105 protein-coding genes (2 of these 105 running past the window's edge) are annotated in these 112,959 nt (G+C 72.3%); 43 read left to right on the top strand and 62 right to left on the bottom strand.

Annotated features, from left to right (window positions below; genetic code table 11):
* The 6 genes in view from ABEA34_RS18665 to ABEA34_RS18690 are tightly spaced (each overlapping or abutting the next) and all read right to left on the bottom strand, a layout consistent with a single transcriptional unit that may run on beyond the window.
* A protein-coding gene (locus tag ABEA34_RS18665; protein WP_425576894.1) for a response regulator transcription factor crosses the window boundary here: on the bottom strand, positions 1-196 show its beginning. The gene continues 482 nt to the left of window position 1, outside the view; the window shows 196 of its 678 coding nt (coding positions 1-196); it begins with the start codon at positions 194-196; the stop codon falls past the left edge of the window.
* Positions 171-617 (bottom strand): hypothetical protein, encoded by a 447-nt coding sequence (locus ABEA34_RS18670; RefSeq protein WP_345522996.1) that lies wholly within the window; start codon positions 615-617, stop codon positions 171-173. The genes ABEA34_RS18665 and ABEA34_RS18670 overlap by 26 nt, the downstream gene beginning before the upstream one ends.
* Positions 614-1,765 (bottom strand): molybdopterin-dependent oxidoreductase, encoded by a 1,152-nt coding sequence (locus ABEA34_RS18675; protein WP_345522997.1) that lies wholly within the window; start codon positions 1,763-1,765, stop codon positions 614-616. Before ABEA34_RS18675 ends, ABEA34_RS18670 begins: the two co-directional genes overlap by 4 nt.
* A complete protein-coding gene (locus ABEA34_RS18680; protein ID WP_345522998.1) occupies positions 1,762-2,331 on the bottom strand; it encodes a methyltransferase domain-containing protein in 570 nt (189 codons plus the stop codon). The genes ABEA34_RS18675 and ABEA34_RS18680 overlap by 4 nt, the downstream gene beginning before the upstream one ends.
* Complete coding sequence (locus ABEA34_RS18685) at positions 2,328-2,984, bottom strand: TIGR04282 family arsenosugar biosynthesis glycosyltransferase (RefSeq protein WP_345523000.1); 657 nt, start codon at positions 2,982-2,984, stop codon at positions 2,328-2,330. Before ABEA34_RS18685 ends, ABEA34_RS18680 begins: the two co-directional genes overlap by 4 nt.
* Positions 2,981-3,640 (bottom strand): glycosyltransferase family 2 protein, encoded by a 660-nt coding sequence (locus ABEA34_RS18690; RefSeq protein ID WP_345523001.1) that lies wholly within the window; start codon positions 3,638-3,640, stop codon positions 2,981-2,983. Before ABEA34_RS18690 ends, ABEA34_RS18685 begins: the two co-directional genes overlap by 4 nt.
* 111 nt (positions 3,641-3,751) lie before the next feature.
* Between ABEA34_RS18690 and ABEA34_RS18695 the strand changes: the two genes are divergently transcribed.
* Positions 3,752-5,089 carry a hypothetical protein gene (locus tag ABEA34_RS18695; RefSeq protein ID WP_345523002.1) on the top strand — a complete coding sequence of 446 codons (1,338 nt, stop codon included), beginning with the start codon at positions 3,752-3,754 and terminating at the stop codon, positions 5,087-5,089.
* A gap of 25 nt (positions 5,090-5,114) precedes the next feature.
* Here ABEA34_RS18695 and ABEA34_RS18700 read toward each other — a convergent pair whose 3' ends face one another.
* Positions 5,115-5,693, bottom strand: coding sequence for a TetR/AcrR family transcriptional regulator (locus ABEA34_RS18700; protein ID WP_345523003.1), 579 nt, complete (start codon positions 5,691-5,693; stop codon positions 5,115-5,117).
* 84 nt (positions 5,694-5,777) lie between these two features.
* Between ABEA34_RS18700 and ABEA34_RS18705 the strand changes: the two genes are divergently transcribed.
* Positions 5,778-6,659: an SDR family oxidoreductase gene (locus ABEA34_RS18705; protein WP_345523004.1), complete on the top strand. Its 882-nt coding sequence runs from the start codon at positions 5,778-5,780 to the stop codon at positions 6,657-6,659.
* Positions 6,660-6,666: 7 nt separating this feature from the next.
* Here the strand turns inward: ABEA34_RS18705 and ABEA34_RS18710 are convergent, their stop codons facing one another.
* From ABEA34_RS18710 to ABEA34_RS18735, 6 genes are read right to left on the bottom strand one after another with little or no spacing between them, the layout of a single operon-like run.
* On the bottom strand, positions 6,667-7,710 hold the full coding sequence (locus ABEA34_RS18710) for an NAD-dependent epimerase/dehydratase family protein (RefSeq protein ID WP_345523005.1): 1,044 nt from the start codon (positions 7,708-7,710) through the stop codon (positions 6,667-6,669).
* Positions 7,707-8,495: an S-methyl-5'-thioadenosine phosphorylase gene (locus tag ABEA34_RS18715; protein ID WP_345523006.1), complete on the bottom strand. Its 789-nt coding sequence runs from the start codon at positions 8,493-8,495 to the stop codon at positions 7,707-7,709. The genes ABEA34_RS18710 and ABEA34_RS18715 overlap by 4 nt, the downstream gene beginning before the upstream one ends.
* Positions 8,496-8,500: 5 nt before the next feature.
* Entirely contained in the window at positions 8,501-10,075 is a 1,575-nt protein-coding gene (locus ABEA34_RS18720; protein ID WP_345523007.1) for a sensor histidine kinase, read from the bottom strand.
* A gap of 40 nt (positions 10,076-10,115) precedes the next feature.
* Positions 10,116-11,381: an MFS transporter gene (locus tag ABEA34_RS18725; protein WP_345523008.1), complete on the bottom strand. Its 1,266-nt coding sequence runs from the start codon at positions 11,379-11,381 to the stop codon at positions 10,116-10,118.
* Complete coding sequence (locus tag ABEA34_RS18730) at positions 11,378-11,572, bottom strand: DUF3046 domain-containing protein (RefSeq protein ID WP_345523009.1); 195 nt, start codon at positions 11,570-11,572, stop codon at positions 11,378-11,380. Before ABEA34_RS18730 ends, ABEA34_RS18725 begins: the two co-directional genes overlap by 4 nt.
* On the bottom strand, positions 11,569-12,714 hold the full coding sequence (locus tag ABEA34_RS18735; protein ID WP_345523010.1) for a class I SAM-dependent methyltransferase: 1,146 nt from the start codon (positions 12,712-12,714) through the stop codon (positions 11,569-11,571). The genes ABEA34_RS18730 and ABEA34_RS18735 overlap by 4 nt, the downstream gene beginning before the upstream one ends.
* 70 nt (positions 12,715-12,784) lie before the next feature.
* Here ABEA34_RS18735 and ABEA34_RS18740 point away from each other — a divergent pair, with 70 nt between their 5' ends.
* Genes ABEA34_RS18740 through ABEA34_RS18750 form a run of 3 tightly spaced genes read left to right on the top strand, consistent with a single transcriptional unit; the run spans position 12,785 to position 14,288 of the window.
* Positions 12,785-13,273: a GNAT family N-acetyltransferase gene (locus tag ABEA34_RS18740; RefSeq protein WP_345523012.1), complete on the top strand. Its 489-nt coding sequence runs from the start codon at positions 12,785-12,787 to the stop codon at positions 13,271-13,273.
* Between the two features lie 9 nt (positions 13,274-13,282).
* Positions 13,283-13,666 carry a RidA family protein gene (locus ABEA34_RS18745; protein ID WP_345523013.1) on the top strand — a complete coding sequence of 128 codons (384 nt, stop codon included), beginning with the start codon at positions 13,283-13,285 and terminating at the stop codon, positions 13,664-13,666.
* A 55-nt stretch (positions 13,667-13,721) separates the two neighbouring features.
* Entirely contained in the window at positions 13,722-14,288 is a 567-nt protein-coding gene (locus ABEA34_RS18750) for a dihydrofolate reductase family protein (RefSeq protein ID WP_425576897.1), read from the top strand.
* On the opposite strand, the gene ABEA34_RS18755 is transcribed toward ABEA34_RS18750, so the two are convergent.
* Genes ABEA34_RS18755 through ABEA34_RS18775 form a run of 5 tightly spaced genes read right to left on the bottom strand, consistent with a single transcriptional unit; the run spans position 14,285 to position 19,180 of the window.
* Positions 14,285-14,842 carry a mycothiol transferase gene (locus ABEA34_RS18755; RefSeq protein ID WP_345523016.1) on the bottom strand — a complete coding sequence of 186 codons (558 nt, stop codon included), beginning with the start codon at positions 14,840-14,842 and terminating at the stop codon, positions 14,285-14,287. The genes ABEA34_RS18750 and ABEA34_RS18755 overlap by 4 nt on opposite strands.
* On the bottom strand, positions 14,839-16,470 hold the full coding sequence (locus ABEA34_RS18760; protein WP_345523017.1) for an FAD-dependent oxidoreductase: 1,632 nt from the start codon (positions 16,468-16,470) through the stop codon (positions 14,839-14,841). The genes ABEA34_RS18755 and ABEA34_RS18760 overlap by 4 nt, the downstream gene beginning before the upstream one ends.
* Before the next feature lie 35 nt (positions 16,471-16,505).
* The gene (locus ABEA34_RS18765; RefSeq protein ID WP_345523018.1) at positions 16,506-17,468 is read right to left on the bottom strand and encodes a haloalkane dehalogenase; all 963 of its coding nucleotides are present in this window, start codon (positions 17,466-17,468) and stop codon (positions 16,506-16,508) included.
* Between the two features lie 24 nt (positions 17,469-17,492).
* Complete coding sequence (locus tag ABEA34_RS18770; protein WP_345523019.1) at positions 17,493-18,242, bottom strand: SDR family NAD(P)-dependent oxidoreductase; 750 nt, start codon at positions 18,240-18,242, stop codon at positions 17,493-17,495.
* A 32-nt stretch (positions 18,243-18,274) separates the two neighbouring features.
* Positions 18,275-19,180, bottom strand: a complete 906-nt coding sequence (locus ABEA34_RS18775; protein WP_345523020.1) for an NADP-dependent oxidoreductase — start codon at positions 19,178-19,180, stop codon at positions 18,275-18,277.
* 67 nt (positions 19,181-19,247) lie between these two features.
* On the opposite strand from ABEA34_RS18775, the gene ABEA34_RS18780 reads away from it, so the two are divergent.
* The 8 genes from ABEA34_RS18780 (at position 19,248) to ABEA34_RS18815 (ending at position 31,022) form a co-directional block, all read left to right on the top strand.
* Positions 19,248-19,766: a MarR family winged helix-turn-helix transcriptional regulator gene (locus ABEA34_RS18780; protein WP_345523021.1), complete on the top strand. Its 519-nt coding sequence runs from the start codon at positions 19,248-19,250 to the stop codon at positions 19,764-19,766.
* Between the two features lie 68 nt (positions 19,767-19,834).
* Positions 19,835-22,582 carry a LuxR C-terminal-related transcriptional regulator gene (locus tag ABEA34_RS18785; protein WP_345523022.1) on the top strand — a complete coding sequence of 916 codons (2,748 nt, stop codon included), beginning with the start codon at positions 19,835-19,837 and terminating at the stop codon, positions 22,580-22,582.
* A 58-nt stretch (positions 22,583-22,640) separates the two neighbouring features.
* The gene (locus tag ABEA34_RS18790; protein ID WP_345523023.1) at positions 22,641-23,600 is read left to right on the top strand and encodes an alpha/beta hydrolase; all 960 of its coding nucleotides are present in this window, start codon (positions 22,641-22,643) and stop codon (positions 23,598-23,600) included.
* Positions 23,601-23,625: 25 nt separating this feature from the next.
* Positions 23,626-24,339, top strand: a complete 714-nt coding sequence (locus ABEA34_RS18795; RefSeq protein WP_345523024.1) for an alpha/beta fold hydrolase — start codon at positions 23,626-23,628, stop codon at positions 24,337-24,339.
* A gap of 6 nt (positions 24,340-24,345) precedes the next feature.
* Positions 24,346-25,236: a DUF5996 family protein gene (locus ABEA34_RS18800; RefSeq protein WP_345523025.1), complete on the top strand. Its 891-nt coding sequence runs from the start codon at positions 24,346-24,348 to the stop codon at positions 25,234-25,236.
* Positions 25,237-25,432: 196 nt separating this feature from the next.
* Positions 25,433-29,962, top strand: coding sequence for an ATP-dependent helicase (locus tag ABEA34_RS18805; protein ID WP_345523026.1), 4,530 nt, complete (start codon positions 25,433-25,435; stop codon positions 29,960-29,962).
* Positions 29,955-30,749, top strand: coding sequence for a DNA-formamidopyrimidine glycosylase family protein (locus tag ABEA34_RS18810; protein WP_345523027.1), 795 nt, complete (start codon positions 29,955-29,957; stop codon positions 30,747-30,749). The genes ABEA34_RS18805 and ABEA34_RS18810 overlap by 8 nt, the downstream gene beginning before the upstream one ends.
* A 42-nt stretch (positions 30,750-30,791) precedes the next feature.
* The gene (locus tag ABEA34_RS18815) at positions 30,792-31,022 is read left to right on the top strand and encodes a hypothetical protein (RefSeq protein ID WP_345523028.1); all 231 of its coding nucleotides are present in this window, start codon (positions 30,792-30,794) and stop codon (positions 31,020-31,022) included.
* Between the two features lie 109 nt (positions 31,023-31,131).
* Here the strand turns inward: ABEA34_RS18815 and ABEA34_RS18820 are convergent, their stop codons facing one another.
* Positions 31,132-31,434: a helix-turn-helix domain-containing protein gene (locus ABEA34_RS18820; RefSeq protein ID WP_345523029.1), complete on the bottom strand. Its 303-nt coding sequence runs from the start codon at positions 31,432-31,434 to the stop codon at positions 31,132-31,134.
* Positions 31,435-31,495: 61 nt separating this feature from the next.
* On the bottom strand, positions 31,496-31,984 hold the full coding sequence (locus ABEA34_RS18825) for a CinA family protein (protein ID WP_345523030.1): 489 nt from the start codon (positions 31,982-31,984) through the stop codon (positions 31,496-31,498).
* Positions 31,985-32,008: 24 nt separating this feature from the next.
* Here ABEA34_RS18825 and ABEA34_RS18830 point away from each other — a divergent pair, with 24 nt between their 5' ends.
* Positions 32,009-33,790, top strand: a complete 1,782-nt coding sequence (locus ABEA34_RS18830) for a glycoside hydrolase family 15 protein (protein WP_345523031.1) — start codon at positions 32,009-32,011, stop codon at positions 33,788-33,790.
* Between the two features lie 37 nt (positions 33,791-33,827).
* Here ABEA34_RS18830 and ABEA34_RS18835 read toward each other — a convergent pair whose 3' ends face one another.
* The 7 genes from ABEA34_RS18835 to ABEA34_RS18865 all read right to left on the bottom strand — a co-directional run bounded on the left by ABEA34_RS18835 (position 33,828) and on the right by ABEA34_RS18865 (position 47,469).
* The gene (locus tag ABEA34_RS18835; RefSeq protein ID WP_345523032.1) at positions 33,828-41,660 is read right to left on the bottom strand and encodes an ExeM/NucH family extracellular endonuclease; all 7,833 of its coding nucleotides are present in this window, start codon (positions 41,658-41,660) and stop codon (positions 33,828-33,830) included.
* 259 nt (positions 41,661-41,919) lie between these two features.
* Positions 41,920-42,528, bottom strand: coding sequence for a CDP-diacylglycerol--glycerol-3-phosphate 3-phosphatidyltransferase (gene pgsA / locus ABEA34_RS18840; protein ID WP_345523033.1), 609 nt, complete (start codon positions 42,526-42,528; stop codon positions 41,920-41,922).
* A complete protein-coding gene (gene rimO, locus ABEA34_RS18845) occupies positions 42,528-43,937 on the bottom strand; it encodes a 30S ribosomal protein S12 methylthiotransferase RimO (protein ID WP_345523034.1) in 1,410 nt (469 codons plus the stop codon). The genes pgsA and rimO overlap by 1 nt, the downstream gene beginning before the upstream one ends.
* A 51-nt stretch (positions 43,938-43,988) precedes the next feature.
* Entirely contained in the window at positions 43,989-44,393 is a 405-nt protein-coding gene (locus ABEA34_RS18850; protein ID WP_345523035.1) for a universal stress protein, read from the bottom strand.
* Positions 44,390-45,937, bottom strand: a complete 1,548-nt coding sequence (locus tag ABEA34_RS18855; RefSeq protein ID WP_345523037.1) for a tripartite tricarboxylate transporter permease — start codon at positions 45,935-45,937, stop codon at positions 44,390-44,392. Before ABEA34_RS18855 ends, ABEA34_RS18850 begins: the two co-directional genes overlap by 4 nt.
* Before the next feature lie 3 nt (positions 45,938-45,940).
* Positions 45,941-46,459: a tripartite tricarboxylate transporter TctB family protein gene (locus ABEA34_RS18860; protein ID WP_345523039.1), complete on the bottom strand. Its 519-nt coding sequence runs from the start codon at positions 46,457-46,459 to the stop codon at positions 45,941-45,943.
* Positions 46,459-47,469: a Bug family tripartite tricarboxylate transporter substrate binding protein gene (locus tag ABEA34_RS18865; protein WP_345523040.1), complete on the bottom strand. Its 1,011-nt coding sequence runs from the start codon at positions 47,467-47,469 to the stop codon at positions 46,459-46,461. Before ABEA34_RS18865 ends, ABEA34_RS18860 begins: the two co-directional genes overlap by 1 nt.
* Before the next feature lie 92 nt (positions 47,470-47,561).
* Here ABEA34_RS18865 and ABEA34_RS18870 point away from each other — a divergent pair, with 92 nt between their 5' ends.
* Together ABEA34_RS18870 and ABEA34_RS18875 are read left to right on the top strand one after the other, a co-directional pair.
* A complete protein-coding gene (locus ABEA34_RS18870; protein ID WP_345523041.1) occupies positions 47,562-49,208 on the top strand; it encodes a sensor histidine kinase in 1,647 nt (548 codons plus the stop codon).
* Positions 49,186-49,878: a response regulator gene (locus tag ABEA34_RS18875; protein WP_345523042.1), complete on the top strand. Its 693-nt coding sequence runs from the start codon at positions 49,186-49,188 to the stop codon at positions 49,876-49,878. Before ABEA34_RS18870 ends, ABEA34_RS18875 begins: the two co-directional genes overlap by 23 nt.
* 1 nt (position 49,879) lies before the next feature.
* On the opposite strand, the gene ABEA34_RS18880 is transcribed toward ABEA34_RS18875, so the two are convergent.
* From ABEA34_RS18880 to gcvT, 16 genes are all read right to left on the bottom strand, one after another.
* Positions 49,880-51,073 (bottom strand): PrsW family intramembrane metalloprotease, encoded by a 1,194-nt coding sequence (locus ABEA34_RS18880; RefSeq protein ID WP_345523043.1) that lies wholly within the window; start codon positions 51,071-51,073, stop codon positions 49,880-49,882.
* Positions 51,073-51,705 (bottom strand): hypothetical protein, encoded by a 633-nt coding sequence (locus ABEA34_RS18885; RefSeq protein WP_345523044.1) that lies wholly within the window; start codon positions 51,703-51,705, stop codon positions 51,073-51,075. The genes ABEA34_RS18880 and ABEA34_RS18885 overlap by 1 nt, the downstream gene beginning before the upstream one ends.
* 114 nt (positions 51,706-51,819) lie before the next feature.
* Positions 51,820-53,502, bottom strand: coding sequence for a helix-turn-helix domain-containing protein (locus ABEA34_RS18890; RefSeq protein ID WP_345523045.1), 1,683 nt, complete (start codon positions 53,500-53,502; stop codon positions 51,820-51,822).
* 5 nt (positions 53,503-53,507) lie between these two features.
* Positions 53,508-56,123, bottom strand: a complete 2,616-nt coding sequence (locus ABEA34_RS18895) for an FtsK/SpoIIIE family DNA translocase (RefSeq protein ID WP_345523046.1) — start codon at positions 56,121-56,123, stop codon at positions 53,508-53,510.
* A gap of 143 nt (positions 56,124-56,266) precedes the next feature.
* Complete coding sequence (locus ABEA34_RS18900; protein ID WP_345523047.1) at positions 56,267-57,571, bottom strand: calcium-binding protein; 1,305 nt, start codon at positions 57,569-57,571, stop codon at positions 56,267-56,269.
* A gap of 119 nt (positions 57,572-57,690) precedes the next feature.
* Positions 57,691-59,376, bottom strand: coding sequence for a ribonuclease J (locus tag ABEA34_RS18905; RefSeq protein WP_345523048.1), 1,686 nt, complete (start codon positions 59,374-59,376; stop codon positions 57,691-57,693).
* A gap of 12 nt (positions 59,377-59,388) precedes the next feature.
* Positions 59,389-60,285 (bottom strand): 4-hydroxy-tetrahydrodipicolinate synthase, encoded by an 897-nt coding sequence (gene dapA, locus ABEA34_RS18910; RefSeq protein WP_345523049.1) that lies wholly within the window; start codon positions 60,283-60,285, stop codon positions 59,389-59,391.
* A gap of 64 nt (positions 60,286-60,349) precedes the next feature.
* Complete coding sequence (locus ABEA34_RS18915) at positions 60,350-61,030, bottom strand: hypothetical protein (protein ID WP_345523050.1); 681 nt, start codon at positions 61,028-61,030, stop codon at positions 60,350-60,352.
* An 80-nt stretch (positions 61,031-61,110) separates the two neighbouring features.
* Positions 61,111-62,028 (bottom strand): LLM class F420-dependent oxidoreductase, encoded by a 918-nt coding sequence (locus ABEA34_RS18920; protein WP_345523051.1) that lies wholly within the window; start codon positions 62,026-62,028, stop codon positions 61,111-61,113.
* A gap of 88 nt (positions 62,029-62,116) precedes the next feature.
* Positions 62,117-62,596, bottom strand: a complete 480-nt coding sequence (locus tag ABEA34_RS18925) for a dihydrofolate reductase (protein ID WP_345523053.1) — start codon at positions 62,594-62,596, stop codon at positions 62,117-62,119.
* Entirely contained in the window at positions 62,593-63,387 is a 795-nt protein-coding gene (locus ABEA34_RS18930) for a thymidylate synthase (protein WP_345523054.1), read from the bottom strand. The genes ABEA34_RS18925 and ABEA34_RS18930 overlap by 4 nt, the downstream gene beginning before the upstream one ends.
* A gap of 16 nt (positions 63,388-63,403) precedes the next feature.
* Entirely contained in the window at positions 63,404-64,219 is an 816-nt protein-coding gene (locus tag ABEA34_RS18935; protein ID WP_345523055.1) for a PhzF family phenazine biosynthesis protein, read from the bottom strand.
* A gap of 9 nt (positions 64,220-64,228) precedes the next feature.
* Positions 64,229-65,347 (bottom strand): hypothetical protein, encoded by a 1,119-nt coding sequence (locus ABEA34_RS18940; protein ID WP_345523056.1) that lies wholly within the window; start codon positions 65,345-65,347, stop codon positions 64,229-64,231.
* A complete protein-coding gene (locus ABEA34_RS18945) occupies positions 65,344-65,823 on the bottom strand; it encodes a sigma factor-like helix-turn-helix DNA-binding protein (protein WP_345523057.1) in 480 nt (159 codons plus the stop codon). The genes ABEA34_RS18940 and ABEA34_RS18945 overlap by 4 nt, the downstream gene beginning before the upstream one ends.
* A 13-nt stretch (positions 65,824-65,836) precedes the next feature.
* A complete protein-coding gene (locus ABEA34_RS18950) occupies positions 65,837-66,094 on the bottom strand; it encodes a hypothetical protein (RefSeq protein WP_345523058.1) in 258 nt (85 codons plus the stop codon).
* A gap of 3 nt (positions 66,095-66,097) precedes the next feature.
* Positions 66,098-67,201, bottom strand: a complete 1,104-nt coding sequence (gene gcvT, locus ABEA34_RS18955; RefSeq protein WP_345523059.1) for a glycine cleavage system aminomethyltransferase GcvT — start codon at positions 67,199-67,201, stop codon at positions 66,098-66,100.
* Positions 67,202-67,232: 31 nt separating this feature from the next.
* Between gcvT and ABEA34_RS18960 the strand changes: the two genes are divergently transcribed.
* Complete coding sequence (locus ABEA34_RS18960; protein WP_345523060.1) at positions 67,233-68,747, top strand: leucyl aminopeptidase; 1,515 nt, start codon at positions 67,233-67,235, stop codon at positions 68,745-68,747.
* A gap of 19 nt (positions 68,748-68,766) precedes the next feature.
* Here ABEA34_RS18960 and ABEA34_RS18965 read toward each other — a convergent pair whose 3' ends face one another.
* Complete coding sequence (locus ABEA34_RS18965; RefSeq protein ID WP_345523061.1) at positions 68,767-69,135, bottom strand: hypothetical protein; 369 nt, start codon at positions 69,133-69,135, stop codon at positions 68,767-68,769.
* A gap of 115 nt (positions 69,136-69,250) precedes the next feature.
* Between ABEA34_RS18965 and lpdA the strand changes: the two genes are divergently transcribed.
* Positions 69,251-70,630 carry a dihydrolipoyl dehydrogenase gene (lpdA, locus tag ABEA34_RS18970; RefSeq protein ID WP_345523062.1) on the top strand — a complete coding sequence of 460 codons (1,380 nt, stop codon included), beginning with the start codon at positions 69,251-69,253 and terminating at the stop codon, positions 70,628-70,630.
* A 38-nt stretch (positions 70,631-70,668) separates the two neighbouring features.
* A complete protein-coding gene (gene sucB, locus ABEA34_RS18975; RefSeq protein WP_345523064.1) occupies positions 70,669-72,444 on the top strand; it encodes a 2-oxoglutarate dehydrogenase, E2 component, dihydrolipoamide succinyltransferase in 1,776 nt (591 codons plus the stop codon).
* A gap of 70 nt (positions 72,445-72,514) precedes the next feature.
* Here sucB and ABEA34_RS18980 read toward each other — a convergent pair whose 3' ends face one another.
* Positions 72,515-75,337: a hybrid sensor histidine kinase/response regulator gene (locus ABEA34_RS18980; RefSeq protein ID WP_345523065.1), complete on the bottom strand. Its 2,823-nt coding sequence runs from the start codon at positions 75,335-75,337 to the stop codon at positions 72,515-72,517.
* 74 nt (positions 75,338-75,411) lie between these two features.
* On the opposite strand from ABEA34_RS18980, the gene ABEA34_RS18985 reads away from it, so the two are divergent.
* Entirely contained in the window at positions 75,412-76,323 is a 912-nt protein-coding gene (locus ABEA34_RS18985; protein ID WP_345523066.1) for a TIGR01777 family oxidoreductase, read from the top strand.
* Here the strand turns inward: ABEA34_RS18985 and ABEA34_RS18990 are convergent.
* Positions 76,257-76,733 (bottom strand): hypothetical protein, encoded by a 477-nt coding sequence (locus ABEA34_RS18990; protein WP_345523067.1) that lies wholly within the window; start codon positions 76,731-76,733, stop codon positions 76,257-76,259. The genes ABEA34_RS18985 and ABEA34_RS18990 overlap by 67 nt on opposite strands.
* Positions 76,734-76,792: 59 nt before the next feature.
* Here ABEA34_RS18990 and ABEA34_RS18995 point away from each other — a divergent pair, with 59 nt between their 5' ends.
* From ABEA34_RS18995 to ABEA34_RS19010, 4 genes are all read left to right on the top strand, one after another.
* Complete coding sequence (locus tag ABEA34_RS18995; RefSeq protein WP_345523069.1) at positions 76,793-77,659, top strand: alpha/beta hydrolase; 867 nt, start codon at positions 76,793-76,795, stop codon at positions 77,657-77,659.
* A complete protein-coding gene (lipB, locus tag ABEA34_RS19000) occupies positions 77,656-78,369 on the top strand; it encodes a lipoyl(octanoyl) transferase LipB (protein WP_345523071.1) in 714 nt (237 codons plus the stop codon). The genes ABEA34_RS18995 and lipB overlap by 4 nt, the downstream gene beginning before the upstream one ends.
* An 87-nt stretch (positions 78,370-78,456) precedes the next feature.
* On the top strand, positions 78,457-79,374 hold the full coding sequence (locus ABEA34_RS19005; RefSeq protein ID WP_345523073.1) for an ABC transporter ATP-binding protein: 918 nt from the start codon (positions 78,457-78,459) through the stop codon (positions 79,372-79,374).
* Positions 79,374-80,363 (top strand): hypothetical protein, encoded by a 990-nt coding sequence (locus ABEA34_RS19010; RefSeq protein ID WP_345523075.1) that lies wholly within the window; start codon positions 79,374-79,376, stop codon positions 80,361-80,363. Before ABEA34_RS19005 ends, ABEA34_RS19010 begins: the two co-directional genes overlap by 1 nt.
* Here ABEA34_RS19010 and ABEA34_RS19015 read toward each other — a convergent pair.
* Together ABEA34_RS19015 and ABEA34_RS19020 are read right to left on the bottom strand one after the other, a co-directional pair.
* On the bottom strand, positions 80,335-80,868 hold the full coding sequence (locus ABEA34_RS19015; protein ID WP_345523077.1) for an SRPBCC family protein: 534 nt from the start codon (positions 80,866-80,868) through the stop codon (positions 80,335-80,337). The two genes, ABEA34_RS19010 and ABEA34_RS19015, sit on opposite strands and share 29 nt — an antisense overlap.
* Entirely contained in the window at positions 80,865-81,215 is a 351-nt protein-coding gene (locus ABEA34_RS19020; RefSeq protein ID WP_345523079.1) for an ArsR/SmtB family transcription factor, read from the bottom strand. The genes ABEA34_RS19015 and ABEA34_RS19020 overlap by 4 nt, the downstream gene beginning before the upstream one ends.
* A gap of 81 nt (positions 81,216-81,296) precedes the next feature.
* Between ABEA34_RS19020 and lipA the strand changes: the two genes are divergently transcribed.
* Both lipA and ABEA34_RS19030 read left to right on the top strand, forming a co-directional pair.
* Positions 81,297-82,241, top strand: a complete 945-nt coding sequence (lipA, locus tag ABEA34_RS19025; protein WP_345523081.1) for a lipoyl synthase — start codon at positions 81,297-81,299, stop codon at positions 82,239-82,241.
* Between the two features lie 38 nt (positions 82,242-82,279).
* The gene (locus ABEA34_RS19030) at positions 82,280-83,002 is read left to right on the top strand and encodes a DUF4191 domain-containing protein (protein WP_345523083.1); all 723 of its coding nucleotides are present in this window, start codon (positions 82,280-82,282) and stop codon (positions 83,000-83,002) included.
* On the opposite strand, the gene ABEA34_RS19035 is transcribed toward ABEA34_RS19030, so the two are convergent.
* Both ABEA34_RS19035 and ABEA34_RS19040 read right to left on the bottom strand, forming a co-directional pair.
* Positions 82,999-83,832 (bottom strand): SCO4651 family lipoprotein, encoded by an 834-nt coding sequence (locus ABEA34_RS19035; protein ID WP_345523085.1) that lies wholly within the window; start codon positions 83,830-83,832, stop codon positions 82,999-83,001. The two genes, ABEA34_RS19030 and ABEA34_RS19035, sit on opposite strands and share 4 nt — an antisense overlap.
* A 68-nt stretch (positions 83,833-83,900) precedes the next feature.
* A complete protein-coding gene (locus tag ABEA34_RS19040; RefSeq protein ID WP_345523086.1) occupies positions 83,901-84,305 on the bottom strand; it encodes an RDD family protein in 405 nt (134 codons plus the stop codon).
* A gap of 188 nt (positions 84,306-84,493) precedes the next feature.
* On the opposite strand from ABEA34_RS19040, the gene glnA reads away from it, so the two are divergent.
* On the top strand, positions 84,494-85,912 hold the full coding sequence (glnA, locus tag ABEA34_RS19045; protein WP_345523087.1) for a type I glutamate--ammonia ligase: 1,419 nt from the start codon (positions 84,494-84,496) through the stop codon (positions 85,910-85,912).
* A gap of 618 nt (positions 85,913-86,530) precedes the next feature.
* Entirely contained in the window at positions 86,531-86,953 is a 423-nt protein-coding gene (locus ABEA34_RS19050; RefSeq protein ID WP_345523088.1) for a hypothetical protein, read from the top strand.
* A 222-nt stretch (positions 86,954-87,175) separates the two neighbouring features.
* Here ABEA34_RS19050 and ABEA34_RS19055 read toward each other — a convergent pair whose 3' ends face one another.
* A complete protein-coding gene (locus tag ABEA34_RS19055) occupies positions 87,176-87,562 on the bottom strand; it encodes a hypothetical protein (protein ID WP_345523089.1) in 387 nt (128 codons plus the stop codon).
* A gap of 426 nt (positions 87,563-87,988) precedes the next feature.
* Here ABEA34_RS19055 and ABEA34_RS19060 point away from each other — a divergent pair, with 426 nt between their 5' ends.
* The 3 genes from ABEA34_RS19060 to ABEA34_RS19070 all read left to right on the top strand — a co-directional run bounded on the left by ABEA34_RS19060 (position 87,989) and on the right by ABEA34_RS19070 (position 90,943).
* Complete coding sequence (locus tag ABEA34_RS19060; protein ID WP_345523090.1) at positions 87,989-88,609, top strand: MBL fold metallo-hydrolase; 621 nt, start codon at positions 87,989-87,991, stop codon at positions 88,607-88,609.
* A 212-nt stretch (positions 88,610-88,821) separates the two neighbouring features.
* Entirely contained in the window at positions 88,822-88,953 is a 132-nt protein-coding gene (locus tag ABEA34_RS19065; protein ID WP_345523091.1) for a hypothetical protein, read from the top strand.
* 460 nt (positions 88,954-89,413) lie between these two features.
* Entirely contained in the window at positions 89,414-90,943 is a 1,530-nt protein-coding gene (locus ABEA34_RS19070) for a sensor histidine kinase (RefSeq protein ID WP_345523092.1), read from the top strand.
* Between the two features lie 22 nt (positions 90,944-90,965).
* On the opposite strand, the gene ABEA34_RS19075 is transcribed toward ABEA34_RS19070, so the two are convergent.
* On the bottom strand, positions 90,966-91,199 hold the full coding sequence (locus tag ABEA34_RS19075; RefSeq protein WP_345523093.1) for a DUF2630 family protein: 234 nt from the start codon (positions 91,197-91,199) through the stop codon (positions 90,966-90,968).
* Between the two features lie 44 nt (positions 91,200-91,243).
* On the opposite strand from ABEA34_RS19075, the gene ABEA34_RS19080 reads away from it, so the two are divergent.
* Together ABEA34_RS19080 and ABEA34_RS19085 are read left to right on the top strand one after the other, a co-directional pair.
* Positions 91,244-92,824 (top strand): Na+/H+ antiporter, encoded by a 1,581-nt coding sequence (locus tag ABEA34_RS19080; protein WP_345523094.1) that lies wholly within the window; start codon positions 91,244-91,246, stop codon positions 92,822-92,824.
* A 47-nt stretch (positions 92,825-92,871) separates the two neighbouring features.
* Positions 92,872-93,639: a class I SAM-dependent methyltransferase gene (locus ABEA34_RS19085; RefSeq protein WP_345523095.1), complete on the top strand. Its 768-nt coding sequence runs from the start codon at positions 92,872-92,874 to the stop codon at positions 93,637-93,639.
* Positions 93,640-93,641: 2 nt separating this feature from the next.
* On the opposite strand, the gene ABEA34_RS19090 is transcribed toward ABEA34_RS19085, so the two are convergent.
* On the bottom strand, positions 93,642-94,181 hold the full coding sequence (locus ABEA34_RS19090) for a flavodoxin family protein (RefSeq protein WP_345523096.1): 540 nt from the start codon (positions 94,179-94,181) through the stop codon (positions 93,642-93,644).
* Between the two features lie 203 nt (positions 94,182-94,384).
* Here ABEA34_RS19090 and ABEA34_RS19095 point away from each other — a divergent pair, with 203 nt between their 5' ends.
* Complete coding sequence (locus ABEA34_RS19095; protein ID WP_345523097.1) at positions 94,385-94,819, top strand: CBS domain-containing protein; 435 nt, start codon at positions 94,385-94,387, stop codon at positions 94,817-94,819.
* Here ABEA34_RS19095 and ABEA34_RS19100 read toward each other — a convergent pair.
* Positions 94,797-95,165, bottom strand: coding sequence for a metallopeptidase family protein (locus ABEA34_RS19100; RefSeq protein ID WP_345523098.1), 369 nt, complete (start codon positions 95,163-95,165; stop codon positions 94,797-94,799). The genes ABEA34_RS19095 and ABEA34_RS19100 overlap by 23 nt on opposite strands.
* Before the next feature lie 36 nt (positions 95,166-95,201).
* Here ABEA34_RS19100 and ABEA34_RS19105 point away from each other — a divergent pair, with 36 nt between their 5' ends.
* Positions 95,202-95,486 carry a hypothetical protein gene (locus tag ABEA34_RS19105; protein WP_345523099.1) on the top strand — a complete coding sequence of 95 codons (285 nt, stop codon included), beginning with the start codon at positions 95,202-95,204 and terminating at the stop codon, positions 95,484-95,486.
* 3 nt (positions 95,487-95,489) lie between these two features.
* On the opposite strand, the gene ABEA34_RS19110 is transcribed toward ABEA34_RS19105, so the two are convergent.
* Positions 95,490-96,674 carry an MFS transporter gene (locus ABEA34_RS19110; RefSeq protein ID WP_345523100.1) on the bottom strand — a complete coding sequence of 395 codons (1,185 nt, stop codon included), beginning with the start codon at positions 96,672-96,674 and terminating at the stop codon, positions 95,490-95,492.
* Between the two features lie 78 nt (positions 96,675-96,752).
* On the opposite strand from ABEA34_RS19110, the gene ABEA34_RS19115 reads away from it, so the two are divergent.
* The 3 genes from ABEA34_RS19115 to ABEA34_RS19125 all read left to right on the top strand — a co-directional run bounded on the left by ABEA34_RS19115 (position 96,753) and on the right by ABEA34_RS19125 (position 100,339).
* A complete protein-coding gene (locus tag ABEA34_RS19115; protein WP_425576895.1) occupies positions 96,753-99,119 on the top strand; it encodes an ATP-binding cassette domain-containing protein in 2,367 nt (788 codons plus the stop codon).
* Between the two features lie 91 nt (positions 99,120-99,210).
* Positions 99,211-100,065 carry a universal stress protein gene (locus ABEA34_RS19120; RefSeq protein ID WP_345523102.1) on the top strand — a complete coding sequence of 285 codons (855 nt, stop codon included), beginning with the start codon at positions 99,211-99,213 and terminating at the stop codon, positions 100,063-100,065.
* A gap of 37 nt (positions 100,066-100,102) precedes the next feature.
* Positions 100,103-100,339, top strand: a complete 237-nt coding sequence (locus ABEA34_RS19125; RefSeq protein WP_345523104.1) for a hypothetical protein — start codon at positions 100,103-100,105, stop codon at positions 100,337-100,339.
* 22 nt (positions 100,340-100,361) lie between these two features.
* Here the strand turns inward: ABEA34_RS19125 and ABEA34_RS19130 are convergent, their stop codons facing one another.
* Genes ABEA34_RS19130 through ABEA34_RS19140 form a run of 3 tightly spaced genes read right to left on the bottom strand, consistent with a single transcriptional unit; the run spans position 100,362 to position 106,127 of the window.
* Positions 100,362-102,524, bottom strand: coding sequence for a DUF4394 domain-containing protein (locus ABEA34_RS19130; protein WP_345523106.1), 2,163 nt, complete (start codon positions 102,522-102,524; stop codon positions 100,362-100,364).
* 45 nt (positions 102,525-102,569) lie between these two features.
* Positions 102,570-103,700, bottom strand: a complete 1,131-nt coding sequence (locus tag ABEA34_RS19135) for an Rv3169 family protein (protein WP_345523108.1) — start codon at positions 103,698-103,700, stop codon at positions 102,570-102,572.
* A gap of 30 nt (positions 103,701-103,730) precedes the next feature.
* Positions 103,731-106,127, bottom strand: coding sequence for a PEP/pyruvate-binding domain-containing protein (locus tag ABEA34_RS19140; RefSeq protein ID WP_345523110.1), 2,397 nt, complete (start codon positions 106,125-106,127; stop codon positions 103,731-103,733).
* Positions 106,128-106,155: 28 nt separating this feature from the next.
* On the opposite strand from ABEA34_RS19140, the gene ABEA34_RS19145 reads away from it, so the two are divergent.
* Both ABEA34_RS19145 and ABEA34_RS19150 read left to right on the top strand, forming a co-directional pair.
* Complete coding sequence (locus ABEA34_RS19145; RefSeq protein ID WP_345523112.1) at positions 106,156-106,734, top strand: TetR/AcrR family transcriptional regulator; 579 nt, start codon at positions 106,156-106,158, stop codon at positions 106,732-106,734.
* A gap of 105 nt (positions 106,735-106,839) precedes the next feature.
* Positions 106,840-107,061: a DUF2188 domain-containing protein gene (locus tag ABEA34_RS19150; RefSeq protein WP_345523114.1), complete on the top strand. Its 222-nt coding sequence runs from the start codon at positions 106,840-106,842 to the stop codon at positions 107,059-107,061.
* Here the strand turns inward: ABEA34_RS19150 and ABEA34_RS19155 are convergent.
* The 3 genes from ABEA34_RS19155 to ABEA34_RS19165 form a co-directional block, all read right to left on the bottom strand.
* Positions 107,028-107,321, bottom strand: a complete 294-nt coding sequence (locus ABEA34_RS19155; protein ID WP_345523116.1) for a hypothetical protein — start codon at positions 107,319-107,321, stop codon at positions 107,028-107,030. The two genes, ABEA34_RS19150 and ABEA34_RS19155, sit on opposite strands and share 34 nt — an antisense overlap.
* A gap of 479 nt (positions 107,322-107,800) precedes the next feature.
* Positions 107,801-108,220: a hypothetical protein gene (locus ABEA34_RS19160; RefSeq protein WP_345523118.1), complete on the bottom strand. Its 420-nt coding sequence runs from the start codon at positions 108,218-108,220 to the stop codon at positions 107,801-107,803.
* A gap of 69 nt (positions 108,221-108,289) precedes the next feature.
* Positions 108,290-108,583 carry an HNH endonuclease signature motif containing protein gene (locus ABEA34_RS19165; RefSeq protein WP_345523275.1) on the bottom strand — a complete coding sequence of 98 codons (294 nt, stop codon included), beginning with the start codon at positions 108,581-108,583 and terminating at the stop codon, positions 108,290-108,292.
* Between the two features lie 58 nt (positions 108,584-108,641).
* On the opposite strand from ABEA34_RS19165, the gene ABEA34_RS19170 reads away from it, so the two are divergent.
* The gene (locus tag ABEA34_RS19170) at positions 108,642-109,811 is read left to right on the top strand and encodes an FUSC family protein (protein ID WP_345523119.1); all 1,170 of its coding nucleotides are present in this window, start codon (positions 108,642-108,644) and stop codon (positions 109,809-109,811) included.
* On the opposite strand, the gene ABEA34_RS19175 is transcribed toward ABEA34_RS19170, so the two are convergent.
* Entirely contained in the window at positions 109,746-110,972 is a 1,227-nt protein-coding gene (locus tag ABEA34_RS19175; protein WP_345523120.1) for a glucose-1-phosphate adenylyltransferase family protein, read from the bottom strand. The two genes, ABEA34_RS19170 and ABEA34_RS19175, sit on opposite strands and share 66 nt — an antisense overlap.
* 103 nt (positions 110,973-111,075) lie before the next feature.
* Here ABEA34_RS19175 and ABEA34_RS19180 point away from each other — a divergent pair, with 103 nt between their 5' ends.
* A complete protein-coding gene (locus ABEA34_RS19180; protein ID WP_345523121.1) occupies positions 111,076-112,023 on the top strand; it encodes a TIGR03557 family F420-dependent LLM class oxidoreductase in 948 nt (315 codons plus the stop codon).
* 52 nt (positions 112,024-112,075) lie between these two features.
* Positions 112,076-112,959, top strand: partial view of an FAD-dependent oxidoreductase gene (locus ABEA34_RS19185; protein ID WP_345523123.1) — the 5' portion only. The gene runs 529 nt beyond the window's last position; the window shows 884 of its 1,413 coding nt (coding positions 1-884); the start codon lies at positions 112,076-112,078; its stop codon lies off the right edge, out of view.

Genomic DNA, 112,959 nt, shown 5'->3' on the forward strand with positions numbered 1-112,959 from the left:
GACGACAGACCTCCAGGCCGTCGATGCCCGGGAGCATCAGGTCGAGCACGACCAGGTCGGCCGGCGCGTCACGCATCGTCCGCAGCGCGGTCTCCCCGTCGGCCGCCTCGACCACGTCGTGCTGGTGGGCGCGCAGGTAGGAGACGACGACCTCACGGACGGTGTGGTCGTCATCGACCACGAGGACGCGGGCCACCGGTACCTCCATCGTCGTGGGCTCCCCGCGAGCGTAGGACCGACGCGACGACGACCGCCACCAGGGTGAGCGCGGCGAGCACCAGCCATGCCGTCACGTAGCTGCGGTCGAGCAGCGTCGCGTTGTCGGGGCGGGCCCCGAAGCGCCCGAGCACGGGTACGGCGAGCAGCGTCACCGAGCCCAGCACGACGAAGCCGACGACCGCGGGCGCCCGGGCCGCGCGCGGGAGGCGGGGCAGCACCACCGCCCCGACCACGAGGGTCGCGATCGCGAGCACCCCGTCGTGGATGACGACGCCGGCCGCGAGCCAGACCGCCGCGTTGGTCAGCTGGTCCAGGTCCTGGCGGGTGAGCAGGAACCAGGCGCCGAACCCACCGAGGACGACGCCGACCGCGCCGATCGCGACCTGCAGGGCCCTCATGCCGACACCTCGAGCCGCGCGACCCACTTGGTCTGCAGGACGCCGGGCCGGTTGGGGGCGATCAGCCGGGCGGGGTAGCCGTGGTCGAGGGCGAGCGGCTCCCCCTCGAGCGCCAGCGCGAGCAGGGTGCGGTCGTCGTCGGCGAAGTTGCCCTGCAGCACGGTCCGCTTGTAGGGGCCGGACTCCTGCAGCGAGACGACGTGCACCTCGCTGCCGCTCGGCGCCCCGACGAGGTCGAGCAGGGTGCGCACGCGGACGCCGGTCCAGGTGCCGCTCGCGCTCCAGCCCTCGACGCACGCGATCGGCAGGGTCTCGCTGGTCTGGTCCATCGCGAGCAGCTCCTCGCGGGTCATCGAGACCTCCTGGTCGCCGTACGCCACGGTGAAGCGGTACGCCGCACTGGTGGCGGCGGGCGCGACCTTGGCGGCCGCCGCCGACTTGTTGATCGGGATGCCCGCGGGGCCGTCACCCGAGCGGACGCCGAAGACCGACACCCTGCGCAGCAGCGGGACCGTGCTGCCGGCGGTGACGAGCACGGCGACGCCCGCGGCCAGCCAGGTGGTCCGCAGCAGCGTGCGCCGCGAGATCGGTCCGGGCTCGGTCGCCGTCGGCCGGTCGTACGTCGTGTCCTCGACGTCGGACGTCAGCGCGCCGCGGATGATCGGGAGCTTCACCGCGATGTGCACCACCAGCGCGCCGATGGTGATCCAGGCGATCGCGTAGTGGGTGGACCGGAAGGAGAAGCTCCAGGGGTACCACTGCGCCGAGTTCGCGAGCCCGGACGCGAGCTGGAAGACCGCTCCGGCGACGAGGACCGCGATCGAGCCGCGCTCCAGCACCTCGAGCACCAGCCTGCGCACGTCGCGCGGCGGGCGGATGAACAGCCGCGGGTAGACCGTCCAGAGCTTCACGAGCAGCAGCGGCACCGACGCCGTACCGGTGATCACGTGCAGGCCCTGGGTGACCCGGTAGCCCCACGACGGGCTGGTCGGGAAGGGGATCGGCTGGGAGACGTTCTGGGCGTAGTGGCTGATCAGGCCGGTCGCGAAGCAGATCGTGAAGCAGATGCCGAGCCACGTGCCGACCCGGGCGGTCACCGCTGCGCTGCGGAGCCGGGAGCGGAAGGCCGACTCCGTCGGGATGTTCACGCTGCTTCCTCGAGCACGGCGAACCATCTCTCCCCGGCCTGGACCTGCTCGACGACGGCGAGCCCGGCCTGCGCGGCGATCCCGGCGATGTCCTCGATCCCCACGACCGACCAGCGGACGACGAGGTGCTCGACGCCGCACTCCAAGGTAGCCCAGTCGTTCGTGGGCGGCGTCCCGGGCGCGGCCACCTCGGCGACGACGCGGCCGCGGGGGTCGAGGACCTCACGCAGCCGCTGGAGCAGCGCGACCGGGTCGCCGCCGATGCCGACGTTGCCGTCGGCGAGCAGCGCGGTCTCCCATCGACCCTCACCGGGGATGGAGTCGAACACGTCGCGGTGCAGCGCCGCTCCCCCGCGGCGGCGCGTGCGCCCGACGGCCCCGTTGACGACGTCGATGCCGAGCACGACCGCGCCCTGCTCGGCGAGCGCGGCGGTGAGCCGGCCCGGTCCGCACCCGACGTCGAGCGTCGGGCCGGCGCACAACGACAGCAGGGTCCGGTCGATCTCGTCGGCCGGCCGGTCCCACTGGTCCAGGTGGAGACGCGTGATCGGGAGGTCCATGCTCATCGGCGCACCTCGCGCCAGGCACGGGCGAACTCACCCTCGCGGGCCTGCGCGGCCACGGCGTCCGCGTCGGCGACCGTGTCGACGTCGCGCAGCGTGTCGGCGACCGCGACGTCCAGACCCTCGCCGACCAACGCGCGGCGCGTGTCGTCGTACGTCGTCGGCGTGGACATCGGCACGTCGTGCAGCGACCGGGCAGCGGTCGGGCGGCGCAGCGCGAGCACCCACCAGCCGCCGTCCTCGGCCGGACCGAGCACCGCGTCGTGCTCCTCGGTGGCCGCGCCGACCGCGGTCAGCATCGCCGGGGTGAGCTGGGGGGTGTCCATGCCGACCTGGACGACCGGACCGCCGGGCGGGACGTCGACGTGGGCGTTGGCCAGCCGTTGCGCGAAGGTGCTGCCCCGCTGGCGGGCGACGGACCAGCCGTCCGTCGCCCGGATCAGCTCGTCCCCGCGGACCGCATCGGCGAAGTCGCCCGACAGCGACAGCAGGCAGGCGTCGGGGCCGAAGGCCTCGCGACAGGCGGCCAACGTGTCGAGCAGCGCCGCCGCGGCGACGTCGGCGGCGGCGGCCATCCCGATCTCGGCGCCGAGGCGGGTCTTCACCCGGCCGGCGACGGGCGCCTTCGCGACCACGAGCACTCGTGCGTCCGTCATCTCAGAACCCTCCAGAAGTCGCGGGCCGCGCGCGCCGTACCGCGCACCGATCCGGAGACCTTGGAACGGGTGCCGACCGCGCGCGGTCGGTAGGAGACGTCGCGCTCGGCGAACCGCCAGCCCGCGAGCGTCGCCTTCTGCAGCAGCTCCACGGGATAGCCGAACCGCCGGTCACGGACGTCCAGTGCCAGGAGTTCGTCGCGGCGGCAGATCCGGATGGGTGCGATGTCGTGCGCGTCCATCCCGATCCGGCGCCGGAGCCACCACACGATCAGGCCGTTGCCGAGGCGGGCGTGCCACGGCCACACGCCGCGCGAGACCGGGCGACGGCGGCCGACGGCCAGGTCGGCGCGGCCGGCGCGGACGTCCTCGAGCATGGGCAGCAGCTCGGCGGGGTCGAACGAGTCGTCGCCGTCCATGAACGCGACGTACTCGCTGGTCGCGGCGAGCAGCCCGGCGTGCACGGCGGCGCCGTACCCGGGACTCGACTCGGTGACGACGGTGGCCCCCAGGCCGCGGGCGACGTCGGCGGTGCCGTCGACGGACCCGTTGTCCGCGACGATCACGGCGAACTCGGGGGGCACGGCCGGCAGGAGCGCCCGGAGTGCGGCCGCCTCGTCCCGGCACGGGAGGATGAGGTCGCAGGCGGGTTCCATGTCCTGAAGGTTGACAGGACGAGGGCCCGGCAAACGGTCGGAGAACTTACGAAGCCGTGACGGCGTCGCTGCCAGGCTCATGCCGGGTCGCCGCCTGGCTACTGTCAGACCATGCCGACGACCCGAGCGCGTGCGCCCTGGGTCGGCCTGGTCGTCGCACTGGCGCTGGTGGCGGTCGCGTTCGCGGTGCCACCGCTCTTCGACTGGGAGGTCTGGCCGCGCGCGCCGCGCAGCATCGCCGACGGCGAGCTCGCGCCGCTGCACGGCTACTGGCAGCCCAAGCTCCTCGGGCCGGGCACGCTGCCGGCGGTCGCCATCGCCGTCCTCGGGTGGCGGTACGCCGTCGACCTCGCGGAACGGCTGTCCTGGCGGCGCCTGCTGCTGACGTCGTACGTCGTGGGGCTGGCGTGGTCGCTCTCGCTGGCGTTCGTCGACGGGACGTCCGGGATCTCGCGGGTGCTGGGCGACAAGTACGAGTACCTGCGGTCGGCGCGAGCGGTGACCGACGTGCACACGCTGCTGTCGACGTACGTCGACCGGATCCCCGCCTCGGCGCCGGACAACTGGCCGACGCACCCGGCGGGCCATCCGCCGGGTGCGCTGCTCTTCTTCGTCGGGCTGGTGAAGGTCGGGCTGGGGGGTGATCTCTCGGCCGGGCTGGTGGTGACCGTGATCGGCGCCTCCACCGCGCTCGCGGTCCTGGTGACGCTGCGCGCACTGGGTGCCGAGGCGATGGCCCGGCGGGCGGCGCCCTTCCTGGTCCTGGCCCCGGCTGCGGTCTTCATGGCGGTCTCCGCGGACGCGGTCTTCGCCGCCGTCGCTGGGTGGGGGCTGGCGTGCCTGGCGCTCGGGTCCGTGTCGGGGTCGCGGGGCCGGCTGGTCGCGTGGTCGGCGCTGGCCGGGCTGCTGCTGGGCTGCGGCGTGATGATGTCCTACGGCCTGCCGCTGGTCGGGCTGCTGGCCGTCGCCGTCCTGGTGCTGGCGCGGTCGTGGCTCCCGCTGCCGGTGGCGGCGCTGTCGGCACTGGCCGTCGTCCTGGCGTTTGCCGCGGGCGGCTTCTCGTGGTGGGCGGCGTACCCGGTGCTCAACGACCGCTACTGGGACGGCATCGCCGCGGACCGCCCCGCGTCGTACTGGATGTGGGGCAACCTGGCCGCCCTCGTCGTGTGCGCGGGTCCCCTGCTGGGCGCGGGGCTGGCCCAGGTCGTGGCGCTGCGTCGGCGCGCCGACCGGGTGGTGCTGCTGCTGGTCTCCGCCGCGGCCGCCGCGATCGTCGTCGCCGACCTGTCGCGGATGAGCAAGGCCGAGGTGGAGCGGATCTGGCTGCCGTTCGTCCCGTGGCTGATGGTCTCGACGGCGCTGCTGCCGGAGCGGTGGCGGCGTCCTGGTGTGGTGGTGCAGGTCGTCAGCGCGCTGGTGGTGCAGCAGCTGCTCTACACGAGCTGGTGAGGCCGGGCGGGGCGCGGAGTAGCCGTCAGCCGAGGGAGGCGCTCGCCGCCCGCAGCTCGTCGAGCGCCGCCAGCGCGTACGGCGTCAGTGGGTCCTCGGTGCCGCCCTCGACCTCGGACCACTCGGCGAAGCCACGCTTGAACGCGAGGACGCCGAGCTCGGCCGCGAGGTGTGCGGTCGGGTCGGGCACTCCGCGGGCCACCAGGGCCGCCGTCATCGCCGCCGCGAGGCCCACGCTCTTCAGGGCGTCGCGGTCCTGGAGCTCGGTGCTGGTGGCGACCACCGCCTTGAGGCGCGGGCCCAGCTCGCGGTTCACCGGCCCCATCGCACCGGAGGCGCGCTCGAGGCCTGACGCCACCGCCTCGAGCGGCGTGGCGCCTGCGGGCGCCTCGGCGATGCCGTCGGTGAGCAGCCGGCTCAGCGCCTCCTGCCCGGCGACGAGCAGCTCACGCTTGTCCGGGAAGTGCCGGAAGAAGGTGCTCTTCGTGACGCCGGCACGCTCGGCGATCTGGGTCACCGTGGTGGCGTCGTAGCCGTGCTCGGCGAACAGGTCGACGGCAGCGAGGACGAGCCGCTCGCGCGCACCTGGTTCCCATCGGGCCATGGCCCCAGCATAGCGATGGCACTCTTGTCCCATCACCGTGCTAGCGTGATGGGACATCAGTCCCATCACTTCGCAGGAGATCCCATGCACGTCTTCGTCACCGGCGGCACCGGCCTGATCGGCTCTGCCGTCGTCGCCGAGCTCCTCGGCCACGGCCACACGGTCCTCGCCCTCACCCGCTCGGAGGCGTCCGCCCGGTCGGCGGCGGACGCCGGGGCGACGCCCCACCGCGGCGGCCTCGCCGACCTCGACGTCGTCCGCGCCGGCGCCGCCCAGGCCGACGGGGTGATCCACCTGGCCTTCAGCAACGACTTCAGCAGCGCCGACGCCGTGGCCCGGTCGGTCGCCGAGGAGACGGCCGCCCTGACCACCCTCGGCGAGGAGCTGGTCGGCAGCGACCGCCCGCTCGTGACGGTCTCGGGTACGCCGTGGGTGCCGGGTCGGCTCTCCACCGAGAGCGACCCGCTGCCGACCGACGGGCCGGTCGGGGGCCGCGGCCGCACGGTCACGGCGATCCTCGACCTCGCCGCGCAGGGCCTCCGGAGCACCGCGATCCGGTTGCCGCGCACGGTCCACCACGAGGGCGAGGGCGGGTTCGCCGGCCTGTTGACCGCGATCGCACGCCAGACCGGCGTGTCGGGCTACCCGGGCGACGGCGCCCAGCGCTGGCCGGCCGTGCACGCTCTCGACGCCGCGGTGCTCTTCCGGCTGGCCCTGGAGTCGGCGCCAGCCGGGACCGCCTGGCACGCGGTCGCCGACGAGGGCGACGCCGTCCGTGACATCGTCACGGTCATCGGTCGGCGACTCGGAGTCCCCGTCGAGTCCGTTCCGGAGGACGCCTTCGGCCCGCTGGGCGCGATCTTCGCCATGGACCAGCCGTCCTCGAGCGCCCACACCCGGCAGGCGCTCGGCTGGGAGCCGAGCCACCCGAGCCTGCTGTCCGACCTGGAGAACATCCAGCCCTAGAGGTGTCTCACGCCCGCAGCGGAGCAGTGGCGAACTCCCGCAGCCCGTCGGCGGGCCGGATCGCGGCCCGGAAGCCCAGCTCGGCGGCGGCGCGCTCGGGCGACGCCACGATGTGCCGGACGTCGCCGAGGCGGTAGGCGCCGGTGACCTCCGGGGCGACCCCCGCCGGGGTGCCCGCGCCCACCATCTCGGCCACGGCGAGGATCGGCACCGGCTCGCCGGACGCGACGTTGTAGGCGTCGTAGCGACCGGCACCGGACGCCACCACGGACGTGAGCGCGGCGACGTTGGCCCGCGCCACGTCGGCGACGTGCACGAAGTCGCGCATCTGCCCGCCGTCCTCGTAGACCTGCGGCGCCTCGCCGCGCTCCAGCGACGAGCGGAACATCGCCGCGACGCCGGAGTACGGCGTGTCCCGGGGCATGCCCGGCCCGTAGACGTTGTGGTACCTCAGCGCGACGGCCGACGCGTCCGCCTGCCGGACCCACGCGGAGGTGTAGTGCTCCTGGGCGAGCTTGCTGGCGGCGTACGACGAGCGCGGGTCGAGGCGGGCGCCCTCGTCGACGAGCGACCAGCCGAGGACGGCGCCGCAGACGGGGCAGTGGTTCTCGAAGTCGCCCGCGTCGAGGGCGGCGACCGCACGCGGCGGCGGTGCCTGGTCGCCGTGCTCGGGGCAGGTGTAGCGGCCCTCGCCGTACACGACCATCGACGAGGCGAGCACCAGGCGGCGCACCCCGGCGTCGTGCATGGCCGCGAGCAGGACCGCGGTGCCGAGGTCGTTGTGGGAGGCGTAGTCGGGCAGGTCGCCGACCTTCACCCCGGCCCCGACGACGGCGGCCTGGTGGCAGACCGCGTCCACGCCGTCGAGCAGCCCGCCCCACGCGTCCGCGTCGCGTACGTCGAGCTGGTGGGTCCCCGGCGGCACCGTGGACGAGCCGTGCGCCATCGGCAGCATCAGGTCGACCCGGACGACCTCGTGGCCGTCGGACTCCAGCGCCGCGCCGATCGCCGTACCGATGAAGCCGGCGGAGCCGGTCAGGAGCACCTTCACGGGACGTCGTAGGTCAGGTCGATGCCGTCGGCCCAGGTGGAGCAGGTGCAGCCGTCGGGGTCGGGCAGTGTCTCGATGGTGCGCGTGAGGATCCCGGTCAGCCGCTCGAGGTTGGCCCGGAACAGCGCGAACACCTCCTCCTGGCCGACCCCCTCGCCGCTCTCGGCGCCGGCGTCCATGTCGGTGACCAGCGCGATCGCCGTGTAGCACTGCCGCATCTCCCGGGCCAGCGCCGCCTCGGGGTGGCCGGTCATGTTGATCAGCGTCCAGCCCTCCCCGGCATAGCTGCGCGACTCGGCGCGGGTCGAGAAGCGCGGGCCCTCGATGACCACCATCGCTCCCCCGGACTTGATCACCGGGTCGGCGGCGGCCACGGCCGCGGACAGCCGCCCGCAGTAGGGGTCGCCGAAGGGCAGGTGCACGGCCCCGGTCTCGACGTACGACGGGATCCGGCGGTAGGTGCGGTCGACCAGCTGGTCGGGCACCACGATGTCGCCGGGCGCGACCTCGGCGCGCAGACCGCCGACGGCGCACGGCGCCAGCACCTGGCGTACGCCGAGGGAGCGCAGCGCCCAGAGGTTGGCCCGGTAGGGGATGGCGTGGGGCGGGTGCTCGTGGTGCGGTCCGTGCCGCGGCAGGAACGCGACCGTGCGGCCGGCGACCGTCCCGACGGCGACCGGCGCCGAGGGCGCACCGTAGGGCGTGTCGACGGCGTGCTCCTCGTAGTCGTCCAGGAAGGCGTAGAACCCCGTGCCGCCGATGACGGCCACGTCCGCGATGCTCATGCCGCCTAGCCTGCCAGTGCCCCCTGCGACTCGGGGACGCGCACCCGCACGGTGGTGCCCTGGCCCGGCAGGCTGTCGAGGTCGACGCTGCCGTGGTGGGCCTCGACGACCTTCTTGACCGTCTGCAGTCCGAGCCCCATCCCCTGGATCGCCTGGACCCGGGCGGCGTCGCCCCGGTGGAAGCGGTCGAAGGCGCGGGCGCGGTCGGCGCTGCTCATCCCGATGCCGGTGTCGGTCACCTCGAAGAGCACGTGGCCGGGCTGCACCTCGAGCCGGACCCGGACGTCGCCGCCGGACGGCGTGAACTTGGTGGCGTTGGAGACCAGGGCGTCGATGACCCGCACGATCTGGTGGGGGTCGACGTCGACCAGGACGCCGGGCGCGAGGTCGGTCTCGAGACGGAGGCCGAGCTCCGTGCACTGGGTGCGCCAGCGACCCAGGACCGACATCAGCAGCTCGCCGAGGTCGACCCGGCGCGGCTGGAGGTCGAGGTGGTCCTCGGACTCGTGCAGGAGACGACCGACCAGGGTGAGCAGCTGGTCGGAGTTGCGCCGGATCGCGGACAGGGACTTCATCAGCAGCCGGTCGTCCTGGTCGCAGAGCGACTCGGCGACGTCGACGAACCCGACGATCGAGGTGAGCGGCGTACGCAGCTCGTGGGTGATCGTGCCGAGGAACTGCTCCTGGCTGCGGCGCGACGCGAGGGTCGCGGTGAGGTCGTGGCAGACGACGACGGTGCCGAGCACGTCGCCGTCGTCGTCGTACATGCGTCGCGCGCTCCAGCCGACCGGGCTCGGGTCGCGCTCCGGCCCGAGCCACTCGATCGTGTCCGGCAGGTGCTCGACCTGGCAGGCGCGGCCGAGCGCCTGCTGCTCGGGCGCCAGGTGCGTGCGGTCCGCAGTCCACGCCCGGTCGCTCGGGCGGCCCGGGAGGCGGAGGTCGTAGCCGCCGAGCTCGGCCAGCGACCACGCGGGACCGTTGGCGAGGACGAGCCGCCCGCGGGCGTCGTACACGACCACACCGGAGCCGACGGCGGTGAGGACGGCCTTGCCGAGCAGGTCGCGTCGCCGCAGCTCGTCGACGATGGCGTGGGCGAGGAGCGCCAGCCCGGTGGTCTGGAGCTGCCAGAGGAAGAGCCGGGCCACGTCGGCCCCGGTCCCCAGCACCCACGGGCCGGCCAGTGCCGGCATGAGGAAGATCGCCAGTCCGCCCACGGTGGCGATGGCGACGCCGGTGCGGCCGAAGTCGGCGCCCAGCCACAGCGCAGGGATCGCGGCCAGGACGCCCGCCGCGGCCATCGTCGGCATCAGGTCGACCCGGAGGAGGGCGACGGCGAGGATGTCGACGGCGGGGACGGCGGCCAGCAGCAGCGGCGGCAACCGGCGCCACGGCAGCGCGACGGTCGCCACCGTCGCGACGGCGACGGCGGCGCAGCCGATCCAGAACGACACGCTGCTGCGAGCGGGCGGGAGGCCGACCAGGACGGCGAGCACGACGACGATGACGACGACGGCGAAGAGGCGCTGTCCCGCGACCCGGGCCCGGTCGAGCGCGGGGTCGTAGACGGTGAGGGTCCCCATGAGCGGGTCTCCTTCCGAGGGCGGAGACGTCGCGGCGAGGCTACCCAGCAGGAACCGGTTCCATTCCTGAGGTGGCGCGGGCGCCGAGCCCGGCGACGGCGACCAGGGCGACCAGCCCGATGGAGCACACCGTGAGCGCCGGGTAGCCCCAGGCGTCGACGACCACTCCGGCCAGCCCGCCCGCGGCAGCGGCGGTCAGGCCCATCACCAGGTCGGTCGCGCCCTGGACGTCGGTGCGCGCCTCCAGGGGCGCGTGCTGGGCGATCAGCGTGGACGCCGACACGGTCGCGAACGACCAGCCGAGCCCGAGCAGGAAGAGCCCCACGAAGATCTGCCACGAGCTGCCCTCCGGCGAGCGCGCGCACAGCACCATCGCGGCGAGCAGCAGGACCGCCCCGGTCACGAGCGTCGTCGGCCGCCCGTAGCGGTCGGCGAGGAGCCCGACGACGGGCGAGAACGCGAACATGCCGAGCACGTGCAGGCTGATCACCAGCCCGATCACCTCGAGCTCGGCGTGGCCGTGCTCCATGTGCAGCGGCGTCATGATCATCACGCCGACCATCGCGGCGTGCGCGCACGCCATCCCGAGCGTCGCGAAGAACAGCACCGGACGCTCGCGGGCGGCGACGATCGCCCGGGCCCACGCCGTACCGGCCGGCGGCGACTCGGCGACGCCGGCGACCTCGCGGGCGAGCAGCAGCGGGTCGGGCCGGAGCAGCACGCCGACCACGACCGCGGCCGCCAGCATGCCGATGGCGCCGAGCGCGAACGGTCCCGTCAGCTCGGGGATCCCGAGCAGGTCGGCCAGTCCCCCGGCGGGGCCGGTGAGGTTGGGTCCGAGGACCGCGCCGATCGTGGTCGCCCACACGACCGTGGACAGCGCCCGGCCCTTGTGCGCGTCCTCGGCGAGGTCGGTGGCGGCGTACCGCGCGCTGTTGTTGGCCGCGGTGGTCGACCCGAGCAGCAGCGCGCCGACGAGGAGCAGCGCCATGGAGCCGATGACGCCGGCGACCACCGCCAGCACGGCTCCCGTGGCACCGAGCAGGTAGCCCGTCACCAGGCCGATCCGGCGGCCGCGGTGGGACATCAGCCGGGCGAGGAGGTACGCCGCGAAGGCGGTCCCGAGCACCTGCGCCGTCTGCGCGAACCCCGCCTGGCTCTCGGACCCCGAGAGGTCGCGCGCCAGCAGGGAGGCGGTGGCGATGCCGATCGTGATGCCGAGGGCGCCGACCGCCTGGACCACCACGAGGGTCCGGATGGTGCGCCGCTGGACCTCGGCGAGGTCGACGCCGACCGCCGTGGTCATTTCTGGGTGGCGGGCAGCTCGAGGGTCCGCCAGACCGCGAGCCAGACCTCCTTGGGCGGGACGCCGGCGTCGAGCGCCTCGATCGCGGTGCGGCCGTCGAGCTCACGCATCACGAAGCTCATCGCCCACGAGCGGGCGTAGGACGACCCCAGGGCCTGCTCCATCCGGGCCCAGAACTCGGTGTGCCTCATCGGCGCACCGCCGCGGCGTCGAGCCACGGCTCGCCGTTGCGGGTGCTCCGCGAGTGCTGCACCTGGCCGACCGCCCACCCCGCCGCCTCGAGCACCTCGCGCAGCGCGTCCTCGCGCCAGTAGACGAACCGCCGCGGGGCGCCGACGTGGCCGTGGGTCGACCACGCGTCGCCGTCGCCCTCCTTCAGCGCCAGCGCGAGCGCCCCACCCGGCCGGGTGGCGGCCGCGAGCCGGGCGAGCACCGTCGGCAGGTCGCTCCGGTCCACGTGCAGCAGGCAGGCGCTGGCCCACACCCCGTCGTACGGCGTGCCGGGGCGCAGCGGGTCCGCGAGGTCGTCGGTCAGCGGGTCGAGCACGTCGGCGTCGTGGCCGGCGGCGCGCAGCAGGTCGACGAACGCGGGGGTGATGTCGGTGCGCCGCACCGACAGGCCGGCCGCCTCCAGCGAGACGGCGTCGCGTCCGGGTCCACTGCCGACCTCGAGCACCCGACCGCCCGCGCCGACGGCCGCCGCGAAGGCGTGCAGCTGGTCGAGCACCTGGTCGTCGTGGGCCAGCGAGCCGTCGCGGTAGGCCGCGGCGTGGGCGTCGTAGGCCTCGACGGTCGCGCGGGCGACCGCGGCCCGGACGTCCCAGGCGTGGTGGACGATGTCGTGCAGGTGGTAGAGCCCGATGCTCTCGACGGTGAACTCGCTGCCGTTGCTGCGGTAGCCGCGCCGGCCCCAGGCTCCCGGCGGCACGGACTCGTAGCGCTCCGCGACGGCCTCGGCCGCGTCGAGCAGCTCGGCGGCGACGGTCGCCGGGTCCTGCTCGGCGTACCTCTCGGCGACCGCGGTCTCGTCCTGGTCCCAGTTGGCGAAGGTGGGGTCGTCCTCGGTGAGAATCAGGCCGACCCGCACGTCGAAGATCCGGTGGACGTCGCGGACGTGCGCGGCGTACTCCAGCGGCGACCACGTGCTCGGGTCGGGCCGGGTCGCCACGTCGCCGAGCGTGAGCACCGCCTCCCACGTCGTCGCGTTGTCCCGGATGACGGCCGGGATCCGGTCGACGGTGACGGCCGCGGCCTCGAACCCGCACTCCGGGCACGGCCGGTCGAGGACCCAGGTCCAGTCCTTGGTGTCCGGCTCGATGGTCGCCTCGCTCATGGCGTCATCCTCCCAGGCGGGTCCGACGCTTCGCGCGCGAGTTACGGCCAGCATCCGGGAAGATGGCGCCATGGTCCTGGTCCGCACCGCCACCGAGTCCGACCTGCCGGCGATCAAGGCGATCTACGACGTCGAGGTCCGGCACGGCATCTCGACGTTCGCGACGGAGCCACCGGGTCTGGAGTACTGGCAGGAGCGGCTGCACAGCACGCACGTCGGCGACCACGTGCTCGTGGCGACCGACGGCGACGACGTCATCGGCTACGCGTTCTCCGGCAGCTATCGCCCGCGCGCGGGGTACGTCCACACCCGGGAGACCTCGGTCTACCTGGCCTCGCCGGCGCGCGGCGCCGGCATCGGGAGCCTGCTGTACGACGAGCTGCTGCGGCTGCTGCGCGCAGACGGCGTACGCCTCGTGGTGGCGGTGATCGCGCTGCCCAACCCGGGCAGCCAGGGCCTGCACCGCGCATGCGGCTTCGAGCTGGTCGGCGTGCTGCACGACGTCGGCCGGAAGTTCGACACCTGGATCGACACCGAGCTGTGGGAGCTGCGTCTCTAGGGTGTGGCCATGACGCGCACCTCGGCCCGCTCCGGATCGCCCTTCGAGGACACGATCGGCTTCAGCCGCGCCGTCCGGGTCGGCAGCACCATCGCCGTCAGCGGTACGGCGCCGGTGTGGCCGGACGGCTCCGTCGACCCCGATCCCGCCGTGCAGGCCCGCCGCTGCTGGGAGATCATGCTCGCCGCCCTGGAGGAGCTCGGCGGCTCGGTGAGCGACGTGGTCCGGACGCGGCAGTACGTCGTGGACGCGGCCGACGCGGACGCCGTCGGTGCGGTCCACGGCGAGTTCTTCCGTGGCGTGCAGCCGGCCTCGACGATGGTCGTGGTCGCCGGGCTGCTCGACCCGCGCTGGAAGGTCGAGATGGAGCTGGACGCCGTCCTCGGTGACTGATCCCCGATGAGTCGGCCGACGTCGCGGGGTCTGCCCCGACATGGCAACGGTGATCATGCACGCAGTGGTGTCGATGGACGGCTTCATCGCCGACGACCACGACGAGGTCGGCCCGCTCTTCGACTGGTACTTCAACGGCGACGTCCCTCTTCTCACCGACAAGGCGGGCTTCCGCGTCAGCGAGCGCTCCCGTGACTACGTCCGCTCGCTCTGGGCCAGCATCGGCGCCACGGTCCAGGGACGTCACCTCTTCGACCTGACCAACGGCTGGGAGGCGCAGCCGCCGGCCGGCGACCACCTGGTCGTCGTGTCCCACCGCCCCAAGCCGGAGGGCTGGCACCCGGAGGCCGACGTCCCGTTCTTCGACGACGTCACCGCCGCGGTCCTGGAGGCGAAGGCGCGGGCCGGTGACCGGGTGGTCGCGCTCTGCGCCGGCGACGTCGGCGGTCAGGCGCTCGCGCTCGGCCTGGTCGACGAGGTCGCGATGGACGTCGTGCCGGTCGTGTTCGGCAGCGGCAAGAGGTACTTCGGGCCCGTCGACTCGCAGCACCTGCTCGAGGACCCGAGCGTCGTCATCCAGGGCGACCGGGTGCTGCACCTGCGCTACCGGGTCCGCCGCTAGCGGGGCAGCTCGCACGCGAACGCGGGTCCGGGCGGGTCCTCGCCGACCCGACCGTCGACGGCCTCGCGGAGCAGGTCGGCCTGCCCGGTGTGGCGGCCGTACTCCTCGATCATGTCGACCAGGAGCCGTCGTACGGCGACCGGGTGCCGCCCACCCACGTCGTACGTCGAGCCCGGGTCGCCGTCCGCCAGGACCGACCGCACCGCAGCTCGCGACCGGCCCACCGCTCGCTGCCACAGCGCGTAGAGCGTGTCCGGTGCGTCGTCGTCGGCGGAGGTGAAGACCCAGGCGGCGCGGACCGACGGCTCCACCCGGGACCACGGCTCCGGGAGGTCGGAGCCGCCGAGGTCGCGCGTGAAGTTCAGGTCCTCCATGTAGGCCAGGTGCTTGAGCAGCCGGCCGAGCGACAGCTCGGAGGTGGCGATCCGGGCGGAGAGGCCGCGAGCGTCGAGGTCGGCGCACTTCCACGCGAAGGTCGCCCGCATCCGCTCCAGCGAGCCGACGAGGGTCGCCGCCTCCGAGCCCACCGCCGGCGGCTCCGGGTAGCCGTTCACGTCCGCGGCCCCTCGACCTGCCGCCCCAGCACCACGTGGACGGAGGCCACCGCGCTGGCGCCCTCACCGACCGCGGCGGCGACCCGCTTCATCGAGCCCGCGCGCACGTCGCCGGCGGCGAACACCCCCGGCAGGTTGGTCTGGAAGGGCAGCCGGTCGGCGCCGGCGTCCGGTCCGAGGCGCACGTCGGTCAGCACGAACCCGTCCTCGTCGAGCTCGACGCCCGTGAGCCAGTCGGTCGCCGGGTCCGCACCGACGAAGCAGAAGACGGCGTGGCACTCGACCTTCTCGTCGCCGTCGGGGCCGCCGACGACCACCGACATCAGCCGGTCGCGACCCTCGAGCGCCAGCACGTTGCTCGCCGTACGGATCCGCACCATCGGGTGCACCTCGAGCCGGTCGACGAGATAGCTCGACATCGTGGCGCGGATGTCGTCACGGCGCACGACGAGGTCGACGTGGGAGCCGCGCGAGGCGAGGAAGAGGGCGGCCTGTCCCGCGGAGTTCGCGCCCCCGATGACGGCGACGGGCTGCGACTCGTAGCCGCGCACGTCGAGCTCGGTGGCCGAGTAGTGCACGCAGCCGCGCTCCTCGAACTCGTCCCAGCCGGGCACGTCGAGGCGCCGGTAGCGCGCGCCGGACGTGACGATGACGGCGCGGGTGCGGATCTCGGTGCCGTCCACCAGCCGGAGGACGGGACCGGTGGCGGTCACCTCGAGGCCCTCGACCCGGCAGGGCGCATAGATCTGGGTGCCGAACTTGAGCGCCTGCACCATCGCCAGCCGGGCCAGCGCGTCACCGCTGATGCCCTGCGGGAAGCCGAGGTAGTTCTCGATGCGCGAGCTCGTCCCCGCCTGCCCACCCGGCACGGCCGCGTCGAGCAGCACGGTGACCAACCCCTCGGACGCGCCGTAGACCGCCGCGGCGAGGCCGGCCGGGCCGGCGCCGACGACCACCAGGTCGACGTCGCTGACGGACTGGCGGTAGGTCAGGCCGAGCACCTCGGCGACCTCGCCGGGCGTCGCCGTGCGGAGGACCCGGCCGGCGACGACGACCGCGGGCAGGTCGGCCTCGCTCACCTCGATCGCCGCCATCAGCGCGTGCCCGGCGACCGAGCCCGCCTCGAACCAGGAGTGCGGGAGCCCGAGCCGGCCGACGTACGCCCGCAGCTCCCGGGTCTCGACGGCGGTCGGCCAGCCGACCAGCTCGAGCGCGCTGCCGGCCGCCTCCTTGAGCGCGTCGCGACGCACGCTGAACGCCTCCAGCAGCACGTCGGCGATGTCGACCTGCTCGCTCAGCAGCCGGCGGAAGGTCTCGGTGTCGATGCGGACGATCCGGCCCGCCACGGTCACCCGCGCGGTCAGGTAGACGGCCTGCCCGGTCAGCAGGCTGAGCTCGCCGAGGAAGTCACCCGGGCTCCGCCGCGTCACCACGTGCTCGGCCTCGCTCGCGGTGGCGTCACGGACGATGTCCACCGACGCGGTCTCCAGGAGGATCAGGTCGTAGGACGCGTCGCCGGTCGCGTAGAGCTCGTCACCGACGGCGACCTCCTGCGGGACGCCGTACGTCGCGAGCCTGCGGAACTGACCCTCGTCGAGGACGGGCTCGGACGGTGGCGCGGACGTCATGGGCAGAGGCTATGCCGCCGATGTTGCCGGCAGCGTCACGTCGTCGCGATCACGTCCGCGACGATCCGGCCCAGCTCCGCGCCCGCGTCCTCCTGCAGGAAGTGCCCGGCGCCCTCGATCGTCACGTGGCGTCTCCCCCGCGCGCCGGGGACGCGCTCCTGGAAGACCGTCTCCCAGCCGCGGGTCGCCGGGTCGCCATCGGAGTAGGCGGTCACGAACGGCCGGTCGAACTCCTCGAGCGCGCGCATCGTCCGCCGGCCGATCCGCGCGCCGACGTCGTTGCGGGTCAGCGGGAGCAGGGCGATCATCTGCCGCAGCCCGGCGGTGTGCTCGACCGAGGGGTACGGCGCGTCGTACGCCGCCAGCACCTCCGGTGCGGGTGGGGTCGCGGTGGCCGCCCCGATGAAGTCGCTCGGTCGGAGCAGCGGCGCCCGCTGCGTGTAGAGCAGGTAGTCGACGAGACCCTCCTCGAGCACCACCCGGGAGTCGCCGACGCCGTGCACCGCCCAGGTGAGCCGGTCGGCGAGCGCCGGGTCGGCGGTGTGCAGGATCGTGTTGGCGGCGACGACCCGCGCGAACCGGTCCGGCTCCGCGCCCAGCACGCTGAAGCCGATCGGCCCGCCCCAGTCCTGGGCGACGAGCGTGATGTCGCGCAGGTCCAGGCCGGTGACGAGGCTGCGCGTCCACTCGATGTGTCGCGCGAACGTGTAGTCGGTCGCGACCGCGGGCTTGTCGGAGCGGCCGTAGCCGATGTTGTCGGGCGCGATCACCCGGATCCCCGCGGCGACCAGCACCGGCACGACCGTGCGGTAGAGGTAGGACCAGGTCGGCTGCCCGTGCAGCAGCAGCGCCACCGGTCCGTCCGCCGGGCCCTCGTCCAGGTAGTGCATCCGCACCGGGTCCATCCCCTCGGCGCGTACGTCGAGGTAGTGCGGCTCGAAGGGGTAGCCCGGGAGTCCTACGAAGCGGTCGTCGGGGGTCCGCAGCACGTCGCTCACGCGGGCCAGTGTGGCGCAGGCCGGCTACTGCTGCTCGTCGCCACCGTCCACGAAGAGCTCCGATCCGGTCATGTAGCTGCTCTGGTCCGAGGCCAGGAAGAGCACCGCGGCGGCGACCTCGTCGGGGTGGCCGACACGACCCAGTGGCACCGCGCTGCCAAGCTGCTTGACCAGCTGCTCGGCCTGGCCGTGGTCGGGCGCGAGCCCGCGCAGCCCCTCGGTGTCGATGGGCCCGGGCACGACGACGTTCACGCGCACGCCGCGCTCGGCGAGCTCGGCGGCCCAGGTCCGGGCGAAGGACCGGATTGCCGCCTTGGTCGCTGCGTAGACCCCGAAGGCCGGGGTGCCGCTGGTCGCGGCCGAGGAGCCGGCGAGGACGACCGAGGCACCCTGGTTGAGGTGCGGGAGCGCGGCCTGCACGGTGAAGACGGTGCCGCGCACGTTGGTCGCGAACGTCTCGTCGAAGTGCTCGGGGGTCAGGTCGGCCAGCGTGGCGAACGAGCCGCCGCCGGCGTTGGCGAAGACGACGTCGAGCCCACGGCCGAGCTCCTCGATCCGGGCGAAGACCTCCGCCAGCTCCTCGGGCCGGCCGACGTCGGCACGGATGCCGTGGCTCTGCGGGCCGAGCTCGGCGACCGTGGCCTCCAGCTCGGCGGCGCGACGGCCGGTGACGAAGACGACGGCGCCCTCCTCGACGAAGCGGCGGGCGGTGGCCCGTCCGATGCCGGAGGTGCCGCCGGTGACCAGGGCGACCTTGCCCTGCAGTGCGTTCATGATGAGTCCTTCTTCCTGGGTGTGGTGACGGTTCAGACGTGGAGCAGGAACTTGGTGCGCTCCCCGGCCTCGAGCCGATCGTGCGCCTCGGCGGCGCGGGCAAGTGGCAGCACCGTGTGCTGCCGCAGCCGCAGGCCACCGCTCGCGAGCGCGGCCATGGCCTCGGCCAGCGCGGCGTCGGCGTGCGCCGGGTCCGGGCCGGAGAGCCGTACGCCGAGGGACGCGGCCTCGTGGTTGCTCAGCGTGACGACCCGCTCGGCGCCGCCCGCCAGCTCGACCGCTGTGCGCAGGTCGGCACCGGTGGCCGCGTCGAGGACGGCGTCGACACGCAGGCCGGCGCCGCGGACCTGCTCGGCCAGGTGGTCGCCGTACGTGACCGGCACGGCCCCGAGACGGGTCGCCAGCGCGAGGTCGCTCTCGCGCACCGCCGCGACCACGCGGGCACCGCGGGAGACGGCGAGCTGGGTGGCCAGGGTCCCCACGGACCCGGTGGCGCCGAGGACCAGGAGCGTCTCGCCCTCGCGGACGCCCAGCTGACGCAGCACGCGCGCGGCGGCCTCGCCGCTCGCCGGGAGGGCCGCAGCGTCGGCCGGGTCCACGTGGGACGGCCGCGCGACCCAGTGGTCGGCCAGCACGACACCGGCGTACCCGCCGAGGCCCGGCAGGAAGGCCGCGACCTCGTCACCGACGGCGGTGCCGGTGACACCCGAGCCGACCGCCTCGACCGTGCCCGCGACCTCGAAGCCGAGGGCCGTGCCGGGCGGGCTCGGGAAGACCGGGGCCAGGTGGCCGGCGCGGATCTCGAGGTCGGTGGGCCCGACCCCGGCGTACCGCACGGCGACCCGCACCTGACCCGGTCCGGGGTCCGGCACCTCGACCGTGCCGGGGACCAGGACCTCGGGACCGCCGTACCCGGCGAGGACGACTGCGTTGCTCATGATGCTCATGACGGTGCCAACTTGCTTGACATGTCATGTATTCCAGGGATCCGGAGATACTGGTCCTATGACGAGCGGTGCACGGCCGGGGACCGACGCGGGGCTGACCACCGAGCAGGAGGCGGCGTGGTTCGCCTACATGCGCGTCGTGCTGCGGCTCGACTACGAGCTCAACCGCCAGCTGCAGCAGGACAGCGACCTCTCGCTGGCCGACTACGACGTCCTGAACGCGCTCGCCGACTCACCGGACGGCCGGCTGCAGGTCAGCGCCCTCGGCATCCGGATCGGCTGGGAGCTCAGCCGCGTCTCCCACCACCTGCGCCGGATGGAGACGCGCTCGCTGGTGCGCCGCGAACGCTCGGTCGCCGACCGCCGGGCGACCGACGCGGTCCTCACCCCGGCCGGTCGCGACGCCATCCGGGCGGCGACACCGGGCCACGTGGCGCTGGTCAAGCGGCTCGTGTTCGACGGGCTCCCCGACGAGCTGCTGCCCGGCCTCACCCGGGCGCTCGACGCCGTCCACGAGCAGGTCCTCGCCGAGGGCACGCTCCCCCGGCCCGCGTCGCGTCAGACCCGCTGGGCCTGACCACTGCGTGGCGTCCGCCCCTCGGCTCTCGACCCAGGACGGCTCGATGCCTCTGGAACACTTCGATGGTGGCGGAGGATCTCGGGAGTCGTACGGCGGAGGTGCTCACGACCTGGGAGCTGCTCGCCCGACCACCGCGCACCGTCTGCGTCACCGGGGAGCCGGGGGCGGGCAAGTCGACCGTCCTGGCCGGGGTCGCCGACCTGGCTGTCGCCGCTGACTGGCAGGTGGTCCGGCTGCGTGGTCGTCCGACCGAGCAGGGCGTGCCCTTTGCGGGGATCGTCGACCTGCTGACGGCGCGGGGGCTCGACGTACCGGCGCCGCTGCGGGCACGGGCGGACGAGCTCGTCGCGACGCTCGCGGAGCCTGTCGACGGCGGCGCCGCCGGCGCACTCGGCCTGCGTCTCGCCGTGCTGGGCTGGTTGGTCGACCTCGGCGCGGCGAGACCGTTGCTGGTGCTCGTGGACGACCAGCAGTGGCTCGACGAGAGCTCGTGGTCGGTGCTGTCCTTCGCGGCCAACCGGGTCGCCGACACCCCGGTCGCCTGCCTGGCCTCGACCCGGTCGGCCACGGGTGCGCCCGGGCTGGAGGACGCCCCGACGGTCGCGCTGCGCCCGCTCGACCTCGACCGCGCCGGCGCCCTGCTGGACGGCCTCGGGATCCCCCTCGAGGCAGCCGTCCGGACCGCGGTGATCGAGCGTGCCGCCGGCAACCCGCTCGCGCTGTGCGAGTTCGCCCGGGTCGCGACGCCGACCACGAGCGCCGGTGGCGAGACGCCCTCGGTGCCACCGAAGGTCGAGGCCGCCTTCGCGGCCGAGCTGCCAGGACTGCCGAGCCGGACCCGCTCGGCGCTGCTGCTGGCCGCGGCCGGCGGCAACGACGTCCAGGTGCTCGGTCAGGCCCTGCCCACCGGGTCGGTGCCCGCCGCGCTCGCACCTGCCGAGAGCGTCGGGCTCGTCACGGTGGTCGAGGGCCGGGTCCGGTTCCGGCATCCGCTGGCGCGCTCGACCGTGTACGACCAGGCCTCGACGGCCGAACGGGTGGCCGCCCACCACCAGCTCGCGGCGGTGTACGTCGACGACGAGCCGCGCCGCACCTGGCACCGGGCCGCGGCGAGCTCGAGGCCCGACGAGGAGCTCGCCGCGGAGCTCGCGACCGCGGCGAGCGCGGCCCACGCCCGGGGCGCGTACGCCGAGGCGGGCCGCGCGATGGTCCGCGCCGCCGAGCTGAGCCCGCGCCGGAGCGACCGTGACTCCCGGATGCTCCGCGCCCTGGAGCTGATGACGCACACCGGCCACATCGCCCGCCTGCAGGCGCTGTCGGAGCGGATCCGCGACGAGAGCTCCGACCCCGCGATCCGCGCCGTCGCGGGGCACCGGATGGCGTACGCGATGGCGCAGTCGATGCGGCAGGCCGCCGCGCTCGACGCGCTCGAGAGCTCGCTGGAGGAGCTGATCTCGGTCGACGTCGACGCCGGCTGGGCATCGCTGACCACGCTGGCCTCCCTCAGCTACCAGACCGGGCGGGGCGCCGACCGGGTGCGTGCCTGGTACGACCGCTACGTCCGCGAGACCCGGCCGACCGGCGGGGCGTTCGACGAGGTGACGCGCGCCGCGCAGGCCTGGATCGAGGTCGCGCTGGCCCCGCTGTCCCGACCGCCCCAGCTGGTCGCGCGGGTCCGCGACACCCGCCCCCTCGACCTCGAGCTGGGGCCGGAGTTCGTGGTCCCGCACGAGGTGCTGCTGGGCGTGACGGCCTGGGTCCTGGACGAGCCCGAGGTCGCGAGCCGCCGGCTGGAGAAGGCGGTCGCGATGATGCGCCGCTCGATCGGCGCCGGCCAGCTGATCCAGACACTGATGGCGCTGGGCCAGGTGCAGTTCGACCGGGGAGCCTTCGCCGACGCCGCGGACACCGCCCGGTCGATGATCGACATCGCGGAGGCCGACGGCCTGGGCTACTACCGGCTCGTGGGCCGCGAGCTGCTGGTCAGGGTCGCCGCGGTCACCGGGGAGCCGAGTGCCGCCCGGGCCCAGGCGGAGGCGGTCCTGCGCGCGCTCGACATCGGGGAGTGCGCGGCCCTGGAGGCCAACCTGAGGGTGACGCTGGCGCGTGCCGCGTTCGCCTCCGGCGACATCCAGGAGAGCTACCGGCACGCCCGGTCGCTCTTCGACCGCGACGGCACGCCGATGCACCCGCACGTCTGCTACCGCGCGCTCGGCGACCTGGCCGCCGTCGCGGCGCGGGTCGGTGAGCGCGAGGCCGTGCGTGGCGTCGTCGAGCGCGCCCACGCCCACCTCGACGGCACCGGCAACGCCCGCTACACGGTGATCCTCCAGCGCGCCCTGGCGCTGCTGGCCGAGGGCGACGAGGCGGAGGCCTACTTCGAGCTCGCCACGTCCAACCCCGACGCCGCGCGCTGGCCCTTCGAGCTCGCCCACGCCCAGCTGGGGTACGGCGTCTGGCTGCGGCGCCGACGTCGTACGACGCAGGCGCGGGCGCACCTGGCCACGGCCCACGAGACGTTCACCCGGCTCGGCGCCCGGGCGTGGGCCGACGCCGCCGAGACCGAGCTGAGGGCGGCCGGGGTCGCGCAGCCCGGCCCGGAGCCGGCCTGGGACCAGCTGACCGCCCAGGAGCGCCAGATCGTCAGGCTCGCCGCCGAGGGACTCACCAACCGCGAGATCGGGCGGCGGCTCTTCCTGTCGCCGCGGACCGTGTCGACCCACCTCTACCGGGCCTTCCCCAAGCTCGGCGTCGCCTCCCGGGCGCAGCTGCGCGACGTGCTCGACCAGCCCGACCCCGGACCGATGACGTAGCCGGCAGGTACGTCACCTGACGGATGCGTCCCCCTGTCCGGTCGCGAAGGCTCGTGTCATGACCGACATCAAGCCCGTGCTCGAGCCGGCCGCCCAGGAGTTCGTCGAGGCGACCGCCAACCCGCCGTACCTCTTCGACCTCTCCATCGAGGAGGGTCGCACGACCGTCGACTCCGTGCAGGACGGGGACATCCCCGCGCCCGCCGTCGACACCGACGAGCTCACCATCGCCGGCGGTCCGTCCGGCGAGGTCTCCATCACCGTCTACCGGCCAGCCGGGTCGGTCGGTCCGCTGCCGGTGATCCTCTTCACCCACGGGGCCGGCTGGGTCTTCGGCGACGCCCACACCCACGACCGGCTGGTGCGCGAGCTCACCACCCGCGCCGAGGCGGCGACCGTCTTCACCAACTACAGCCGCTCCCCCGAGGCGAGGTACCCGACTGCCATCGAGGAGATCTACGCGGCCCTGGAGTGGATCGGCGAGCACGGGTCCGAGCACGACCTCGACACCAACCGCATCGCGGTGGCCGGCGACTCGGTCGGCGGCAACATGACCGCAGCGATCACGATCATGGCCAAGCAGCGCGGCGGTCCGCGGCTCGCCGCCCAGCTGCTCTACTACCCGGTCACGGACGCGTCGTTCGACACCGGCTCCTACCACCAGTTCGCCACCGACTACTGGCTGCGCCGTGACGCCATGCAGTGGTTCTGGGACCAGTACACGACCGACCCCGAGGACCGCGCCCAGATCACCGCGTCGCCGCTGCGCGCCAGCCTCGAGGAGCTCGCCGACCTGCCGCAGGCGCTGGTGATCGTCGGCGAGGCCGACGTGCTGCGCGACGAGGGCGAGGCGTACGCCGCCAAGCTGCGCGCCGCCGGCGTACCCGTGACGGCGGTGCGCTACCAGGGCATCATCCACGACTTCGTGATGGTCAACGCCCTGCGCGACACCCATGCCGCCAAGGCCGCCACGGCCCAGGGAGCCGACTTCCTGCGCGCCGCCCTGTACGACGAGTGAACCCACCACCCGAAGGAGTCCTGCCATGCCCAGCCCCACAGTCGTCCTCGTCCACGGCGCCTTTGCCGATGCCTCCAGCTTCGGCGCCCTCGTGCCCGAGCTGCTCGCGGACGGCCTCGCCGTGCGCGTGCCCGCTGTCCCCAACCGCAGCCTGAGCGGCGACGCCGAGTACATCGCCTCGGTCGTCTCCCAGATCGACGGTCCGGTCCTGCTCGTCGGCCACTCGTACGGCGGCGCGGTGATCACCGTCGCCGGCGCGACCGACAACGTGGTCGGCCTGGTCTACCTGGCCGGCTACGCGCTCGACGAGGGCGAGAGCCTCGGCGAGCTCCAGGGTCGGTTCCCCGACTCGCCGCTCGCGGAGGCCCTGGTCTACACGCCCTTCCCGCAGCCGGGGAGCGAACCCGGGACCGACGTGTCGGTCGACATCGAGAAGTTCCCGGCGATCTTCGCCGCGGACGTCGATCCCGACCTGGCGCGGGTGCTCGCCGTCTCCCAGCGACCGCTGGCCGGCGCCGCCTTCGGCGAGGCGGCGTCCGTCGCCGCATGGAAGACCAAGCCGGCCTGGGGCGTCGTGTCGTCGTCGGACCGGACGATCAACCCCGACGTCGAGCGGTTCGGCTACGAGCGCGCCGGCATGACGACCGTCGAGATCGACTCCTCGCACCTCGTGATGCTGGCGCACCCCCAGGAGGTGGCGGACGTCATCCGCACCGCGATCACGACCCTGGGCTCCTGACCCGTCGTGAACGGGCACGACGGGAGCTGGCCGCAGCTCCTGGTCGACGACTGGGTCGACACGCGTGACACGCTGCACCGCTGGACGCAGGTGGTGGGCAAGGTGCGCCTGGCGCTCTCGCCCTTCGAGAACCACTGGTGGCACGTCGCGCTCTACGTCAACGGGACGGGCCTGACCACCTCGTTGATGCCGGTCGGCGGCCGCGGCCTCGAGATCCAGTTCGACTTCGTCGACCACCGGCTCCTCCTCGACAGCACGGACGGGCGGCGCCGCACGGTGGAGCTCTACGCCCGGTCGGTCGCCGACTTCCACGAGGAGGTCCGCGGCCGCCTGCGAGAGCTCGACGTGGACGCGCCGATCAGCGCGAGACCAGTCGAGGTCGAGGACGCCACCCCGTTCGCCCAGGACGTCCATCACGCGTCGTACGACGCGGACGCCGCGCACCTGTTCTGGCTGTCCCTGGTCAAGGCGCACGGGGTCCTCACCGCCTTCCGCGGGGAGTTCCGCGGCAAGTGCAGCCCGGTCCACTTCTTCTGGGGCGCGTTCGACCTCGCGGTCACCCGCTTCTCCGGTCGAGACGCCGCCCGGCACCCGGGCGGCGTCCCGAACTGTCCCGACCGGGTGATGTGGGAGGCCTACTGCGCCGAGGTCTCCAGCGCCGGGTTCTGGCCGGGCGGCAGTCCGGAGGGGAGCTTCTACTCCTACTCCTACCCCGAGCCACCCGGGTTCGCGCGGGCCCAGGTCTCCCCCGCCGGCGCGTCGTACGACGACGCGCTCGGGGAGTTCCTGCTGCCCTACCACCTGGTCCGGGAGGCACCCGATCCCGACGCCTACCTGCTCGACTTCCTCCGGTCGACCTACGAGCCGTCGGTGGTGCGTGAGCGGGCGGGCGGCTGAGGACCGACTCAGCCCGCCAGCTCGTCCAGCGCCTGCCGGATCACGGCGACGACCTCGTCGGGCCGGGAGACCATCACCGAGTGGGACGCGCCGGGGACCTCCGTGACGGAGCGGGCACGGGCGCGCTGCCAGGGCTGCGGAGGGAGTGGACGCCGGCGTCGGGGGCACTGTCGGTGCCGTGAGCAAAGATGGTCCGGTGACCGGTCCTCTCGAGCGCTTCAGCGAGGCGACCCGCACCTGGTTCGGTGCGGCGTTCGCCGAGCCGACGCCTGCGCAGGTCGGCGCGTGGGACGCGATCGGCGCCGGGCGGCACGCGCTGGTGGTGGCACCCACTGGCTCCGGCAAGACGCTGAGCGCGTTCCTCTGGTCGCTCGACCGGCTGCTCAGCACACCTCCGCCCGAGGACAAGCGGCACCGCTGCCGGGTCCTCTACATCTCCCCGCTCAAGGCCCTCGGCGTCGACGTCGAGCGCAACCTGCGGGCACCGCTGACGGGCATCCGCCACACGGCCGACCGGCTCGGCACCCCGGTGCCCGAGGTGAGCGTCGGCGTCCGCTCCGGCGACACCCCGGCGGCCGACCGGCGCAAGCTGACGACGGCTCCCCCGGACATCCTCATCACGACGCCCGAGTCGCTCTTCCTCATGCTCACCAGCCAGGCGCGGGAGTCGCTGCGCGGCGTCGAGACGGTCATCGTCGACGAGGTGCACGCGGTCGCCGGCACCAAGCGCGGCGCCCATCTCGCGGTCAGCCTGGAGCGCCTCGACGCGCTGCTGGAGCAGCCGGCCCAGCGGATCGGTCTGAGCGCGACGGTGCGTCCGCTCGACGAGGTCGCCCGCTTCCTCGGCGGCACCGCGCCCGTCGAGATCGTCGCTCCCCCGTCGTCGAAGGAATGGGACCTGCGGGTCGTCGTCCCCGTCGAGGACATGACGGCCCCGGGCGGTGACTACGACGAGGACGCCGACGACCCCCAGCGCACCCAGAGCATCTGGCCGCACGTCGAGGAGCGGGTGGTCGACCTGGTCGAGCAGCACCACTCGACGATCGTCTTCGCCAACTCGCGGCGCCTCGCCGAGCGGCTGACCGCCCGGCTCAACGAGATCGCGAGCGAGCGCGCGGGTCTCGTGCTCGAGCAGGGCGGGGTGCCGGCCCAGGTGGTGGCCCAGTCAGGGCAGGCCGACGGCGCGCCCGCGCTCATCGCCAAGGCGCACCACGGCTCGGTGTCCAAGGAGCAGCGGGCGCTGATCGAGGACGACCTCAAGAGCGGCCGCCTCCCCTGCGTGGTGGCGACCAGCAGCCTCGAGCTGGGCATCGACATGGGCGCGGTCGACCTGGTCATCCAGATCGAGTCACCGCCGTCCGTGGCCAGCGCGCTGCAGCGGGTCGGCCGCGCCGGCCACCAGGTCGGCGAGGTGTCCCGCGGCGTGCTCTTCCCCAAGCACCGCGGTGACCTCGCGCAGACCGCGGTCGCCGTCGAGCGGATGCGCACGGGCGCCATCGAGTCGCTCCGGGTGCCGACCAACCCCCTCGACGTGCTCGCCCAGCAGGTCGTCGCGACCACCGCGCTCGAGGCCTGGCAGGTCGACGACCTCTTCGAGCTGGTGAAGCGCAGCGCGCCGTTCGGCAACCTCCCGCGCAGCGCGTACGACGCGACCCTCGACCTGCTCAGCGGCCGCTACCCCTCCGACGAGTTCGCCGAGCTGCGCCCGCGGATCGTCTGGGACCGGGTCACCGGCACCATCACCGGGCGGCCCGGCTCGCAGCGGCTCGCCGTCACCAGCGGCGGCACCATCCCCGACCGCGGGCTCTTCGGCGTCTTCCTGGTGGGAGGCGAGGGCCCGGGCCGCCGGGTCGGCGAGCTCGACGAGGAGATGGTCTACGAGTCACGGGTCGGCGACATCTTCGCCCTGGGCGCGACCAGCTGGCGGATCGAGGACATCACCCACGACCGGGTCCTGGTGACGCCCGCCCCGGGCATCCCGGGCCGGTTGCCGTTCTGGAAGGGCGACACCCTCGGCCGACCCGCCGAGCTCGGGCAGGCGATCGGCGCGTTCACCCGTGAGCTCGGCGCCCTGCCCCGCGGGCGGGCCGAGGAGCGCGCTCGCGCCGACGGCCTCGACGAGTTCGCCGCGGCCAACCTCGTGGGCTACCTCCACGAGCAGCTCGAGGCGACCAACCTGCTGCCCAGCGACCAGACGCTCCTGGTCGAGCGCTTCCGCGACGAGCTCGGCGACTGGCGACTGGTCGTGCACTCGCCCTACGGCGTCCCGGTGCATGCGCCCTGGGCGCTCGCGATCAACGCCCGCCTCCGCGAGAGGTACGGCGTGGACGGCCAGGCGATGGCCTCCGACGACGGCATCGTGATCCGGATCCCCGACACCGACGCCGAGCCTCCCGCGGGTGACGTCATCGTCTTCGAGCCCGACGAGATCGACGCCCTGGTGACCCAGGAGGTCGGCGGCTCGGCGCTCTTCGCGTCCCGCTTCCGCGAGTGCGCGGCCCGGGCGCTGCTGCTGCCGCGCCGCGACCCCGGCCGCCGCTCGCCGCTGTGGCAGCAGCGCCAGCGCTCGGCGGCCCTGCTCGAGGTGGCGGTGCAGTACCCGTCCTTCCCGATCGTCCTCGAGGCGGTCCGCGAGTGCCTCCAGGACGTCTACGACCTGCCCGCGCTCACCGCCCTGATGCGCGGCATCGACCGCCGCGAGGTCCAGGTCGTCGACGTGGCGACGCACGCGCCGTCGCCGTTCGCCCGCACGCTGCTCTTCGGCTACGTCGCCCAGTTCATGTACGAGGGCGACTCCCCCATCGCCGAGCGCCGGGCCGCCGCGCTCGCCCTCGACCAGGGCCTGCTCGCCGAGCTGCTCGGCCGCGCCGAGCTGCGGGAGCTGCTCGACCCCGACGTGCTCGCCGAGGTGGAGGCCGAGCTGCAGCGGCTCGCCCCCGACAGGCGCGCCCGCGACGCCGAGGGTGTCGCCGACCTGCTGCGCCTGCTCGGACCCCAGTCGACCGCCGAGGTGGCCGCCCGCTCCGTCGACGGCGCCGACACCGACGGCTGGCTGACGGCGCTGGGCCAGAGCCGGCGGATCGTCGAGGTGCGGATGGCCGGCGAGCCGCGGTGGACCGCGGTCGAGGACGTCGCCCGGCTGCGCGACGGCCTCGGGGTGCCGGTGCCACCCGGCACGCCCGACGTCTTCGCCGAGCCGGTCGACGACCCGCTGGCCGACCTGGTCGCCCGCTACGCCCGCACCCACGGACCGTTCACCGTCGACGACGTGGCGACCCGGCTCGGGCTCGGGGTCGCGGTCGTCCGCCTGACCCTGCAGCGGCTCGCCTCGCAGGGCCGGGTGCTCGACGGCGAGTTCCGGCCCCGCGGCTCGGGCACCGAGTGGTGCGACGCCGAGGTGCTGCGCAAGCTGCGTCGGCGCTCGCTGGCCCGGCTGCGGCAGGAGATCGAGCCGGTCGAGCCGGAGTCGTTGGGTCGCTTCCTGTCCGCGTGGCAGCACGTCAACGGACGGCTCCGGGGCGTCGACGGCGTGCTGAGCGTGATCGACCAGCTCGCCGGCTGCGCCGTCCCCGCCTCCGCGCTCGAGCCGCTGGTCCTTGGCAGCCGGGTGCGCGACTACGAGCCGTCGTACCTCGACGAGCTCACCGCCTCCGGCGAGGTCATCTGGGCCGGCCACGCCGCGCTGACCGGCGCCGACGGGTGGGTGTCGCTGCACCTCGCCGACCAGGCGCCGCTGACGCTGCCCGACCACCAGCCCTTCGAGCACTCGGAGCTGCACCAGGCCGTGCTCGACGCCCTCGCCCCCGGAGGAGCGTGGTTCTTCCGCCAGCTCGCCCAGGCCGTCGGGTCCACCGACGACGCGGCGCTATCGGCGGCCCTGTGGGAGCTGGTGTGGGCGGGGCGGATCAGCAACGACACGCTCACCCCGCTGCGCGCGCTCACCCGCGGCGGCACGCCCGCCCACCGCAGCAAGCGGCCACCGCCGCGCGTACGCATGTCGAGCACCACCGGTGGTCGGGGCCGGATGCCCGCCCGCACCGGACCGCCCGAGACGGCCGGTCGCTGGGCGCTGCTGCCCGAGCTCGACACCGACCCGACCCGGCGCGCGCACGCGACCGCCGAGCACCTCCTCGACCGGCACGGCGTGGTCACCCGGGGCGCGGTGGTCAGCGAACGCGTCGCCGGCGGGTTCGCCGCCGTCTACAAGGTGCTGTCGGCGTTCGAGGACTCCGGTCGCTGCCGCCGCGGCTACTTCGTGGCCGGTCTCGGGGCCGCCCAGTTCGGCACCGCCGGCTCGGTCGACCGGCTGCGCACCTTCTCCGAGCTGCCGACCGACGCCAAGCCCCAGGCGGTCGCGCTGGCCGCCACCGACCCGGCCAATCCCTACGGCGCCGCCCTCCCCTGGCCGCAGGGCGCCGAGGGCGGCCATCGGCCCGGCCGCAAGGCCGGCGCGATCGTGGTGCTCGTCGACGGCGTCCTCACGCTGTACGTCGAGCGCGGCGGACGGACGCTGCTCACCTGGACCGACGACGCCGACCTGCTGACCCCGGCCGCGGCCTCGCTCGGCGACGCCGTACGCCGCGGCTCGCTCGGCCGCCTCACGGTCGAGAAGGTCGACGGCGCGCAGCTGCTGGGCTCCGGCTCGACCCCGCTGCGCGAGGCGCTGCAGGCCGCGGGGTTCGTGGCCACGCCGAAGGGGCTGCGGCTGAGGTCGGCCGGTGCCTGAGGGCGATGCGGTCTGGCGGACGGCGCAACGCCTCGACCGGGGCCTCTCCGGCCGCGAGCTGACCCGCACCGACTTCCGGGTCCCCGCCATCGCGACCGTCGACCTCGCTGGCTCGACGCTGACCGAGACGGTGTCGCGCGGCAAGCACCTGCTGACCCGTATCGACGGCGCGGCCGGCGCCTGGACCCTGCACACCCACCTCAAGATGGAGGGCTCGTGGCGGGTCTTCGGGCCGGCCGAGCGCTGGGGCAAGCCGGAGCACCTGGTCCGAGTCGTGCTCGGGACGGCCGAACGGACCGCGGTCGGCTTCCAGCTCGGCGTGGTCGAGCTGGTGCCGCGCGAGCGGGAGGACGACGTGGTCGGCCACCTCGGCCCCGACCTCCTCGGTCCGGACTGGGACGAGCAAGAGGCCGTCCGCCGGCTGCTCGTCGACCCGGCCCGCCCCCTCGGCGAGGCCCTGCTCGACCAGCGCAACCTGGCCGGCATCGGCACCATCTACCGCACCGAGCTGTGCTTCCTGACCGGCTACGACCCGCGTACGCCCGTCGGTGCGGTCGCCGACCCGCTGCGCATGGTCCGGTTGGCGCGCTCGATGCTCGACCAGAACCGGCACCAGCCGCAGATCTGCACCACCGGCGACAAGCGGCGCGGCCGCAGCCTGTGGGTCTACGGCCGCCTGCACCAGCGCTGCCTGCGGTGCGGCACCCCGATCGAGCACGCCGAGCTCGGCGAACCGGGCCGCGCGCGGGTCGCCTACTGGTGCCCGCGCTGCCAGCCACCCCGGTAGACCACCACCCCGGCATTCGAACACATGTTCTAACCTGTGCTGGTGAGGGCGACGGACGGCACCGGGCAGCGTGGTCACACCAAGCCGCGCCACGTCTGGGTCAACGTGACCGAGAACCCCTCCTACCGCTACGCCGGCGTCCTGATCGACTGGCGCGTCGACCACCGCGGCAACTGGGAGGCGCTGGTCGTGTGGGTCGATGGTGGCGGCAACCTCAAGGCGCACGCCCACCTGGGCTGGGTGGCGGCCTCGCACGTGCGACCCACCGAGTAGGTCGGCGCCGCGAGTTTCATCGGCTGGCCGACAAAACTGGTGCTTGGACGACAAAGCTTCATCGTCCAAGCGTGAGCTTCATCGGCTGACCGATGAAACTCGCGCGATCTCAGGCGGCGGAGTTGACGACCTGGCCGGCGCGCGGGGCGACCGGGATCCGGGTGAGCTCCGCGGCGGCCTCCTCGAGGGCGACCAGGTCGGAGACGTCGCGCAGCACGTCGGAGAGCGGGACGTCGAGGGCGGCGCACAGCGAGGCGAGCAGCTCGGAGGATGCTTCCTTCTGGCCGCGCTCGATCTCGGAGATGTAGCCCAGGCTGACCCGGGCGTCGGCGGAGACCTCACGCAGCGTCATGCCGCGCTGCATGCGGGCGTCGCGGAGCACGTCGCCGAGCAGCCGTCGAAACAGCACCATGCGCGCCTCCTCCGGTTGCGACCGTCCATCGGCCGGAACGAGCCGGCCTGTGGGCGCAACGCTACCCGAGGGGTGTTTCTTCCCGTCGCAGGACCTGCTCGAATGTCGCCAGCGCCTCGCGACAGGTCCGGTCCTGGATCTGGGCACGCTTCCCGCGCAGCTCCAGCGCCAGCCCCACGACGAGGTCCGGGCCGGCGATGCCCACGAAGACCGTGCCGGGCGGCTTGCCCTCCTGCTCCGAGGGGCCGGCGACGCCGGTGGTCGAGACGCCGTACGTCGCCCCCGTCAGCGCCCGCACTCCCGCGGCCATCGCCTGGGCGCACTCCGACGACACCACACCGTGCTCGGCGATGATCCGCGCGGAGACGCCGAGCAGCGACGCCTTGAGCTCGGTCGCGTAGGTGACCACGCCGCCGACGTACACGTCCGAGGCACCGGGCACGTCCGTGAACAGCGCCGCGAGCCGGCCACCCGTCAGCGACTCGGCGGTGGCGACCGTCTGCCCCGCGACGCGGAGCAGTCGCTGCACGCTCTCAGCCGGGTCCGTCACACCCGCAAGGTTAGTGTCCAGGGCATGGCGCTCCCGATCGAGGACTACGCACTGGTGGGCGACCGGCGCAGCGGGGCCCTGGTCGGGCTCAACGGCTCCGTCGACTGGCTCTGCCTGCCGCGGTTCGACTCCCCGGCCTGCTTCGCCGGCCTGCTCGGCAGCGACGAGCACGGGCACTGGCAGCTCTGCCCGGGCGACGACTACGACGTACGCCGTCGCTACGTCGAGGCCTCGGCCGTCCTCGAGACGACGTTCACGACCGCGACCGGAGAGGTCACGCTCACCGACGCGATGCCGCGCGGCAACGGCCGCTCCGACCTGGTGCGCCGGCTCGCCGGCGTGCGCGGCACCGTGCGGATGCGGCACGAGTGGCTGGTGCGGACCGACTACGGCGCCATCCGGCCGTGGGTCCGCCGGCAGACCGTGCACGGCGAGGCCGTGATCACCGCGACCGCCGGACCCGACCGGCTGGTGCTCCGCGGGCCGCGTCTCCCCCGGGCGGCCGACCACCGGCACGTCGACGAGTTCGAGGTCACCGCGGGCGACGTGCTCACCTTCTCGACCACCTGGCTGCCGTCGTACGCCCCCCTCGACGGCATCGGCGCCCCCGACGAGGGCACCGACGCCTCGGTGCGCGAGAGCAACCGGTGGGCGGCGCAGTGCCGCGACGACGTGCCCCGCGTGGACGTCGTACGCCGCTCGCTGCTGACCCTCCGGCTGCTCACCGACGCCGACACCGGCGGCATCGTCGCCGCACCCACCACCTCCCTGCCGGAGGACCCGGGCGGCGAGCGCAACTGGGACTACCGCTTCTGCTGGCTGCGCGACGCCGCCCTCACCATCGGCGCGCTGGTCCGGGCCGGCCACGTCGACGAGGCCCAGCTGTGGCGGGCCTGGCTCTTGCGCGCCATCGCCGGCGATCCCGAGGACCTGCAGATCATGTACGCCGTCGACGGCCGCCGCCGGCTGACCGAGGAGACGCTCTCCCACCTCCCGGGCTACGCCGACTCGACGCCCGTGCGCATCGGCAACGGTGCGGCCCTCCAGCGGCAGCTCGACGTGCTCGGCGAGGTGATGATCTCGCTCGAGCAGACCCGTCAGGCGACCGGTCACGCGGACCCCGCCGCGTGGGCGGTGCAGCGCTCGCTGGTCGAGCACCTCGCCGACACGTGGCGACGCAAGGACCACGGGCTGTGGGAGATCCGCGGCCCGCAGCAGCGGTTCACGCACTCCCAGGCGATGGTCTGGGCGGCCTTCGACCGCGCGGTGCGCGCGGTCGAGGACTTCGACCTCGACGGGCCGGTCGAGCGCTGGCGGTCACTGCGCGACCGAGCCCGCGACGAGGTGCTCGAGCACGGCTTCGACGCCCGACGCAACACGTTCGTGCAGTACTACGGCAGCACCGAGGTGGATGCCGCCCTGCTCGTGCTCCCCCAGATCGGCATCATCGCGGGCGACGACCCGGCGATGCTCGGCACCATCGAGGCGGTCGAGCACGACCTGATGCGCGACGGCCTGCTGCTGCGCTACCGCACCCAGACCGGCGTCGACGGCCTGGCCGGCGACGAGCACCCGTTCCTGGCCTGCTCGTTCTGGCTGGCGTCGGCGTACGCCGGCGCCGGCCGGCTGGACGACGCCACCGCCCTCTTCGACCGGCTCTGCGACCTGACCAACGACGTCGGCCTGCTCTCCGAGGAGTACGACGCCGCCGGCCGCCGGATGGTCGGCAACTTCCCGCAGGCCTTCAGCCACCTGACCCTGGTGCACGCGGCGTTCGACATCGCCGAGGCCGCACAGCGACGTTGACCCGCCCGAGGCTCTCGGGCGGGCCAACGTCCGCGTGCTACTTCTTGACCTTGACCTTCACCGTGTCGGAGCTCGACTTCAGGAAGTCGTCGCCCGCGTAGTCGACCCGGATGGTCTTGGTGCCCGTGCTGGTGAACTTCGCCAGCTTCAGCGTCGCCTTCCCGGACTTGAGGGTCACCGTCTTCGTGCCCTGGCCCGGGATCTTGACCTTGACCTTGCCGGTGCCCACCACGCCGGTCGGACCGGTCACGCTGATCTTCAGCGTGACCACGGTCTTCTTGACCTTCGCGGTCGCCGGGCTGGCGCTGGCCTTCGTGGACGACGCGGCCTTGGCCACGCTGACCGTGAAGGCGTTGGAGCCCGAGGCGACGTGGTCGTCACCGGAGTACACGGCCGTCAGGGTGTGCGACCCCGGCTTGAGCGACCGCGCCGGCAGCGTCACCTTCGCGACCCCGGCGGACACGGCGGTCGCCGCGCCGACCTTCTTGGCTCCCTCGAAGAGCTGGACGGTGCCGGTGGCGCCGCTCGGGCCGACGTTGACCGTCACGGTCCCCGCCTTGCCGTAGACCAGCGACACGTTGCCGGCACTCACCGACGGCGCCACCTTCGCGACCGTGGCGGTGAAGGCGTCGGTGTCGGCCTCGAAGTGAGCATCACCGGCGTACCTCGCCGTCAGGGTGGTCACCCCGGGCTCGAGCGAGCCGGCCGGCAGGGTCACCGTCGCGACTCCCTCCGACGCCGGGGCGCTGCCGAGGACCGTCTCGCCGTTGCGGACCGTGACGGTCCCCGTGGCGGTCGGGTCGCCCAGCGTCACGGTGACGGTGGCCGGGTCGCCGTAGGTCAGGGTGACGTCGCCGGCCGAGACCGTCGTCGTCGCCTTCGCCACGGTCAGCTTGACCTGGTCGGAGCCCGACGGGTAGTTGCCGTCGTACTCCACCCGCAGGGTGTGCTCCCCCGGCTCCAGCGACTTCGCCGGGACCGGGACCGAGGCGTGACCGGTGTCGTCCAGCGTCACCGGGTCGCCGATCTGCGTCTCGTCGTCGAAGAGCCGCACCGTGCCGGTCGCGACCCCGTCGTTGCCGGTCACCGCGACCGGGATCGACGTGCTGTCGCCCCAGGTGATCGACTGGTCGTCGCCCGCGGAGATCTCACGAGTCGTCGAGACCACGATCTCGACGGGGACCTCGGTGCCCGTCTCGCCACCGCGGACGTACAGCGTCTTCGTCCCGGCGCTGAGTCCCGGCGGCAGGGTCACCACGACCTGGGCGGTGCCGACCTCGTCGAAGCCCGGCAGCGCCGTCTGACGGGTGGTGGTGACCTCGAACGAGTCGAGCGGCTCGCCGCCGAGTCGCACGGTCACCTCCGGGTCCACCTTGTCCCCAGGACCGGTCATCGACAGCGAGGACAGCGAGAACGCCACCTCGTCGCCCGGCTGGTACGACGCCGGAGCGTCACCCGGGAACGACGCGCCGACCGCGCGCTGGCTGAAGTCGACCGGCACCGGCGTCTCGTCGCCGAGGGCGGCCATGTAGTCGACCATGCCCTGCAGGTCGGTCTTGCCGGTGTCCTGCTTGTTCGTGCCGTTGTTGAGCTCGAGGAAGTTGTCACCGCCCGTGGACAGGAACGAGTTCACCGTCACCGAGTAGACCGTGGCCGGAGCGATCTTCTCGCCGTTGAGCCACATCCCGGTGATCCGCGAGCCCTTCGGCAACGTGCTGTCGTAGGTGTAGGTGAAGCCCTTCGAGATGCCCAGCTTGAGGAACGGCCGCGACGCACCGTCCGGCTGCCACTGCTGCTCGAGCACCGTCTTGATCTGCGCACCGGTCAGCTTCTCGTTGACCAGCGTGTTGGCGAACGGCTGCACGTTGGCCGCCTGCTTGTAGGTCAACGTCCGCGGGAACGCGCCCGTGCCGTCGCCGACCATGTCGGCTCGGAGGCCGCCCGGGTTCATGAACGCGATCTGCGCCGCGCCGGACTCCGGGTTACGGGTGTTCCACCGCTGCACCTCGGCGACCAGGTTGCCCAGGGTCGACTCACCACCACGGTTCTCGGTCGTGCCGTCCGCCAGCTTCGCGCGGTTGAACGCCCCACCGATCTTGCCCAGCGGCTGGGCACCCAGCACGTTGGCGTTGGCGACCGCGTTGTCCACGATCGTCTTCGTGGCCGCGTCGACCGGGTAGTTGAACGTGCTCCCCGTCGTGCCCGACTTCAGCGGCAGCAGCGCCTGCGTCTTCGCCTGGACCTGGCCGGTGGCACGGTCCACGCTGAAGACCAGCTTGTTGAGGTTGTAGCCGTACTGACCGGCGGAGACCACCGGGCGCTCCTTGACCGGACGGTCGGACCAGCCGGCGACCGGGAAGGAGCAGTTGTACGCCAGGTGCGTGTGCCCGGACACGATCGCGTCGACCTTGTCGTTGACGCCGGCGATGATCGAGCCGAAGTCGGACGTCGGGTCGTCGTCCATCGTCGCGCAGTCGGTGCCGGCCGCACCCTCGTGGACCAGCAGCACGATCACGTCCGCGCCGTCGGCCTTGAGGTCGTTGGCCGAGGCGTTGACCTCGGTCACGACGTCCGTCACGTCGAGCTGGGAGATCCCGCCCGGCGAGACCAGCTCCGGCAGGTGCTCGGTGACCGCACCGACGAAGCCGACCTTGACGTCACCGAAGTTCTTGGTGAACGTCGGCGCCAACGCATGGCTGTTGTCGCTCTTGAGTCGCAGGTTGGCCGCGATGTACTTCCAGTTCGCGCCACCGTACGGGTTGGTGTCGGCGTTGTAGGGCGCCATCACCCGGTTGACCAGGTCGTCGTACCCCTGGTCGAACTCGTGGTTGCCCGCTGCCGAGACCTCGAGCCCCGCCTCGTTGAGCGAGTCGATCGTCGGCTTGTCCTTCGCGATGAACGACTCGAACGTCGAGGCACCGATCAGGTCACCCGCGGCGGCGAACACCGTCTCCGGGTTGGCCGCGCGCAGCTGCTTGACCGCACCGGCCAGCACCGCCGCGCCGGCGGACGCCGACGTCGCGTCGTTCTGGATCCGGCCGTGGAAGTCGTTGGTCGCCAGGATCTGGATGTCGTCGACCCCGTCGTCCACGGTGATGTCGACCGGGACCTCGGTGCCGGTGGTGGCACCGACCAGCCGCAGGGTCGTCGTGCCGTCCGGCAGGCCTGCCGGCAGCACCACGTCGACGGCGGCCTTGCCCGTGGTGTCGAAGCCGGGCAGCGCGGACTGCGGAGCGTTGTCCAGCGTCGCGGTACCGATCGTCGCGTCACCGATCTTGACCGTGACCTCGCTGTCCTTGACGTCACCCGGGCCGGACATCGACCAGGACGACACGTTGAGCTGGACGTGGTCGCCCGGCGCGTAGGACGCCGGGGCGCTGACCGGGAGGGTGACTCCGACGCCGTTCTGCTTGGAGTCGACCGGGACCACGTCCGGGTCGGCGCCGAAGGCGGCCATGTAGTCGACCATGCCCTGAAGGTCGGTCTTGCCGGTGTCCTGCTTGCCGGCACCGTTGTTGAGCTCGAAGAAGTTGTCACCACCGGTGGCGAGGAACGAGTTCACCGTCACCGAGTAGACCGTGGCGGGCACGATCTTGGTGCCGTTGAGCCACATCCCGGTGATCCGCGACCCCTGTGGCAGGGCGTCGTTGAAGGTGTAGGTGAAGCCCTTCGAGATGCCCAGCTTGAGGAACGGCCGCGACGATCCGCTGGGCTGCCACTGCTGCTCGAGCACCGTCTTGATCTGCGCACCGGTCAGCTTCTCGTTGACCAGGCTGTTGGCGAACGGCTGGACGTTGGCCGCCTGCTTGTAGGTCAACGTCCGCGGGAACGCGCCCGTGCCGTCGCCGACCATGTCGGCTCGGAGGCCGCCCGGGTTCATGAACGCGATCTGCGCCGCGCCGGACTCCGGGTTGCGGGTGTTCCAGCGCTGCACCTCGGCGACCAGGTTGCCGAGAGTGGACTCACCACCACGGTTCTCGGTCGTGCCGTCCGCCAGCTTGGCCCGGTAGAAGGCGCCACCGATCTTGCCCAGGGGCTGGGCGCCGAGCACGTTGGCGTTGTTGACCGCGTTGGTGACGATCGTCTGCGTCGCCGAGTCGGCCGGGTAGTTGGTGCAGCTGGTCGAGGTCGCGCACGACTTCAGCGGCAGCAGCGCCTGCGTCTTCGCCTGGACCTGGCCGGTGGCCGTGTCGACGGTGAAGACGAGCTTGTTGAGCGCCATGCCGTACTGACCGGCGGAGACCACCGGGCGCTCCGTGACCGGGCGACCGGCCCACCCGGCGACCGGGAAGGAGCAGTTGTACGCCAGGTGGGTGTGCCCGGACACGATCGCGTCGACCTTGTCGTTGACGCCGGCGATGATCGAGCCGAAGTCGGACGTCGGGTCGTCGTCCATCGTGGCGCAGTCGGTGCCGGCGGCACCCTCGTGGACCAGCAGCACGATCACGTCCGCGCCGTCGGCCTTGAGGTCGTTGGCGGAGGCGTTGACCTCGTTGACGATGTCGGTGACGTCGAGCTGGGAGATCCCGCCCGGGGAGACCAGCTCCGGCAGGTGCTCGGTGACCGCACCGACGAAGCCGACCTTGACGTCACCGAAGTTCTTGGTGAACGTCGGCGCAAGGGCGTGGCTGTTGTCGCTCTTGAGCCGCAGGTTGGCCGCGATGTACTTCCAGTTCGCCCCGCCGTACGGGTTGGTGTCGGCGTTGTACGGCGCCATCACCCGGTTGACCAGGTCGTTGTATCCCTGGTCGAACTCGTGGTTGCCCGCTGCCGAGACCTCGAGACCCGCCTCGTTGAGCGAGTCGATCGTCGGCTTGTCCTTCGCGATGAACGACTCGAAGGTCGAGGCACCGATCAGGTCACCCGCCGCAGCGAACACCGTGTCCGGGTTGGCGGCACGCAGCTGCTTGACCGCACCGGCCAGCACCGCCGCGCCGGCGGACGCCGACGCCGCGTCGTTCTGGATCCGGCCGTGGAAGTCGTTGGTCCCCAGGATCTGGATGTCCCGGGTCGCCGGCTCGCTGGCGGCGCTGATGCCCACGATCTCCGGGCTGTGGTCGGAGGACCGGAACGGGCCGCTGTCGTAGAGGTTGGTGGCGTTGTAGTTGTAGCGGCTGTACTCGTAGTAGACGGACTCGTAGCCGTTGATCGGCCACACGTCGGCGCCGCTGACGTCGGGGAGCGCAGCCGCGTTGGCGAGCACGTGGTCGAGCGAGCCGATCTGCCCGTCGAAGTTGTAGGTCTCCTCGTCGGGGTCGGTGGTCGAGTGCACCTCGGTGTAGCCACCCGAGACGAGGTGGTCGATCGGGTCCTCGTGCGAGTAGGCGTTGAAGTCGCCGACCAGGAAGACCTTGGACAGGCCGCGCTCGGTCTTGAAGTCGTTGGCGAAGGTCACCAGCGCGTCCGCCTGGGCGATGCGGTCCGGGTTGGCGTTGCCCTGGCCGGTGCCGTCGTCGGTGCCCGATCCCTTGGACTTGAAGTGGTTGACGATCACCACGAAGGCGTTGCTGTTGGAGGAGCCGACCTTCTTGAACGCCTGGGCCAGCGGCTCGCGGGCGTTGGCGAAGGCCGAGCTGCCGACCAGGATCTTGGAGGCACCGACCAGCGAGACGCGGGCGGGCTGGTAGATGAAGCCGGTGCGGATGACGTCCTCGTCGGTCAGGGCCGGGAGGTCGGCGCCCGTGGGCGACGGCGCGAAGTCCCACTTGCCGGCCGTCGACGCCGCGTTCAGCGCGTTGACGAGCTGGGTGATCGCGAAGTCGCGGCTCTTGCCGAACTTGGCCGAGTTCTCGAGCTCCTCGAGGGAGACGATGTCGGCGTTGGCGGTGTTGATCGCCGCGACGATCTTGTCGCGCTGGCGCGCCACGTTGGCCGGGTTGGCCGCTCCGCGCGGGCCGTTGCCCGAGCTCGTGGACGGGTTGCCGCAGGAGTTGGTGGTGACCTGGGCGCCGGCGCGGTCGGTGAAGTACGTGCAGGCGTTGCCGCCGCCGGCGGCGACGTACTCGTTGCCGTCCGTGGGGAAGAAGTTCAGCACGTTGAAGGTGGCGAGCCTGAGGTCACCGCCGACGTCGGCCGGGGTCGCGTTGGCGGCCCGGGTCTGCTGCAGCTGCGGCTGGGTCCCAGAGGGCTGGCCCACGACCTGGGTGCTCGGCAGGAGACGCCACTGGCTGAAGTCGTTGATCAGGATGGTGGGGGCGGGGAAGGTGATCGCCGCGCCGACACGGGGCACGTACGACGACGTCATCCACGGGAACGGCGAGCCGGTCGTGGTGGTGTAGTTGGTGCTGGAGCCGTCGTCGATCACGATCCGGTGCGCGTCGTTCCACTTCTTGCGGTTGGCGATCTCGGTCGCCTGCGTCTGCACGTCGTACAGCTCCGTCGGCGCGATCAGCGCCTTGCTGCTCTCGGCGGCGGCACCCAGCTCGCCGAAGTTGGAGCTGGAGTTGGTGCCGACGGTGTAGGCGGGACCGCCGTCGTACACGTCGGTCAGCGTCCAGCTGCCGGTGGGCTGGAAGGCCTCGCCCTCGGCCGCCTCGCGGGCCGTGTCGAGCGCGGCGGTCGTGTCGCAGGCGCTGCCGGGCAGCGGGCAGTCGGTGCCGGGGACCACGGTCTTGGGGGTCACGTCGCCGAGGCTGGAGCCGTGCGCCGTCCAGGTCGCGCTGGTGAGCTCGGTGAGGCCGAAGTTCTCGGCCACGGTGCCGGTCACGTCGACCGAGTCACCGATGGCCGGGTAGGAGCCGAAGCCGCTGGCGCCGCCGTACACGAAGATCGCGTCGGAGGCGTCGGGGGTGTCCGCGCCGGGGGTCTGGAGGTAGAAGCCGTTGATGCCGCCGGTCGGGTACGCCGCGGTGACGACGCCCTGGGTGGAGACCGTGTCGCCGACGAGCGGCGACGAGGCGGCCGTGCCCTGGATGTCCTTGATCGCGGTCACGGGCGGCGGCTCGGCGCCGATCGTGTACGAGAACGTCTTGGCGTCGGTGCCAGCGGTCGGGGTCGACGAGTCGGTGACCGTGACCTCCGGGGTGTAGGAGCTCTCGGTCGTCGGGGTGCCGGAGACACCGCCGTCCGCGGCGACGGTGATGCCCGGGGGCAGGCCGGTCGCGCTCCACGTGTACGGCGTCGTGCCGCCCGTGGCGGCGAGGGTGAACGGCGTGATGGGCGTGCCCACGACGCCGGTCTTGGCGCCCGGCGCGGTCGCCGTCAGCGGCGAGGTGCCGGCGCCGGGGTGCATCGGGTTGGCGACCTTGAAGTCGGTGCCGTTGACGTCGGTGTCCGCACCCGTCGCCGTGCGCGCGATCGAGGTGGAGTTCGACGGCGAGGGAGCGGCCGTCGCGCCCTCCTTGATGGTCGGCGAGCCGAAGCCCACGAAGTCGATCACCGCTGCGTCGGTGATCGTGGTGTTGCCCGCGCCGTCGGGGTCGATCCCCGTGGTGCTGTTGGCCAGGAAGACCTGGCCCGTGGTGCCGCTCAGGTTGGTGGACGTGTTGCCGGCGAAGTCGACGTCGGGCACGGCGACGCCGTTGGCCCCGCCGGTGGCCAGCTTGACCACGAACCAGTCGTGCGCCGGGACCGACCCGGCCGTGTTCAGGTTGGTGATGGCACTGGAGGCGGGGGTGCCCGTGTTGGCGGCCGCCCGGTACTGCAGGGACATGCCCGTCAGCGCGATGGCGGCGTCCGTCGGGTTGTAGAGCTCGACGAAGTCGTTGGTGTACGTCGCGCCGGTGTTGCCACCTCCGCCGTAGACCTCGCTGATGACCAGGCCGGTGCCGCCCGGGTTGGCCGCGGCCGGAGCCGAGGGGGTGAGCAGCAGACCACTGGCGACGACGGCGAGCGCAACGGCCCCCGTGAGTCGCTTCCGCGAAGCAAGCATGAAAGGGGCTCTCCGAGTTTTAGGCAGACGGGACGGGCGAGGCCATCGAACCGCGAGCGTCGGGAAGGTTCGCCACCAGAACCGAGAACAGCAAGAGAAATCCCCGAGAACTGGTCGGCGACGGGGGAAGCCCTCCGGCGCGGACCGAGATGAAGGGACCCTAACCCTGAAACGCCGGTCTCTCGCAAGAGATCCTGTGAACAAGTTGTTACAGATCGACATCGATCCGGTGACCGTGAGCGTCCCGGGCCGAAATCTTTTACTTACGGAGGGACGCGCGCTGCTTCCAGACGTCGCGGTAGAACTCCCAGCCGGACCACAGCGTGAGGGCCACGGCGACGGCCAGCAGCACCTGGGCGAGGTAGAAGATCACGTCGCCCGGCGTCTCCAGCCAGCCAGGGAGGTCGGGGTCCCGCAGCGGCAGGCACAGCGTCGCGAGCGCGACGGCCTGGACGGTGGTCTTGATCTTGCCGAGGTCGGCGGCCGCGATGACGACGCGCTTGAGGATCGACAGGCGCAGCAGCGTGACGCTCCACTCCCGGATCAGCACGATGATCGTGACCGCCCACCAGACGTCGCCGACGATGGAGAGGCCGATGAAGGCCATCCCGGTGACGGCCTTGTCGGCGATCGGGTCGGCGATCTTGCCGAAGTTGGTGATCAGGTTGTGCTTGCGGGCCAGGTCGCCGTCGATCTTGTCGGTGATCATGGCGACCACGAAGATCGCGAACGCGACGCAGCGCCAGGTGACCGAGTCGCCACCGTCGACGAGCAGCGCCCAGGCGAAGAACGGCACCGCCACGATCCGCGCCGTGGTCAGCACGTTGGGGACGTTCCAGTTGCTGGGCTGCGTCTCCACCTCGGCCATCACAGCACCCGAGCGTAGAGGTCGGCGCCCTCGGACCCGACGACCACCGCGCGGACCAGGTCGCCGACCTGCGCGTCGGAGTCGAGGAGGTACGTCGACCCGTCGACCTCGGGGCCCTGGTGGGCCGCGCGGCCCTCGATGTCCTCCCCCACACGCTCGACCAGCACCTCGACGGTCTCGTCGATCCGGTCGGCCGCCCGCTGGGAGGTGAGCTCCTCGACCAGCGCGCCGACGTGCTCGACCCGCGCCCGCACCTCGTCCTCGTCGAGCTTGGCGTCGTACGTCGCGGCCTCGGTGCCGTCCTCGTCGGAGTAGCCGAACACGCCGGTCACGTCGAGGCGAGCGGCGACCAGGAAGTCGCAGAGCGTCTGCAGGTCCTCGTCGGTCTCGCCGGGGAAGCCGACGATCACGTTGCTGCGCACGCCGGCGTACGGCGAGATCGCCCGGACCTGCTCGAGCAGCCCGAGGAAGCTCTCGGGGTCGCCGAAGCGCCGCATCCGGCGCAGCACGTCCGCGCTGGCGTGCTGGAAGGACAGGTCGAAGTACGGCGTGACGCCGGGCGTGGCCGCGATCGCCTGGACCAGCCCGGGCCGGGTCTCGGCGGGCTGGAGGTAGGACACCCGGACCCGCTCGACGCCGTCGACGGCGGCCAGCTCGGGCAGCAGCGTCTCGAGCAGCCGGAGGTCGCCGAGGTCCTTGCCGTAGGACGTGGAGTTCTCGCTGACCAGGAAGAGCTCCTTCACGCCCTGCTCCCCCAGCCAGCGCGCCTCCTGGAGCACGTCGGAGGGCCGGCGGCTGACGAACGAGCCGCGGAAGGACGGGATCGCGCAGAAGGAGCAGCGCCGGTCGCAGCCGCTCGCGAGCTTGAGCGAGGCGGTGGGGCCGGAGTCGAGGCGCCGACGCAGCGATGCGGGGCCGGAGGCGTGCCCGGGGACCGGTGCGGTCGACAGCGCACGCTCGACGGGGGTGATCGGCAGCAGCTTGCGGCGGTCCTGCGGGGTGTGCGCCTGGTGCGCCTCCCCCGCGACGATCGAGCGCAGCCGCGCGGCGATGTCGGGGTAGTCGTCGAACCCGAGGACGGCGTCGGCCTCCGGGAGCGAGTCGGCGAGCTCGTTGCCGTAGCGCTCGGCCATGCAGCCCACGGCCACCACGGCCCGGGTGTGGCCGGTGGTCTTGAGGTCGGCGGCGGCCAGCAGCGTGTCGACCGAGTCCTTCTTGGCCGACTCGACGAACCCGCAGGTGTTGACCACGACGGTGTCGGCGTCGGCCGGGTCCTCGACCAGCAGGAAGCCGCCGGCTTCGAGGCGGCCGGCGAGCTCCTCGGAGTCGACCTCGTTGCGGGCGCACCCGAGGGTCACCATCGCGACCGAGAGCAGCTCGGCGGGGGCAGGGCTCGTTTCAGTCGTCATGTCCGTCCGAGTATGGCAACCGAGCGGTGCCCGCGACGAACTCGCGACCGCTCAGGCGGGCTTCACCGCGAGCACGGGGCAGTGCGCGCCGAGCAGGATCCGCTGCGCGGCGCTGCCCATGATCAGCTTGCCGACGGGCGTCCGGCGGCGCAGACCCAGCACGATCAGCTCCGCGCCGACCTCGTCCGCGACGGCCAGCACCTGGTCACCGACGTCCGCGCCGACCGACTGCCGCACGTCGTACGGCAGGCCGGCCTCCTCGAGGCCCGCTCGCACCTCGCGGAGCTCGTCGTCGCTGGCGAACCGGTCGTCGACCAGGGCGTCCCCGCGCGAGGCGTTGACCACCACGATCCCGTGCCCGCGCATCCGGGCCTCGGCCACCGCGTGCGCGAGAGCGGCGCGCCCGTAGTCGTCCGGCGACCAGGCGACCACGATGTGGCGCTCGGCGTGGTTCATCGCTCGACCCTCTCGTCGTCCTGCTCGGCTCGGGCCCGGGCGACCTCGGCCGCCGGGGTGTCGGGGTGCGGCCGGATCCGGCGGAGGACCAGCGGCGCGACCAGGATCAGGGCGATCAGCACGTAGACCGCGACGGCCAGCGGCTCGTCGAAGAGCCCGGACAGGTCACCGTCGGAGATGGTGAGCGCCTCGCGGAGCTTGGTCTCCATCAGCGGACCGAGGATCACCCCGAGGATCAGGGGCAGCACCGGCAGCCCGAAGCGGCGCATCGCCAGGCCGAGGAGGCCGAAGAGCAGCAGCAGGAACACGTCGAACGGGTCCTGGTTGGTGGCGTACGCACCCAGGCAGGCGAAGAACAGGATGCCGGCGTACAGCTGCGGCCTCGGGATGCGGAGCAGCTTTGCCCACAGGGGTGCGAGCGGCAGGTTGAGCACCAGCAGCAGCGTGTTGCCGATGAGGAGGCTGGCGAGCAGCGTCCACACCAGGTCGGACTCGTCGCTCAGCAGCTGGGGCCCCGGCGTGATGCCGTAGCCCGTCAGCGCCGCGAGCATCACCGACGCGGTCGCGGTGACCGGGACACCGAGGGCCAGCATCGGCACGAACATGCCGGCGGCGGAGGCGTTGTTGGCTGCCTCCGGTCCGGCGACGCCCTCGATCGCGCCGTGGCCGAACTCCTCGGGGTCGCGCGCCAGCCGGCGCTCGGTCACGTAGGAGAGGAAGGTGGGGATCTCGGCGCCACCGGCGGGGATCGCCCCGAACGGGAAGCCGAAGGCGGTCCCCCGCAGCCACGGCTTCCAGGACCGCGACCAGTCGCTGCGGCCCATCCACGGTCGCCCGACGGGGGTGACCCGGACCGGCTGACGACGCAGGTGCGCCGCCACCCACAGCGCCTCGCCGAGGGCGAAGATGCCGACGGCGACCACGACGATGTCGATCCGGTCCGCGAGCTGGGTGGTGCCGAGGCTCAGCCGCGGCTGGCCGGTGTTGAGGTCGAGGCCGACCAGCCCGATCGTCAGGCCCAGGAAGAGGGAGAGGAACCCGCGCAGCCGGGACGACCCCAGGACGCTGGTGGTCATCACGAGCGCCAGCAGCATGATCGCGAAGTACGACGGGGCGCCGATCTTGACCGCCACCTCGGCCAGCGGCGGGGTGAAGAACACCACGAGCAGGGTGCCGATGGTGCCGGCCACGAACGACCCGATGGCAGCCGTGGCGAGGGCCTGGGCCGCCCGCCCCTTCTTGGCCATCTGGTTGCCCTCGATCGCGGTCATCACCGAGGCGGACTCGCCGGGCGTGTTGAGGAGGATCGAGGTCGTGGACCCGCCGTACATGCCGCCGTAGTAGATGCCGGCGAACATGATGAAGGCGGAGGTCGGCTCGAGGCCGAAGGTGACGGGCAGCAGGAGCGCCACCGCCATCGCGGGGCCGATGCCCGGGAGCACGCCGACGAAGGTGCCGAGCAGGACGCCGATCGCGGCGTACATGAGGTTCTCGGGCGTGGCGGCGGCCTCGAGGCCGCCCAGCAGGAGTCCGAAGCTGTCCATGGCTCAGAGCACCCCGTCCAGGACGCCCGGGCTCAGCGGGATGCCGAGGCCGGAGTAGAAGGCGTACCAGCTCGCGACCGCGAGGACGATGCCGACGATGACGTCGCGCACGAGCGTCCGGCTGCCCAGGGTCCACGTCGAGCCGATGAAGAGCAGGGCGCCGCTGATCGCCCAGCCGAGGAGGTCGACGGTCAGGATCGTGACCCCGATGACGCCGACGAGGCGGGCGACGGTCAGCCAGTCGGCCGGTGCGGTGAGGTCGACGTCCTCGCCCTCCTCGGCCTGCGGCCGGTCGCCGCGGAGGGCGGCGACGGCGAGGAGCACGCCCAGCAGCACCAGGCCGGCGCCGATGACGTAGGGGAAGATCCGCGGTCCGACCGGGTCGGCGAAGCCGACGGTCAGCGTGGTGGCGTCGTAGACGGTGTAGGCGCCGACCAGGACGGCCACGGCGGCCAGCCCCAGCTGGGCGAGGTCGCGGTCGGGGGCCTGCTCGGGTGCCTCACGGTGCGTTGTCGTGGTCATCAGATGAGATCCAGCTCCTTCAGGGTCGAGGCGACCCGCTCGTCCTGCTCCACCAGGAACTCGTCGAACTCGTCGCCGGTGCGGAAGGCGTCGATCCAGCCGTTCTTCTCGAGCGCCGCCTGCCACTCCGGGCTGTCGTGCATCTCCTGCAGGTAGGCGATGAGCTCGTCGCGCCGCTCGTCGGAGATGTCGGGAGGCGCGAGGACGCCGCGCCAGTTGGTGAACACCAGGTCGATGTCCGACTCCTGGAGGGTCGGGATGTCCTTCACCGTGTCCCCCTCGAGCCGCTCGGCACCGGACACGGCCAGCGCCCGGAGGTCACCGGACTCGATCTGCCCCTCGAACTCGCCGAGCCCGGAGAAGCCGACGTCGATCTTCTCGCCCAGCAGCGCGCTGGTGAGCGGGCCGCCGCCGTCGTACGGCACGTAGGTGACGTCCTTCGGGTCGATCCCGACCGCCTCCGCCAGCTGCATCGGGAAGAGGTGGTCCGGGCCTCCCGGCGACGAGCCGCCGCCCACGACGACCGAGCTCGGGTCCGCCTTCCAGGCCTCGACGAAGTCGTCGACGGTCTTGAACTCCGAGTCGGCCGGGACGAGCACCCCCTCCTGGTCCTCGATCAGCTGGGCCAGCGGGGTCGCGTCGTTGATCTTGTAGTCCTGGCCGAACGAGTAGAGCGAGCCGACCACGCCGAGCCCGACCGTCATCATCGTGTGCTCGTCGCCCGCGGCGCCCATCAGCCGGGACATCGCGACGGAGCCGCCGGCGCCGAGGATGTTGGTGACCTCGAAGGTGCCGCCGGTGGTGTCGTCCTGCTCCATCACCGAGACGGCCGCGCGGCCGGTCTGGTCGTAGCCGCCGCCGGGACTGTTGGGGATCCACATGGCCAGGTCGCGGGTGTCGTCGCCCCGGGTCACCCCGCAGGAGGACGTCGCCGCGGCGACGACCACGGCCGTCAGGACGGCGAGCGCCCTGCGACCGAATCGGCGTCGCGTGCGTGGTCGGGCGGCCATGGCAGGCTCCTCTCGGTGGGTCGAACGGCACCTACGCTCTACCCGGGCTGTGGCGGCCGTCACCCTTCGGGAAGCAAAGGAGGTTGCGGAACTTGTGGTCACTCGCGCGGGCACCGCGACCGCGGACCCTGGCCGGGCAGTTCCTGGCGCTCCAGGTCGTCCTGCTGCTGCTCGTCGTCGCCGTGACCAGCGTGGTGTCCTTCCGGCAGAGCGACGCCGACTTCCGCGACGCGCGGGGTGCGCGGCTGCGCGCCGCGGCCGAGAACCTGGCGAGCACGCCGGCGGTGCAGCAGGGGCTGGCCGAGCGCACCCAGCCGCTCGCCCTGGCCTTCTACGCCCAGCAACGGCAGGACGACGTCGGGGCGTCGGCGGTCTACCTGACCGACACCACCGGACGCATCGTCGTCACGACCGATCCCACGCGCTCGGGCGGGCGGGTCGACCTCGGACCCGGTGACGCCGGGCGGGGCCGCGCCTGGGCGGGCGACGTCACGGACCTGGGCGACCGGGCGATCGCGGCCGAGGTGCCGGTCTACAGTCCCGGCGACGCGTCGGCGGTCCCGCCGGTGCCACCGGAGCAGGTGGGCATCGCGGTCGTCACCGAGCAGTACCCCTCGCTCACCGAGCGGCTGCGCCAGACGCTCCCCGACCTCGCGGTCTTCCTCGGCGTCGGCCTCGCCCTCGGGCTGGCCGGGGCGTGGCTCCTCGCCCGGCTCATCAAGCGGCGCACCCGGGGACTCGAGCCCGCGGAGATCGCCGACCTGGCCGACCAGCGTGAGGCGCTGCTGACCTCCCTGCGCGAGGGCGTCATCGCCGTCAACGAGGCCGGCACCGTCACGGTGCTGAGCGAGAGCGCGCGCGAGCTCCTCGAGCTGCCGCCGGGCAGCCAGGGCCGGCTGCTCGCCGAGCTCGACGTCCCGCTGCGGGTGCTCGAGCTCCTCCTCGGCAGCGACGACGTCCGCGACGCCGTCGCCGTCGTCGCCGGCAGGGTGCTCGTCCTGAACCGCAACCAGGTGGTCCAGGAGGGCCGGCCCGCCGGCACGGTCACGACCCTGCGCGACCGCACCGAGCTGCTGGCGATGCAGAGCCAGCTCAGCGCCCGCGAGAGCGTCACCGAGACGCTGCGTGCCCAGACCCACGAGTTCGCCAACCAGCTGCACACGATCTCCGGCCTGCTCGAGCTCGAGGAGTACGACGAGGCCGGGCGCCTGATCGGCACCCTGACCCGCCGGCGCGCGCAGATCAGCGACTTCGTGCTCCACCGGGTCGAGGACCCGTCGGTCGGGGCCTTGCTCGTCGCCAAGACCAGCCTCGCCGCCGAGCGCCGGGTCGAGCTCGCGCTCAGCGACGACAGCCGGCTCCCCCGGCTCGACGCGGACCTGTCCGCGGACGTGGGCACCGTCCTCGGCAACCTGGTCGACAACGCCGTGGACGCGGTGGCCGGCGCCGAGTCCGCGCGGGTCGACGTACGCCTCACCGTGGACGGGGAGGTCACCGTCGTCCAGGTCGCCGACAGCGGACCCGGCATCCCGGCGGACCGGATCGGCGAGATCTTCGACCGCGGCTTCAGCACCAAGCCCAGCGACGCCAGCGGACGCGGTGTCGGCCTCGCGCTCGTGCAGGTCGTCTGCGAGCGACGGGGCGGCTCGGTGTCCGTGCACAATGACGGCGGCGCGGTCTTCACCGCGCGGCTGCCCGTGACGATCGAGGACCCGGATGCCCGACGACACCCCCGCTGAGCCAGCAGAGCTGACGGTCCTGGTCGTCGACGACGACTTCATGGTCGCGTCGATCCACACGCGCTTCGTCGAGCGCGCGCCCGGCTACCGCGTCGTCGGCACCGCGGCGACCGGCGCGACCGCGCTCGCCGAGATCGACCGGCTCGGACCCGACCTCGTGCTGCTCGACGTCCACCTGCCCGACATCAGCGGGATCGAGGTGCTCCGCCGGCTCCGCGGCGCCGGCAACGACGTCGGCGTGCTCGTGGTGACCGCCGCCCGCGAGGCCGACACCGTGCGCGCCGCCGCTGCCGCGGGCGCCGCGCACTACCTGGTCAAGCCCTTCGAGTACGACGACCTCGCTGCCCGGCTGGACGCGTTCCGCCGTACGCACCTGGCGCTCACCGGAGTCGACCGGGCCGGCCAGGACGACATCGACGTGTTCTTCGCACCGCTGGGCCGCGGCCGCGAGGTGCTGCCGAAGGGGCTCAGCGTCGAGACCGCCCAGGCCGTCCTGGCGGCCCTCGCGGACGGTCGCGAGGTCTCGGCGACCGAGTGCGCCGAGGAGGTCGGGATCTCCCGGGTCAGCGCGCGGCGCTACCTCGAGCACTTCGTGGCGCGTGACCAGGCCACGGTGCGATTGCAGTACGGCGGCAGCGGCCGTCCGGAGCGGCGCTACCGGCTCTCCTAGCTCAGCGGCTCCGGAGTCGTCGGATCTCCGCGCGCGAGTGCTGCACGGCCGGGGTGTCCTCGCCGTTGCTCTCGCTCAGGTCGTGGGCGAGGTCGAGGCTGGCGGCGAGGACGTGCTTCTCGCGCCGCTTGCTCACGCCGTCGGGTCGTCCCCGGAGCGCCGCCTTGCGGTCCTTGCGCCGCCGGGCGCGTTCGCCCGCCAGGGCTGCCATCTCGAGCTCGGTGAGGGTGCCGTTGGCGACCTCCGGGGCGAGGACGTCGTGCAGCCAGCCGCGCTCACGGTGCGCGCCCCACCGCAGTGCCGTGAGCAGGACGACGAAGCTGACCACCGTGATGACGAGCATCAGGAGGCTGACGACGGTCCCGTTGTCGTTGGAGATGGCGAGCATCGAGTCCCAGAGGCCGTGGACGACCATGGCCGAGGCCATCAGCAGCAGGCCGCGTCCGACGCGGCGGGGCTGGGCTCGGGTGCCGATGAGATAGATGATGCCGGCGGAGAAGATCGCGGTGTACATCGCGTGCGACGCGATGCCGGACAGGGAACGGATGAAGAAGGTCTGCAGCACCGCGCCGACCTGGTCGACGCCGAAGTTCGAGTAGGCGCTGTTCTGTCCGTAGAGCATGTCCTCGAGCACCTGGAAGCCGAGCCCGACGTAGGCGCCGACGATGAGGCCGTCGTAGACGGTGCGGATCACGAACGGCGCCAGGCCCAGCATGAGCAGGAACACCGCCCCCTTGGCGCTCTCCTCCACGAACGGTGCGGTGAGCCCGGCCTTCCAGTCCGCGGCCCACACCTGTCCGAAGGTCTTGGTGTAGATGTTCATCAGGGCGGCGTTGCCGGGCAGGGCCATGGCCCAGGTGGCACCGATGCCACCACCGATGAAGGCGGTCGCGGCCAGCAGGGCGGGGGTGCGCTCGTAGCGGTCCACGTGGTGGAGGAACAAGAGGAGCAGCAGGCAGAAGGTGCTGGCCGCCGCGACGCCGGCGATGTCGGCCTTGGCGAACACCCCCGTCGTCGGTGCGGCGATCTGGTACAGCTCGCGGGCACCGAGGACCACCAGCAGCAGGTACACCCACAGGCACAGGTTGCGGGGCTGGAAGAGGTGGAACCGGGCGCCCCAACCCGACTCCTCGATCGCCGCCTCGCGGCGAGCGAGAAGGTCCTGGACCTCGGGGGTGCTCGTCGTCGTGCTCATCAGGAGTCGCCGCCGTCCCGGGCGAGCGAGTCGATCATGGCGTCGGTCTCCGGCTGCAGGGCGGTCACCTGTGCCTCCGGGCCGGCGACCTGGATCTCGATGCCCTGTCCGCCGACGACGAAGGCGGTCACCGTCCCGGCGCCGTCGGCCGTCGTGAAGTCGGAGGCGACCCCGCGCAGCCCGCCGGCCGTGGTGATGTCGCGGGTCTCGCCCGAGACGTAGTACCCCGAGTCTCCCGCACCGGTGATCCGCTCGACCTGGTCCAACAACCGGACCGGGCTCTCGCCGAACGGGCCCTGCTGGACCGAGAACACGACACCGTCCTTGACCAGCACCGTCTGCTCGACCTCTCGCGCCTGGTCACCCCCGCGCGGCTCGTCGGTGGTCCTCAGGCCTGAGACGACGCCCCAGCCCGGTGGGACCGTCATGCTCACCTCGGTGGTGACCTGGAACGCCTGCCCGGTGCGGGTCGTGTCGTCCCAGGCCACCTGGTCGTCGACCCACGGGAGCACCCACGCCCACAACGCGATCACCGCGAACGCGACCGCGGCGTACGGGACCGACCGCTTGTCCAGACCCAGCCAGCGGTGCTCCACCGGCACCCGTCGTCGATCCACCAGCGTCGAGCTCACCGAGCACCCTCCGTCGAGAGCGACGGACACCCCGTCGCAGAGTGCGGCCAACCCTAGGGTTCGACGACGTCGCCGAACCCCGCGAGCACGAAGCTCACCCGAAAGAGGTGATCGCTACTTCGCCGCCGCGTAGGTGCTCTGGGCCGGCTGGCCCTCGGCACCCAGCGGGCCGCGCCCCTTGCCGTCGACCGTGACCTGCAGGGCGCCGTCGGACGACTGCACCTGCACGGGCGGTGCGGCCTTCACCGTGCGCTTCTGACCGAAGGCCAGGTCGCCGTTGAAGACCACCTCACCGGCGCCATCGGTGACGACGACGTGGGTGCCGCCGGAGGACGCGTCGAGCAGGACCGGCACGGCCGGGCCGAGCTTGGTCTGCGACGACGGGGAGCCGTTGAGGACCGGCTTGTTGGTGAGCTCGACCGGGCTGTCCATGATCAGCCGCGCGATCGACCAGATCAGCACCAGTGCCATCACGGCGGCGATCAGCACCGACCAGTTCGGGCCGCCGCGCATGCTGCGGATGGGGCCCTCGGCCCCGGTGGCGAGCTCGGCCTCGAAGACCCGACGGGCGTCGATGGGGGCGTCGGCGTAGCGCTCGTCGTACGCCTCGAGCAGCGGCGCCGCGTCGACACCGAGCACCCGGGCGAGGGTGCGCAGGTGGCCGCGGGCGTAGAAGTCGCCGCCGCACGGCACGAAGTCGTCGACCTCGATCGACTCGATGACGTGGGGGCGGATCCGGGTGCGGTCCGCGAGCTGGTCGACGGTCAGGTGGAGGCGGAGACGGGCGGAGGCGAGCTCGGGTCCGACCACGGGGTCGGCAGCGGGCTCGACGACCTGGAGGTCCATCGGCGCCGGCTCGACGAGGATCGGGTCGACGTCACCGCGGCGCAGCTCGGCCAGCTCGGGCAGGTCGATCACGCCGGTGTCGTCGGCGTCGGCCGCGTCGAGCTGGAGCGCGGCCGCGCCCTCGAACCGGGCCTCGACGCGCGCGCCACCCACCGGGTCGCGCAGCGGGAGCGGCGTCGCGCTCGCGACGAGCGGCAGCGCCACCGTGGGCTCGGGCCGCTCGTCGCCGACCGCGTCGTCGCCCGGACGGCCGAGGCGCAGCCGGTCGGCCAGGAAGTCCAGGCCCCGGGCCAGCGTGGGCCGCGGGTCGGACAGCACGGGGTGCGGCTCGTCGACCCACTCGTCGGCCGTCTGGTCGTACGGCGCGTCGTCGACCCAACTGCCGGTCGTGTCGTCGGCCCACTCCTCCTCGGTCCCGTCCACGTCGTCGTCCACGTCGTCGTCCACGTCGTCGACGAGCTCGACCACGACGTCCGGGTCGCCCGAGAGGTCCGCCAGCGCGACGGTGAGGTCGTCGGCACCGGCGACCCAGGTCGAGAGGGACAGCGGGACCGACATCTCGGCGTCCGCCTCCCGGGCGAGCACCGTCAGCCGGCCGTCGTGCAGGAGCCCGCGCCGCGGCAGGTGCGCGACCTCCTCGACCGCCGCCCACGGGAACCCGTGCCAGCGCCGACCCTTGCGGATCCGGATGCCCTGCTCGTCGGCCACCAGCAGGGGCGTACGCGCGTCGGCGAAGGCACTGAGGTACGCCGCGCTGACCGCGCCCATCGCGAGCGCCAGCACCCAGTCGAGCCAGGAGCCGTCGCCGAACGCGCGGGTGAGGTAGGCGAGCGCGACGACCGCCGCGACCACGCCGATGCCGCCCGAGAGCGCGCCGTTGCGGCGGACCTCGATCGGCTCCGGAGCGACGACCTGCTCGGAGTCGTTGTCGGTGTGGACGTCTGCGCTCATGCTGCTCACATCTCCCCCTGAAGGGTCGCGATCACGGCGTCGATCTCGTCGGGCTTGACCAGGACGTCGCGGGCCTTCGAGCCTTCGCTCGGCCCGACCACGCCCCGGCTCTCCATGATGTCCATCAGCCGGCCCGCCTTCGCGAAGCCGACCCGGAGCTTGCGCTGCAGCATCGACGTGGAGCCGAACTGCGTCGACACGACGAGCTCGATCGCCTGGATCACCAGGTCCATGTCGTCGCCGATGTCGTCGTCGATCTCCCGCTTGCTGGCCGCGGGAGCGGTGACGTCCTCGCGGTACGTCGGCTCGAGCTGGCCCTTGCAGTGCTTGACGACCTGCGCGATCTCGGCCTCGGTGACCCAGGAGCCCTGCACACGCACGGCCTTCGAGGAGCCCATCGGCAGGAAGAGGCCGTCACCCTGGCCGACCAGCTTCTCGGCGCCGGGCTGGTCGAGGATGACGCGGCTGTCGGTCACCGACGAGGTCGCGAACGCCAGCCGGGACGGCACGTTGGCCTTGATCAGACCGGTGACGACGTCGACCGACGGTCGCTGGGTCGCGAGCACCAGGTGGATGCCCGCGGCCCGGGCCAGCTGGGTGATCCGCACGATCGCGTCCTCGACGTCGCGCGGGGCGACCATCATCAGGTCCGCGAGCTCGTCGACGATCACCAGCAGGTAGGGGTACGGCGTGAGCACGCGCTCGCTGCCGGGCGGCACCTGGACCTTGCCCGCACGGACGGCCTTGTTGAAGTCGTCGATGTGCCGGAAGCCGAAGTTGGCCAGGTCGTCGTACCGCATGTCCATCTCGCGGACGACCCACGCCAGCGCCTCGGCGGCCTTCTTGGGGTTGGTGATGATCGGGGTGATCAGGTGCGGGACGCCTTCGTAGGCGTTCAGCTCGACCCGCTTGGGGTCGACCATGATCATCCGGATCTCGTCGGGCGTGGCCCGCATCAGGATGGAGGTGATCATCGAGTTGATGAAGCTCGACTTGCCGGAGCCGGTGGCGCCGGCGACCAGCAGGTGCGGCATCTTGGCGAGGTTGGCGACGACGAAGCCGCCCTCGACGTCCTTGCCGAGCCCGACCACCATCGGGTGGTGGTCGGTGCGCGCCGTGGTGGACCGCAGGACGTCGCCGAGCGAGACGACCTCCTTGTCGGTGTTGGGGATCTCGATGCCGATCGCCGACTTGCCGGGGATCGGGCTGAGGATCCGCACGTCGGCCGAGGCCACGGCGTACGCGATGTTCTTGGAGAGGGCGGTGACCTTCTCGACCTTCACCGCGGGGCCGACCTCGACCTCGTAGCGGGTGACGGTCGGGCCACGGGTGTAGCCCGTGACCTGGGCGTCGATCGCGAACTCGTCCATCACCTGGGTGAGCCGCTCGACGACGGCGTCGCTGGCCTTGGACCGGGCCTTGTGGACCGAGCCCGGCTTGAGGACCTCGTTGGCCGGCAGGGAGTAGACGATGTCGCCGGACAGGGCGAGCTGCTCGACCCGGGGCGGCAGCGGCGTGTGCGGCGGCGGCTCGAGGTCGGCCTTCGGCTCCTCGACGTCCGGCACGACCGGCGCCACCACGTCGGGGGCGAAGATGTCCAGGCCGTCGTCGGTGGTCTCCAGCCGCTTCTTCCGCTTGCGCAGCTCGCGGTCGGTGAGCACCGGGCTGTCGTACGCCGGGTCGCCCATCTCGGGGTCGACGTCGTCGTCGGCCTTCTTGCGGCGGCTGCGGACGGCCGGGATCGCCTGCGTGGCGTCCGGGTCCTCCGCGTCGTGCGGCTCGTGGCCGAGCAGGCGGTCGCGCGCCTCGGCGAGGCGGACCGGCACCTGGTAGAGCGGCGTCGCGGTGATGATCAGGACGCCGAAGAACGCGAGCAGCGCGAGCAACGGCACGACGACGTACGGCGAGCGCAGCAGGTCGAGCAGCAGGCTGGCCACGACGTACCCGATGGCGCCGCCGGCGTCCTGGAGGTCGCTGGTGTCCCCGAGGTCGGGCTGCGGGTTGCCCTCGGCGATCTGGACGATGCCGAGGATGCCGAAGGCGAGGGAGGTCCAGCCGACGACCTGGCGGCCGGCCGGGCCGGTGTGCTCGGGGTCGCGCATGGTCCGCCACCCGACGAAGAGCAGCGCGAGCGGGACCAGGAAGCCGACCTTGCCGACGGAGCCCTGGACCACGGTGCGGGCCGCGTCCATCACCGAGCCGGGCAGCTGCCACCACACGGCGGCGGCCACGATGACGGCCGCGCCGAACATGAAGAGGCCGAGCCCGTCGCGCCGGTGCTCGGGCTCGAGGTCGCGAGCGGTGTGCCCGATGCTGCGCGCGACGGCGCCGATGCCGTGCGCAACCGCGAGCCAGACCGCCGCGATGCCGCGGAAGATCATCGTGAAGAGGCGGGCGACCGGTCCTGGCCCGCTGCGGACGGCGCGCGGCGCCGGACGTCGCTGGGCAGGCTTGCGCTTGCTCGCGGCCCCCTTCTTGGGAGCAGGCTTGCGCTTCGGGCTGGTACTCCGGGTTCGGGTGCTCGAGGCTGCCTTGGCCGGACTACGGGTCGTGCTCGTGGTCCGGGTGGAGGACGTGCTCTTGCTCCGCGAACCCGGCGGGGAAGACGTACGGGTCGCCATAGTCCCCACCCTACGCAGGAGCCACACCAGTCACACGGACCACAGGAGTGCGTGTCGGAGCCGCGTCAGCGACCCGCTGCTCGGTCACCGGTGATCGAGGAGGGCCGCCAGGCTCGTCTCGACACCCCGGGAAGCCGGATCGGTCAACGATCGGCTGCGGTGACCCACGCCAGGACCGCGCGGTGCGAGGTGCGCGCGGACAGCCGCGGCTCCCGGTCCCACGGGTAGCCGTCGCAGTCCCCCTTCTCCGCATGGAGGCACTCGTTGTGGCCGCCTCCGCCCCACACCGAGTCGGTCCCGTCGCCGGCGTCGAGGGTGTCGTTGCGGTCGCCACCCAGGATCGTGTCGTCACCGCCGAGGGTCTGAGCGCTCAGCGGAGCCTCGAGCACCTGGACGAAGTCGTCGGCGTCGGTCCCGAGGAAGGTCCAGCGCTGACCGCCCCACAGGGTGAAGGCACGGATCCCGGCGAACTCGACGACGCGTTCCCGGCTCCCCCAGGTGAGGCGCGCGGTCCCGGCGCCCCGGTCCAGGACCCCGACCGCTCCGTTGTCCTCGTCGTCGAAGACCTGGGGCTCGAGCTCGAGCTGGGCGCTTCCAGGACCGCCGTCGATGGTGCCGACGGGTCCGCCCCAGACCGAGCGGTCGATCAGGTCGAAGCTCGGCCCGCCGAGCACCGTCGTCGGGTGCGGGCTCCCGGCGATGATCATGTCGAAGCCGGCACCGCCGCGGAGTGTCTCCCAGCCGGCGGTCCCGATGACCAGGTCCCTGCCGTCTCCGCCATCGAGGACGTCGTCACCGTGGTAGCCGAGCACCGCGTCGCTCCCACCGCGGCCGTCGACCGTGTCGTCGCCCCGACCGCCGTCGAGCGTCTCGGGCAGGCGCGAGCCGAGCAGCACGTCGTCGTACGGCGTGCCGTCGACCTCCAGCCGTCGCTCCCGCACGATCGTGTCGTGCCCCTCGCCGGTGGCGGTGCCGCCGGCCAGGTCGACGTGGACCGGGCGCGCACTGTGCTCGAAGCTGATGCGGTCGAGCTGCCGGATCAGGTCGGCGCCGCGGATCGCGGGGCCGGCATCGAGCAGGTCGTCGCCCGGGCCGCCCTCCAGCCGGTCACCCGTCACCACGAGGCGACGACCGTGCCGCTCTCGCAGGTCCTGGCCGCCGTACAGCCGATCGCCCCCGGGACCGCCGATCAGGGTGTCGGCGCCGTCGCCACCGCAGATGACGTCGTCCCCACCTCGCCCGTCGACGCGGTCGTCGCCGCCGCGGGCCACGATGACGTCACGTCCGGCCGTGCCTGTCAGCCGGTCGGCACCCTGGGTGCCCACCACCGTCGCCAGCAGGCCGTGGCAGCGCGGCCTCGAGGCGTCAGCCGATGCGGACGCGAGAGCGTGGGACGACACCGCGACCAACGGTACGACGAGCAGGACGCTCAGGGCTCGATGCAGCACGACGGGCTCCCGGGAACTCGAGTCGAAGGCAAGGGCCTCGAAGCCTAGGCAATCGGGAGCCGGTCCGGGTCAGGTTGATCGAAGACGCCCCGTGTCTCGACACGCCGCCCCGTCTCCGCTCAGGCCTCGATCACCACGGGGATGATCATCGGCCGGCGGCGGTGGGTGTTGCTGACCCATCGACCGACGACCCGGCGCACGGTCTGCTGGAGCTGGTGGGCGTCGGTGTTGCCCTCGGAGATCGCCTGGTTGAGCGCGTCGACGATCGGCTGCTTGATCGCATCGAAGGTCGAGTCGTCCTCCGCGAAGCCACGGGCGTGGATCTCCGGGCCGGCGGCGACCTTGCCGCTGACCGAGTCGACGACCACGATCACCGAGATGAAGCCCTCCTCGCCGAGGATCCGGCGGTCCTTGAGGTCGGACTCGGTGATGTCGCCGACCGAGGAGCCGTCCACGAAGACGTAGCCGCAGTCGACCTTGCCGGCGATCTTGGCCACGCCGTCGACCAGGTCGACGACGACGCCGTCCTCGGCGATGACGACGTTCTCGATGCCGGTCGCCCTGGCCAGCTCGGCGTTGGCCAGCAGGTGCCGGATCTCGCCGTGCACCGGCAGCACGTTGCGCGGCTTGACGATGTTGTAGCAGTAGAGGAGCTCGCCGGCGCTGGCGTGGCCGGAGACGTGCACCATCGCGTTGCCCTTGTGCACGACGCGGGCGCCCCAGCGGGCCAGGCCGTTGATGACGCGGTAGACGGCGTTCTCGTTGCCCGGGATCAGGCTCGAGGCGAGCAGGACGGTGTCGCCCTCCTCGATGTGCACGAAGTTGTGGTTGCGCTGGGCGATCCGCGACAGCGCGCTCATCGGCTCGCCCTGCGAGCCGGTGGAGATCAGCACCTGGCGCTCCGGCGGCAGGTCGGCCAGGTCCTTCGTGTCGACCAGGACGCCCGGCGGCACCTTGAGGTAGCCGAGGTCGCGCGCGATCGCCATGTTGCGGACCATCGAGCGGCCGACGTAGGCGACCTGCCGCTCGTGGGTGTACGCCGCGTCGAGGACCTGCTGGACGCGGTGCACGTGGGAGGCGAAGCAGGCGACGATGATGCGCTGGCTGGACTCGCGGAAGACCTGGTCGATGACCGGGGTGATCTTCTTCTCCGACGGGGTGAAGCCCGGCGTCTCCGCGTTGGTGGAGTCGGTCAGGAAGAGGTCGACGCCCTCCTCGCCCAGCCGGGCGAACGCCCGCAGGTCGGTGATCCGGCCGTCGAGCGGCAGCTGGTCCATCTTGAAGTCGCCGGTGTGCAGCACCATCCCGGCGCCGGTGCGGATCGCGACCGCGAGCGCGTCGGGGATGGAGTGGTTGACGGCGACGAACTCGAGGTCGAACGGGCCGAGGGTGAGCCGGTCACCCTCCTTCACGACGTGGTGCACGGTCTCGCGGAGCCGGTGCTCGCGCAGCTTGCTGTCGAGCAGCGCGAGGGTCAGCTTGGAGCCGACGAGCGGGATGTCGCGCCGCTCGCGGAGGAGGTACGGCGTCGCGCCGATGTGGTCCTCGTGACCGTGGGTCAGCACCAGCGCCTCGACGTCGGCGAGGCGGTCGCTGATCGAGGACCAGTCCGGGAGGATCAGGTCGATGCCGGGCTGGTGGTCCTCGGGGAAGAGCACGCCGCAGTCGACGATCAGCAGGCGGCCGTCGTACTCGAAGAGGGTCATGTTGCGGCCGACCTCGCCGAGACCGCCGAAGGGCGTGACCCGGAGGCCACCCTTCTTCAGCTTGGCCGGGGTGGACAGCTCGGGGTGCGGATGACTCAAGTGGGGTCCGTTCTAGAGGAGACCGGAAGCGGCGAGGCCGGTCCGCAGCGCGGCCACCTCGTCGTCGGTGAGCGGCACCAGGGGCCCGCGCACGTTCCGGTTGTCGAGGACGCCGAGCAGCTGAAGTGCTGCCTTGGCGGTGGTGGCTCCGTAGTTGGGGACGCCCATGACGGCGTCGATCGCGGGGAGCAGTCGCGTGAAGATGGTGAGGGCCTCGGCGGTGTCGCCGGCCCAGAAGGCGTCGGCCATCGCCTTGGTCTGCGGGCCGGCGGCGTGGCCGACGACCGAGACGAAGCCGACCGCGCCGTGCGCGAGCCAGGCCAGGTTGCTGATGTCGTCGCCGGAGTAGACGGCGTACCCGAGCTGGGTCAGCCGCACGCCGCGGGCGAAGTCGCCGACGGCGTCCTTGACCGCGACGACGGTCTCGAGCCGCTTGGCCGCCTCGAACGTCGCGAGGTCGATCTGGGTGCCGGTGCGCCCCGGGACGTCGTACAGCATCACCGGGACGTCGGTCGCCTGGCAGACCGAGGTGAAGTGGTGCAGGACGCCGGCCGGGCCGGGCTTGTTGTAGTAGGGCGTGACGAGCAGCAGCCCGTCGGCGCCGATCTTGGCCGCCTGCTCGGCGAGCTCGATCGAGTGCGCCGTGGAGTTGGTGCCGACGCCGGCGATCACGGTCGCCCGGTCACCGACGGCGTCCTTGACGGCCGTGAGGATCGCGCCGTCCTCCTCGGTGGTGGTGGTCGGCGACTCCCCCGTCGTGCCCGAGACGACGACGCCGTCGTGGCCGTTGTCGACGAGGTACGACGCGATCCGGGCGGTGCCCTCGAGGTCGACGGAGCCGTCCGCGTGGAACGCGGTGGCCATGGCCGTGAGGACGTGGCCGAACGGAGCGGCGGGCGCGGACGTCATGTGCTACAGGCTATCGCTCCCGGGGATGCGGTCCGGTCAGCCGGTCGACGCGCCACGTCGCGCGTCACTTGTTGAGCGTGACGTTGACCGACCTGCGCACCAGGTCGGAGGCCCGCTTGGTGTGCATCCGCACCGACACGACCCCGCGGAAGCCGATCCCGCCGGTCCGCACGCCGGCGAGGGTGCCCTCGAAGTGGATGGGCGCCCCGGAGTTGTACTGGGCGAGCGTCTTCTTGCTGGGACCCTCGGTGGACGTGCGGTGACCGACCCGGCCGCTGTCGCAGCTGTACTCCGGCGTCGCGCTCACGCTCCACGGGAAGCCGACCGACACCGAGACGTCGAGGTCGCACCCGGACTGGAACCAGCCCTGGGACAGGTCGGCCTTCATGTTCCACCGCTTGGTGCTGTCGCAGCCCTTGCCCCGGATCGGCCACCCGGTCGCCTTGACCGACGGGTTGGTCAACCGGATGTTCTTCCACTCCAGGGTGTCCTTGTCCGGGGAGTCCGGACCGTAGGCGTAGCGCCACTGGCCGACGATGTTCCCCTCGGCCTCGACGAAGACGCAGCGCTTCAGCTTCTTGGACCGGAAGACGAAGTTGGTCACGTAGTGGCGCTTCACCTTGTGCAGGCCGCCCGCCCGGGCGGAGTCGTGGGACGCCGACCTGTCGGGTGTCTGGGCCACGACCGAGCCGGTCGGGACCAGCAGGGCCAGCGTCGAGACCACCACGAGAACGAGACGTCGCATCGGAACCTCCAGCCGAGACCGCCGGGTCGATCGGCCCGGCGTGACGGCCTACTACCCGGCCCCCGGCGCCGACAAACGGCTCAGACGTGCGGCATGACCTCGGCGGCGACGAGGCGCAGGTGGTCGAGGTCGGCGAGGTCCAGCACCTGCAGGTAGAGCCGCTCGGCGCCGAGCGCGGCGTACCGCCCGATCTTGTCGACGACCTCCTGCGGCGTGCCGGCGAGACCGTTGTCGCGCAGCTCGTCCTTGTCGCGTCCGATCGCCTCGGCGCGACGCCCCACCTCGGCCTCGTCCGCGCCGACGCAGAGCACCAGGGCGTTGGACCAGCGCATCGTGGCCGGGTCGCGGTCCTGCGCCTCGCAGGCCTCGCGGACCCGCTGGAACTGCGCCTTCGTGGTGGCCTCGTCGACGAAGGGCAGGTTGAACTCGTCGGCGTACGTCGCGGCGAGGGCCGGCGTCCGCTTCTTGCCGACGCCTCCGATGAGGACGGGCGGCTTGGCCTGGGTCGGCTTGGGGAGCCCGGGCGAGTCGGTGACCGTGTAGTGCTCGCCCTGGTGCGAGAAGCCGCCCTCGGTCGCCCAGAGGCCGGTGATGATCGCGAGCTGCTCCTCGAACCGGTCGAACCGCTCCCCCGTGCCCGGGAAGGGGATGCCGTACTTGGTGTGCTCCTGCTCGAACCAGCCCGCGCCGATGCCGAGCTCGACCCGGCCGCCGCTCATCTGGTCGACGTTGGCCACGCTGATGGCCAGCGGGCCGGGCAGCCGGAAGGTCGCACTGGTCATCATCGTGCCGAGTCGGATGGTGCTGGTGTCGCGGGCGAGGCCGGCCAGCGTGATCCACGCGTCGCTCGGCCCTGGCAGCCCGTCGGTGCCCATCGCGAGGTAGTGGTCGGAGCGGAAGAACGCCCCGAACCCGAGCCTCTCGGCCTCCTGGGCGACCGCCACCAGGTCGTCGTACGTGGCCCCCTGCTGGGGTTCGGTGAAGATGCGCAGCTCCATGGGGTCAACCTGTCACGGCGCATGTAACGCCGGGTTACTGGCTCTACCCACCAGGTTGCAGCACCCGGCCAGAGCCAGTAACCCGGCGTTACAGCCGATCGGCCGCGCGCACCAGGTGCACCCGCTCGTAGCCCTCGAACACCTCGCGGGAGGTCTCCAGCCACGCGGCGGGGTCGTACGCCGGGTAGCGGACGTCGCCCTCGGGCTCGAGCGGGACCTCGCTGATCACCTGGTCGGTGGCGACGGGGAGCGCGGCGGCGTACACCTGCGCCCCACCGACGACCATCAGGTCGCCAGGCAGCGTCGCGCCCAGCGCGAGAGCGTCCTCGAGCGCGTGCGCGACCAGCACGCCGTCGGCGGACCACGACGGATCGCGGGTGAGCACGATCGTGGTGCGCCCGGGCAGGGGCCGGCCGATCGAGTCGTACGTCGTGCGCCCCATCAGCAGGGTGTGCCCCATGGTCAGCTCCTTGAAGGCGCGCTGCTCACCGGGGATCCGCCACGGGATGTCGGGGCCGTTGCCGATCACGCCGTTGCGGGCGACGGCGGCGACCAGGACGATCCTCATACGGCGATGGGCGCCTTGATCCCCGGGTGGGGGTCGTAGCCCTCGACGCTGATGTGCTCGAGGTCGAAGGCGTCGAGCGCGGTGACGGAGGTGTCGAGCACCAGCCGCGGCAGCGGCCGCGGGGTGCGGGTCAGCTGCAGCTGCGCCTGCTCGAGGTGGTTGGAGTAGAGGTGGGCGTCGCCGAGGGTGTGCACGAAGTCGCCGACCTCGAGCCCGGTCACCTGGGCGACCATGTGGGTGAGCAGGGCGTACGACGCGATGTTGAAGGGCACGCCGAGGAAGACGTCGGCCGAGCGCTGGTAGAGCTGGCAGCTGAGCCGCCCGTCAGCGACGTAGAACTGGAACATCGTGTGGCACGGCGCCAGCGCCATGTCGGGGATGTCGGCGACGTTCCAGGCCGAGACGATGTGGCGGCGCGAGTCGGGGTTGGCCCGGATCTGGTCGACGACCTGCGCGATCTGGTCGACGTGCCGGCCGTCGGGCGTCGGCCACGAGCGCCACTGGTAGCCGTAGACCGGTCCGAGGTCGCCGTTGTCGTCGGCCCACTCGTCCCAGATCGAGATGCCGCGGTCCTGCAGCCACTTCACGTTGGTGTCGCCCCGCAGGAACCACAGCAGCTCGCCGAAGACCGAGCGGGTGTGCACCTTCTTCGTGGTCACCAGCGGGAAGCCGGCGGTCAGGTCGAAGCGCATCTGGTGACCGAAGACCGAGCGGGTGCCGGTGCCGGTGCGGTCGCTCTTCTCCACGCCCTCGTCGAGGATCCGCTGGAGGAGGTCGAGGTAGGTCTGCACGGTCCGAGAGTAGTCCTCAGAGATCGACGGTTCCGGCAACGGTCGTGCGCGTCTCGCCGCCCACCCAGACGTCGCCGTCCACGAGCTCGACGTGCACCCGGCCGACCCGCTGCAGCGCGGTCCCCTGCGAGGCGACGTACGACGAGGGCAGGCGCCCGCCCGCGAGCCACTGGCCGATCCCGGCGTTGAGCGAGCCGGTCACCGGGTCCTCCGGCATCCCGTAGCCCGGGCAGAACGCGCGCACCTCCACGGCGAGCGGGCCGTCGGCGTACGGCCCGACGACCCCGATCTTGAGGTCGCCGAACGCCGCCCAGTCCGGCTCCAGCGCGAGCACCGCCGCGGCGTCGGCCAGGAGCACGCCGACCCAGCCCGGGCCGTTGTCGATCCAGGTCGTCTCGACGACCGCCGCCTCCGGGAGCCGCAGCGCCGCGCAGATGCGGACGACGTCGGCGGCGTCGACCGGTCCCGACCGCGTCAGCGGCGGTGCGGCGAACGCGAGCGTGTCCCCGCGGCGGATCGTCACCAGGCCCGCCCCGCACTCCTGCACGAGGTCGGTCCCGGCTGGCACTCCCCCGGCCTCGAGCCAGGCGTGCGCGCTGCCGAGGGTCGGGTGCCCGGCGAAGGGCAGCTCGCCTCCCGGCGTCCAGATCCGCAGCCGGTAGTCGGCGGCCGGGTCGGTGGGCTCGAGCAGGAAGGTGGTCTCGGACAGGTTGGTCCAGCGGGCGAAGGCCGCCATCTGGTCGTCGGTGAGCGCGTCCGCACCGTGCACGACCGCGACCGGGTTGCCACGCAGCGGCTCGCTGGAGAAGACGTCGACCTGGCGGAAGTCCATGCGCCAAAACTAGTGCGCCAGGATCGGGCGGTCCGTCCCGGACTGCACCGGCGCGACGTCGGTGCACCTGCCGCCGGTCAGGTCGCAGGTCCGCAGCACCAGCAGCGGGTCGACGTTGCCGTCGATGTCCGACCCGCCGACCAGGTCGGCGACCTGCGCGACCAGGTAGACCGCGGTGTTGCCCTCGCCGAACGTCGCGTCGACGGCACGCTCGTCGATGCTGAGGCCGGCGCGCTTGCGGTCCCCGGAGCGTGCGTCGTACAACAGCGGCCGGAACGGCTGGCCCTCCGCGACCTCGGGGTCGGGCTTCCGGGTGAGGACCAGGACGCCGCCCGGAGAGATCTGCGCCCCGGTGCCGGGCCGGACGAACGAGACGTTGAAGAACCCCTGCTCCATCTCGATCGACCCGTCGAGCTGGTAGACGCGGTTGCGGGACTCGACGTCGAGCAGCCCGTCGCGCTCGAGCCGCACCGGAGGGCCGTCTCCCGGCACCCACGAGAAGGTCCCGTCCGCCTCCTCGTAGAAGACCTGCCGCTGGTCGATCGCGACCAGGCGTACGTCGGTCGACGGGAGGTCCCGCGAGTCGAGCAGCTCGCCCGCGTTCACGTCGTACACGTCCAGCGTCGGTGCGTCCCCGTCGCCGTCGCCCGGGTCGACCCAGGCCGCCCAGCCCTCCTCCCGGGACGCCAGCAGGGGGCTGTCCACCACCTTGCGCCCGAGCCGCCGGCGCTCGCCGTCCGCGGCGACGAAGGCGACCGTGCCCTCGTGGTCGCCGTACACCACGCCCCCGTTGAGCTCGGCGAGGTCGGTCAGGGGTGGCACCGCGACGGCGACCTTCTGGAGGTGCAGGGAGCCGTTGGCGTACCACGCCACCTTCACGGGGTTGGGCGCGCGCGTGACGGCCACCGGTGCCAGGTCCTTCGGGGGCGGCGCGGGCGACTCCCGCTGTGCCCACCAGGTCAGCCCGCCGACCACGACCGCAGCGGACGCCACGCCGACGACGACCAGGCGCAGGCGCCGCCGACGCTGCGCCCGGGCGTCCGCGACGACCCCGTCGACCGGGGCCGCGGACACCTCGATCGACTCGCTCGCGCGGCGGAAGATCTCGACCGCTCGCTCGTGGGTCATCGGTAGGTGTCCCACAGGGTGTTGAGGTCCATTCGCCCGAGGCCGTGGGTGACCCGGGCCTGGACGGACTCCAGCGGTACGTCGAGCACGTCCGCCACCTGGGCCTCGCTGAGGTCGGCGACGAAGCGCAGCACGACCGCCTGCAGCTCGTCGGCGTCCAGCGCACCGAGCTCGACCTCCAGCGCCCGTCGCAGGAGGACGGACTCCGTCTCGACCTCGACCGGGGGCGGCTCGACGGCCGGCTTCCCCGACCGCCGGCGCCTCTTGTGCAGGCAGCCGAGCACCGTCGCGTAGACGTAGGCGTCGACGTCGTCGGACCGGCGTACCCGCTCCCAGTCGCGGTAGCACCGCGACAGACCGGCCTGCGCTACCTCTGCCGCCTCCTGCCGCCCGCAGCCGAGCAGCACCAGGGTGCGCACGAGGAACGGCCAGCGTGCCGCGAGGTACGCCGCGAAGTCCGCATCGTTCCCGGGCATGGCCGCATCCTGCTCAGGCGTGCAGCGACATCGGCCCGTAGATCCGGCGGTCGCCGTCGAAGAGCACCACCGCGTCGACCCCCTCCGCGGCCAGGTCCGACCAGATCTCACCGACCCAGGACTCGGCGTCGGCCTGGCTGGCGAAGCGCTGCTCGCCGAGCTCGCCGGCGACGGCGACCTCGACCCCGGCACTGTTCTCCAGCCGCCACCACCAGGGGCGCTCGGCGAGCGTCGGCGGGCGGAAGGTCGGCGGCTGGTCGGGCAGGTTCACGGGTCAATCCTCTCGCACGGACGGGTCGAGGAAGGGCGGCTTCGAGAGCTGGAAGATCTCGCGCCGGCCCCGGATGTCGACGCCCACCTCGGCGTCGGCGGCCACGACGGCCGACACCAGCGCGAGCCCCACGCCCTTGCGCAGCGTCGGGGAGAAGGTGCCGGAGGTGACCTCGCCGACCGGGATGTCGGCGGTCAGGCTCACGGACATGTGCGGGCGCGGGATGCCGCGGCCGGTGGCGACGATGCCGCGGAGCACCCGCCGGGGGCCGGCCTCGCGCTCGGCGCTCAGCACCTCGCGTCCCCAGAACGCGTCCTTCTTCCAGCCGACCGCCCAGCCGAGCCGTGCCTCGTTGGGCGTCACGTCGAGGGAGATGTCCTGGCCGTGCAGCGGGTAGCCCATCTCGGTGCGCAGCGTGTCGCGGGCGCCCAGGCCGCACGGGAGGATGCCGTACGCCGCGCCGGCGGCCATGATCGCGTCCCACAGCGCGACGGCGACGTCGTTGGGGGCGATCAGCTCGTAGCCGCGCTCGCCGGTGTAGCCGGTGCGGCAGACCACGACCTCGGCGCCCTCGAAGGGCGCCACCGCGAAGGACATGTAGTCGTGGCCGACGGGGAAGCCGACCGCCGCGAGCACCTCGTCCGACTTCGTGCCCTGGACGGCGAGCACCGCGTGGTCGCGGTGCTCGTCGGTGACCGTGATGCCGTCGGGAGCCGCCGCAGCGAGCCGGCGTACGACCTCCGCGGTGTTGGCCGCGTTGGGGACCAGCAGCACCCGGTCCTCGCCGTACACGTAGGCGATCAGGTCGTCGACCACGCCGCCGGTCGCGTCGTCGCAGCACAGCGTGTACTGCGCCTGGCCCGGCCCGATCCGGCGCAGGTCGTTGGTGAGGGTGCTGTTGACGAAGTCGACCGCGCCGGGGCCCGTCACGGTCGCCTTGCCGAGGTGGCTGACGTCGAAGACGCCGACGGCCTCGCGGACGGCCGTGTGCTCCTTGACCACGCCGAAGGGGTACTCGAGCGGCATCGACCAGCCGCCGAAGGCCGAGAACTTCGCGCCCAGCGCCTCGTGACGGTCGTGAAGCGGGGAACGGAGCAGGTCGGACATGGCGGCGAACTTACCCGACTATCCTGCGTCGGTGACGACCTACACCCTGCGCAGTGCCAACCCCGCGAAGACCCGATGCGACGCGGTGGTCGTCGGGGTCGTCCAGACCGCGAAGGGTGCCGAGCTCGCGGAGGGCGCCGACGAGGTCGGCAAGGCCTACGGGCGCAAGCTCCGCCCGCTCCTCGCCACCCTCGGGGTGACCGGCAAGGCCGGCGAGACGGTGAAGATCCCGACCTCCGGCACCCTCGCCTCGCCGCTGCTGGTCCTGGTCGGCCTGGGCAAGAAGGCCGACCCCGTCGCCGTACGCCGCGCCGCCGGCGTCGCCGCGCGCTCGGTCGGCAACGCGGCCTCCGTGGCCGTCGCCCTGCCGGCGGGCTCGCCGGAGCTGGTCCGCGCGGTCACCGAGGGGCACCTGCTGGGCGGCTACGCGTTCACGGCGTACAAGTCCGGTGGGGCCAAGCAGGAGTCGAAGAGCTCGGCGCCGGGCGAGGTCGTGGTGCTGAGCGAGGGGGCGCGGCGCAAGGACTTCACGACCGCCTTCGAGGAGGCGCAGCTGGTCGCCGGCGCCGTCGCGGCGACCCGCGACTGGGTCAACACGCCGCCCGGCGACCTCACCCCGCCGGCCTTCGCCGACGCGGTCGTCGCCGCGACCAAGGAGCTGACCAAGGGCCGCGGCGCGCCCAAGGTCGCGATCACCGTCCACGACGAGAAGGCGCTCGCCGAGCTCGGCTGCGGCGGCATCCTCGGGGTCGGTGCCGGGTCGGACGCACCGCCGCGGCTGGTCGAGCTCAGCTACTCCCCCAAGGGCGCGCAGCACCACCTGGCGCTGGTCGGCAAGGGCATCACCTTCGACTCCGGCGGCCTCACCATCAAGCCCGCCGCGAGCATGCACGAGATGAAGTCCGACATGGCCGGCGCGGCCGCGGTCGTGCAGGCGACGTACGTCATCGCGGCGCTGGGGCTGCCGATCAGGGTCAGCACGTTCGTGCCGATGGCCGAGAACATGGTGTCCGGCAACGCCGTACGCCCGGGTGACGTGCTCACGATCTATGGCGGCACCACGGTCGAGGTGACCAACACCGACGCCGAGGGTCGGCTGGTCCTGGCCGACGCCCTGGTCTGGGCGACCGAGCAGAAGCCCGACATGATCCTCGACGTCGCGACGCTGACCGGGCACATGGTGGTCGCGCTCGGCGACAAGGTCGCCGGCGTGATGGGGTCGTCGCCGATCGTGGACGACGTGCTCGCCGCCGCTGCCGTCGCCGGTGAGGAGATGTGGCCGATGCCGATCCCCGAGGGCATGACCGAGCGGATCCACAGCAGCAAGATCGCCGACCTCGCCCAGCACGACTGGGTCCGCTGGGGCGGCGGCCTCTTCGCCGCGGCGTTCCTGCGCGAGTTCACCGCCGGGATCCCGTGGGCCCACCTCGACATCGCCGGCCCGTCGTTCAACTCCGGCGGCGCGTTCGGTCACGTCACCCCCGGCGGCACCGGCGTCGCCGTCGCCACGGTGGTCGACTACGCCCGGGCGCTGGCGGCGAAGTAGGGCGCGAGCTTCGTCAGCCCTACAACCCGCCCTGCAGCTTCTTGCGCCGGTTGTAGTCGCGCATCCGCTGGGGCACGCCGACCACGGCGGCGTCGTACGACGGGATCTGCTGCTTGTTGCAGAAGTCGTGCGCCCACTTGGCGGACGGCACGCGGCGGCGGGTCCACTCGCCGTCGTGGGCGACGAGCAGGAGCGTCACGTCACTGACCGCGGTGCGGGGCTCGACGAAGCCCTCGACGCCGCGGCGCTCGGCCACCCAGGTGAAGAGGTGGTCGAGGTCCATCGAGTCGGCCGCCCGGACCCGGGTCGAGCCGGTGCGCGCCGCGTTGCGGGAGGGGGCGCTCATCTTGACCTTCGACCCGCGGCGGAGGCGGTCCATCCATGACATACGGACAAGTGTGCCAACCCCGGGCACGCAGCGGGGGCACAAGCCCCGAGAAGGTGACCGCCCGGTAGCCAGAGGGCGGTGTGGACTGCCGGGTCAGAAGTGCAAAGATGGTCGCGTGCCGGACACCGACTTCGATGTACTGATCCTCGGTGCGGGCTCGGGTGGCTACGCCTGCGCCCTCCGCGCCGCCCAGCTCGGGCTGAAGGTCGGCCTGGTCGAGAAGGGCAACCTCGGCGGCACCTGTCTGCACGTCGGCTGCATCCCGACGAAGGCGCTGCTGCACGCCGCGGAGATCGCCGACCAGACCCGCGAGTCGGAGACGTTCGGCATCCGCGCGACGCTCGAGGGCGTCGACATGGCCGGCGTCAACGCCTACAAGGACGGTGTCGTCTCCCGCCTCTTCAAGGGCCTCGCCGGCCTGATCAAGGGCCGCGGCATCACCGTCATCGAGGGCTCCGGCCGGCTCACCGGCCCGAAGCAGGTGACCGTCGGCGACACGACGTACTCCGGCACGCACGTGGTGCTCGCCTCCGGCTCGTACGCCCGCAGCCTGCCCGGCCTCGAGATCGACGGCGAGCGGGTGATCACCTCCGAGCACGCGCTCCGGCTCGACCGCGTCCCCGCGTCGGTGGTCGTGCTCGGCGGCGGCGTCATCGGCTGCGAGTTCGCGAGCGTGTGGCGCAGCTTCGGGGCCGAGGTCACGATCGTCGAGGCGCTCCCCCGGCTGCTGGCCGTCGAGGACGAGGCGTCGTCGAAGGCCCTCGAGCGCGCCTTCCGCAAGCGCAAGATCGCGTTCCGCACCGGCACGCCCTTCCAGAGCGTCAAGCACACCGAGACCGGCGTCGCCGTGACCGTCGAGGGCGGTGACGTGATCGAGGCCGACCTGCTCCTCGTGGCCGTCGGCCGCGGACCGGTCACCGAGGGACTCGGGTACGACGAGCAGGGCGTCGCCATGGACCGCGGGTTCGTGCTCGCCGACGACCGCTGCCGCACCAACCTCGAGGGCGTCTACGCCGTCGGCGACATCGTGCCCGGCCTGCAGCTCGCGCACCGCGGCTTCCAGCAGGGCATCTTCGTCGCCGAGGACATCGCCGGGCTCGACCCGCAGCCGATCGACGAGGCCGGCATCCCGCGGGTCACCTACTCGCACCCCGAGGTCGCGTCGGTCGGCCTCGACGAGGCGACCGCTGCCTCGACGTACGGCGTCGACGGCATCGAGACCCTCACCTACGACCTCGGCGGCAACGGCAAGAGCCAGATCCTCAAGACCCAGGGGTTCGTGAAGCTGATCCGCCGCAAGGACGGACCGGTCATCGGCGTGCACCTGGTCGGCGACCGGGTCGGCGAGCTGATCGGCGAGGCCCAGCTGATCTACAACTGGGAGGCGCACGCCGAGGACGTCGCGCCCCTGGTGCACGCCCACCCGACGCAGAACGAGGCGCTGGGCGAGGCCCACCTCGCGCTCGCCGGCAAGCCCCTGCACGCGCACGCCTGATAAACCAGACCTACCAGCACTCGAAGCGAAGGAACTCCATGGCCACCGAAGTCAACCTCCCGGCACTCGGCGAGTCCGTCACCGAAGGCACCGTCACCCGCTGGCTCAAGCAGGTCGGCGACTCGGTGGCGGTCGACGAGCCGTTGCTGGAGGTGTCGACCGACAAGGTCGACACCGAGATCCCCTCCCCGGTGGCCGGCACCCTGCTGGAGATCAAGGCCAACGAGGACGACACCGTCGAGGTCGGCGCCGTGCTGGCCGTGATCGGCGACGAGGGCGAGGGCGGCGGCGAGTCGTCGCAGCAGGCCGAGCCCGAGGCCGCGCCGGAGCCCGAGGAGGAGAAGGCCCAGGAGCCCGAGGCCGTCGAGGAGCCTGCTCCCGCGGGTGAGGAGGTCGAGAAGCCGGCCGCCGAGACCAAGCCCGCCGGTGGCGGCGGTACGTCGGTCACGCTCCCCGCCCTGGGTGAGTCGGTCACCGAGGGCACCGTCACCCGCTGGCTCAAGCAGGTCGGCGACGACGTGGCCGTCGACGAGCCGTTGCTGGAGGTCTCCACCGACAAGGTCGACACCGAGATCCCCTCCCCGGTCGCCGGGACGCTCCTGGAGATCAAGGTCCAGGAGGACGAGACGGTCGAGGTCGGCGCCGAGCTGGCCGTGGTCGGCGACGGCTCTGCCGCGCCCGCCGCCGAGGAGAAGCAGCCGGAGCCCGAGCCGGAGCCGACCCCCGAGCCGGAGCCGGAGCCCGAGCCCGAGCCGGAGCCCGCCCCGAAGGCCGAGGAGAAGAAGCCGGAGCCCGCCCAGCAGGCCGAGGCACCCGCACCGAGCGCCCAGTCCCCGTCGACCGAGGACCCGGAGCAGTCGTCCGGCAGCGCCGAGGGCGCGGGCTACGTGACCCCGCTCGTCCGCAAGCTCGCGAGCCAGCACGGGGTCGACCTGGCGTCGGTCAGCGGCTCGGGCGTCGGCGGCCGGATCCGCAAGCAGGACGTCCTGGACGCAGCGGCCCGGGCGCAGCAGGCCGCGCAGCAGGCCGCGCCCGCCGCTCCGGCGGCGGCGCCGGCTGCGGCCTCTGCCTCGGCCTCGCCGGTGCCGGTCAGCCCGTCGCCGCTGCGCGGCAAGACCGAGAAGATCTCGCGGCTGCGCAAGATCATCGCCAGCCGGATGGTCGAGTCGCTGCAGACGTCGGCCCAGCTGACCCAGGTCGTCGAGGTCGACGTCACCAACATCGCGCGGATGCGCGAGAGCGTGAAGGCCGACTTCCTCGCCCGCGAGGGCGTCAAGCTGACGTACCTGCCGTTCTTCGCCAAGGCCGCGATCGACGCGCTGAAGCAGCACCCGTCGCTCAACGCGACCCTCGACACCGAGGCCGGCGAGGTGACCTACTTCGACCGCGAGCACGTCGCGTTCGCCGTGGACACCGAGAAGGGCCTGCTGACGCCGGTCGTCAAGGACGCCGGCGACCTGTCGGTGGCCGGCCTGGCGAAGAAGATCGCCGACGTCGCCGAGCGCACCCGCACCAACAAGATCGGGCCGGACGAGCTCTCGGGCGGCACCTTCACGATCACCAACCTGGGCAGCTTCGGGGCCCTGTGGGACACCCCGATCATCAACAAGCCGCAGGTGGCGATCCTCGGCCCCGGTGCCGTGGTCAAGCGACCGGTCGTCATCGACGACCCGAACCTCGGCGAGACGATCGCGATCCGCTACATGGTCTACCTGGCCCTGACCTACGACCACCAGCTGGTCGACGGCGCCGACGCTGGCCGCTTCCTGCGTGAGGTCAAGCAGCGCCTCGAGGCCGGTCAGTTCGAGGTCTGAGCAGTCAGCAGCACGCCGAGTCGGCGCCAGATTCGTGCAATCTGGCGCCGACTCGGCGATTTCAGGGATCTCAGCGCAGCCAGCCGCTGGCGTCGGCCAGCTCGTCGATCGCACCGGTGACGGCGACCCCGAGCTCGTCGAGCTCCCGTGGGGTGGGTACGGCGCCGTCGAGTGCCGCGAGCTCGATCTCGAGGCAGCGGGCGGCCAGTCGGTTCAGCCCGATGTTGTCGGCGCTGCCGCGCAGGCGGTGGGCGCGCTCGGCGGTCACCACCGCGTCGGCCGCCGCTGACGCGGCGACGAGCTCGACCAGCGTCTGGTGGGCGCTGGAGCCGAAGCGGTCGACGATGCGCAGCACCAGCTCGGCGTCGAAGCCGTCGTCCATCAGCGCCCGCAGGCGGGCATCGGCCGTCGACGCGTCGCCGACCAGGGCCGTCTCCTCCGCGGCCGGCACCTCCACGGCGGGCAGCCAGCGCTCGAGCGTGCTCGCGAGCAGCTCGGCGTCCACCGGTTTGGCCAGGAAGTCGTCCATCCCCGCCTGCCGGCAGCGCTCGCGCTCCTCCGCCGTGGCCGAGGCGGTCATCGCGATGATCGGCACCCGGTCGAGCACCGTTCCCATCGCCCGGATCGCCCGGGTCGCGTCGAAGCCGTCCATCACGGGCATCTGGCAGTCCATCAGGATCGCGTCGAAGGCCTTCGGCGCGTCCGCGATGACGGCCACCGCCTCGGCGCCGTCCTCCGCGATCACCACCGAGCAGCCGAGGTGGTGGAGCATGCCGGTCGCGACGAGCTGGTTGACGGCGTTGTCCTCGACGACCAGCACCCGCCCGCGTACGCCGTCGGCCGGCGGCACCGGCGACCCGGGACGGACCGGGCGGCTCGCGTCGAAGCGCCCACCGAGGGCGGCGAGCTCGTCGAGCAGCCGCGAGGCGAGCACCGGCTTGGACACGAACGTGTCGATGCCGGCGCTCTCCAGCCAGGTCGCGGTGGGCTCCACGGCCGACGACAGCAGCGCGATGCGCAGCCCCTGGAAGCGCTCGTCGGCGCGGATCGTCCGGGCGAGCTGCTCGCCGTCGGTGTCCGGCATCATGTAGTCGACCAGCACGACCTCGTACCCGTCCGCGCGCCGCAGCGAGCCGTCGAGCTCGCCGAGGGCCTCGTGCGCGGAGGCAGCGACGGTGACGTCCACGTCCCAGGCGCGCAGCTGCTCGGCCAGGATGAAGCGGTTGGTGGCGTGGTCGTCGACGACCAGCACCCGGAGCCCGGCCACGGCCCCCTCGCGCATCGCCGGTGGGACGACCCCTGCGGCCGGCAGGAACGGCGCCGTGAACCAGAACGTGCTGCCCTCCCCCGGCGTGCTGCTCAGGCCGATCGTGCCGCCCATGGCGGCGACGATCCGGTCGCTGATCGCCAGGCCCAGCCCGGTGCCGCCGTACCGCCGCGTGGTGGAGCTGTCGGCCTGCGAGAACGCCGTGAACAGGTGCTGCTGGACCTCCGGCGCGATGCCGATGCCGGTGTCCCTGACCTCGACGCGTACGCCGGACGGGCCCGTGCCGCTGGCCGTCACGACGACCTCGCCGGCGTCGGTGAACTTCACGGCGTTCGCCACCAGGTTGGTGATGACCTGGCCGAAGCGCACCGGGTCGCCGCACACCAGGGGCGGCACCCGGTCGACGCTCGAGATGACCAGCTCGAGGTCCTTGCCGGCGGCGCTCTCGGCGACCATGGCCACGCTGCGCTCGATCACGTCGCGCGGGTCGAAGTCGACCTCCTCGAGGTCGAGCTTGCCGGCCTCGACCTTGGACAGGTCGAGGATGTCGTTGACCAGCGCGAGCAGCGACCGCCCGGCCTGGTCGATGCCGTCGGCGAACCGGCGCTGGTGGGGCGACAGCTCGGTGCGGCTGAGCAGCTCCGACAGCCCGATCACGCCGTTCAGCGGCGTCCGGATCTCGTGGCTCATCGTGGCCAGGAACTCCGACTTCGCCCGTGAGGCCGCCAGGGCCTCGTCGCGCGCCGTCGCCAGCTGCCCGGACACCTGCTCGCGCTGTGCCACGGTCGCCAGCAGCGCGAGCATCTGCCGGAAGATCGCGTGCTCGTACGGCCGCGGCGCGGATGCCGCTCCGCTGTCGGACACGACGACGCACGCGAGCCGGTCGCGCACCAGCGCAGGCCCGGCGACGAACACCGTCCCGGACGGACCGACCCGCTCCAGGACCTCCCGGCGTACGGCGACCTCCTCGGCCATCGCCTGCGCGAACGCCGCCACCTCGGCGTCGTACTCGCGCCAGCCGGCGTCGAAGTGCACCATCGTCTCCGGGTCGTCCGGCAGCGGCGCGGAGACGATCACCGCCGGCCACTGGGTGAACGGGCGCACGATCGTGTCGGCCGCGATCAGCGCGTCGCCGAGGGTGGGCGCCTCGTTGGCGGCGCCCGCCATGGCGCTCAGGAACGCCAGCCCCTGCTCGGCCTCCTTGCTCTCCGTGATGTCCTGCACGGTCCCGGCCGCGCGCACGAGCACGCCGGCCTCGTCCAGGGTCGCCCGGCCCTGGACCCGCACCCACCGGGTCGGCTGGCCCGGCACCGGGCGCACCCGGACGTCGAAGCCCATCGGCTCACCGCGCGAGCCCATCGCGGCGTACGCCGCCTCCACGACCTCGCGGTCGTCGGGGTGGATCCGCTCGAAGAGCGTGGCGCCGGTCGGCACGAACGAGCGGGGCTCGAACTCCAGGACCCGGAAGAGCTCGTCCGACCACCGCAGGACCTCGTCGGCGGCCGTGAACTCCCAGCTCCCGATCTTCGCGATCGACTGGGCCTCGGCGAGCTCCCGGCCGCGGCGCTCGAGCTCCTCGATCAGCATCTGTCGCGAGAGGTCGTCGGTGGCCAGCTCGCGTTCCATGGGGCCGATGCTCCCCCATCCGCTGCCGCGGCGCACGCGAACCCGGTGTTGGCGGCCCATGGTTGGCTGGAGGCATGGACGCACGCACGGTCGTGATCGGCGGCGCCTCCGGATTCCTCGGACGGCACCTGGGCGCAGAGCTGGTGGAGCGCGGGCACGCGGTGATCGCGCTGACCCGCCGACCGACGTCGTCGCCCGACGAGTCGAGCTGGGACCCGTACGCCGGGGTCTACGAGCGCGACGTGATCGAGCGCGCCGACGTCGTGGTCAACCTCGCCGGCACCCCGACGATCGGCAACGTGCACTCCCGCACGTGGGCCCGGCAGCTGCGCGAGAGCCGGGTGACGACGACCCGGGTGCTCGCCGACGCGATCGCCTCCAGCGAGAGGCGCCCGGCGTACCTCGCCGGCAATGCCATCGCCTGGTACGGCGACCACGGGGACGAGGTCGTCACCGAGGCGTCCGACAGCCGCGGCGACAGCCTGATGACGACCGTCTGCCGCGACTGGCAGGAGGCGGCCGGTCCTGCGGTCGAGGCCGGCGCCCGGGTCTGCTTCCTGCGCACCTCTCCGGTGATGGACGGGTCGGGCGCGCCCTTCAAGCAGCTCCGCCTGCTGACCAAGCTGGGTCTGGGCGCCCGGCTCGGCGACGGCCGCCAGCGGATGGCGATGATCTCGCTGCGCGACTGGGTCGGCGCCGCCATCCACCTGGTCGAGCACGACGCGGTGTCCGGACCGGTCAACCTCTGCAGCCCCGAGACCCCGACCAACGTCGAGTTCACCCAGGCGCTGGCCCAGGCGCTCGACCGCAAGGCGCTCCTGGTGGCGCCGGGCTTCGCGGTCAAGGCCGGTGCCGGCCCGGTCGCCGGCGAGGTGCTCGGGTCGATCAACCTCCGGCCGACCGTGCTCGAGGACAGCGGCTACTCCTTCCGCGACCGCACCGTCCACGAGGTCGTCCGCGCCGCGCTCGCGCCCTCCACCACCTGAGCCACCCGCCACTCCCCGCCCGACCTGACCAGGACCACGCGCCGGGTCGTGAACCCGTCGCGCGGCAGCGACCGACGTACGCCGGGCCCGACCGCGACCGCCCCCACGAGCCGGTCGGTGACGACCAGGTCGAGCCGGCGAGCCGACGCGCGGTGGACGTCGACCTCGAGCAGCTGCATCCGCATCCCCTCGACCCGGAGGCCTCGCCGCTGCCACTGCCGCAGCATCGCGACGTCGGCCCGCCCGGCCGGCGAGCCCGGCGCGTAGAGCGACCGCAGCGCCGCCGGGTCTCCCGCCACCCACGACGCCGCCCGCTGGTCGTCCCACCCGTGCAGCACCGCGGACGCGTCAGCGGGCGCGCCCCAGGTCAAGCAGGCCGACAGACACAGGGACAACCAATCGGGGCTCATCGACGTCTCCTACCCGTGTCGACGACTCCCGAGCAGGTTCTCCACAGGACACTGATCGCATGCTGAGCCGCCGCGGGTTCCTCGTCGGAGGGGCGGCCCTCACCGGGGTCGCCGCCGCCGGGGTCGCGGTCGCCGGTGCGCACCACGGTCCGGTCAGCGAGCCGCCACCAGCCGCCACCCCGGGCCCGACCCACCGCGGCAGCTTCGTGTCGCGGTACCGCCCGGGCGTCGACACGCACTGGGTGGTGCTCCGCCCGCCCGGCGCCCCCGTCGACCTCCCGGTGGTGGTCGCGCTGCACGGGCTCCACCAGGACGCCGAGACCGTCGTCGGCCGGTCGCTCTACGTGGACCGCTACCTGGCCGCGGCCGTCGCCGACGGGGTCCCGGCCTTCGCCGTCGCGGCCGTCGACGGCGGTACGTCGTACTGGCACCCCCGCCCGGACGGCGAGGACACCGGCGCGATGGTGGTCGACGAGCTGCTGCCGCTGCTCGGCGAGCAGGGTCTCGACGTCTCCCGCATCGGACTGCTCGGCTGGTCGATGGGCGGGTACGGCGCGCTGCGGCTCGCCGGTGTGCTCGGGCCCGACCGGGTCGGTGCCGTCGTCGCGTCGAGCCCGGCGCTGTGGCAGCACGGCGGCGACGCCTCCTCCTCCGGCTTCGCCGACGCCGCGGAGTACGACGAGTACTCCGTCGTCGGCCGCCAGGACGACCTGGCCGGCATCCCGGTCCGGGTCGACGTCGGCACCGGCGACCCGTTCTACCGGGCGGTCCAGGACTACGTCGATGGCCTGGAGAAGGTGCGGAGCCCCGACGACGCCCACGTCGTCAGCACCTTCCGGCCCGGCGCCCACGACCCGGCGTACTGGCGCCGGATGCTGCCCGCTCAGCTGAGGTTCCTCGGCCGCGGCGTAGGCTCGGTGGCGTGAAGCTCGAGCACCTCGGCCTGGTCGACTACCTGGCCGCGTGGGACCTCCAGCGCGAGGTCCACCAGCGCGTCGCCGACGGGGACCAGCCCGACACGACGCTGCTGCTCGAGCACCCGGCCGTCTTCACCGCCGGCAAGCGCACCCAGCCACACGACCGGCCCGCCGACCCGCACGGTGCCCCGGTCATCGACGTGGACCGCGGCGGCACGATCACCTTCCACGGTCCCGGTCAGCTGGTCGGCTACCCGATCGTCGCGCTGCCCGACCACGTGAAGGTCGTCGACTACGTACGCCGGGTCGAGGAGGCGCTGATCCAGGTCTGCGCGGACCTCGGTGTCACGACCGCCCGGGTCCCCGGCCGCAGCGGCGTGTGGCTGCGCGCCGACGACCGCGGCCCCGAGCGCAAGATCGCCGCGCTCGGCATCCGGGTGAGCCGCGGCGTCACCATGCACGGCTTCTCGCTCAACTGCGACGTCGACCTGGGGTGGTTCGACCGGTTCGTCCCGTGCAGCATCGACGACGCGGGCGTCACCTCCCTCAGCAAGGAGCTCGGCCGCGACGTCACGGTCGCCGAGGTCACGCCGTACGTCGAGCGGCACCTGGGCGACTACCTCGCGTGGGCGCCGTACGTCGCGACGCCCGACTACGACGCGCGACCGGACCCTGCGAAGCACCCTCGGATCGAGCTGCTCACCCCGACCCGACCCTGATCCTCCCCTGATCTCCGGCGCGTTGCCGCCCGCTCTCAACCTTCCGGCTGCTTGGGTCGTCTGACGTACTGACCCGGGAGGACGTACATGAGCGATCTGGTGATCGAGACCAGTGGTCTGCGCAAGGAGTTCCGCACCCGTCGAGGGGTGCGGGTCGCCGTGCACGACCTCGACCTGGCGGTGCCGGCCGGCGGCGTCCACGGCTTCCTCGGTCCCAACGGCTCGGGCAAGACCACGACGATCCGGATGCTGCTGGGCCTCGCCACGGCGACGTCCGGCTCGATGCGGCTCTTCGGTGAGGACGTGCCCCAGCGACTGCCGTCCGTCCTCGACCGGGTGGGCGCCGTGGTCGAGAACCCGAAGTTCTCCCCGCAGTTCACCGGCCGCCAGAACCTCACCCTCCTCGCCCGCACGATCGGTGTCCCCGACACCCGGGTCGCCGAGACCGTCGACACCGTCGGGCTGACCGGCCGCGACGGCGACCGGTACAAGACCTACTCGTTGGGCATGAAGCAGCGGCTCGCGATCGCCGCCACGCTGCTGAAGTCGCCCGAGCTGCTGATCCTCGACGAGCCGACCAACGGCCTCGACCCGGCCGGCATCCGCGAGATCCGCGACACCATCAGGGACCTGGGCGAGGCCGGCGTGACCGTGCTGCTCAGCTCCCACATCCTCGCCGAGGTCCAGCAGGTCTGCACCTCCGCCACGATCATCGGCAACGGCCGGATGCTCGCGTCCGGCCGCGTCGAGGACCTGATCGGCACCAGCACGTCCTACCGCGTGGGCGTGCCGGACCGGGCCGCTGCGCGCACGGCGCTGGCCGCCGCGGGGCTGGTGGTCGTCGACGGACCGGAGCTGCTCGTCGAGACCGACCGTCCCGCCGCCGTCACGGAGGCGCTCGGCGCCGCCGGGATCTGGCTGACCGAGCTGACACCGGTGCGACCAGACCTGGAGACGGTGTTCCTCGAGCTCACCGCGGGCGACCAGCTGGGCGGGGTCGCGTGATGCGCCGGCTGCTGGGAGTCGAGCTGACCCGCCTGCGCTGGCGCCGGGCCGTGCAGATCCTCGTGATCGTGGCGCTGGCCGTGCCGGTCGTGGTCTTCGCGATCACCGCGTGGAACACCCGCCCGGTCACCGACGCCGAACGGGAGGCGGTGCAGGTCCAGGTCGACCGCGACACCGCAGCGGCGCAGGACGACCTGCGCGCCTGCCTGGACGACCCGGAGGGCCAGGGCGTCCCGACCAACGAGGACCCGGAGAAGGTGTGCCGGGAGTGGTACACCCCGCAGGCGCAGTGGTACGGCCTGAGGGAGCCCCTCTCCCTCGCCAACGAGCGCCAGGACGGCTCCGGGCCGGTCGTGATCGCCCTGCTCATGGTGCTGCTCGTGCTCGCCGGTACGACGTTCGCCGGGCACGACTGGGGCACGGGCTCGATGAGCAACCAGCTGCTCTTCGAGGCCCGCCGCGGACGGGTCTGGGTGACCAAGGGCCTCGCCGTGCTGCTCGGAGGCGGTGTGCTCGCGGCGGTCGTGCTGGCGGCGTACTGGACCGGCCTCTGGGCGCTCGCCGCCGGCCGCGGCCTCGACCCGTCGGGTCACGCGGTCTGGGAGGGCTACCAGCAGGGCATCCGCGGCACCGTGCTCGCGGCGCTGTGCGCGCTGGCGGCGTACGCGCTGACGATGCTCTTCCGCAGCACCGTGGTGACGCTCGGGGTGCTCTTCGGTCTCTCGATCCTGGCGCCGCTGCTGATGGCGCTGATCGCTTTCCCCGACAACGAGCGCTGGATGCCGCAGACCAACATCGCGGCCGTCATCCTCGACGGCACCACCTACTACGGCGAGATGAGCTGCACGAGCGACTCCCTCGGCAACGAGGAGTGCAGCAGCAACGAGCACCGGCTGTCGCTGGCCGGCGGCTCGGCGTACCTCCTCGTGCTGCTCGGGGTGGCCGCGGTGCCGTCGGTCGTCACGTTCCGGCGCCGGGACGTGCCGTAGGGGCTACGCCCGGTAGTGCCCGGTAGTGCTCGGCCATCGCCGGGTAGTAGTCGCGGTCGAAGTCGATCGCGGCCACGTCGCCACCGGTCTCGGCGGCGACCAGGCGGTCCAGGTAGTACTCCCAGCCCGGGCCGACGCTGTCGCTCATCGACGCGTCGAGGTCGGGCTGGGTGAAGGTGAGCGTGGTGACGCCGTCGGACTCGGCCAGGTCCAGGTCGAGGTCCCACCACTCGTCGCCGACCTGGGTCGAGACCGCCAGCCGCCGGGGCGGGTCGCACTCCCGGATGCGCATGCCGTCCTCGGGCGCACCGTCCTCGGCGGTCATCGTGAAGCGCACCTCCCCCGACGCCGGGTCGCCGGTCCACGTGCCGATCCAGCGCCCGAGACGATCGGGCTCGGTGATGGCGGCCCAGACGTCCTCGATCGGCGCATGGAACTCGCGCACGATCGTCAGCCGCGCGCGTCCCGCTGCGGTCTCGATGCGTCCGGTCGGTTGCCTGCTCATGCGCTCTCCTCGAGGGGTGCGGTACGCCGTCGGTCGCGCCCGACCCGGCGGACCTCGGTGTCCAGGGCGTCCAGGGCGTTGGCGGTCAGTGGCTGCGGCAGGACCAGCGCGTCGACGTACGCCGTCACCGGCACCAGGCCTTCCCGGTGCAGGGTGTAGTGGCGTTCGCGGCCGCGGTCCTCGGCGGTGACGAGGCCCGCCTCGGTGAGCAGCCGCAGGTGCTTGCTCACCGCGGGCCGCGAGATCGGGAGGCCGTCGGCGAGGTCCACGACCCGCCGCGGACCGGCCGCGAGCGCCCGCAGCAGCGAGCGGCGTACCGGGTCGGCGAGCGCCGCGAACGGGTCCATCCGAATAGGTAACCATCAAGTTACCGATCGGGCAATGGCCCGACCCCGGGATCGCTGGCCCACCCGCGTAGGCTGGCGTCTGTGACGCAAGCTCCCGCCCCAGAAGGACGCAAGCTGCTCCGACTCGAAGTGCGCAACGCGGAGACCCCGATCGAGCGCAAGCCGGAGTGGATCAAGACGAGGGCCAAGATGGGCCCCGAGTACAAGCACCTGCAGAGCCTGGTGAAGTCCGAGGGACTCCACACGGTCTGCCAGGAGGCCGGTTGTCCCAACATCTTCGAGTGCTGGGAGGACCGCGAGGCGACCTTCCTCATCGGCGGCGACCAGTGCACGCGACGGTGCGACTTCTGCCAGATCGACACAGGCAAGCCGCAGCCGCTCGACCGTGACGAGCCGCGCCGCGTGGCCGAGTCCGTGCAGAAGATGGAGCTCCGCTACGCCACGATCACCGGCGTCGCGCGCGACGACCTCGAGGACGGCGGCGCCTGGCTCTACGCCGAGACCGTGCGCGTCATCCACGAGATGAACCCCGGCACCGGCGTCGAGAACCTCATCCCCGACTTCAACGGCAAGCCCGACCTGCTCCGCGAGGTGTTCGAGTCGCGGCCCGAGGTGCTGGCCCACAACGTGGAGACCGTGCCGCGGATCTTCAAGCGGATCCGCCCCGCGTTCCGCTACGACCGCTCGCTGGACGTGATCACCCAGGCCCGCGACTTCGGCCTGGTCACCAAGTCCAACCTGATCCTCGGCATGGGCGAGACCCGCGCGGAGGTCTCGCAGGCGCTCCAGGACCTGTACGACGCCGGCTGCGAGCTCATCACGATCACGCAGTACCTCCGCCCGTCGCTGCGGCACCACCCGGTCGAGCGCTGGGTGAAGCCCGAGGAGTTCGTCGAGCTCCGCGACGAGGCCGAGGACATCGGCTTCGCGGGGGTGCTGTCCGGGCCGCTCGTCCGCTCGTCGTACCGTGCCGGTCGCCTGTACCGTCAGGCGATGGACGCCCGCGCGGGCGTCGCCACCGCCTGACCCCCATCACGCAGAGACAGAACGAGGCACACCAGAAGATGGCGAAGGACCCGAAGCCCGTCGACCCGGACAAGATGAGCCGGACCAAGCAGTTCGTCGAGACCTACCGGATGGCGTCCAAGTCGGACCCCCGCCTCGGCCTGTGGATCCTCGGCTCGTTCGTGCTCGGTGCGGCCGTCGGCTTCGCCGTCTTCTTCTTCCTGCTGCCTGCCAGCGGCATCCTGCACGCGGTCATCTCCGTGGTCGGCGCGCTGCTGCTCGGCACGCTGCTGGCGATGATCGTCTTCGGCCGGCGCGCCCAGAAGGCGGCGTACAGCCAGATGGAGGGCCAGCCCGGAGCCGCGGCCGCCGCGCTGCGGATGCTGCGCGGGCGCAGCTGGAAGACCGACCCCGTCATCGCGTTCACCAAGCAGCAGGACGTCGTGCACCGGGTGGTCGGTCCTCCCGGCATCATCCTGGTCGGCGAGGGCAACCCCCACCGCCTCAAGCAGCTGATGCTCAGCGAGCGCCGCAAGCACGAGCGGGTCGCCTCCGAGATCCCGATCCACGAGGTCGTCTGCGGCAACGACGCCGGTCAGGTCCCGCTCTCCAAGCTCGCGCGCCACGTGCAGAAGCTCGGCCGCCAGGTGAAGCCCGCCGAGATGACCGACGTGCTCTACCGGCTCAAGGCGCTCGACGCCAACCGCTCGGCGATCCCGATGCCCAAGGGCCCGATCCCCACCAGCATGAAGGGCATGCGCGGCCAGCAGCGAGGGCGCTAGCCCCCCGTCGTCCCGCCGCCCATCGAGCCCAGGTCGGGCATCTCGGTGATGTCGGACGCCGGCGGCGCCTCGATCGTGACGTCCTTGCCCCAGTCGGAGGCGCTCAGGTCGACCGTCGACTCCGAGCCAGCGACCGGCAGCTCCATGTGCATCTTGGACAGCCGGTTCTCGTCATCGAGCCAGACGTCGTAGGTGATCGAGTCGGGCAGCTGCGCCGACGCCTGGGCCGGCAGGTCCATCGCCTTCGACACGCGCGCCGGATCGACCGTCAGCTCGTAGTGACCGTCGCCGGCGTACGTGACCCGGTCGATCGCGGGCTCGATCTGCTCCAGGGTCCTCGCCGGGTCGAGCTGGTCCAGCGCGTGGCCCATGTCGCCCAGCGGGCTGTCGTCGGCCGAGGGATCCAGCTTCCAGAACTTGCCGGCGGACATCCCCCCGAGCTTCATGTAGAAGATGCCGTCGACGTACCTCACCTCGGTCGCCGTGCCGGACCCTGCCATCGGCAGGTCCATCGTCATCGCCATCGCGGGCGGGTCGGCGGTGTAGTCGAGGTCGCCCTCGCCGCTCATCTCCCCCATCGACCCGAGGCCGACCTTCATCGTCACGTGGGCGGTCGTCGACGCCTTGAGCCCGTCGGAGATCGTGTCGACGAAGTCGGCGGGGTCGACCTGGTCGCCCTTGTCCAGGTTGGCCAGGACGGCGGCGGCAGCGGGATCCTCGGCCGTCGAGCCGGAGCCGTCCGACTCACCGCATCCGACGAGACCCACCGACAGGAGGGAGACGACAGCGAGCGCGGCGGCGGTACGACGGGGGCGCGGGAGACGGGCCACGGCGGATCCTTCCGAGAGGGGATGCCACCCAGCATGCCCCCGCGGTGGTGAGCGGGAAACCGTCGGCGTCAGGCGTGTGGAGAAGCGACCTGGACCGTGACCGTCGCCGTCCCGGCGGCGATGTCGTGCAGGCCGCGCCGGTCCGGCCGGAAGACCAGCGGCGGGATCACCAGGGCGACCAGGATCGCGCGGGCCAACGACCGGAGCGGGTCGAGCCGACCGCCGTTGTCGACCCGCACGACGCGCAGCCGGGTGGCCATCTTGCCGAACGAGCCGCCGACCGTGCAGGTGAGCACCGCCGACTCGAGCACGAAGAGCAGCAGCGTGTACGTGCTGCCCGGGCCGCCCGTCGTACCGAAGACCGGGGTGAAGAGGCTGACCACTGCCAGGCACGCGAACCAGTCGACCAGCAGGGCGATCACCCGTCGCCCCCAGGACGCGGTCTCGTACGGCAGGGCTGCGGTTGCTGACACGGTGGACAGCGTAGGACGGCGCTCGCGGACGCCCTCCTGCTGGGCACCTGTTACACGGGGGTAATAAACCCGATACGGTCAAGAAACGACCCGTACGTAATTTCAGGCTGTCCGGCGCAGTGCCGCTCCGGGCTGTCGATCCAGCACGCACGTCGGCCGGCGCCAGCACGCGCGGCCAAGGAGGACGAATGTTCCAGAACAGCGACGAGCTGCTCAAGTACATCAAGGACGAAGGCGTCGAGATGGTCGACGTACGCTTCGTCGACCTGCCCGGCATCGAGCAGCACTTCACCGTCCCGGTCTCGTCGTTTGACCAGTCGGTCTTCGACGACGGCCTCGCCTTCGACGGGTCCTCGATCCGCGGCTTCCAGGCGATCAACGAGTCGGACATGGCGCTGTTCCCGGACCCGACCACGGCGTACCTCGACCCCTTCCGCACGGCGAAGACGCTGAACCTGAGCTTCTTCATCCACGACCCGATCACGGGTGAGGCCTACTCGCGCGACCCGCGCAACATCGCCCGCAAGGCGCTGGCCTACCTGGAGACGACCGGCATCGCGGACACCGCCTTCTTCGCCCCCGAGGCGGAGTTCTACATCTTCGACAGCGTCCGCTACTCCACCTCCGCCAACGAGGGCTACTACCACATCGACTCGGTCGAGGGCTGGTGGAACTCGGGCAAGGAGGGCGACAACCTCGGCTACAAGACGCGCTTCAAGGGTGGCTACTTCCCCGTCGCGCCGTACGACCACTACGGCGACCTGCGCGACGAGATGGTCAAGAACCTCGAGGCCTCCGGCCTGCTCGTCGAGCGCGCGCACCACGAGGTCGGCACCGCCGGCCAGGCGGAGATCAACTACCGCTTCGACACGCTGCTCAAGGCCGCGGACGACGTGATGAAGTTCAAGTACCTCATCAAGAACACCGCGTGGAACAACGGCAAGTCGGTCACCTTCATGCCGAAGCCGATCTTCGGTGACAACGGCTCGGGCATGCACGTGCACCAGTCGCTGTGGACCGGTGGCGAGCCGCTCTTCTACGACGAGACCGGGTACGGCGGCCTGTCCGACATGGCCCGCTGGTACATCGGCGGCATCCTCAAGCACGCCCCGGCGCTGCTGGCGTTCACCAACCCGACGGTGAACTCCTACCACCGCCTGGTGCCGGGCTTCGAGGCCCCGATCTCGCTCGTCTACTCCTCGCGCAACCGCTCCGCCTCGGTCCGCATCCCGATCACGGGCTCGAACCCCAAGGCCAAGCGCATCGAGACCCGCTTCCCCGACCCGTCGGCGAACCCGTACCTCGCGTTCTCCGCGCTGCTCCTGGCCGGTGTCGACGGCATCAAGAACAAGATCGAGCCGCCCGCCCCGATCGACAAGGACATCTACGAGCTCCCGCCGGACGAGATGGCCGAGATCGCCCAGGTGCCGACCTCGCTCGACGCCGTCCTCCTGGCCCTCGAGGCCGACCACGACTTCCTCACGGTGGGCAACGTCTTCACGCCCGACCTGATCGAGACGTGGATCGACTACAAGCGCACCCACGAGATCGCTCCCGTGGCCCTGCGTCCGCACCCGCACGAGTTCGAGCTCTACTACGACATCTGATGCCTGACGCTGGTTGAGGTGCGAGGCGCGCCAGCGCCGAGCCTCGAAGCTATCGTCTGACCTGCAGAAACACTGAGATGTCCATCGCGGACATGTACGGCTGTCCACGGCTCGCATGTGTACCCGATGTGTACCGCAACCGCCGGCCCCGGCCTCCTCGCGAGGTCGGGGCCGGCGGCGTTTGCGGGGTTGAAGTGAGACCGGCAGACCGCAAGCTCGTGACCATTCAACTCACTCACGCATGACCACAGTTGGTACGTCGAGCGGCGTGACGTGACCGAGGCGACGAGGGCGCTGCACACCGCCCAGATCGACGCAGGTCCTCGTAGTCGGACGGGCGGAAGTGCAGCCTTGACGCTCACCGCACGCTCAGAAGACCCGTGTCCGCAACACTTCTGCCCGTTCAGGTACGAGATACCGCCGAGTGCGGCATTACACCGTGAGTCGGGCTCCCGATCCGACAGCGACTGTGGCGCGCTCCACCGCGATCAGTTGATCGCGTGGTGGAGGGCATCGGGCACGAGACGGTGGGCGTGCGCTGACTGGCGTCTCGGAAGCACGAAGTCGGGTGTTGTGGTTCGATTGCGGTCCAGACCGAAACGTTCAGGTGGAGTCTTGGTGAAGAAGTTCGCGTTCGGTCTGATCGCTGCGGTCCTGCTGTCGACTGGCCTCTTTGGAGGCTCGATGCAGACCGCCTCCGCTGGCGGGTGCGTACCCGAGCCCTATGCGCCAGATTCTTGCGGGCGTGTCGCCTTGAAGGTCGCGGTCCCTAAGGTCGTCGAGCAAGGCAAGAGGCCGGCCCTATCGGTGGCTGTCGTGTCACGGGGCGGGGTGAAGCCCCAAGGGACGGTCACGGTCGCCATCACGGGACCGAAGGGCTTCAAGACGACGAAGAAGCACGCCTACGAGGGCACTGCCCTCCGCTTGAAAGGCCCGAAGTTGAGGAAGAAGGGCACTTACCGTGTGACCGTGATCTTCGTGTCCGACAACTTCGAGGACGCGAAATCGACCACCAGTTTCAAGGTCAAGAAGAAGCTCTGAACACTTGCAGCTGGCTGTGTCGATCGGTCTGGCGGTGTTGGGCGAGGAGCGCCACGATCTGGAGGTCGGTGTTCTGCGGGGTGGTTTTCAGCTGCAGCCTTGACGCGATGAAGTTCCTGCCGAGTTCCTGAGCGTCTTGGCCGTGAGGCGCGTGTTATCGCCGCCTGTCGGCCGCATGGATCTGCCGATGAGCGAGCGTGCGAGACGATGTCGAATCCGGTGTCACGCAGGCGGTGCGAGCTGGCCGATCTCGCTCACCTGGCGTTTCGACTTGGGACAGACCCACGTGGCGGTGTTGCCGTTCGCTACGGCGGCCATCGGATGGTTCTTAGGATGCTCCGGGCACTGGGGCCAGTTCGTCACTCGTGGCTCGGCCAGCTCCACGACCCACTCCTGCACCTGATCAGCGAGCATGGCAATCTGCGCTGCCTCCGATGCACCTGTGTCGATCCAGACCCCCATGCCGGTGAAGTCTGAACTACGCAACATTGCCGACTCCGCCCCGGGATAGTCCTGCCAGTCGGACTCCTCGACCAGCGGGACCGGCGCACCCGTCTTCTTGAGGTCGTGAAGCAGAAGGGTCATCGCCGAGGCAAGGTGGGCGCGCATCATCGGAGTATGGCCCGAGCGGTCGATGGGGACCGCTTCTCATCCATCCGGGCATGCCGCCGGCGCTGCGCGGTCCTGCCGATCAGCGGGCGACGGGGAGTCAGTGATGCTTCCGGAGGGTCAGCTCGCCAGTCATGCACCGTCGTCCCGGCACGATTCCGGGAGCGTCACTCCGCCGACTCGCGCACCCAGCACGTTCCCGCCGTCCACGTCGATTTCGCCCCCCACGACGTCCTTGCCCTCGTCCGGAACGTCGATGGTCAGGGGTCAGCGTCCACCAGCTCAGTGCCGCCGGGCGCGGGTCGCGGACCGATGAGTCTGCTCCCCAGCACAGGTCGTAGCCGTCGTGAAGAGTCAGCGAGGTGGGCACGACCAAGGCTGCGGGCAGCGACGCAGGGCGACACGAGCTGGGGCGGGAGGGGGCAAATGACTGACCCGACCACCGTGACGCCAGTGCTGACAGCCGACTTTGGAATCGAGGCCGGGAGCGGCGGGCGCATGCCCGTCTATGTGCACCTGATCGACCACAGGGGCACTCGCATCCTCGTAGACACCGGCATCAAGGATCAGCACCCGGCCCTGTTCGACATGGACCCTCGGCTGCGCGCATGGACCGAAGAGGTCGAACTCGCCAGCATCGACATCGTGGTCAACACCCATCTGCACGCCGACCACTGCGGCGGGAACCACTTGTTCGAGTCGCGCCCGGTCTATGTCCAGCGCCGAGAGCTTGACGATGCGCTCTCACTCGAGGACTACACGCTGCGCGAGTGGGTGGAAGCACCAGGTGTGCGCTACACAGCGGTCGACGGCGAGACCGAGATCGTGCCCGGCATCAGACTCCTGCCCGCACCCGGACACACCGATGGCTCGCAGATCGTTGTCGTCGACAGCGGCGAACAACGCCTCGTCATCGCCGGGGACACCGCAGTGTGGTTTGGTGAGCTTGACGAACCAACCACCGAGGGTCAGAGGCTCATCACGACGCTCCGCCCCGACGCAGTCTGGCTTTCGCACGAGCACCTTCCCTGGAAGCCGTCGACCTAGGCCGCGCCCCGCCAGGCCGGACGACAAAACCCGACCACGCCGCGTCACGGACTGACACGCGACCTTGCCGCACGGCGGGCTCCGCCCCTCCATACTGCAATCCGCGCGTTCCCTGGGGGCGTCATATCGCCGCTATGGACGCGGTGCCCCTGGCCCGCACGGCAGGCAAGTCAACTCACAGGGAAGTGGCCCCGAACGGCAGACCGCATCTCGTGCTCGACCTCATCGCGTTCTGCCTGGGACGTCAATTGGTCGCGATGGTCGAGCAGCGTGACCAGCACTCGGCCCAAGGGACCTTGGTCGTCCAGGTCAGTGACCCGTTCGGCCCGTTCTACGACATCTAGTCGTAGCCCTCGATCGAGGCCCTCGCCCTGCCGTCCCGCGGTGGAGCGGGGGCCTCTTTCGCATGTTCGCCTGCGCAGCTGAGGTACGCGAGGGCAGGTCGTCCACCACGAGACGTCCGATTGCTACGAGCCGTTCGAGCTGTGAGCGGCTGAACTCCCGTGAATTGTGACATCGGCGGACGCCAGCGGCCGCCGCCGTCGATCACCCACCCGGGCCGCGCGGCTGCGCTGGTTGGGACAGGCCCGCGAAGGGTAGAAGGAGGGTGTCGCCTTCGCGCGACATCGGGGTTCCGGGACCCAGGAACCTAGGAGAACACATTTGCTACAACCACAAGGGGTCCCGGTCGCCAACAGCAGGCTGACCGTCCTCGCCGTGTGGCAGGCACCAACCGTCATTCTCACCGTCTTCGCGGTCATCGGCCTGTGGCCCGACCCAGCGGTCGAGCATCGGCCTCTCACGTTGATCGCACCACTGGCCCTCCTGAGCGCATCGACGCTCGCTCTGGTCCTGGTGCGGTGGGAGGACTGGGGTCCGCGTCAACGGGTGATCATCCCGGCCACCGACGTCGTCGCCCTGACACTGCTCCAGATCGGGGGCGTGGCGGTCATCCCGACGATCGCGCTGCTCACGATCCTGCCCCTGGTCTGGCTCGGGTTCGAGCTTGCCTGGGCGGGCGTCGTCGCCGCCTTCGCCAGCGCTTGCCTCGTCGGTGGCTACTCCTACGTCAGTCAGGACGTCTGGCCCACCACCCGGCTGGCATGGGTCGACACCCTGCTGCTGCCGCTGGTCGCCCTGTCCCTCATCGTGGTCGCGCAGATCGTGTCCACCATGCTGCGCCACAACCGCAACCACCTGCTCACGAACACGACCGAGCTGCGTGCGGCCCTCCAGTCGGCGAACGACCAGGTCACCGTCGCCCAGGCCGTGCTGGACACCGTCGGTGCCGCGGTGTGGTTCTACGGCCCCGACGGCGAGCTCAAGCTCGGCAACGAGCACGGAGAGACCTTCGCCAGGATCGGCGGGTTCAAGCTCGACCAGCCTCCCTACGCCGGGGAGCACGTGTGGACCGCCGACCGCACGCACCGGATCGCGCTCGAGGACCAGCTGGTGCCGACCGCACTGCGCGAGGAAGAGGTCGCGAGCCACCTCGAGTGGTGGGGGTCGAGCGGGCGCCAGGTGGCGCTCGTCGCCGGATCGCGCCGGGTACGCCGCGCGGACGGAACAGCCCTGGGTGCCGTGGTCGCGGCCTGGGACATCACCGACCTGGTCGAGTCCCTCCGCGTGCGCGAGGAGTTCCTCGCCACGGTCTCCCACGAGCTGCGCAGCCCGCTGACCTCGATCATGGGGTACCTCGAGCTCGCCCAGGACGCACTCGAGCCAGGCTCTCCGGCCCTGGCTCCCCTGGCCGTCATGACCCGCAACGCCGAGACCCTCCGTGACCGGATCTCCACGCTCCTGGTCGCCAACCGCGATGTCCACGCGTCGGTCGAGCCCGTCCTCCAGGAGGTCGGCCCAGCGGTCGCGGAGGTCGTCCTGCGTCACCGCCCGGCCGCCTCGAGAGCAGGTGTCAGGATGTGGGCGGACCTTCCGGACGGCGTCACCGGGCGGATCGACCCCCCTCAGTTCGACCAGGTCGTCGACAACCTGATCTCGAACGCCATCAAGTACACCCCCGCCGGCGGGAGGGTCGACGTCCAGCTCCACGACCTGCCCGGAGGGTTCTGCCTCACCGTCACGGACACCGGTGTCGGGATGAACGAGGTCGAACGGCGCCAGGCGTTCGACCGCTTCTACCGCACCACCAGCGCCCGCGACAGCGCTGCCCAGGGCATCGGCGTCGGTCTCTCCATCGTCCGCGACATCGTCCGCGCGCACGGCGGCGAGATCACCCTCGACCCCGCACCCAACGGCGGCACCATCGCCACCGTGATCATCCCCCACGAGCCGATCACGGCCGACGACCTTCCCCGATCACCGCGGATCGGCTAGTCCCGGATCCCGCCGGGCCCACCTACTGGAGGTAGCCCTCCACCTGGGACTCCGGCTGCTCGGTGACCTCGGAGTCGTCCTTGCCGAACTCCCGGGCGGCCTGTCGGCGGCGCAGCAGGTCCCACGCCTGGTCGAGCTGCCGCTCGAGCTCACGCAGACGCTGCACGTGCTCGGGGGACGCGCCGCTGTCGCGGAGCTGGTGCTCCTCGTCGACCAGGGCGGTGATGCGCTGGTGGATCTCGTCGTCTTGGCTCATGCCTCATCCTCCACCGAGCCGGTCGATTCGGCCACACTTGGTCCGTGCTCGGACTCGAGATGGTCGTGCTCCTGGGAGTCGCCCTGGTGGCGTGCGGCGCGCTGGCGCGCCGCTACCCGATCGCGCCCGCGATCCTGCTGGTGCTGGTCGGCGTCCTGGTCGGCTTCGTCCCGCACCTGCGCCACGCGCAGCTGCCCCCGGAGGTCGTGCTGCTGCTCTTCCTGCCGGCGCTGCTCTACTGGGAGAGCCTGACCACGTCGCTGCGCGAGATCCGCAACAACCTGCGGGTCGTCGTCCTCACCAGCACCGCCCTGGTGTTCGCGACGGCTGGTGCGGTCGCGGTGGCGGCGCACGCGCTCGGCCTGGCGTGGGGTCCGGCCTGGGTGCTCGGCGCCGCGCTCGCGCCGACCGATGCCACCGCGGTCGGTGTGCTGGCGCGCGACCTGCCGCGGCGCACCGTGACCGTGCTGCGCGCCGAGAGCCTCGTCAACGACGGCACCGCGCTGGTGCTCTACGGCCTGGCCGTCGGCGTGACGGTCGGCGAGGAGCACCTCACCGGGTGGCACGTCAGCTGGCTGTTGGTCCTCGCGTACGGCGGGGGCGTGCTGGCCGGCGGGCTCGTCGGTCTCGTCAGCTGGCAGGTACGCCGCCGCATGGACGACCCGATGCTCGAGAGCATCGCGATGCTGGTGACGCCGTTCGCGGCGTTCCTGCTGGCCGACAGCATCCACGGGTCCGGGGTGCTCGCGGTCGTGTCCTGTGGCCTCTTCATGAGCCAGGTGACGCCGCGGATCACCGGCGCGGCGACCCGACAGCTCATCCTCCCGTTCTGGGCGCTCTCGACGACGGTGCTGAGCAGCGTGCTCTTCGTCCTCGTCGGCCTCTCCGCGCAGTCTGCGTTCCGGGGCCTCACCAGCACCTCGCTGCTCCGCGCCCTGGTCGACACGCTGGTCGTGACAGCTGTCGTGATCGGGGTGCGGTGGGCGTGGACCTACACCACGCCGTACCTGATCAGGCTCGTCGACCGCCGCCCGCAGCAACGGCTCCGGCGGGTCGGTGCCCGTCAGCGCACGGTCAGCGCGGTGGCCGGCTTCCGCGGCGCCGTCTCGCTCGCCGCCGTCCTCGCGGTGCCGCACACGGTCGACTCCGGTGCGCCCTTCCCGGACCGCGACCTGATCGTGCTGATCACCTGTGGCGTGATCGTGCTGACGCTGCTGCAGGCGCTGCTGCTGCCGGCCGTGGTGCGGTTCGCGCGGCTCCCCGACGACAACTCGGTCGCCGAGGAGATCCAGCTCGCCGAGGAGCTGACCCTCGACGCGGCCATCGAGGCCGTCGAGGCCACCGCCGCCGAGCTCGGCAGCGGCGAGCACGTCGTCGCGCGGGTCCGGCACGAGCTGGGCAAGCAGCGCACGCTGCTCGCCGCCTCGGGGTCCGAGGGCGATCCGGTCGTCCAGCACGACGACCAGTACACGAGCCTCCAGCTCGCCCTCATCGGCCGACGGCGCGAGGCGCTGCTCGAGCTGCGCGACGCGCAGCGGATCGACGACATCGTGCTGCGCCGGGTCCAGGCACGGCTCGACATCGAGGAGGTGCGCATCTCCCGGACCGACCCGCTCGTCGAGTGAGGCCGGCCCGCAGGCGTACGCACCCTCGCCGCGGGGAACCAACAGGTGTGCACGCACTCCTCCGTCGACGTCCCGACACGACCTCCGACTACACCACCAGTCACCTCGGGCGCGGCTCCGACTACGACGACGGCTTCGCCGAGATGCCGATGCGGGCCCTCATGTGGGAGCTGGAGCAGGCGGTGCTGCGCGACCTCGTGACCATGACCGGCGCCCGCACCGTGCTCGACCTCGCCTGCGGGACGGGCCGGATCACCGAGCTCCTGGTCTCCACGATGCCGGGTTCCGACATCGTCGGCGTCGACGTCGCGGACTCAATGCTGGCCGTCGCGCGCGAGCGGGTGCCGTCGGCCGACTTCCGGCAGGTCGACGTACGCGCCCTGAGCACCGTCGTCGACGACGGGTCGGTCGACCTCGTGAGCGCCTTCCGGTTCTTCCCCAACGCCGACCCTGCGCTGCGCCACGACGCGGTCGACGCCATCGCTGCGGCACTCCGGCCGGGCGGCTACCTCCTCGTCAACAACCACCGCAACTTCTGGTCCAGCTCCTACCTCGGCCGCCGCGCCCGCTCCGGGGTCGAGGCGCCAGGCGCGACCAACGCCGAGGTCGTCGGACCGTTGCTCGACCTCGGCTTCACCCCGGTCGCCCGCCACTCGCTCGGGGTGCTCCCGCAGGCAGACGACCGTGCGTACGGCGTCTCGACCACCACAGCAAGCCGGATCGAGCGGTTCAACGCCCGTCGGCTCAGCTCGCGGCACACTGCCGGGACCAACACCATCTGGCTGCTGCAGCGAGACCCTGGGCGCTCGAGGTAGGGCTAGCCGGCGACGTGCTGCGCCGCCGGCGCACCGGTCGCCAGGGCCGAACCCCAGCCCTCCGCACGGTCCCGCTCCCCCGCGACGAGCGGCCCCTTCACGTCGTTGACGTAGAAGGAGGCGCGCGCCGCGACGACGAACCCGTGCCGCCTCAGGGCGCGTGCCATCGCGCCGGCCGCCGAGCCGGGCCAGTGGCGGGCCTTGCTGATGCGGGTGTCGAAGACGGCGACCGCGGGCCGGTCCTCGGTGGTCGGCAGGCTCTGGTCGACGCCGTCGAGCCACTCGCGCATGCCGCTGTGGAGCTGTCGGGGGTCCGCACCACGCGAGACCGCCTCGGCCCTCGACTGCGGGCGGCTCATGGTCAGGGCATGGGTCGGCGCGGCGAGGACGAGCAGGTCGCACCCGGCCAGCGTGCCCGGCGCCAGCAGCCCGACGTCCGACACGGCGACCTCGGCGCCGGCGGTCCTCAGGCCCTCCCCGACGGCAGCTGCCAGCTCCTGGGTGTTGCCGAACATCGACTCGAACACGATCACGGCCCTCATGGTCGCCACCTCTCGTTGCCGCTCGCCGCCCGATGCGGTGCTCCCATTCGATTGCGCCTGGGCCGCCGACCCCAGGGTCGTTCGCACCGGTTGCCGGGTGCCGAAGGTCCCGACCGCGACGACCTCCGGCCCTCCCCTGGCCGAGCGCGGGGGCCGACCCTGAAGGTGGAGGCACCGGCCTCCCCTCCGAAAGGGGTCTCGTCATGAAGACAGCTGCACGGATCGCCGGAGCGGACGTCGTACCGGTCGCCGCCCTCATGTCGCGACGCGTCGTCGGGATCAGGTCGGACTGCGACCTGCGCGGCGCCGCGGAGACCTTCGCTCGGACCGGGCTGCGTCACCTCGTGGTGGTCGAGCCGGACCGCAAGGTCCTCGGCCTCGTGACCGCGGAGCGGATCCTGCTCACGCTCGGCACGAGCGGTGCGGCCGGACGGGTGGGTGACCACGTCGAGGATGCCGCCGTCCGGGTGGCACCGCACGACGACCTGCGTACGGCGGCGAGCGCCATGCTGGACGCCGTGGTGGACGCGGTCGTGGTCACCGAGCTGTCCGGCCGGGTGGTCGGCGTCCTCACCTGGTCCGACGTCGTCGCGCACGTCGCCGGCCGCGACCCGGTCAGGCCCAGCCGAGCTCCCTGAGCTCCGTCTCGGACATGCCCATCGCGTGGCCGACCTCGTGCACCAGGACCGTGCGGACGCGGGCGGGCACGTCCTCGATCCGGGCGCAGACCTCGACGATCGGGATCCGGTAGAGCGTGATGGTGTCCGGCAGGGTGCCAGGTGCGCGCCCGTAGTGCGACGTGCGCGGCACTCCGCGGTAGAGACCCAGCAGCAGCACGCCCGGGCGCCGTTCGGACTCCGCCTGCTCGTCCTCGACCAGGACCGCGATCTCGTTGACGACGGGCAGCACCCAGTCCGGCAGCGAGTCGAGGGCGTCGACGACCATCTCCTCGAAGGCGCTGAGCGGCACGGAGCTCGGATCCACGTCTCGAGTATGCGGACCGCACCTGAGGGGCACCGGGTGGACGTGGCTGTGTGTCTGGCGTGGATCGGTGACCCGGGTGCCGTCGACCTCGTGATGGGCTCCCCTGGGCCGTGGCGTGAGGTGCTGGAGACGGCGCCGGGCCTGCTGCTGATCGAGAGCGACGAGTCGCTGTCGCGCGTCTACCACGAGGTGAAGTGGCTGCTGCCGGACGGCTGCGCCCTGCTGGTGGCGCCGCTGGCCGAGCGGCCCAAGGCCCGGGGCGTCGCGGCGGGCACGGTGTCGTGGCTGCGCCGGCTGCCGTTGCCGCGCAGCGGGACCTGAGCGTCAGAGGTCCCGACCGCCAGGTGGGAAGGCCGAGCGAGATAGCAGGGCGAGGATCGCGGAGGCGGCCACGATCACCGCTGCGACCCCGGCCACCCAGGTGAGTCCCGAGGACGCCATGACGGCTCCCCCGAGGGCGGCTCCTCCGGCGATGCCCGCGTTGCTGCTCGCGTTGATCCAGGCGCCGGCCGTTTCCGGTGCGCTCGCCGCCGTACGCACCGACGCCGACTGGTAGAGCGAGGCGGCAGGGCCGAAGGCGGCCAGCCAGACCATGCCTGCGGCGACGACGAGCGCGAGCCGCGGGTACGCCAGCGCCGTCGCGCCGCACCCCACCGCCATGAGCAGCGGGACGAGGATGGCGCTGCCGCGCGGCCGCCGGTCGAGCTGGGCGGCCGTGATGCGCAGGCCGACGAGCCCGCACACGCCGAAGAGCAGCAGCGTGGGGGCCACCCAGCGCTCGGACGCGCCGGAGTCGAGCAGCAGGACGCTGACGTAGGTGTAGAGGACGTAGGTGCCGAGGTACGTGAGGCCGTTGGCGGTGACCACGGAGGCGAGGTCCCAGCGGCGACCCGGGTGCCGGTCCTCGTCGTCGCGCGGCCCCTCGACCGGAGGCAGCACGACGACCGCCATCACCAGCACGAGGCCCACCAGCACGGCCATGGCACCGAACGCGACGCGCCATCCCAGGGCCTCGCCCACTGCCGTCGACAGCGGTACGCCGAGGACCAGTCCGCCGGACACGCCGACCGAGGCGAGCGCCATCGCCCGGCCGGTCTGCGTCGGTGGGACGAGCCGCGCCGCGTAGCCGATGCAGACCGAGAAGAAGAGGGCGTGGGTGATGCCACCGACGACCCGGCCCGCTGCGAGGACGCCGAAGGTGGGCGCGACCGCGGCGACGACGTTGCTCACCCCGTAGCCCCCGACGGTGACGAGCAGGACCGGCTTGCGCGGCAGCCGCCGGGTGGCGAGCGCGAGCGGGACCGACAGGACGGCGACCATCACGGCGTACGCGCTCACGAGCAGCCCCGCCGTGCCGGTGCTGACGTCGAACGCGGAGCTGATCTGCGGGAGGAGGCCGACCGGGACGAGCTCCGTCGTCACGGCGGCGAAGACGGCGACGGCGAGCACGAGCAGCCCGGTGCGCGCCGAGCCGAGCCCACCGTCCGTGGGCTGGCGTGGTGGGCTCACGACACCACCCTGTCACTGTGCCCGGCGCGACAGGCCCGCGGCCGGGTGGGCAGGCGCCGGAGCGGGTACAACGTAGGAGTGACCTCCGATGCAACCGACCACTTCGTGCACGTCCGCGGCGCCAGCGAGCACAACCTCCGCAACGTCGACGTCGACATCCCGCGCGACGCCATGGTCGCGTTCACCGGCGTCTCCGGCTCGGGGAAGTCGTCGCTCGCGTTCGGGACGTTGTACGCCGAGGCGCAGCGCCGCTACTTCGAGTCGGTCGCGCCGTACGCCCGGCGCCTGCTGCAACAGGTCGGCGCACCGCACGTCCAGGAGATCAGCGGGCTGCCGCCGGCGGTGGCGCTCCAGCAGCGACGCGGTGCGCCCACGGCCCGGTCATCGGTCGGCACCATCACCACGCTCTCCAACCTCCTGCGGATCCTCTACTCGCGTGCGGGTGACTACCCGACCGGGGCAGATCACCTGGCGGCGGAGGCCTTCTCCCCCAACACCGTGGCCGGCGCCTGCCCGCGCTGCCACGGCCTCGGGGTCGTGCACGACGTCACGGAGGAGCTCCTGGTCCCGGACCGGTCGCTGAGCATCCGCGAGGGCGCGATCGCCGCCTGGCCCGGCGCGTGGCAGGGCGCCAACCTGCGCAGCATCGTCACCGGGCTCGGCATCGACATCGAGAAGCCGTGGAGCAGGCTCGCGAAGAAGGACCGCGACTGGCTCCTCTTCACCGACGAGCAGCCGTCCGTCCTCATCAAGCCCGAGCGCGACCGGATCGACCACGGCTACTACGGCAAGTTCTGGAGCGCGCGCAAGCACGTCCTGCACGTCCTGGCCGACTCCAAGAGCGACCGGATGCGCGAGCGCGCCCTGCGGTTCGTCGAGGACGCGCCGTGCCCCGAGTGCCACGGCAGCGGGCTCCGGCCGGAGGCCCTCGCCGTCACCTTCGCCGGGCTCTCGATCGCCGAGGTCAACGACCTGCCGTTCGCCGAGCTCGCCGCGCTCCTGCGACCCGTCGCGGAGCTCCCGGAGGAGACCAACGAGGTCGCGGTCCGGATCTGCAGCGACCTGGTCGCTCGGGTGGAGGTGCTGCTCGACCTGGGCCTCGGCTACCTCAGCCTCGGGCGCAGCTCGACGACCCTCTCCCCCGGCGAGGCGCAGCGCCTGCGCATCGCGACCCAGCTGCGGTCGGGGCTCTTCGGGGTCGTCTACGTCCTCGACGAGCCCTCCGCCGGCCTGCACCCGGCAGATGCGGAGCCGCTGCTCGACGTGCTGGACCGGCTGAAGGCGTCGGGCAACTCGCTCTTCGTCGTCGAGCACGACATGGACGTCGTACGTCGCGCCGACTGGGTCGTCGACATCGGCCCCGGTGCCGGCGAGGCGGGCGGCCGGGTGCTCTACAGCGGCCCGGTCGCAGGCCTCGAGGACGTCGTCGAGTCGCCCACCAGCGCCTACCTCTTCGACCGCGCGGAGCGGCTGGAGCACGACCTACGCGACCCGCAGGGCTGGCTCGACCTCACCGGGGTGACCCGCCACAACCTGCAGGACCTCTCCGTCCGGATCCCGCTGTGCGTGATGACCGCGGTCACCGGGGTGTCCGGCTCGGGCAAGTCCACCCTGGTCAGCCAGGTGCTCGCCGAGGACCCGGCGGCCGTCGAGTCGTTCGACCGGCTGGTGCTCGTCGACCAGCGGCCGATCGGCCGGACCCCGCGGTCCAACCTGGCCACGTACACCGGGATGTTCGATGCGGTCCGCAAGCTCTATGCCGCGACGGACGAGGCGCGGGCGCGCGGGTACGACGCCGGGCGGTTCTCCTTCAACGTGGCGGAGGGGCGCTGCGAGACCTGTCAGGGCGAGGGCTTCGTCGCCGTCGAGCTGCTGTTCCTGCCCGGCACCTACGCGCCGTGCCCCACCTGCCACGGCTCGCGCTACAACGCCGAGACCCTGGAGATCACCTACCGGGACAAGAACGTCGCGGAGGTCCTCGGCCTGTCCGTCGACGACGCGGCGAAGTTCCTCGCCGACGTCCCCGCGGCCGCCCGCAGCCTGGAGACGCTGCGCGACGTCGGCCTCGGCTACCTCCGGCTGGGCCAGCCGGCCACCGAGCTCAGCGGCGGCGAGGCCCAGCGGATCAAGCTCGCGACCGAGCTCCAGCGCGCCCGGCGCGGTCACGCGCTCTACCTGCTCGACGAGCCGACCTCCGGGCTGCACCCCGCCGACACGGCGCTGCTGCTGCGCCAGCTGCACCGGCTGGTCGACGCCGGCAACACCGTCGTCCTGGTCGAGCACGACCTCGATGCGATCGCCACCGCCGACTGGGTCATCGACCTCGGGCCCGGCGGTGGGGACGCGGGCGGCCAGGTGGTCGCGACCGGTACGCCGGCCGACGTGGCGACGGCCGAGGGCAGCGCGACCGCGCCGTACCTCGCCAAGCGGCTGGCCCGCCGCTGACGCACGCACCCGCAGCCCGCAGGACCTTCGGCCCGGACATCGTGGACCCTCGCCGCTGACGCCGAGGATCGGCGCGGCCGACGGTGGATCCATGGAACTCCGATCTCTCCCCGCGAACGCGGTCCCGGCCGGCGCCATCGTCGTCGGCGTGGACGGCTCAGACCACAGTGACGCCGCCGTGGCGTGGGCAGCGGACCAGGCTGCCCTCGACGGTCTGCCCCTGGTGCTGGCGCACGCGATCAGCACCCTCGGCACGACCGTCACCGCCTGGTCGGCGGCCGAGTCCGCCGCCGAGCACGTCGCCCGCCGTCATCCGTCGGTGGTCGTCCACCCGACCACGGTGGAGGGCGACCCCCGCCAGGTGCTGCTCGACCTCTCCCGCAACGCCACGGCCATCGTCGTCGGCTCCCGTGGTCGCGGCCCGGTGCGCAGCCTGCTGCTCGGGTCGGTGAGCGCCGCGACGGCTCGGCACGCGTCGTGCCCGGTCGTCGTCGTGCGTCCCCATCACCCTGGCATCGTGCGACGCGGCGTCCTGGTCGGTGCGGACGGCTCTCCTGCCTCGGCGCCCGTCCTGGAGTTCGCGTTCCGCACGGCGTCCCAGCGCGGACTGCCGCTCACGGTGATGCACTGCGTGTGGGACCCGGTGGCCGCGGTGGGGACGCCCTTCGTCGTCGCGTCCGACGGATCGGACGTGGAGGACGCCCGCCTGGTGCTCGCCGAGTCGGTCGCCGGGCTGGGCGAGAGGTACCCCGACGTGCACGTGACGCAGCAGGTCGCTCGTGGCCTGCCCGGGCCCTGCCTGGGACAGGCTGCGGACTCGATGGACCTGCTCGTGGTCGGCCGACGACAGGCCGGGGTCTGGTCGCGGGCCGTCGACGGAGACGTCTCGCACGACGTGGTCGAGCACGCGCGCACCGTGGTCGCGGTGATCCCGGAAGCCCCGTGACGGCGTGGCCCGGACCCACGCTGGGTACGGCGAGGTCATGACCTCACCCCGCGAGTCCCACCCCACGTCTGGATCCGACACCGAGGGACAGGTCTCCGAGGTGGCGAGCTTCAAGGCTCCCGGCGAGGAGATCTCGCCCGAGGACTCGGTCGCCGGAGCGCCCCAGGGCGAGAGCGGCAAGGCGGACGAGGGCCCCACCGGTCCCGACGCCGTCACCAACGAGAAGCGCCAGGACCGGCACCCCGACAAGGACGACGTCGAGACCACCGGCTGACCCCACGCGCCCGCCGGGGCGCCTACAGCTTCTTCTTGCTCAGCTTCACCTTCACCGTCGTCGTGCGCTTGGCGGCCTCGGGGCCGGTAGGCGCGGTGATGGCGACCTTGGCGGCCAGGGTCTTCCTCTGCTTGAGGAGCTTCACGCCCCCCTTCGACAGGGTGACCTTGAGCCGCGTGGACTTCCCGCGGGCCGTCTTCACCGTGGCCTTGCCGACGACGGCGGACCTCGTCCTCGTCTTGCCCTTGACCTTGACCTTGTACGTCGCGGTCACCTTGATCGTCGTCGTGCAGGACGTGGACAGGAAGGCGCTCGGGCAGGCGAGGGTGCGGCCGGTGTCGACCGTCTTCTTCACCTGCTTGGTCGCACCGGCCTTGGTCAGGCTCGCCGGGACGGCCACCGGCGGCGGTGGCACCGGCCGGTTGGCGCCCGCCTGGCCGAGGGTGAGGCTGCGCAACGAGACGGCCGAGGGCAGGTCGCCGACGTTGGTCGCCCGGGCGCTCGCGAGGTCGATCGCGTACAACCGCGCCGTGCCGCCGACGAGGAGCACGGCGTACGCCGTACCGGGCACGTCCTCGGGGATGTCGAGCCCCACGAACGGCGCCTCGAAGTCGAGGGCCGCCGCGCCGGCCTTCACGGTGAGCGGGTTGGTCAGCGTCCCGCTGTTGGGCGGGTCGACGACGACCAGCTGGTTGAGGACGGGCTCGAGCGCGTAGAGCGTGGTCGTGGCGCCGAGCGTCGACAGGTTGCGGCCGAAGCCGTTGGTGTAGGCGATGGCGCCGAGCCCGAGGCCGGGGCTGCCGTCGGGGTTGACCCCGGCGACCGCGGCGTTGCCGTCCACCGCAGCCCCGGTGACCGGGTTGACCCGAGCGTTGAGGTCACCGCCGGCCGTGACCCGGACGCGGTCGACGACGGGGTTGACGTCCAGGGCGTAGGCGGTCGTCGACGGATCCGGCAGGTCGACCGTGGTGGCCCCGTCGTCGACCCAGGCGAGGAGACCGAAGGAGCCCCCGACCCGCGTGAGCACACCCGATTGCGGGTCCACCACGTAGAGCGTCCCGGTGTCCGTCGCGGCGTTGACGCCGAGCCCGAGGAGCTGCCCGGTCTGCGGCCGCCACGCGATCGCAGCCAGGGTCTCCCCCGCCCCTAGGGCGGCGAGGTTGAGGGCCTGCGTGGTCGTCGTTGCCGGGGTGACCGTCGAGAATCGGACCAGGGTGGTGCCGTCCGTGCTGAGCCCGATCGCCGGGTAGCCCTCGTCGACGTCGCGCTGGAGAGCCAGGCCCTGCACCGGGGTGGTGCCCGTGCCGATCGTGCCGATTGCTGTCGCGGCGCCGGTGACAAGGTCGACCGTGTAGAGCGAGGTGCTGCCACCGACGGACAGGACGGCGTACCCGCTCCCGCTCGCGACGGGTGTGTTGCTCGCCGCGGTGTTGACGCCCGAGGGGATGTCGAAGCCGTCGACCCCGGTGAAGTCCAGCGCGCTGCCTCCGAGCGTCACGCCCTGGATGAGCATCTGGGTCCCGTTGTTGGGCGGGTTCTGGATGTAGAGGGAGTTGCTGGCGGCGTCGAGCGTGTAGAGCGTGGTGACGTTGCCGTTGTTGGGCACGTCGTTCGTGTACGCCGCGGCGTCGATCGTCGTCGTGCCGCCGTTGACGGGGCCGTCGGGGTTCGTGCCGGCGGCGCCGGTGTTGCCGTCGACCGCGGCACCGGTGGTGGGGCTGACCCGGAAGTTGAGCCCGCCGGCGGTCACCCGGACCCGGTCGGCCGCCGGGTTGACGTCGAACCCGTAGCCCACGGTGCTGGGGTCCGGCAGGTCGATCACGGTCGACCCGTCGAGCGTGAACGCGACGCTCCCGGGCGTGCCCACCGCGGCGGCGAAGCCGTCCTGCGGGTGCACGACGTACAACGTCGCGGTGTCGGCGGTCGCGTTGACGCCGAGCGCGTAGAGCTCGCCGTTCTGCGGTCGGACGTCGAGGCCGACGAGGGTCTCCCCCGCCCCCACACCGGTGATGGCCTTCGACTCCGGCGTCGCTGGATCGGCGATGTCGAAGCTGAGCAGGTCGGTGCCGGAGAGGGCGTACGCCGTGAAGGCCGGCTCGGCGTGGGCCGTCGAGATAGTGGCGCCGACGACGGTCAGGCCGGCCAGGGCGACCGCCCCGGCCGCGATGAGCGAGAGAGTGCGCATGCCGCAGCGTAAGACGGCCCTGCGGGCGCCGTCCCGGGAATCGGCTCAGGGCGCGTTGGTGAACCAGTCGTCGAACCCGGTCGGCTTGTGCAGGCCGATGACGCCGTGCTCGTAGAGTCCCCAGCCCACCTTCGGCTCCTGCCCGGCCTCGCGCCAGGTGGCGCGCCCGACGTTGTCGGTGAGCCCGAACGCGACCCGGCCGACGACCTGTGGGTCGGTCATGTCGTACGTGACCCGCTCGGACCAGCCCTCGCCGCGCCACTGCCCGTGCGACCAGTCGGAGTCGCCGCCGTAGCCACCGCCGACGTGGATGGCGAGGGGCAGCAGGGACTCCAGGTCCACCTCGACGTCGACGCCCTCCTGCGTCCGGAAGCTGAGCATGCCGTCGATCGGGGTCCGGGTGCCGCTGCGGTAGCTGGTCGTCACCAGCGGCCAGCCCAGCTGCTCGGTCCGGCCGTCGGGCCACACCCGGTGGCAGTCGTTGAGGATCCGGTTGCCGTCGGGCTCCTCCTGGATGATGACGACCATCGCGAAGTCCTCGAAGGCGATCGGCACGTAGAGCCACCACATGCCGTCGAACGGCGGGTCGGCCGGCTTGCCCGCCGGCTCGGCCTCGCCGATCGGGCGGGCACCCCAGGACCGGTCCCGGGTGCCGATCCAGCGATCCGGAGTGACGTCGTACGTCGTGCCGTCGATCGTCAGCGAGCCCTCCCACGACCCGACCTGCGCGAAGCGCTGCGCGTCGAGGATCGCCCGGTGGCCACCGGCGCGCATGATGTGCCGCGCCTCGGGGATCGCCGGGAAGAGCCCGCGCCACGTCATGTCGAGGGAGATCCCCTCGGTCTCCTCGATGACCAGGCGCGAGGTCTTCAGCGGCTCGACCACCTCGATGCGGTAGTTGCCGACGTGCTGGTTGAGCCGGTCGCTGTCGATCTTGTCCCCGAAGTGCAGCGCGGTCTGCTCGTCCCCGCGGCGGATCAGCAGGAAAGCGTCCTTCGTGCCGAGGTTGGGGTAGTAGCCCATCCCCGAGATCAGGAAGATCTCGCCGCTGCGGTCGTGCGCGTTCCAGTAGGACCGGTCGTAGAAGTTGCGGTCGGTCCCGACGTACTCGATCGGGGCCGCGATCTGGTGGATCGGGTACTCGTCGAGCGGGAACACGCCGGGGACATCGGGCATGGCAGGACCTCCAGGTCAGGTTGGGGCGGGTCAGCTCAGGATGGTGACGGTGCCGCGGTCGCCGTCGACGCGGACGCGGTCCCCCGTGTGGAGCACGCGGGTGGCGCCCTGCGTGTTGACCACGCACGGCAGGCCGTACTCGCGGGCGACGACCGCGCCGTGCGAGACGGAGCTGCCGATGTCGGTGACGAGAGCGGCGATCAGGGTGAAGTACGGCGTCCAGCCGACGTCGGTCACCGGCGCGACCAGGATCTCCCCTGGTTGCAGCGCCTGCGCCTCGGCGATCGTGGTCGCGACCCGGACCGTGCCCTCGGCGACGCCGCTGCAGGCCGGGCGCCCGACGATCACGCCGTCCTCGACGCCCTCGGGCGGCTGGGGCCGGAACGGCACCGGCTTGCCGACGGTGACGTCCGGGAACTCCAGCCGGGCCTGGAAGGGCAGCGCCGTACGACGCGACTCTGCCGCGGCGACCAGGCCGGAGATGTCGCCGGTGCCGACGACGGCCGGCAGCTCGGAGCGGTCGAAGAAGAACACCAGGTCCGCGTCGGGGAGCCGGCCGCTCGCGGCCAGCTGCTCGCCGAGGAGCCGGTAGCCGCGGCTGAGCCGGTGGGCGACGAGCACCATCCGGGACTTGGTCGCCTCGCGGCCACGGGCTCCCGCACGGGCCATCCGGGCGAGGGTGCGCAGTGCCCGGGGCAGGTCGGCGTCGTCGACCGTCTGGGTGGGCCGGGTCGCGTTGCCGGTTGCCAGCCGGGCGCGCAACATGGCCTGCATGATCGTGCCGAGGCCCTCGGGGTCGTCGCCCCAGGAGGGGTCGCGCAGGCACAGCTCGCGATAGCCGCGGTGGCCGTGGCGCTCGAGGAAGTTGTTGAACCTCGCGGCCGTCGGCCCCTCGTCGCCCTTCAGCGAGCCCACGGCGCCGGCCGGGTCCAGCCCGAGGAAGCGGCCGCCCGCCTCCTCGTCGGCGGCCAGGTCGGCGACGACCTCGTCGAGCTGCGCGAGCATCATCGCGCTCTCCACGTCGGTGGCCCCGGCCATCAGCGCGGACGCCTGGGCACGACCCTCGTCCTCGGTCCGCCCGGCCTTGACCGCCTCCTTCACCACGGTGTCCTCGAGGACGTTGGCCGCGACGGCGGAGCGGGACGAGGAGCGCACGTGGGTCAGCGTGGCCTCATTGTAGAGCTCGACGGCGGCGTCGAGCTCGGCCAGCAACGCCTGGGGCGTGGCGGCCGACGGCGTGCTGGTCGTCGCCAGCTTCTTGTCCAGGCGCCGGATGTGCGGCCCGGCCGTCAGCGCGAAGGTGGTCAGCCGGACCGTGTTGACCAGACGACGCGGGAAGGGCTTCGGCGGCTTGGGCACGAGCTCCTCGACGACGCGGCCGGCGATCGAGATCGAGTACTGCTCCAGCGAGTTGCCCAGGATCCCGGAGCTCAGCGCCGTGCCCTCGGTCATGTTGAGGAAGAGGTGGCCGGAGAAGTAGCCGACCTGGAGCCAGCGGTCCGCGTCGTACTCCTGCTGGAACCCGCCCTTCACCTGCACCAGCTGCATGGCGTACTCGATCGCCCGGCCGCTGACCGAGGCGGTGAGCGGGCAGAAGGCGCCGGGCATCATCTCGCCGATGTTGCAGCGGGTGTAGACGTCGTCGGCCGTGTTGACCGCCGAGTCCATGGCGCTCAGGTCGCCGGGCAGCGTGGTGATCGGCCGCGCCTGCAGCCAGCGGATCGTGCCGGCGCCGTCGATCGCCCACTCCAGGTCGAGCGGGCGGCCCCAGCGTGCCTCGGCCTCGCGTGCGCCGGCGGCGACCGCGGTCACCTCGTCGTCGGTCACGGCCGGCGTCGCGGTCGTCTGCCGGTCGGTGATCGTCCCGGTGCGATCGACCTCGTAGTGGTCGGATGTCGTGGACCCGTCGACCAGCGACTCCCCCAGCCCGGCGACGGCGTCGACGACCGCCAGGTCCCGGCGGGCGCTGGTCGGGTCGGCCGTGAACACCACCCCGGCCGCGCGGGCGTCCACCATCTCCTGGACGACGAGGTGCATCACGCCGGAGATCCCCGCGTCGGTCTGGTACGCCGCCGCGCGGTCCGAGCCGGTCGACGCCACGCACCGGCGTACGGCGTCCACGAGCTCGTCGTAGCTGCTCACCCCGAGGACCGTCTCGTACTGGCCGGCGAAGGAGCTCTCGGCACCGTCCTCGCCGGCAGCGGACGAGCGCACCGCGACGGTGGTGACCGTGCCCGCTGCCACCAGGTCGGCGTAGCGCTGCGGCAGGCCCGGCGGCAGCGCGTCCGGGTCGGCGTTGGCGATGACGAACGCGGCCGGGACGGCGAACCCGGCCGCCGAGAGCTGGGCCAGCCCGAGCGCCTTGCCGCCGTACCGGCCGTCGACGACGTCGGTCAGCTCGACGAGCTCGCACGTGAGTGAGGTCACATCTAGTTACGTTACACTTGTCACGGAGATGGCAAACGAAAACGGCAGACCTCGGGACGCGCGCATCGACAGCGCGGTGCTCGGCGCCGCCGCGGAGCTGCTCCTCGAGGTCGGGTACGCCGACCTGACCGTCGCCGCCATCGCCGACCGGGCCGGCACCTCCCGCCCGGCCGTCTACCGCCGCTGGCCGACCAAGGCCCACCTCGTCCACGAGGCCACCTTCGGCGACAGCGTCATGCACGAGCCGCCGCGCACCGGCGTGCTCGAGGCCGACATCCGCGAGCTCGTACGCCGTACGGCCGAGCTCCTCACCACGCCGTTGGCGCGCGCAGCCGTCCCCGGGCTGATCGCCGAGGCCTCGGCGGACCCGACCCTGCACGCGCGGCTGCTCGAGCGGTTCGCGTCCGAGGGCTGGAGCGGCACCGAGGTCTACGTGCGGACGGCGGCCGAGGCCGGCGAGATCCGGGCGAACGTCGACGCCGTCGACATCATCGAGGTGGTGATCGGCGCGGCCCTGGTCGCCATGCTCGTCCGCGGCCCCGACGGCATCACCGACGACTGGATCGACCGGACGAGCGCGTTCGTCCTCGGCGGCATCAGGCCCTGAGGCCGCGTTTCACCCTCTTGGGGCGCGTACGACGGCGGGCAACGGGCAACCGGTCAGTCATGACGCCCGACGAAGGACGGAGCGGCACGGGGAGGGTTGATCGCCTTGGGAGAGGCAGTGGAGACGTACTACGACGGTCAGGCATGGCACAACAGGGTCCGGCGCCGAGGCCCCCTGCCGGGGACGTACCGCTCCCGCGAGGCGGCCTGCGAGGTCGGCCGCCACGAGGCGCGCGTGCGCGGCGTGGACCATGTCGTCCGGCGCCCGGACGGCAGCGTGGCGGAGCGGAACCGCTACCCGCGGCGCTCGGAGGAGATCCCCGGCTGACCGGTCCTGAGGCACGAGTCGACGGGGCTCCCGCTCTTGCGCAGGAGCGTCACGCGGCACGCAGCGGTCCGCCGGGCGTCGAGCAGGGCGCGACCGACGTCGCTCGTCGCGTCCGTGACCGCGGTGAGGTCGACGATCAGCGTCTCGCCCGGGCGAGCGTAGGCGGACACCGCCTCGCGGAGCCGGGCCGCGTCCTCGCGCCCGCACGCACCACTCACCCGGAGACGTCGTTGCGCCGGTTCGTACGACAGCGTGCTCATGGCTACCCCAACCCCTCGTCCACCGGGGGTACAGGCCACGGGAGCCGCGCTCTGCGTAAGGGGCGGCTCCCGAGACCTGCCCTTACCTGCTCCTACCGTAGCCAGCGGCGCCGCGGCAGAAAATACCTGTTCGGGTGAATCCCCTCCAGGTGCCGGCCACCAGGCGCTCTACGCTCCGGATGAGCACGTCCTGCCAGCTTGGATCACGGAGCTGAGCGCCACCGACGCACCAGGAGCCAGGCTCCGAGGGCGATCCAGGCGAGACACAGCAGCCGGACGACCAGGTCGCCACCTACTGCTCCGCCTACTGCCGCGAACATCGACCACGCAATCAGGCCCATGACGACGGCATGCCGTGCGATCGGGCGAGCTTGGTTGTCGGACACGTGGAGATGCTCCCACGGTCGCTGGTCGACGTGGGCCGAACGGACCCCGCCCATCGGCAGCACCTGCGGGCGCGACAGGTCATGCGTCGGGACTCAGGCGGCTTCGGAGTCCACGGGCCACCAGGGAGAACGCAACGCGATGAGACCCGCCATCGCCGTCACGCCGGCGACCGCACCGAGACTCAACAGCGGTGGCCCGTGTAGCCACGCGATGGCGACCGACGAGGCGAGGAGCACAGGAATGAACGCGGCGATCGCACCCAACACCCAGAGGGCACGTGCTGCGGGCCGGCGCTTCCGCGAGGCTATGCCGCTGCCGATGACCAGCAGGATCGTCGCGGCGGACACTGCCAGCATGAAGACACTGAAGGGGAACTGGGCGCGCGTGAGTCCATCGGCATCATCTCGGGCTCCGAAGGTGTCCACGGCCGCCCAGACTGCGTAGCCGCCGATCGCCACGGCTGCGATCACATAGATGACCGCGATCACCTGGGTGATCGGTCGATAAAGCACTCGAGGATGCTAGCGACCGCACGGCAGCAGAGGCCCGCGCATCGGTATGACAGTGCGCCAGGCGTCGGCCTAGCACCTGCGGTGGAAGGTGACCTTGCCGTTGGGTTGGTGGGTGGTCTCGTAGATCGGGTCGTGGGCTCTCGCGTGGTGTCGCGGGCAGAGGAGTCCGCCGTTGGTGAGGTCGGTGCCGCCGTCGTCGGCCCAGCGGATCCAGTGGTGTCCGTGGAACATCCACGGTGGCCAGTCGCAGCCTTCGGCGAGGCAGCCGCCGTCTCTGATGCCCAGGGCGGTCAGTTGGGCCTTGGTGAAGAAGCGCTTGGCTCGGCCGACGTCGAGGACCTCGGAGGCGACGGGGCAGGAAATACCCTTCTGAGTGGGATCTCCCCGGTCCCCGCGACGTGGAGTCGACTAGCGTCGACAGATGCCCTCTCCCGTGACCGCTCCGTGGCACGGCCGCGTGCGTGACCCCGTCTTCTGGAACGACCTCACTCAGCTCGCGAAGACGGCGCTGGCGGCGGTGCTCGCGTGGGTGCTGGCCACCGAGGTCTTCTCGCTGTCGCAGTCGTTCCTCGCCCCGTGGGCGGCGCTGCTGGTCGTGCACGCGACCGTCTACCGGACCTTCTCGCGGGGTCTGCGCCAGGTCACCGCCGCGGTCGCCGGCGTCGTGCTCGCCTGGGCCGTGGGCAACGCCCTGGGCCTCGACACCCTCTCGGTCGCGGTGGTGCTGACGGCCGGCCTCGTCATCGGTGCCCTCCCCTGGTTCGGCGAGGAGGCGATCACGGTCGCGGCGACGGCGATGGTCGTCCTGACCACCGGCTTCTCCAGCGACGACTCGATGCTGATCGAGCGACTGGGCGACACCGCGATCGGGATCGTGGTGGGCCTGCTGGTCAACGCAGCGGTCTGGCCACCGCTGCGCCGGCGTACGGCGATCACGGCGATGAACCGCATCGACGACGACATCGGCGGCCTGCTCACGGACATGGGGTCGCGGTTGGCCGTCGACTATGACGACGACGACGTGGCCGCGTGGGTCGAGCGCACCCGGGGCCTCGACGGCGACATCGACCACGCCTGGGCGCTGGTCCGTCAGGCCCAGGAGAGCAGCCGGATGAACCCGCGTCGCTCGGCGCGCGACCTGCGCGACCCGCGGCGCTCGCGGGACCTCCTGCAGCGCATGGAGCAGGCGGTCGCGGACACCCGCAGCATGGCGCGCACCCTCGGCTACGAGTCGGCGAGCTGGGCGGGGTGGGACGTGGAGTTCCGCGAGCGGTGGCCGCGCCTGCTGACGGACGCGGGCGAGGCGATCGCCGCCGCCGACCCCCGCGCGATCCGGGCCATCCACGACCGGCTCAACCAGCTGGTCGACGACCTCGGTGGCGACGGCGTACGGACGGCCCAGTGGCCGGTGTACGGCGCGCTGGTCATCAACCTGCGCAACATGCTCGACGCCATGGACGAGGTCGCGGCAGCCAACCCGCTGGGTCAGCCGCCGCTGCCCCTCGACCGGCTGCAGCAGCTGGGTTCACGCGGTCGTGCCCGGCTCGAGACGCGCGCCTCCCGGGACGGTGACGCCACGCCCGATCCGTGAGCCGCGGCCGACCAGCACGATGGCGTCCGGGTCCTCCGGGTCCGTGTCGGGCGACCCCACCTCGGCGCCCGGTCCGACGACGCAGTCGCGGTCGACGACCGCCCAGTCCAGGCGAGCGCCCTCCTCCACCCGGGTGTCCTGGAAGACGACGCTGTCGCGCACCAGGGCGCCGGCCTCGACCACCACGCCGGGGCCGAGCACGCTGCGGATGACGGTCCCGCTGACCGTGGACCCCGGGCTCAGCAGGCTGTCGGTCACCCGTGCCCCGTCGAGGACGCGGGCGGCCGAGCGCTGCTGCTGGTGCCCGACGATCGGCCAGTCCTGGTCCCCCAGGACGCCCAGGTCGTCGGCGAGGACGTCGTGGTGCGCCGCGACGTACTTGTGCGGCTTGCCCAGGTCCTTCCAGTAGCCCTTCATCGGGTGGACGAACACCTTGCCGCGGTCGACGAGGTAGGGGACGAGGTGCTCGCCGAAGTCGCCGAGCCCGGTGTCGCCCTCCCCCGCCTCGGGGCCGAGCTCGTGGTGGAGCTCCTCGAGCGCGCGCACCAGGACGGCCGGGTCGTAGACGAAGATCTCGGTGGCGACGGTCCCGGTGCTGGGCGAGTCGGGCTTGTACGCGAACCCGGTCACGCAACCGTCGTCGTCGCTCTCGACCGTCGCGTGGTCGGACGCCTCCTCGATCGGGACGGTGGTGGTCACGATCGTGCACTCGGCTCCGGTACGCCGGTGGGTGGCGACGGCGTCCATCACGTCGAAGCGGTAGACGTGGTCGGCGCTGAGCACCACGAGCACCTCCGGGTCGTCCGCCCGGACCTGGTCGCGGAACCGGTAGAGCTCGTCCGCGTTGCCCTGGGCGAACCCCTCCTCGTCGGTGCCCCCGGTGCCCTCCTGGGCCATCAGCAGGCGCAGGCCGCCCCGGTTGCGGTCGAGGTCCCACGGCCGACCGTTGGCGATCTCCTCGCCCAGGCCGGCGCCCTGGAACTGCACCGACAGCCAGACGTCGGTGATGCCGCTGTTGGAGAGGTTGGACAACGAGAAGTCGATCAGCTGGAAGACGCCGGCGAAGGGCAGCGTCGGCTTGGCCCGCTCCCGGGTCAGGACGTCCATCCGGCCGCCGGCGCCACCGGCCTGGACGAGGGCGAGCACATGAGTTCGGGCCACGGTCTCTTGGTGCCCGGCGGAGGGCGACGGCACACGTGCGAGCCACGTGTGCCCGGCAGCGGGCGGGGTACCGCCTTCGCACCCAACGACCGGAGGAGATCTCATGCGCATCGGCTACTTCCTCTCGACCGAGGAGTACTCCCCCGCCGAGCTCGTTGCCCAGGCGGCGGCCGCCGAGCAGGCAGGATTCACGGGGCTGTGGATCAGCGACCACTTCCACCCGTGGAACAACGAGCAGGGCAACAGTCCGCTCGTGTGGAGCGTCATCGGGGCGATCAGCCAGGTCTGCGACCTGCACGTCACGACGGCCGTGACCTGCCCGACGGTGCGGGTCCATCCCGCGATCGTCGCCCAGGCGGCGGGCACCTGCGCCGAGCTGCTCGACGGCCGGTTCACGTTGGGGGTCGGCACCGGCGAGGCCCTCAACGAGAGCATCATGGGCGGACCGTGGCCGCCGCTCGACGTCCGCCTGGACATGCTCGAGGAGGCGGTGGCCCTCATCCGTGAGCTGTGGACCGGTGAGGTGGTGACCAGCCGCGGCTCTCACTACACCGTCGACCATGCCCGCATCTACAACGTGCCGGACACCCCGCCCGAGATCTTCGTGTCGGCATTCGGCCCCAAGGCGCTGGAGCTCGCAGCACGGATCGGCGACGGCTACATCGGGACGGCGGCTGACGCTGACCTGGTCGCCCGCTTCAAGGAGGCCTCGGGCGGCAAGCCCGCCCAGGCGGGCGCCAAGGTCGCGTTCGCACCCACGCAGGAGGAGGGCTGGGAGCACGCCCACCGGCTGTGGCCCAACGCCGGGCTGCCCGGCGAGCTCGCCCAGGTCCTCCCGACTCCGGAGCACTTCGAGCAGGCCACCGAGCTGGTGACGATGGACTCGACGCGTGAGTCCGTCGTGGCCGGGAACGACCCCGAGGACCACCTCCGGCAGATCCGCGAGTACGCCGCCGCCGGGTACGACGAGCTCTACCTCGCCAACATGGGGCCGAACTTCGTGGAGATGATCGAGTTCTACGGCAAGGAGGTCCTGCCCGCGCTCGGCTGAACGGTCACCCGGCGGGAACGTGTGCCCGGGAACGGGTCGGGTACCGACGGACATGACCTCGACCTCGCTGTGGCACGACCGGACCCCCTGGCACGCGCCCGCCGTACAGGCGGACGTCGATCTCGCCGGACCCTGGGACGTGGTGGTCGTCGGCGCGGGCCTGACCGGCCTGACCACGGCGCTGCTGCTCGGCCGCGCCGGCAAGCGGGTGCTGGTGCTCGAGGCCCGGCAGGTCGGCGCGGGCGCCACCGGCAGCAGCACGGCGAAGGTCAGCCTGCTGCAGGGCACCCGCCTCTCGAGCATCCGACGGCACCACCCCGCGAGCACGGTCGCGAGGTACGTCGAGGCCAACCGCGAGGGACAGGCCTGGGTCGAGCGCTTCTGCGACGAGCACGGCGTCGGACTCGCGCACGCCCCGGCGTACACCTACGGGCACGGGCGGGTCGGTGCCGCTCGGGCTCGACGTGAGCACGACGTGGCCCGCGACGCCGGGCTCCCGGTGTCGTGGACCGACCAGGTCGACCTGCCGTTCCCGACCTCCGGCGCCGTCCGGCTCGACGACCAGGTCCAGCTCGACCCGATGGAGCTGCTGGGCGCGCTGGCCGCCGAGGCCGTGCGGCACGGCGTCGTGGTCGTCGAGGGCGTCCGGGTCCTGAAGGTGCGCGGGAGCTCTCCTGTCCGGGTCACCACCTATGAGCACGAGGTCCGCACGGAGCGGCTCGTCCTGGCCACCAACATGCCCATCCTCGACCGGGGCGCGTTCTTCTCCCGGATGACCCCGGCCCGCTCCTACGGCCTCGCCTACCGCACCGACGCCGAGCCGGTCGGAGCGATGTACCTGTCGGCCGACCAGCCGTCGCGCTCCCTGCGGGACGCGGTCGACCAGGACGGACAGCAGCTCCTGCTCGTCGGCGGGTCGGGCCACACGACCGGACG

It is taken from the genome of Nocardioides conyzicola, from assembly GCF_039543825.1.
In the GTDB taxonomy this organism is placed as follows: Bacteria; Actinomycetota; Actinomycetes; order Propionibacteriales; family Nocardioidaceae; genus Nocardioides; species Nocardioides conyzicola.

Coding starts and splice junctions, on each gene's coding strand:
- ABEA34_RS18865 (WP_345523040.1), bottom strand. CDS start 47,469: ATGGCCGCCCGACCACGCACGCGACGCCGATTCGGTCGCAGGGCGCTC.
- ABEA34_RS19005 (WP_345523073.1), top strand. CDS start 78,457: ATGAGCGATCTGGTGATCGAGACCAGTGGTCTGCGCAAGGAGTTCCGC.
- ABEA34_RS19055 (WP_345523089.1), bottom strand. CDS start 87,562: ATGCGCGCCCACCTTGCCTCGGCGATGACCCTTCTGCTTCACGACCTC.
- ABEA34_RS18715 (WP_345523006.1), bottom strand. CDS start 8,495: ATGAGCATCGCGGACGTGGCCGTCATCGGCGGCACGGGGTTCTACGCC.
- ABEA34_RS19090 (WP_345523096.1), bottom strand. CDS start 94,181: ATGAGGGCCGTGATCGTGTTCGAGTCGATGTTCGGCAACACCCAGGAG.
- ABEA34_RS19030 (WP_345523083.1), top strand. CDS start 82,280: ATGGCGAAGGACCCGAAGCCCGTCGACCCGGACAAGATGAGCCGGACC.
- ABEA34_RS18705 (WP_345523004.1), top strand. CDS start 5,778: ATGCACGTCTTCGTCACCGGCGGCACCGGCCTGATCGGCTCTGCCGTC.
- ABEA34_RS19180 (WP_345523121.1), top strand. CDS start 111,076: ATGCGCATCGGCTACTTCCTCTCGACCGAGGAGTACTCCCCCGCCGAG.
- ABEA34_RS18925 (WP_345523053.1), bottom strand. CDS start 62,596: ATGAGGATCGTCCTGGTCGCCGCCGTCGCCCGCAACGGCGTGATCGGC.
- ABEA34_RS18820 (WP_345523029.1), bottom strand. CDS start 31,434: ATGGTGCTGTTTCGACGGCTGCTCGGCGACGTGCTCCGCGACGCCCGC.
- ABEA34_RS18995 (WP_345523069.1), top strand. CDS start 76,793: ATGCTGAGCCGCCGCGGGTTCCTCGTCGGAGGGGCGGCCCTCACCGGG.
- ABEA34_RS19130 (WP_345523106.1), bottom strand. CDS start 102,524: ATGCGCACTCTCTCGCTCATCGCGGCCGGGGCGGTCGCCCTGGCCGGC.
- ABEA34_RS18890 (WP_345523045.1), bottom strand. CDS start 53,502: ATGAGCGCAGACGTCCACACCGACAACGACTCCGAGCAGGTCGTCGCT.
- ABEA34_RS18830 (WP_345523031.1), top strand. CDS start 32,009: ATGGCGCTCCCGATCGAGGACTACGCACTGGTGGGCGACCGGCGCAGC.
- ABEA34_RS18835 (WP_345523032.1), bottom strand. CDS start 41,660: ATGCTTGCTTCGCGGAAGCGACTCACGGGGGCCGTTGCGCTCGCCGTC.
- ABEA34_RS19125 (WP_345523104.1), top strand. CDS start 100,103: ATGACCTCACCCCGCGAGTCCCACCCCACGTCTGGATCCGACACCGAG.
- ABEA34_RS18945 (WP_345523057.1), bottom strand. CDS start 65,823: ATGCCCGGGAACGATGCGGACTTCGCGGCGTACCTCGCGGCACGCTGG.
- ABEA34_RS18730 (WP_345523009.1), bottom strand. CDS start 11,572: ATGAGGCACACCGAGTTCTGGGCCCGGATGGAGCAGGCCCTGGGGTCG.
- ABEA34_RS18770 (WP_345523019.1), bottom strand. CDS start 18,242: ATGAACGCACTGCAGGGCAAGGTCGCCCTGGTCACCGGCGGCACCTCC.
- ABEA34_RS19020 (WP_345523079.1), bottom strand. CDS start 81,215: ATGGACCCGTTCGCGGCGCTCGCCGACCCGGTACGCCGCTCGCTGCTG.
- ABEA34_RS18775 (WP_345523020.1), bottom strand. CDS start 19,180: ATGAGCAACGCAGTCGTCCTCGCCGGGTACGGCGGTCCCGAGGTCCTG.
- ABEA34_RS19145 (WP_345523112.1), top strand. CDS start 106,156: ATGGCAAACGAAAACGGCAGACCTCGGGACGCGCGCATCGACAGCGCG.
- ABEA34_RS18860 (WP_345523039.1), bottom strand. CDS start 46,459: ATGACCACGACAACGCACCGTGAGGCACCCGAGCAGGCCCCCGACCGC.
- dapA (WP_345523049.1), bottom strand. CDS start 60,285: ATGACGTCCGCGCCCGCCGCTCCGTTCGGCCACGTCCTCACGGCCATG.
- ABEA34_RS18695 (WP_345523002.1), top strand. CDS start 3,752: ATGCCGACGACCCGAGCGCGTGCGCCCTGGGTCGGCCTGGTCGTCGCA.
- ABEA34_RS18725 (WP_345523008.1), bottom strand. CDS start 11,381: ATGACCACGGCGGTCGGCGTCGACCTCGCCGAGGTCCAGCGGCGCACC.
- ABEA34_RS18855 (WP_345523037.1), bottom strand. CDS start 45,937: ATGGACAGCTTCGGACTCCTGCTGGGCGGCCTCGAGGCCGCCGCCACG.
- ABEA34_RS18780 (WP_345523021.1), top strand. CDS start 19,248: ATGACGAGCGGTGCACGGCCGGGGACCGACGCGGGGCTGACCACCGAG.
- ABEA34_RS18720 (WP_345523007.1), bottom strand. CDS start 10,075: ATGGGGACCCTCACCGTCTACGACCCCGCGCTCGACCGGGCCCGGGTC.
- ABEA34_RS19095 (WP_345523097.1), top strand. CDS start 94,385: ATGAAGACAGCTGCACGGATCGCCGGAGCGGACGTCGTACCGGTCGCC.
- ABEA34_RS18795 (WP_345523024.1), top strand. CDS start 23,626: ATGCCCAGCCCCACAGTCGTCCTCGTCCACGGCGCCTTTGCCGATGCC.
- ABEA34_RS18740 (WP_345523012.1), top strand. CDS start 12,785: ATGGTCCTGGTCCGCACCGCCACCGAGTCCGACCTGCCGGCGATCAAG.
- ABEA34_RS19155 (WP_345523116.1), bottom strand. CDS start 107,321: ATGAGCACGCTGTCGTACGAACCGGCGCAACGACGTCTCCGGGTGAGT.
- ABEA34_RS18735 (WP_345523010.1), bottom strand. CDS start 12,714: ATGAGCGAGGCGACCATCGAGCCGGACACCAAGGACTGGACCTGGGTC.
- ABEA34_RS18980 (WP_345523065.1), bottom strand. CDS start 75,337: ATGGAACGCGAGCTGGCCACCGACGACCTCTCGCGACAGATGCTGATC.
- rimO (WP_345523034.1), bottom strand. CDS start 43,937: ATGACGACTGAAACGAGCCCTGCCCCCGCCGAGCTGCTCTCGGTCGCG.
- ABEA34_RS18895 (WP_345523046.1), bottom strand. CDS start 56,123: ATGGCGACCCGTACGTCTTCCCCGCCGGGTTCGCGGAGCAAGAGCACG.
- ABEA34_RS19060 (WP_345523090.1), top strand. CDS start 87,989: ATGACTGACCCGACCACCGTGACGCCAGTGCTGACAGCCGACTTTGGA.
- ABEA34_RS18680 (WP_345522998.1), bottom strand. CDS start 2,331: ATGAGCATGGACCTCCCGATCACGCGTCTCCACCTGGACCAGTGGGAC.
- ABEA34_RS18790 (WP_345523023.1), top strand. CDS start 22,641: ATGACCGACATCAAGCCCGTGCTCGAGCCGGCCGCCCAGGAGTTCGTC.
- glnA (WP_345523087.1), top strand. CDS start 84,494: ATGTTCCAGAACAGCGACGAGCTGCTCAAGTACATCAAGGACGAAGGC.
- ABEA34_RS18670 (WP_345522996.1), bottom strand. CDS start 617: ATGAGGGCCCTGCAGGTCGCGATCGGCGCGGTCGGCGTCGTCCTCGGT.
- ABEA34_RS18850 (WP_345523035.1), bottom strand. CDS start 44,393: ATGAACCACGCCGAGCGCCACATCGTGGTCGCCTGGTCGCCGGACGAC.
- gcvT (WP_345523059.1), bottom strand. CDS start 67,201: ATGTCCGACCTGCTCCGTTCCCCGCTTCACGACCGTCACGAGGCGCTG.
- ABEA34_RS18880 (WP_345523043.1), bottom strand. CDS start 51,073: ATGAGCACGACGACGAGCACCCCCGAGGTCCAGGACCTTCTCGCTCGC.
- ABEA34_RS18935 (WP_345523055.1), bottom strand. CDS start 64,219: ATGGACTTCCGCCAGGTCGACGTCTTCTCCAGCGAGCCGCTGCGTGGC.
- ABEA34_RS18700 (WP_345523003.1), bottom strand. CDS start 5,693: ATGGCCCGATGGGAACCAGGTGCGCGCGAGCGGCTCGTCCTCGCTGCC.
- ABEA34_RS18920 (WP_345523051.1), bottom strand. CDS start 62,028: ATGGAGCTGCGCATCTTCACCGAACCCCAGCAGGGGGCCACGTACGAC.
- ABEA34_RS18875 (WP_345523042.1), top strand. CDS start 49,186: ATGCCCGACGACACCCCCGCTGAGCCAGCAGAGCTGACGGTCCTGGTC.
- ABEA34_RS19135 (WP_345523108.1), bottom strand. CDS start 103,700: ATGCCCGATGTCCCCGGCGTGTTCCCGCTCGACGAGTACCCGATCCAC.
- ABEA34_RS18750 (WP_425576897.1), top strand. CDS start 13,722: ATGCACGCAGTGGTGTCGATGGACGGCTTCATCGCCGACGACCACGAC.
- ABEA34_RS18685 (WP_345523000.1), bottom strand. CDS start 2,984: ATGACGGACGCACGAGTGCTCGTGGTCGCGAAGGCGCCCGTCGCCGGC.
- ABEA34_RS19075 (WP_345523093.1), bottom strand. CDS start 91,199: ATGAGCCAAGACGACGAGATCCACCAGCGCATCACCGCCCTGGTCGAC.
- ABEA34_RS18690 (WP_345523001.1), bottom strand. CDS start 3,640: ATGGAACCCGCCTGCGACCTCATCCTCCCGTGCCGGGACGAGGCGGCC.
- ABEA34_RS19010 (WP_345523075.1), top strand. CDS start 79,374: ATGCGCCGGCTGCTGGGAGTCGAGCTGACCCGCCTGCGCTGGCGCCGG.
- ABEA34_RS19120 (WP_345523102.1), top strand. CDS start 99,211: ATGGAACTCCGATCTCTCCCCGCGAACGCGGTCCCGGCCGGCGCCATC.
- ABEA34_RS18745 (WP_345523013.1), top strand. CDS start 13,283: ATGACGCGCACCTCGGCCCGCTCCGGATCGCCCTTCGAGGACACGATC.
- ABEA34_RS18940 (WP_345523056.1), bottom strand. CDS start 65,347: ATGACCCACGAGCGAGCGGTCGAGATCTTCCGCCGCGCGAGCGAGTCG.
- ABEA34_RS18985 (WP_345523066.1), top strand. CDS start 75,412: ATGGACGCACGCACGGTCGTGATCGGCGGCGCCTCCGGATTCCTCGGA.
- ABEA34_RS19170 (WP_345523119.1), top strand. CDS start 108,642: ATGCCCTCTCCCGTGACCGCTCCGTGGCACGGCCGCGTGCGTGACCCC.
- pgsA (WP_345523033.1), bottom strand. CDS start 42,528: ATGGCCGAGGTGGAGACGCAGCCCAGCAACTGGAACGTCCCCAACGTG.
- ABEA34_RS18965 (WP_345523061.1), bottom strand. CDS start 69,135: ATGTCATGGATGGACCGCCTCCGCCGCGGGTCGAAGGTCAAGATGAGC.
- ABEA34_RS18760 (WP_345523017.1), bottom strand. CDS start 16,470: ATGACGTCCGCGCCACCGTCCGAGCCCGTCCTCGACGAGGGTCAGTTC.
- ABEA34_RS18990 (WP_345523067.1), bottom strand. CDS start 76,733: ATGAGCCCCGATTGGTTGTCCCTGTGTCTGTCGGCCTGCTTGACCTGG.
- ABEA34_RS19015 (WP_345523077.1), bottom strand. CDS start 80,868: ATGAGCAGGCAACCGACCGGACGCATCGAGACCGCAGCGGGACGCGCG.
- ABEA34_RS18915 (WP_345523050.1), bottom strand. CDS start 61,030: ATGCGACGTCTCGTTCTCGTGGTGGTCTCGACGCTGGCCCTGCTGGTC.
- sucB (WP_345523064.1), top strand. CDS start 70,669: ATGGCCACCGAAGTCAACCTCCCGGCACTCGGCGAGTCCGTCACCGAA.